Source organism: Ornithinimicrobium carbonis (assembly GCF_977012275.1).
Genome location: NZ_OZ348993.1, coordinates 3,684,744 through 3,794,949, shown reverse-complemented (window position 1 = coordinate 3,794,949; position 110,206 = coordinate 3,684,744). Strand labels below are relative to the sequence as shown.

General features: G+C 73.3%; 110 protein-coding genes, 1 pseudogene and 1 riboswitch (2 of these 112 only partly in view). Of the genes and pseudogenes, 53 read left to right on the top strand and 58 right to left on the bottom strand.

What is annotated here, in order from left to right; all coding sequences use genetic code 11:
• From ACWHYA_RS17405 to ACWHYA_RS17390, 4 genes are all read left to right on the top strand, one after another.
• Positions 1–1,127, top strand: partial view of an SIR2 family protein gene (locus ACWHYA_RS17405; protein WP_425940141.1) — the 3' portion only. The gene continues 391 nt to the left of window position 1, outside the view; 1,127 of the gene's 1,518 nt are visible here — the last part of the coding sequence; its start codon lies beyond the left edge, outside the window; it ends in the stop codon at positions 1,125–1,127.
• 77 nt (positions 1,128–1,204) lie between these two features.
• On the top strand, positions 1,205–1,951 hold the full coding sequence (locus ACWHYA_RS17400) for a hypothetical protein (RefSeq protein WP_425940142.1): 747 nt from the start codon (positions 1,205–1,207) through the stop codon (positions 1,949–1,951).
• 67 nt (positions 1,952–2,018) lie between these two features.
• On the top strand, positions 2,019–3,389 hold the full coding sequence (locus ACWHYA_RS17395; protein WP_425940144.1) for an MFS transporter: 1,371 nt from the start codon (positions 2,019–2,021) through the stop codon (positions 3,387–3,389).
• A complete protein-coding gene (locus ACWHYA_RS17390; RefSeq protein ID WP_425940145.1) occupies positions 3,386–4,891 on the top strand; it encodes a pyridoxal phosphate-dependent decarboxylase family protein in 1,506 nt (501 codons plus the stop codon). Before ACWHYA_RS17395 ends, ACWHYA_RS17390 begins: the two co-directional genes overlap by 4 nt.
• A gap of 39 nt (positions 4,892–4,930) precedes the next feature.
• Here ACWHYA_RS17390 and ACWHYA_RS17385 read toward each other — a convergent pair whose 3' ends face one another.
• From ACWHYA_RS17385 to ACWHYA_RS17375, 3 genes are all read right to left on the bottom strand, one after another.
• Positions 4,931–5,989, bottom strand: coding sequence for an ADP-ribosylglycohydrolase family protein (locus ACWHYA_RS17385; protein WP_425940146.1), 1,059 nt, complete (start codon positions 5,987–5,989; stop codon positions 4,931–4,933).
• A 124-nt stretch (positions 5,990–6,113) separates the two neighbouring features.
• A complete protein-coding gene (locus ACWHYA_RS17380; protein WP_425940148.1) occupies positions 6,114–7,019 on the bottom strand; it encodes a formylglycine-generating enzyme family protein in 906 nt (301 codons plus the stop codon).
• 35 nt (positions 7,020–7,054) lie between these two features.
• Entirely contained in the window at positions 7,055–8,785 is a 1,731-nt protein-coding gene (locus ACWHYA_RS17375; protein WP_425940149.1) for a sulfatase-like hydrolase/transferase, read from the bottom strand.
• A gap of 278 nt (positions 8,786–9,063) precedes the next feature.
• On the opposite strand from ACWHYA_RS17375, the gene ACWHYA_RS17370 reads away from it, so the two are divergent.
• The 5 genes from ACWHYA_RS17370 (at position 9,064) to ACWHYA_RS17350 (ending at position 12,888) form a co-directional block, all read left to right on the top strand.
• Entirely contained in the window at positions 9,064–9,825 is a 762-nt protein-coding gene (locus ACWHYA_RS17370) for a GAF and ANTAR domain-containing protein (protein ID WP_425940150.1), read from the top strand.
• A 3-nt stretch (positions 9,826–9,828) separates the two neighbouring features.
• Positions 9,829–10,572, top strand: a complete 744-nt coding sequence (locus tag ACWHYA_RS17365; protein WP_425940152.1) for a GAF and ANTAR domain-containing protein — start codon at positions 9,829–9,831, stop codon at positions 10,570–10,572.
• A gap of 150 nt (positions 10,573–10,722) precedes the next feature.
• Positions 10,723–11,559 carry an SDR family NAD(P)-dependent oxidoreductase gene (locus tag ACWHYA_RS17360; RefSeq protein ID WP_425940153.1) on the top strand — a complete coding sequence of 279 codons (837 nt, stop codon included), beginning with the start codon at positions 10,723–10,725 and terminating at the stop codon, positions 11,557–11,559.
• A 58-nt stretch (positions 11,560–11,617) separates the two neighbouring features.
• Entirely contained in the window at positions 11,618–12,172 is a 555-nt protein-coding gene (locus ACWHYA_RS17355) for an SOUL family heme-binding protein (protein ID WP_425940155.1), read from the top strand.
• A gap of 89 nt (positions 12,173–12,261) precedes the next feature.
• Positions 12,262–12,888 carry a DedA family protein gene (locus tag ACWHYA_RS17350; RefSeq protein WP_425940157.1) on the top strand — a complete coding sequence of 209 codons (627 nt, stop codon included), beginning with the start codon at positions 12,262–12,264 and terminating at the stop codon, positions 12,886–12,888.
• Between the two features lie 72 nt (positions 12,889–12,960).
• On the opposite strand, the gene ACWHYA_RS17345 is transcribed toward ACWHYA_RS17350, so the two are convergent.
• Positions 12,961–13,140 carry a hypothetical protein gene (locus ACWHYA_RS17345; protein ID WP_425940158.1) on the bottom strand — a complete coding sequence of 60 codons (180 nt, stop codon included), beginning with the start codon at positions 13,138–13,140 and terminating at the stop codon, positions 12,961–12,963.
• A 67-nt stretch (positions 13,141–13,207) separates the two neighbouring features.
• Here ACWHYA_RS17345 and ACWHYA_RS17340 point away from each other — a divergent pair, with 67 nt between their 5' ends.
• Entirely contained in the window at positions 13,208–13,999 is a 792-nt protein-coding gene (locus tag ACWHYA_RS17340; protein WP_425940160.1) for a DUF427 domain-containing protein, read from the top strand.
• A gap of 15 nt (positions 14,000–14,014) precedes the next feature.
• Here the strand turns inward: ACWHYA_RS17340 and ACWHYA_RS17335 are convergent, their stop codons facing one another.
• Positions 14,015–14,476, bottom strand: coding sequence for a hemerythrin domain-containing protein (locus ACWHYA_RS17335; protein ID WP_425940162.1), 462 nt, complete (start codon positions 14,474–14,476; stop codon positions 14,015–14,017).
• 139 nt (positions 14,477–14,615) lie between these two features.
• Between ACWHYA_RS17335 and ACWHYA_RS17330 the strand changes: the two genes are divergently transcribed.
• The 3 genes from ACWHYA_RS17330 to ACWHYA_RS17320 are packed head-to-tail and all read left to right on the top strand — an operon-like array spanning position 14,616 to position 18,381.
• On the top strand, positions 14,616–16,286 hold the full coding sequence (locus tag ACWHYA_RS17330; protein WP_425940163.1) for a nuclease-related domain-containing DEAD/DEAH box helicase: 1,671 nt from the start codon (positions 14,616–14,618) through the stop codon (positions 16,284–16,286).
• Between the two features lie 52 nt (positions 16,287–16,338).
• Positions 16,339–17,352, top strand: coding sequence for an NAD-dependent epimerase/dehydratase family protein (locus ACWHYA_RS17325; protein WP_425940165.1), 1,014 nt, complete (start codon positions 16,339–16,341; stop codon positions 17,350–17,352).
• Positions 17,353–17,355: 3 nt separating this feature from the next.
• Positions 17,356–18,381 carry an aminoglycoside phosphotransferase family protein gene (locus tag ACWHYA_RS17320; protein WP_425940166.1) on the top strand — a complete coding sequence of 342 codons (1,026 nt, stop codon included), beginning with the start codon at positions 17,356–17,358 and terminating at the stop codon, positions 18,379–18,381.
• 112 nt (positions 18,382–18,493) lie between these two features.
• Here ACWHYA_RS17320 and ACWHYA_RS17315 read toward each other — a convergent pair whose 3' ends face one another.
• The 4 genes and pseudogenes from ACWHYA_RS17315 to ACWHYA_RS17300 form a co-directional block, all read right to left on the bottom strand.
• Positions 18,494–18,724, bottom strand: a complete 231-nt coding sequence (locus tag ACWHYA_RS17315) for a hypothetical protein (protein WP_425940168.1) — start codon at positions 18,722–18,724, stop codon at positions 18,494–18,496.
• A 112-nt stretch (positions 18,725–18,836) separates the two neighbouring features.
• Positions 18,837–20,120 (bottom strand): annotated as a pseudogene (locus ACWHYA_RS17310) (choice-of-anchor B family protein).
• A gap of 209 nt (positions 20,121–20,329) precedes the next feature.
• Positions 20,330–20,791, bottom strand: a complete 462-nt coding sequence (locus ACWHYA_RS17305; protein ID WP_425940170.1) for a GyrI-like domain-containing protein — start codon at positions 20,789–20,791, stop codon at positions 20,330–20,332.
• A gap of 186 nt (positions 20,792–20,977) precedes the next feature.
• Positions 20,978–21,172, bottom strand: a complete 195-nt coding sequence (locus ACWHYA_RS17300; protein WP_425940172.1) for a hypothetical protein — start codon at positions 21,170–21,172, stop codon at positions 20,978–20,980.
• Between the two features lie 497 nt (positions 21,173–21,669).
• On the opposite strand from ACWHYA_RS17300, the gene ACWHYA_RS17295 reads away from it, so the two are divergent.
• Entirely contained in the window at positions 21,670–26,508 is a 4,839-nt protein-coding gene (locus tag ACWHYA_RS17295; RefSeq protein WP_425940174.1) for an nSTAND1 domain-containing NTPase, read from the top strand.
• Positions 26,509–26,544: 36 nt separating this feature from the next.
• Here the strand turns inward: ACWHYA_RS17295 and ACWHYA_RS17290 are convergent, their stop codons facing one another.
• Together ACWHYA_RS17290 and ACWHYA_RS17285 are read right to left on the bottom strand one after the other, a co-directional pair.
• Positions 26,545–27,114 (bottom strand): NADPH-dependent FMN reductase, encoded by a 570-nt coding sequence (locus ACWHYA_RS17290; protein ID WP_425941008.1) that lies wholly within the window; start codon positions 27,112–27,114, stop codon positions 26,545–26,547.
• 444 nt (positions 27,115–27,558) lie between these two features.
• Positions 27,559–27,939: a pyridoxamine 5'-phosphate oxidase family protein gene (locus ACWHYA_RS17285; RefSeq protein WP_425940176.1), complete on the bottom strand. Its 381-nt coding sequence runs from the start codon at positions 27,937–27,939 to the stop codon at positions 27,559–27,561.
• A gap of 293 nt (positions 27,940–28,232) precedes the next feature.
• Between ACWHYA_RS17285 and ACWHYA_RS17280 the strand changes: the two genes are divergently transcribed.
• Both ACWHYA_RS17280 and ACWHYA_RS17275 read left to right on the top strand, forming a co-directional pair.
• The gene (locus ACWHYA_RS17280; protein ID WP_425940178.1) at positions 28,233–28,436 is read left to right on the top strand and encodes a cold-shock protein; all 204 of its coding nucleotides are present in this window, start codon (positions 28,233–28,235) and stop codon (positions 28,434–28,436) included.
• 265 nt (positions 28,437–28,701) lie between these two features.
• A complete protein-coding gene (locus tag ACWHYA_RS17275; protein WP_425940180.1) occupies positions 28,702–29,388 on the top strand; it encodes a helix-turn-helix transcriptional regulator in 687 nt (228 codons plus the stop codon).
• A 13-nt stretch (positions 29,389–29,401) separates the two neighbouring features.
• On the opposite strand, the gene fdxA is transcribed toward ACWHYA_RS17275, so the two are convergent.
• The gene (gene fdxA / locus ACWHYA_RS17270) at positions 29,402–29,743 is read right to left on the bottom strand and encodes a ferredoxin (protein WP_425940182.1); all 342 of its coding nucleotides are present in this window, start codon (positions 29,741–29,743) and stop codon (positions 29,402–29,404) included.
• A 68-nt stretch (positions 29,744–29,811) separates the two neighbouring features.
• Between fdxA and ACWHYA_RS17265 the strand changes: the two genes are divergently transcribed.
• Positions 29,812–30,684 (top strand): hypothetical protein, encoded by an 873-nt coding sequence (locus tag ACWHYA_RS17265; protein ID WP_425940184.1) that lies wholly within the window; start codon positions 29,812–29,814, stop codon positions 30,682–30,684.
• Between the two features lie 131 nt (positions 30,685–30,815).
• On the opposite strand, the gene ACWHYA_RS17260 is transcribed toward ACWHYA_RS17265, so the two are convergent.
• Positions 30,816–31,856, bottom strand: a complete 1,041-nt coding sequence (locus ACWHYA_RS17260) for an NAD(P)H-binding protein (RefSeq protein ID WP_448095633.1) — start codon at positions 31,854–31,856, stop codon at positions 30,816–30,818.
• A gap of 175 nt (positions 31,857–32,031) precedes the next feature.
• Here ACWHYA_RS17260 and ACWHYA_RS17255 point away from each other — a divergent pair, with 175 nt between their 5' ends.
• Both ACWHYA_RS17255 and ACWHYA_RS17250 read left to right on the top strand, forming a co-directional pair.
• Positions 32,032–32,634, top strand: coding sequence for a helix-turn-helix domain-containing protein (locus ACWHYA_RS17255; protein ID WP_425940188.1), 603 nt, complete (start codon positions 32,032–32,034; stop codon positions 32,632–32,634).
• Entirely contained in the window at positions 32,631–33,341 is a 711-nt protein-coding gene (locus ACWHYA_RS17250; protein ID WP_425940190.1) for a B3/B4 domain-containing protein, read from the top strand. The genes ACWHYA_RS17255 and ACWHYA_RS17250 overlap by 4 nt, the downstream gene beginning before the upstream one ends.
• 228 nt (positions 33,342–33,569) lie before the next feature.
• On the opposite strand, the gene ACWHYA_RS17245 is transcribed toward ACWHYA_RS17250, so the two are convergent.
• The 5 genes from ACWHYA_RS17245 to ACWHYA_RS17225 all read right to left on the bottom strand — a co-directional run bounded on the left by ACWHYA_RS17245 (position 33,570) and on the right by ACWHYA_RS17225 (position 37,646).
• A complete protein-coding gene (locus ACWHYA_RS17245) occupies positions 33,570–34,187 on the bottom strand; it encodes a DUF305 domain-containing protein (RefSeq protein WP_425940192.1) in 618 nt (205 codons plus the stop codon).
• A gap of 80 nt (positions 34,188–34,267) precedes the next feature.
• Positions 34,268–34,585 (bottom strand): SHOCT domain-containing protein, encoded by a 318-nt coding sequence (locus tag ACWHYA_RS17240; RefSeq protein WP_425940194.1) that lies wholly within the window; start codon positions 34,583–34,585, stop codon positions 34,268–34,270.
• A gap of 46 nt (positions 34,586–34,631) precedes the next feature.
• A complete protein-coding gene (locus ACWHYA_RS17235) occupies positions 34,632–36,233 on the bottom strand; it encodes a multicopper oxidase family protein (protein ID WP_425940196.1) in 1,602 nt (533 codons plus the stop codon).
• Positions 36,230–36,499, bottom strand: a complete 270-nt coding sequence (locus ACWHYA_RS17230) for an SHOCT domain-containing protein (protein WP_425940198.1) — start codon at positions 36,497–36,499, stop codon at positions 36,230–36,232. Before ACWHYA_RS17230 ends, ACWHYA_RS17235 begins: the two co-directional genes overlap by 4 nt.
• A gap of 37 nt (positions 36,500–36,536) precedes the next feature.
• Positions 36,537–37,646, bottom strand: coding sequence for a permease (locus ACWHYA_RS17225; protein ID WP_425940199.1), 1,110 nt, complete (start codon positions 37,644–37,646; stop codon positions 36,537–36,539).
• Positions 37,647–37,709: 63 nt separating this feature from the next.
• On the opposite strand from ACWHYA_RS17225, the gene ACWHYA_RS17220 reads away from it, so the two are divergent.
• The 4 genes from ACWHYA_RS17220 to ACWHYA_RS17205 all read left to right on the top strand — a co-directional run bounded on the left by ACWHYA_RS17220 (position 37,710) and on the right by ACWHYA_RS17205 (position 42,373).
• Positions 37,710–38,105, top strand: coding sequence for an ArsR/SmtB family transcription factor (locus tag ACWHYA_RS17220; RefSeq protein WP_425940201.1), 396 nt, complete (start codon positions 37,710–37,712; stop codon positions 38,103–38,105).
• A gap of 7 nt (positions 38,106–38,112) precedes the next feature.
• Complete coding sequence (locus ACWHYA_RS17215) at positions 38,113–39,333, top strand: MFS transporter (RefSeq protein ID WP_425940203.1); 1,221 nt, start codon at positions 38,113–38,115, stop codon at positions 39,331–39,333.
• A gap of 38 nt (positions 39,334–39,371) precedes the next feature.
• Complete coding sequence (locus tag ACWHYA_RS17210) at positions 39,372–41,033, top strand: SLC13 family permease (protein WP_425940205.1); 1,662 nt, start codon at positions 39,372–39,374, stop codon at positions 41,031–41,033.
• A 224-nt stretch (positions 41,034–41,257) separates the two neighbouring features.
• Positions 41,258–42,373, top strand: coding sequence for a TerC family protein (locus ACWHYA_RS17205; RefSeq protein WP_425940207.1), 1,116 nt, complete (start codon positions 41,258–41,260; stop codon positions 42,371–42,373).
• A gap of 160 nt (positions 42,374–42,533) precedes the next feature.
• Here ACWHYA_RS17205 and ACWHYA_RS17200 read toward each other — a convergent pair whose 3' ends face one another.
• Together ACWHYA_RS17200 and ACWHYA_RS17195 are read right to left on the bottom strand one after the other, a co-directional pair.
• The gene (locus ACWHYA_RS17200) at positions 42,534–43,226 is read right to left on the bottom strand and encodes a YceI family protein (RefSeq protein ID WP_425940209.1); all 693 of its coding nucleotides are present in this window, start codon (positions 43,224–43,226) and stop codon (positions 42,534–42,536) included.
• A 415-nt stretch (positions 43,227–43,641) separates the two neighbouring features.
• Positions 43,642–44,679, bottom strand: a complete 1,038-nt coding sequence (locus ACWHYA_RS17195) for an LLM class flavin-dependent oxidoreductase (protein ID WP_425940211.1) — start codon at positions 44,677–44,679, stop codon at positions 43,642–43,644.
• Positions 44,680–44,751: 72 nt separating this feature from the next.
• On the opposite strand from ACWHYA_RS17195, the gene ACWHYA_RS17190 reads away from it, so the two are divergent.
• The 5 genes from ACWHYA_RS17190 (at position 44,752) to ribH (ending at position 49,468) form a co-directional block, all read left to right on the top strand.
• Positions 44,752–46,095 (top strand): APC family permease, encoded by a 1,344-nt coding sequence (locus tag ACWHYA_RS17190; protein ID WP_425940213.1) that lies wholly within the window; start codon positions 44,752–44,754, stop codon positions 46,093–46,095.
• Positions 46,096–46,269: 174 nt separating this feature from the next.
• A riboswitch (FMN riboswitch) is annotated at positions 46,270–46,396 on the top strand.
• Between the two features lie 110 nt (positions 46,397–46,506).
• Positions 46,507–47,628 carry a bifunctional diaminohydroxyphosphoribosylaminopyrimidine deaminase/5-amino-6-(5-phosphoribosylamino)uracil reductase RibD gene (gene ribD, locus ACWHYA_RS17185; RefSeq protein ID WP_425940214.1) on the top strand — a complete coding sequence of 374 codons (1,122 nt, stop codon included), beginning with the start codon at positions 46,507–46,509 and terminating at the stop codon, positions 47,626–47,628.
• Positions 47,629–47,637: 9 nt separating this feature from the next.
• Complete coding sequence (locus ACWHYA_RS17180) at positions 47,638–48,306, top strand: riboflavin synthase (RefSeq protein WP_425940216.1); 669 nt, start codon at positions 47,638–47,640, stop codon at positions 48,304–48,306.
• Complete coding sequence (ribB, locus tag ACWHYA_RS17175; protein WP_425940217.1) at positions 48,303–49,001, top strand: 3,4-dihydroxy-2-butanone-4-phosphate synthase; 699 nt, start codon at positions 48,303–48,305, stop codon at positions 48,999–49,001. The genes ACWHYA_RS17180 and ribB overlap by 4 nt, the downstream gene beginning before the upstream one ends.
• Entirely contained in the window at positions 48,998–49,468 is a 471-nt protein-coding gene (ribH, locus tag ACWHYA_RS17170; RefSeq protein WP_425940219.1) for a 6,7-dimethyl-8-ribityllumazine synthase, read from the top strand. Before ribB ends, ribH begins: the two co-directional genes overlap by 4 nt.
• A 29-nt stretch (positions 49,469–49,497) precedes the next feature.
• On the opposite strand, the gene ACWHYA_RS17165 is transcribed toward ribH, so the two are convergent.
• Complete coding sequence (locus tag ACWHYA_RS17165) at positions 49,498–50,580, bottom strand: alcohol dehydrogenase catalytic domain-containing protein (protein WP_425940221.1); 1,083 nt, start codon at positions 50,578–50,580, stop codon at positions 49,498–49,500.
• Between the two features lie 114 nt (positions 50,581–50,694).
• Between ACWHYA_RS17165 and ACWHYA_RS17160 the strand changes: the two genes are divergently transcribed.
• Positions 50,695–50,868, top strand: a complete 174-nt coding sequence (locus ACWHYA_RS17160; protein ID WP_425940223.1) for a hypothetical protein — start codon at positions 50,695–50,697, stop codon at positions 50,866–50,868.
• Between the two features lie 88 nt (positions 50,869–50,956).
• On the opposite strand, the gene ACWHYA_RS17155 is transcribed toward ACWHYA_RS17160, so the two are convergent.
• Positions 50,957–52,429, bottom strand: coding sequence for a DUF5129 domain-containing protein (locus ACWHYA_RS17155; protein ID WP_425940225.1), 1,473 nt, complete (start codon positions 52,427–52,429; stop codon positions 50,957–50,959).
• A 66-nt stretch (positions 52,430–52,495) separates the two neighbouring features.
• On the opposite strand from ACWHYA_RS17155, the gene ACWHYA_RS17150 reads away from it, so the two are divergent.
• Both ACWHYA_RS17150 and arr read left to right on the top strand, forming a co-directional pair.
• The gene (locus ACWHYA_RS17150) at positions 52,496–52,828 is read left to right on the top strand and encodes an META domain-containing protein (protein ID WP_431473648.1); all 333 of its coding nucleotides are present in this window, start codon (positions 52,496–52,498) and stop codon (positions 52,826–52,828) included.
• The gene (arr, locus tag ACWHYA_RS17145) at positions 52,803–53,240 is read left to right on the top strand and encodes an NAD(+)--rifampin ADP-ribosyltransferase (protein ID WP_425941010.1); all 438 of its coding nucleotides are present in this window, start codon (positions 52,803–52,805) and stop codon (positions 53,238–53,240) included. The genes ACWHYA_RS17150 and arr overlap by 26 nt, the downstream gene beginning before the upstream one ends.
• Before the next feature lie 270 nt (positions 53,241–53,510).
• Here the strand turns inward: arr and ACWHYA_RS17140 are convergent, their stop codons facing one another.
• The 6 genes from ACWHYA_RS17140 to ACWHYA_RS17115 all read right to left on the bottom strand — a co-directional run bounded on the left by ACWHYA_RS17140 (position 53,511) and on the right by ACWHYA_RS17115 (position 60,518).
• Positions 53,511–54,419 (bottom strand): siderophore-interacting protein, encoded by a 909-nt coding sequence (locus ACWHYA_RS17140; protein WP_425940229.1) that lies wholly within the window; start codon positions 54,417–54,419, stop codon positions 53,511–53,513.
• Positions 54,416–55,345 (bottom strand): ABC transporter ATP-binding protein, encoded by a 930-nt coding sequence (locus ACWHYA_RS17135; RefSeq protein WP_425940231.1) that lies wholly within the window; start codon positions 55,343–55,345, stop codon positions 54,416–54,418. The genes ACWHYA_RS17140 and ACWHYA_RS17135 overlap by 4 nt, the downstream gene beginning before the upstream one ends.
• Complete coding sequence (locus ACWHYA_RS17130; protein WP_425940233.1) at positions 55,345–56,412, bottom strand: FecCD family ABC transporter permease; 1,068 nt, start codon at positions 56,410–56,412, stop codon at positions 55,345–55,347. The genes ACWHYA_RS17135 and ACWHYA_RS17130 overlap by 1 nt, the downstream gene beginning before the upstream one ends.
• Positions 56,413–56,513: 101 nt before the next feature.
• Complete coding sequence (locus ACWHYA_RS17125; protein WP_425940235.1) at positions 56,514–57,521, bottom strand: FecCD family ABC transporter permease; 1,008 nt, start codon at positions 57,519–57,521, stop codon at positions 56,514–56,516.
• Between the two features lie 140 nt (positions 57,522–57,661).
• Positions 57,662–58,807 carry an ABC transporter substrate-binding protein gene (locus ACWHYA_RS17120; RefSeq protein WP_425940237.1) on the bottom strand — a complete coding sequence of 382 codons (1,146 nt, stop codon included), beginning with the start codon at positions 58,805–58,807 and terminating at the stop codon, positions 57,662–57,664.
• Positions 58,808–58,940: 133 nt separating this feature from the next.
• Positions 58,941–60,518, bottom strand: coding sequence for an ADP-ribosylglycohydrolase family protein (locus ACWHYA_RS17115; protein ID WP_425940238.1), 1,578 nt, complete (start codon positions 60,516–60,518; stop codon positions 58,941–58,943).
• An 88-nt stretch (positions 60,519–60,606) separates the two neighbouring features.
• Between ACWHYA_RS17115 and ACWHYA_RS17110 the strand changes: the two genes are divergently transcribed.
• Entirely contained in the window at positions 60,607–61,296 is a 690-nt protein-coding gene (locus ACWHYA_RS17110; protein ID WP_425940240.1) for an NUDIX hydrolase, read from the top strand.
• Between the two features lie 57 nt (positions 61,297–61,353).
• On the opposite strand, the gene ACWHYA_RS17105 is transcribed toward ACWHYA_RS17110, so the two are convergent.
• Positions 61,354–61,542 (bottom strand): DUF1059 domain-containing protein, encoded by a 189-nt coding sequence (locus ACWHYA_RS17105; protein ID WP_425940242.1) that lies wholly within the window; start codon positions 61,540–61,542, stop codon positions 61,354–61,356.
• A gap of 130 nt (positions 61,543–61,672) precedes the next feature.
• Here ACWHYA_RS17105 and ACWHYA_RS17100 point away from each other — a divergent pair, with 130 nt between their 5' ends.
• Together ACWHYA_RS17100 and ACWHYA_RS17095 are read left to right on the top strand one after the other, a co-directional pair.
• Positions 61,673–62,092, top strand: a complete 420-nt coding sequence (locus ACWHYA_RS17100) for a VOC family protein (protein ID WP_425940244.1) — start codon at positions 61,673–61,675, stop codon at positions 62,090–62,092.
• Between the two features lie 11 nt (positions 62,093–62,103).
• A complete protein-coding gene (locus tag ACWHYA_RS17095; RefSeq protein WP_425940246.1) occupies positions 62,104–62,544 on the top strand; it encodes a very short patch repair endonuclease in 441 nt (146 codons plus the stop codon).
• Positions 62,545–62,680: 136 nt separating this feature from the next.
• On the opposite strand, the gene ACWHYA_RS17090 is transcribed toward ACWHYA_RS17095, so the two are convergent.
• Positions 62,681–63,313, bottom strand: coding sequence for a DUF2461 domain-containing protein (locus tag ACWHYA_RS17090; protein WP_425940248.1), 633 nt, complete (start codon positions 63,311–63,313; stop codon positions 62,681–62,683).
• Positions 63,314–63,379: 66 nt separating this feature from the next.
• The gene (locus ACWHYA_RS17085) at positions 63,380–64,123 is read right to left on the bottom strand and encodes a TetR/AcrR family transcriptional regulator (RefSeq protein WP_425940249.1); all 744 of its coding nucleotides are present in this window, start codon (positions 64,121–64,123) and stop codon (positions 63,380–63,382) included.
• 117 nt (positions 64,124–64,240) lie between these two features.
• Between ACWHYA_RS17085 and ACWHYA_RS17080 the strand changes: the two genes are divergently transcribed.
• Positions 64,241–65,218: a DUF2382 domain-containing protein gene (locus tag ACWHYA_RS17080; RefSeq protein ID WP_425940251.1), complete on the top strand. Its 978-nt coding sequence runs from the start codon at positions 64,241–64,243 to the stop codon at positions 65,216–65,218.
• 195 nt (positions 65,219–65,413) lie between these two features.
• Here ACWHYA_RS17080 and ACWHYA_RS17075 read toward each other — a convergent pair whose 3' ends face one another.
• Positions 65,414–66,139: an AIM24 family protein gene (locus ACWHYA_RS17075; protein ID WP_425940253.1), complete on the bottom strand. Its 726-nt coding sequence runs from the start codon at positions 66,137–66,139 to the stop codon at positions 65,414–65,416.
• A gap of 115 nt (positions 66,140–66,254) precedes the next feature.
• On the opposite strand from ACWHYA_RS17075, the gene ACWHYA_RS17070 reads away from it, so the two are divergent.
• The 5 genes from ACWHYA_RS17070 (at position 66,255) to ACWHYA_RS17050 (ending at position 69,198) form a co-directional block, all read left to right on the top strand.
• Positions 66,255–66,680: a hypothetical protein gene (locus tag ACWHYA_RS17070; RefSeq protein WP_425940255.1), complete on the top strand. Its 426-nt coding sequence runs from the start codon at positions 66,255–66,257 to the stop codon at positions 66,678–66,680.
• Between the two features lie 161 nt (positions 66,681–66,841).
• A complete protein-coding gene (locus tag ACWHYA_RS17065) occupies positions 66,842–67,666 on the top strand; it encodes a hypothetical protein (protein ID WP_425940256.1) in 825 nt (274 codons plus the stop codon).
• 71 nt (positions 67,667–67,737) lie between these two features.
• On the top strand, positions 67,738–68,169 hold the full coding sequence (locus ACWHYA_RS17060; RefSeq protein WP_425941012.1) for a phage holin family protein: 432 nt from the start codon (positions 67,738–67,740) through the stop codon (positions 68,167–68,169).
• Positions 68,166–68,918 (top strand): DUF3618 domain-containing protein, encoded by a 753-nt coding sequence (locus tag ACWHYA_RS17055; protein WP_425940258.1) that lies wholly within the window; start codon positions 68,166–68,168, stop codon positions 68,916–68,918. The genes ACWHYA_RS17060 and ACWHYA_RS17055 overlap by 4 nt, the downstream gene beginning before the upstream one ends.
• A 145-nt stretch (positions 68,919–69,063) precedes the next feature.
• Positions 69,064–69,198, top strand: a complete 135-nt coding sequence (locus tag ACWHYA_RS17050) for a hypothetical protein (protein WP_425940260.1) — start codon at positions 69,064–69,066, stop codon at positions 69,196–69,198.
• 45 nt (positions 69,199–69,243) lie between these two features.
• Here the strand turns inward: ACWHYA_RS17050 and ACWHYA_RS17045 are convergent, their stop codons facing one another.
• From ACWHYA_RS17045 to ACWHYA_RS17030, 4 genes are all read right to left on the bottom strand, one after another.
• Positions 69,244–70,164: an FHA domain-containing protein gene (locus tag ACWHYA_RS17045; protein WP_425940261.1), complete on the bottom strand. Its 921-nt coding sequence runs from the start codon at positions 70,162–70,164 to the stop codon at positions 69,244–69,246.
• The gene (locus ACWHYA_RS17040) at positions 70,161–71,312 is read right to left on the bottom strand and encodes a hypothetical protein (RefSeq protein ID WP_425940263.1); all 1,152 of its coding nucleotides are present in this window, start codon (positions 71,310–71,312) and stop codon (positions 70,161–70,163) included. Before ACWHYA_RS17040 ends, ACWHYA_RS17045 begins: the two co-directional genes overlap by 4 nt.
• The gene (locus tag ACWHYA_RS17035) at positions 71,309–71,974 is read right to left on the bottom strand and encodes a hypothetical protein (protein ID WP_425940265.1); all 666 of its coding nucleotides are present in this window, start codon (positions 71,972–71,974) and stop codon (positions 71,309–71,311) included. The genes ACWHYA_RS17040 and ACWHYA_RS17035 overlap by 4 nt, the downstream gene beginning before the upstream one ends.
• A 145-nt stretch (positions 71,975–72,119) precedes the next feature.
• A complete protein-coding gene (locus ACWHYA_RS17030; protein ID WP_425940266.1) occupies positions 72,120–73,223 on the bottom strand; it encodes a hypothetical protein in 1,104 nt (367 codons plus the stop codon).
• Between the two features lie 244 nt (positions 73,224–73,467).
• Here ACWHYA_RS17030 and ACWHYA_RS17025 point away from each other — a divergent pair, with 244 nt between their 5' ends.
• The 3 genes from ACWHYA_RS17025 to ACWHYA_RS17015 all read left to right on the top strand — a co-directional run bounded on the left by ACWHYA_RS17025 (position 73,468) and on the right by ACWHYA_RS17015 (position 76,420).
• A complete protein-coding gene (locus ACWHYA_RS17025) occupies positions 73,468–74,142 on the top strand; it encodes a hypothetical protein (protein WP_425940268.1) in 675 nt (224 codons plus the stop codon).
• Positions 74,143–74,295: 153 nt separating this feature from the next.
• Positions 74,296–75,204: an SDR family oxidoreductase gene (locus ACWHYA_RS17020; protein WP_425940270.1), complete on the top strand. Its 909-nt coding sequence runs from the start codon at positions 74,296–74,298 to the stop codon at positions 75,202–75,204.
• 67 nt (positions 75,205–75,271) lie between these two features.
• A complete protein-coding gene (locus ACWHYA_RS17015; protein WP_425940271.1) occupies positions 75,272–76,420 on the top strand; it encodes a YihY/virulence factor BrkB family protein in 1,149 nt (382 codons plus the stop codon).
• Here ACWHYA_RS17015 and ACWHYA_RS17010 read toward each other — a convergent pair.
• The 14 genes from ACWHYA_RS17010 to ACWHYA_RS16945 all read right to left on the bottom strand — a co-directional run bounded on the left by ACWHYA_RS17010 (position 76,400) and on the right by ACWHYA_RS16945 (position 93,496).
• Positions 76,400–76,762: a hypothetical protein gene (locus tag ACWHYA_RS17010; protein ID WP_425940273.1), complete on the bottom strand. Its 363-nt coding sequence runs from the start codon at positions 76,760–76,762 to the stop codon at positions 76,400–76,402. The two genes, ACWHYA_RS17015 and ACWHYA_RS17010, sit on opposite strands and share 21 nt — an antisense overlap.
• Positions 76,763–76,785: 23 nt before the next feature.
• Positions 76,786–77,685 carry a hypothetical protein gene (locus tag ACWHYA_RS17005; protein WP_425940274.1) on the bottom strand — a complete coding sequence of 300 codons (900 nt, stop codon included), beginning with the start codon at positions 77,683–77,685 and terminating at the stop codon, positions 76,786–76,788.
• A 237-nt stretch (positions 77,686–77,922) separates the two neighbouring features.
• Positions 77,923–78,798, bottom strand: a complete 876-nt coding sequence (locus ACWHYA_RS17000) for an SGNH/GDSL hydrolase family protein (protein ID WP_425940275.1) — start codon at positions 78,796–78,798, stop codon at positions 77,923–77,925.
• 197 nt (positions 78,799–78,995) lie between these two features.
• Positions 78,996–79,994, bottom strand: a complete 999-nt coding sequence (locus ACWHYA_RS16995) for a hypothetical protein (protein ID WP_425940277.1) — start codon at positions 79,992–79,994, stop codon at positions 78,996–78,998.
• Positions 79,995–80,051: 57 nt separating this feature from the next.
• Complete coding sequence (locus tag ACWHYA_RS16990; RefSeq protein ID WP_425940279.1) at positions 80,052–81,347, bottom strand: FHA domain-containing protein; 1,296 nt, start codon at positions 81,345–81,347, stop codon at positions 80,052–80,054.
• Entirely contained in the window at positions 81,344–82,630 is a 1,287-nt protein-coding gene (locus ACWHYA_RS16985; protein ID WP_425940281.1) for a VWA domain-containing protein, read from the bottom strand. Before ACWHYA_RS16985 ends, ACWHYA_RS16990 begins: the two co-directional genes overlap by 4 nt.
• Positions 82,623–83,945 (bottom strand): PP2C family protein-serine/threonine phosphatase, encoded by a 1,323-nt coding sequence (locus ACWHYA_RS16980; protein ID WP_425940283.1) that lies wholly within the window; start codon positions 83,943–83,945, stop codon positions 82,623–82,625. The genes ACWHYA_RS16985 and ACWHYA_RS16980 overlap by 8 nt, the downstream gene beginning before the upstream one ends.
• Positions 83,942–86,473 carry a tetratricopeptide repeat protein gene (locus tag ACWHYA_RS16975; RefSeq protein ID WP_448095631.1) on the bottom strand — a complete coding sequence of 844 codons (2,532 nt, stop codon included), beginning with the start codon at positions 86,471–86,473 and terminating at the stop codon, positions 83,942–83,944. The genes ACWHYA_RS16980 and ACWHYA_RS16975 overlap by 4 nt, the downstream gene beginning before the upstream one ends.
• Entirely contained in the window at positions 86,470–87,615 is a 1,146-nt protein-coding gene (locus tag ACWHYA_RS16970; RefSeq protein ID WP_425940287.1) for a hypothetical protein, read from the bottom strand. The genes ACWHYA_RS16975 and ACWHYA_RS16970 overlap by 4 nt, the downstream gene beginning before the upstream one ends.
• Positions 87,612–88,949, bottom strand: a complete 1,338-nt coding sequence (locus ACWHYA_RS16965) for a hypothetical protein (RefSeq protein ID WP_425940288.1) — start codon at positions 88,947–88,949, stop codon at positions 87,612–87,614. Before ACWHYA_RS16965 ends, ACWHYA_RS16970 begins: the two co-directional genes overlap by 4 nt.
• Positions 88,946–90,835 (bottom strand): AAA family ATPase, encoded by a 1,890-nt coding sequence (locus tag ACWHYA_RS16960; protein WP_425940290.1) that lies wholly within the window; start codon positions 90,833–90,835, stop codon positions 88,946–88,948. The genes ACWHYA_RS16965 and ACWHYA_RS16960 overlap by 4 nt, the downstream gene beginning before the upstream one ends.
• Positions 90,832–91,512 (bottom strand): hypothetical protein, encoded by a 681-nt coding sequence (locus tag ACWHYA_RS16955; protein WP_425940292.1) that lies wholly within the window; start codon positions 91,510–91,512, stop codon positions 90,832–90,834. The genes ACWHYA_RS16960 and ACWHYA_RS16955 overlap by 4 nt, the downstream gene beginning before the upstream one ends.
• A 15-nt stretch (positions 91,513–91,527) precedes the next feature.
• The gene (locus ACWHYA_RS16950; protein ID WP_425940294.1) at positions 91,528–92,772 is read right to left on the bottom strand and encodes a toxic anion resistance protein; all 1,245 of its coding nucleotides are present in this window, start codon (positions 92,770–92,772) and stop codon (positions 91,528–91,530) included.
• Positions 92,773–92,860: 88 nt separating this feature from the next.
• On the bottom strand, positions 92,861–93,496 hold the full coding sequence (locus ACWHYA_RS16945) for a GNAT family N-acetyltransferase (protein ID WP_425940296.1): 636 nt from the start codon (positions 93,494–93,496) through the stop codon (positions 92,861–92,863).
• Positions 93,497–93,616: 120 nt separating this feature from the next.
• Between ACWHYA_RS16945 and ACWHYA_RS16940 the strand changes: the two genes are divergently transcribed.
• The 5 genes from ACWHYA_RS16940 (at position 93,617) to ACWHYA_RS16920 (ending at position 97,871) form a co-directional block, all read left to right on the top strand.
• Positions 93,617–94,264, top strand: coding sequence for a cation transporter (locus ACWHYA_RS16940; RefSeq protein WP_425940298.1), 648 nt, complete (start codon positions 93,617–93,619; stop codon positions 94,262–94,264).
• A gap of 287 nt (positions 94,265–94,551) precedes the next feature.
• Positions 94,552–95,361 carry a DUF4397 domain-containing protein gene (locus ACWHYA_RS16935; RefSeq protein ID WP_425940300.1) on the top strand — a complete coding sequence of 270 codons (810 nt, stop codon included), beginning with the start codon at positions 94,552–94,554 and terminating at the stop codon, positions 95,359–95,361.
• Between the two features lie 30 nt (positions 95,362–95,391).
• A complete protein-coding gene (locus tag ACWHYA_RS16930; RefSeq protein WP_425940302.1) occupies positions 95,392–96,408 on the top strand; it encodes a class F sortase in 1,017 nt (338 codons plus the stop codon).
• Between the two features lie 6 nt (positions 96,409–96,414).
• Positions 96,415–97,068, top strand: coding sequence for an RNA polymerase sigma factor (locus ACWHYA_RS16925; protein ID WP_425940304.1), 654 nt, complete (start codon positions 96,415–96,417; stop codon positions 97,066–97,068).
• Positions 97,065–97,871 (top strand): anti-sigma factor, encoded by an 807-nt coding sequence (locus tag ACWHYA_RS16920; protein ID WP_425940305.1) that lies wholly within the window; start codon positions 97,065–97,067, stop codon positions 97,869–97,871. The genes ACWHYA_RS16925 and ACWHYA_RS16920 overlap by 4 nt, the downstream gene beginning before the upstream one ends.
• Here the strand turns inward: ACWHYA_RS16920 and ACWHYA_RS16915 are convergent.
• The 4 genes from ACWHYA_RS16915 to ACWHYA_RS16900 form a co-directional block, all read right to left on the bottom strand.
• Positions 97,866–98,201, bottom strand: coding sequence for a DUF1905 domain-containing protein (locus ACWHYA_RS16915; protein WP_431473658.1), 336 nt, complete (start codon positions 98,199–98,201; stop codon positions 97,866–97,868). The genes ACWHYA_RS16920 and ACWHYA_RS16915 overlap by 6 nt on opposite strands.
• On the bottom strand, positions 98,191–99,099 hold the full coding sequence (locus ACWHYA_RS16910) for a DinB family protein (protein ID WP_425940309.1): 909 nt from the start codon (positions 99,097–99,099) through the stop codon (positions 98,191–98,193). Before ACWHYA_RS16910 ends, ACWHYA_RS16915 begins: the two co-directional genes overlap by 11 nt.
• 134 nt (positions 99,100–99,233) lie before the next feature.
• On the bottom strand, positions 99,234–99,590 hold the full coding sequence (locus ACWHYA_RS16905; protein WP_425940311.1) for a DUF202 domain-containing protein: 357 nt from the start codon (positions 99,588–99,590) through the stop codon (positions 99,234–99,236).
• A complete protein-coding gene (locus ACWHYA_RS16900; protein WP_425940313.1) occupies positions 99,590–99,955 on the bottom strand; it encodes a YidH family protein in 366 nt (121 codons plus the stop codon). Before ACWHYA_RS16900 ends, ACWHYA_RS16905 begins: the two co-directional genes overlap by 1 nt.
• Positions 99,956–100,304: 349 nt before the next feature.
• On the opposite strand from ACWHYA_RS16900, the gene sqr reads away from it, so the two are divergent.
• From sqr to ACWHYA_RS16880, 4 genes are all read left to right on the top strand, one after another.
• Positions 100,305–101,543: a type III sulfide quinone reductase, selenoprotein subtype gene (sqr, locus tag ACWHYA_RS16895; RefSeq protein ID WP_425940315.1), complete on the top strand. Its 1,239-nt coding sequence runs from the start codon at positions 100,305–100,307 to the stop codon at positions 101,541–101,543.
• Positions 101,544–101,551: 8 nt separating this feature from the next.
• Positions 101,552–101,866, top strand: a complete 315-nt coding sequence (locus ACWHYA_RS16890) for a TusE/DsrC/DsvC family sulfur relay protein (protein WP_425940316.1) — start codon at positions 101,552–101,554, stop codon at positions 101,864–101,866.
• A 31-nt stretch (positions 101,867–101,897) separates the two neighbouring features.
• A complete protein-coding gene (locus ACWHYA_RS16885) occupies positions 101,898–102,551 on the top strand; it encodes a DsrE/DsrF/DrsH-like family protein (RefSeq protein WP_425940317.1) in 654 nt (217 codons plus the stop codon).
• Positions 102,552–102,838: 287 nt separating this feature from the next.
• Complete coding sequence (locus tag ACWHYA_RS16880; protein WP_425941014.1) at positions 102,839–103,948, top strand: PLP-dependent cysteine synthase family protein; 1,110 nt, start codon at positions 102,839–102,841, stop codon at positions 103,946–103,948.
• Between the two features lie 170 nt (positions 103,949–104,118).
• Here ACWHYA_RS16880 and ACWHYA_RS16875 read toward each other — a convergent pair whose 3' ends face one another.
• The 4 genes from ACWHYA_RS16875 to ACWHYA_RS16860 form a co-directional block, all read right to left on the bottom strand.
• On the bottom strand, positions 104,119–104,541 hold the full coding sequence (locus ACWHYA_RS16875; RefSeq protein WP_425940319.1) for a VOC family protein: 423 nt from the start codon (positions 104,539–104,541) through the stop codon (positions 104,119–104,121).
• Positions 104,542–104,794: 253 nt separating this feature from the next.
• Entirely contained in the window at positions 104,795–107,593 is a 2,799-nt protein-coding gene (locus ACWHYA_RS16870; protein ID WP_425940321.1) for an HNH endonuclease signature motif containing protein, read from the bottom strand.
• A gap of 340 nt (positions 107,594–107,933) precedes the next feature.
• A complete protein-coding gene (locus ACWHYA_RS16865) occupies positions 107,934–108,497 on the bottom strand; it encodes a DUF421 domain-containing protein (RefSeq protein WP_425940323.1) in 564 nt (187 codons plus the stop codon).
• A gap of 117 nt (positions 108,498–108,614) precedes the next feature.
• Positions 108,615–108,935, bottom strand: coding sequence for a putative quinol monooxygenase (locus ACWHYA_RS16860; protein WP_425940325.1), 321 nt, complete (start codon positions 108,933–108,935; stop codon positions 108,615–108,617).
• 382 nt (positions 108,936–109,317) lie between these two features.
• On the opposite strand from ACWHYA_RS16860, the gene ACWHYA_RS16855 reads away from it, so the two are divergent.
• Positions 109,318–110,206, top strand: the 5' portion of a protein-coding gene (locus ACWHYA_RS16855; RefSeq protein ID WP_448095624.1) for a DUF445 domain-containing protein. It continues 302 nt past the right edge of the window; the window shows 889 of its 1,191 coding nt (coding positions 1–889); its start codon is at positions 109,318–109,320; its stop codon lies beyond the right edge, outside the window.

Sequence of the window (110,206 nt, the reverse complement as noted above, 5' to 3'; positions counted from 1 at the left end):
GTGCGGTCGTCCAACAACTGGTCCCTGGACTAGTCCGTTCCGCTACCGAACTGCGCGTCGACATTGCGCTCGTCGTGCAGGGTGGCCGGGACTACGCCGCGCTCCAGGGCGCACGGGGGAGCAGCAGTTTCGAGCTGTCCGACGAGCACACGGACCATGCTGATCGCTTGGGTCGGCTAGCAGGTGCCGACCAGCTCTCCTTATTCGTCGGTGCAGGTGTCAGCGTTCCCCTTGGCCTGCCGAGCTGGTCTGGACTCGTGAACGCCTTGCTTACCCGGGCGGGGATGCAGACCGTGCCCGACGACAGCACTGAATCAATGCTCAAGGACGCAGCAGGTCAGGCCAAGTCGAAATTGGGCGTGACGTACGACGACACCCTGGCAAAGATGCTTCATGTTCAGCGCCACGCGCTGGGTCATGCGCTCCTGGCGGGTTTGCAGACGCAGCAGAACGTGACCAGCAACTTTGACCGGGCGCTCGAGTTGGCGATGAAGCCGACGCACGGTGACGAGTTGAAGGTCGTGGCTCAGCAGTGGGCTGCTGCCGAGGCGCCCTGGTTGCTGAAGCTCCACGGGACGGCGGGGGATCGGCACGGCGTTGTACTGACAACAGAGGACTACCGGGCCCACCGCGAAGCCGGGGAACCTCTTTACGGACTGGTTCAGGCTCTCCTGATGACGAGCCACCTGCTCTTTGTGGGGTTCAGCCTCACGGACAACGCTTACCTGGAGAAAGCCCGCCCCGTCGCTGACATCTACCAGAGGGCCGGAGCGGGCAGTCGCAAGGTAGCCACCGCGCTCGGCCTGAAGTCGCTCGCCGACGAGGAGCGGGTCATGGATCGTGCGTTTGACCACTTGTCCTTCGGTAGGGAGGAGCACGGGGTTCCCGCTGCGGCGCGGACACTGGAGATCTTCCTCGATCGGGTGGCATGGACGGCAGCCCGCTCGCGGGAGGGCGCCCACAGCTACCTGATGGACCGTCGGTACGACGATCTGGTCAAGGAGCAGCACGGCGAAGACCTGCGAACTGCGTTGGAAAACGTCCGGGACGTCGCCCGTCGAAGCAAGAGTCCAGCCGCCCTTCACGTCCTTGATCAGTTGCAGGAATTCGGGGCTGGGGCACCGTGATTGGGTAGGCTGCCGACGAGAGGTGGCTCGCTCCGTACTGAGGTGACAGCACCCTGTACAGGGGGCAGAGTGCTCCCATGACGGACCTTCTGACCTTGTTGGAGTCGTTTAACCGCAAGGAGCGATTCATCCTCATGACGCAGGCGAGCGCCGGTGCAGTCCCCCTCGGCGTGAGCGCCCAGTTCCGTGAGCGGCTCAACGCTGTGCTTCCTGAAACCGTCCAGGTTCCTGACCTGGACAGAGTCACCTACGTGCTGGCGATGGACTTCCATCTCAACTGGCTGGCCGCTGCCCTTCAGCTCGCTTATCGGGGTAAGTCGGTCAACGAGGACTTGGCCCAGTCCTCCAACGAGTCCGCGGGCCAGATCTCGGGTGCCCCAAAGGGGAAAGCCTTCGAGCGCAACCAGGAGGACATCGACCTGTTGCTCGGTTGGGTCGCTGGCGAGCGCACGAAGCTGGTGCTGGTAGAAGCGAAGGCCCACACGAGCTGGCAGACGGGGCAGGTGGCGTCCAAGAGTGCGCGGTTTGCCGCCATATTCGGGACCAACGGGCAGACGTATGCCGATGCCCCCGTTGACGTTGCCTTCGTCTTGGCCGGATTCAAGACGCCGAAGCAACCGCAGTTCATGAAGGCTTGGGATCAGTTCGCCCTCCGGGAGACCGGGACTCACAGCAAGACCAGGCGATTCATCCCGCTCGACATACCGTCCGAAGTGCTCGTGGTTGGCGAGCACGACGGTCAGGGTAACTCCCAGACGAACGGAGGTCACTGGCGAGTTTCGCGCAAGCAGTTCACCGCCCCTGGGCCCAAGACCCCAGGCTGACCTACGCGCAGGGCCGAAATCCCCTTTCTGTCCAAACACAGCCCCGCCCCCCGCTAGGGTGCGGCCCATGGCCCGGACCGCGACGCAGCGCATCCCGCGCCGGGCCGTCGCGGGCTACGCCGCGGGCAGCGTCGGCACCGGGGGGTTCGGCACGTTGCCCGGGCTGGTGCTGGCCTACTACCTCACCGACACCCTGGCCGTCCCCGCCCTCCTGGCCACGCTGGTTGTCGTGGTCCCCAAGGTCTGGGACGTCGTCATCGACCCGGCCGTGGGGGCGCTGAGCGACCGCGAGACCAGGGGCCGCGGCACCCGCACCCGGCTGATGGCGGTCGGCGCGCTCACCCTGCCGGTCGGCTTCGTCGGCATGTTCGCCGTCCCCGAGGGTCTCACCCCGCTCTGGGCGGCGGTCTGGGTCACCGGGTGCTTCGTGCTGGCCACGACCTCGTTCAGCCTGTTCCAGGTCCCCTACATCGCGCTGCCGGCCGACCTCACCGGCTCCTATGACGAGCGCACCCGCCTCATGGGCTGGCGGATCGCGGTCCTCGCCCTCGCCATCCTGCTCGTGGGTGCCGGTGGTCCGGCGGTGCGGGACGCGGTCGGCGGGGGAGCGGCCGGCTACCTGCTCATGGGAGTGGTCGTCGCCGTCGCCCTCCTCGCCGGCATGCTCGGCACGGTCCTGGGCGTCCGCGGCCACCGGGCCCTCCCGGCCGAGGAGCTGGACCCGGGCGCCGGCGTCCGCGGCAACGCCCTGCGCGGCTACCGCGAGGGGCTCGCCGCGCTCCGGGACGTGGCGGCATACCGCGTCCTGCTCGTCGTCTTCGTGCTCCAGGCGGTCGCGACCGGGATCATGCTCGCCGCCGCGCAGTACGTCGCGACCTACACCCTCGGCCAGCAGTCCGCCCTGACCTTCCTCTTCGTGGCCCTCGTCGCCCCGGCGCTGCTCGTCATGCCGCTGTGGACCCGGTATGCCGCCCGCTACGGCAAGCCCCGCTCGCTCACCCTCGCGTCGGTCCTCTTCGCGCTCGCCGCGCTCTGCCTGCTCGCCCTCGTCCGGTTCCCGGGAGCCTGGCTCTACCTGCCGGTCTGCGTCGCTGGCATCGCCTACGCCGGCATGCAGCTCTTCCCGCTGGCGATGCTGCCCGACGTCATCACCTCCGCCGGCCGCGGCAGGGGAGGGTCGATGAGCGGGCTATGGACCGCCGCGGAGACCGGGGGACTGGCCCTGGGCCCCGGCATCGTGCTGCTGCTCTTGTCCGTCACCGGCTTCCGCTCCAGCACCGCCGACACGGTCGTCGCCCAGCCCGACGCCGCGCTGGCGGCGATCGTCGTCGCCTTCTCCGTGCTGCCCGCCCTGCTCGTCGGCGCGAGCCTGCTCGTGCTGCGCCGCTACCGCGACCCGGTGCCCGTCCCCGCCGTCCCGATCGAGGATCCCGTATGACGCACCAGCCCGACCCGACCACCCCCGGCTACATCACGTTCGAGACGGACGCGGTGCTCGCCCGCCTGACCGCCTACCGCGGCCACGACGCGCCCACCCACGGCGGGCGGGTGCTGTCCTACGTCTACGACAGCGGCCTCGCCGCGCTCGACGAGCTGGCCGCCCGGGCCGCCCGCGAGGTGCAGTCGGTCAACGGGCTGGACCCGACGACCTTCCCCTCCGTCGCGCTCATGGAGGGCGACCTGGTCGCGTTCGGCCGGCAGATCCTGCACGGCCCGGACGCCGTCGGGTCGGTCACCTCCGGCGGCACCGAGAGCTGTCTGCTGGCGGTCAAGGCTGCCCGCGACGTCTGGCGGGAGCGCCACCCGGGCAGCACGGCCCGCTCCCGGATCGTGCTCCCGCAGACGGCGCATGCGGCGTTCCACAAGGCCGCCCACTACCTCGACCTGGACGTCGACGTCGTCCCCGTCGACCCCGCGACCGGCACCCTGCCGGCCGCCGACCTGACCCGGCGCCTCGACGAGGGGACGACGCTTGTCGTGGTGAGCGCACCGGCATACCCCCATGGCGTGGTCGACCCCGTGACCGAGGTGGCCGCCGCGGCGCAGGAGGCCGGGGTCCCGTGCCACGTCGATGCCTGCATCGGCGGGCTCGTGCTGCCGTTCTGGGGGGCCGCGGGAGGCGGGCCGGTGCCGCCGTGGGACCTCCGGGTGCCCGGGGTGAGCAGCATCTCGGCGGACCTGCACAAGTACGGCTACGCGCCCAAGGGCAGCTCCCTCCTCCTCTTCGCCGACCGCGCGCTGGACCGGGCGCGCTACTTCGCGCTCACCGACTGGCCGGGGTACCCGGTCGTCAACCCCACCGTGCTCGGGTCCCGCTCGGCCACCTCGCTCGCCGCCGCGTGGGCGGTCACGACCGCGCTGGGGGAGCAGGGGTATGTCGCGCTGACGCGGCGTCTGGTCACCGCCACGGCGGCGGTGCGCGGGTGCGTCGACGATATCGTCGGCCTGCGGGTGCTGGGTGACCCGGTCGGACCGCTGGTCGCGGTGGTCGCGGACGAGGACGTGCCGGCGGGGGAGCGGGTCGACCCGCACCTGTGGGCCGGGGCGGTCCGGCGGAGGGGGTTCGTGCTGCAGGGGCAGCCGGCGTTGACGCAGTCGCACGGCTCGGTGATCCCGCGGTCGACCCACCTGACCGTGACGCCGGTGACCGCCGGGGTGCTCGACGAGCTGCTGGAGGCGCTCGCGGGCGGGGCGGACGACGTGCGGGGTCAGGCGGGGGCCGGGGCAGCCGGTGGCCCGGGTGCTGCGGCCGGTGATGGCGTGGCGGGGTCGCCGGACCTGCCCGACCCGGCGGAGCTGGCGCGGGCCGCGCGCGAGGACGGCGAGCTGGACCTGACGGCGGTGCTTGACCTCATCGAGACGCTGCCGAGGGAGGTGAGCGCGCGGATGCTCGTGGCGTTCCTGGCGGAGTTCACCGAGCCGCGGGTCGACGGGCGCTGAACCCCGCGCCGCAGTCGGACGCGCGGGTCGCGGCAGGACTCACCCGCCGTGGCGCGCGCCCCACGACGGGAGCCACGGTTCACCGTCGGGCTCCTTGGCCAGGGGCGTGAGCATGGCGGTCATGGCCAGGTCGGTCGCGAGCGCGTCGCAGGCCCACGCCAGCTCGAGCCGGGTGGCGCCGTGCTCGAGCAGGGGCGTGCTGCCGTGGCGGGCGCCGAGCAGTCCGCCGACGACGGCGGAGGTGCCGTGCTTCTCCGGGGAGAAGGAGGCCAGGGCCATGGCCATCATGAGCTCGTCCGGGTCGGGGTGGGACAGGACCAAGTAGACGGCGGCAGACAGCGCCGACGCCGCGGAACGGTCCGGGGCCAGGTCGGCGACCCGGGCGGGGCTGCGGGGCTCCACCGCGGCCGTGGTGATCGCCGCACCCACCCGCTGCTTGACCAGGTCACCGCCCTCGGGGGCGTGGTTCTCCAGCAGGGTGACCCATCCCTCGGCGAGGGGGACGGAGCGGTCCGCCGCCTGGGCGACCAGCAGCGCGCCGAGCGTCGCTGTCGGCGCCGCCAGCGGGTGGGTGTGGGTGGTGCCGACGAGCTCCTCGACCGGCCAGGTCAGGGACGGGCCGTGCAGCGCCAGGAGCACCCCGAACGGGAGGGTCCGGACGAGGGCGTGGGCGCCGAGGCTGCCGTGCCCGGGACCGGCGGGCAGGCCGGAACGCAGGCTGCGCACGGTCGCCGGGGCGTTGCCGCGCCGGGCGCCGAACGCGGGGGAGCGGGTGAGGAGGCTGGGCGTCCCGCTGCGGTTCCCGGCGACGCCGGGGATCTGCTGGGCGGTCGCCCAGCGGCGGAGGGCCTCGAGGTTCTGGTGGCCCCAGTCGATGCCCAGACCCTGGCCTGCCCGCTCCATGGCGCGCACCATCCCCTCGGTGGTCGCCAGCATGAGCTGGGTGGCCACACCGGCCGGCCAGGACGGGGCGGAGCTGGTGAGGTGGTCCGCTGCGTCGCCGAGGGCGATGCCGTGGTGGACCCCGCGGGACAGCTCGATGAGCTTGGACAGGGTGGCGGCGGACTGGTAGTCGCTCGTGCTGGGGTCTTCGGTCATGGGGACCTCCTCGGTGGGCGTCGGCCGATGCGTTCACCAGCCTTCGATGTCACCTTGACCCTAATGGTCGGGTCTGACAGACCTGACCGCGAAGACCCAGGGGAGCGCGCCGGTGGAAGAGCGCTCAGGGATGCCGGCCCACGTTCCTCGCGCAGCGGAAGCCCAGGTGGGTCGTCGCGGAGTCACGGTCCTGGGGCTGGCGGGCGGCGGGGCGGTAGCGCAGGCAGTACTCCGGGGCGCACAGGTGCGAGCCGCCCTTGACGACGAAGGCGTCGCGCGGGCGCTCGCGTCCCCGGTGCGGGGTGCGCGGGTCCGCCGGGACGCAGCAGGGCGAGGTCGCGGCGTCCGGGTGCCGGGCGCTCCACCGGTCGCTGGTCCACTCCCAGACGTTTCCGATCAGGTCCACCGTGCCGTAGGCGTCGGCGGGGTAGGAGCCGACCGGGGAGGTCCCCGCCCAGCCGTCCTCGGCGGTGTTCAGCCAGGGGAAGGCGCCCTGCCAGGTGTTGGCCAGGTGCCGCCCGTCCGGCACCCGGTCCTCGCCCCAGGCGTAGGCGGTGCCGCTGCTGCCGCCCCGGGCGGCGAGCTCGTGCTCGGCCTCGGTGGGCAGGCGCTTCCCGGTCCAGCGGGCGTATCCCGTGGCGTCGTCGTGGCAGACCTGCGTCACCGGGTGGTCGGCGCGGTCCGCGGTCGCGTCGGACCCGGGACCCTCGGGCGAGCGCCAGCTCGCGCCGGGCGTCCACGTCCACCACCGGGAGGGGTCGTGCAGCGGGACCGGACCGTCGGACCCGGTGAAGACCAGCGCCCCCGGCACCAGCACCTCGGGGTCGACCCCGGGGTAGTCGCGCGGGTCGGGCGACCGCTCGGCCACCGTGACGTAGCCCGTCCCGTCCACGAACCGGGCGAACTGCGCCACCGTCACCGGCGCCCGGTCCAGCAGGAAGGACGTCACCCGCACCTCGTGGGCGGGCCGCTCCTCGGGGTAGAAGTCGTCCGACCCCATGAACAGGCCCCCGCCGGGGACGAGCACCATACCCGTGGGGGTCCCTGGACCGGAGAGGAGGGCGCTCAGGTGCGCTCCTGCGCTTCGGCGTCGGTCCCGGGGTGGTGCAGCTCGCTGGACTCCCCGTGCGCGGGTGCCCCGGCCTCGGCGTCCTGCGGGCGGTACCTGATCTCTCGGGTGCCGAACAGGTCGAGGTCGAAGGGTGCCTCGTCCTCGCCGACCTCGGTCTCGACGAGCCGCACGAGCTTGTCCAGCATGCTGGCCACGAGCTGCTCGTCGTAGTCGGGGTGGGAGGGGTCGCCGATGTTGCGCATCTCGCCGGGATCGGCGGCCAGGTCGTAGAGCGCGACGTCGGAGGTGGCGTGCAGCTCATCGACGGTCCGGGGTATGCCGTACTGCGTGGGGGAGAACCACCGCACCAGCTTGTGCCGGCCGTCGGAGACGGCGCGGAAGAAGGTGCGCTTGTCCATGTCCGGGGCGCCGTACCTCTCGCCGGCCGCCCGCGCGTCCTCGAGGGTCTTCGGCGGGCCGTCCCCGAGCTGGGAGAGGTCGCCGAGCGCGCCCTGGATCGCCCACTCCGGGTCCAGCTGGTTCAGCCCGTCCCACATGACGAGGGCGCCGCCACCGGGTTGCGAGGCCGACCCGCGGGGCGGTGCGGCCTCCTGGGGCGCCTCCAGCACCGGTCGCAGGTCGCGGCCCTTCAGGGCGGGGTAGCGCTCGCGGACACCCTCCCCGTCCAGCCCGGCCCACGACAGGAAGGTGGTGGCCAGGTCCAGGTGCGAGCCGACGGCGTCGGAGGCCACGCCGCTCGGCCCGTGCGGGGAGACGACCGTCATGTTGACGACGGAGGCCTCCTGGAAGGGGATCGCGCCCTTCTGGGTCAGCCGGTGGGCGCCGTTCATCTCCCCGTGGTCGGAGGTCAGCACCACCACCGTGCTGCGCCACAGGTCCTGCCGGTCCAGCTCGTCGAGGATCCGGCCGAACTGCTCGTCGACCATCCGCAGGCAGTTGATGAGGTAGTTGCGCCGCACCTTCCACAGGTCCTCCCGGCCCGCCGGGATGGCCCCGTAGTTCCACTCCACGTTGCGCTGGTAGGAGCGCACGCCGTAGGGCTGGGCGTCGAGGTCGTCGGAGAAGTTCTCGGGGAGCTGCACGTCATACTCGCGCAGGAAACCCAGCCGCTGCGGCGGGTGGGCGAGGGAGCCCATCGCGCCGTTCTCGTGGGGACGCTCGTCCTCGCCGGCACGAAGGAACATGACGTCGTGCGGGTTGACCATCGAGGAGATGAGCAGCCACGGACGGTCCGTGGGGCGGGCGTGCCGCAGCCAGTCCACCGTCTCGAAGGCCACGGTGCCGTCCAGCTGCTCGCCGTGCAGCGGGGCGCCCCAGTTGTCGCCCCAGGACTGGTAGTCGGAGAACCCGTAGTCCTCCAGGGCGTCGGGGGAGCGGTCGGGGTGGGAGAGGTGCCACTTGCCCTTGAAGGCGGTGTAGTAGCCCTGCTCGCGCAGCATCGTGCCGATCGTGGGGACGCCCTCGTCCAGCTGGTCGGTCCAGGCGAAGTTGGTGTTGTCCCACATGCCGATGTTCTTGGCGTGCTGGCCGGTCCACATCGTGGCTCGGGAGGGGGTGCACTGCGGCACGGTGCAGTACTGGTTGGACAGGCTGACCCCCGCCCCGACGAGCCGTTGGATCGCCGGGAGGTCGACCCCCGGGGGCAGGTCCATGTGCACGTCCCACTGGTCCATGCACAGGACCAGGATGTTGGGCCGCTCGCCGTGCCCGTCGGTGTCCACCATGGCTGGCTCCTTCCTCGTCCGGACAGTCTGCCCCGGAACGATGGTGGGTGTCGGAGGGGCAGGACTCGAGACGGTGGTCCACGACGGCGGTGGGGGGTGGTGCCGTCGAGAGGTCCGAACGACTATGGTGACCTCCACTTGCATGTGGCCCGGACCCTGGCACGCGTTCGAGTTCCTACGTCGCAGTGAGGGGTCTCGTGAGGCACACAGACGCAGGACGCGTTCTGCCGATCATCGGGGCTGGACGATGACCGTCTCCATGGACGATGGTCGCTCCTATGGATGACGGCGCGGCGCGCTTCTCCCGGATCAGCTCACTGATCGCGGATGAGCCCTCGGCTCCCGGGGACTCCGGCGGTCGTGCCGGTGCCCTGGGCCGGCTGTGCACGGTGCTCGTGCGGGAGGTGGCCGCCACCGGGGCGGGCCTGACGGTCCTGGTCGAGAACGCGCCGTCCCTGGTGGTGGCCACCTCCGGTCGGCAGGCCGACCAGCTCGAGGAACTCCAGCTGCTGCTGGGTGAGGGGCCCTGCGTGGATGCGGTCGCGGCACGGAGGCCGGTGTTCGAGTCCGACCTGGGGGGTCCTGGCCTGACGCGGTGGCCCGCCTACGGCCCGGCGGCGCGAGAGCTGGACATCGGGGCCGTCTTCGCCTTCCCCCTGCAGGTGGGAGGCGCGTGCGCCGGGGTGCTGGACGTCTACCGGACGCGACCTGGGTCGCTGTCGTCCAGCCAGGTGCTGGAGACGCTGACCTTCGCCGACGTCGCCCTGTCGATCCTGCTGGACGACCAGCAGGACGCCACCGAGCGCCGACCGTGGGAAGACCTCGACGGGTCGATGACCCCGGTCGAGCTGTACCAGGCCCAAGGGATGGTGATGGTGCAGCTGGGCGTCTCGCTGGGTGAGGCGATGGTGCGCATCCGGGCCCATGCCTACGCCCAGGACCAGTGGCTCGGTGAGGTGGCTCGAGCCATCACCGGCGGTACGCTGGAACTGACTCGAGACGACACCGATGACTCTCGTCGTCCGCGAGTTGAGGAGTAGCTGATGCAGACGATCTCGCCCGAGCCTCTGGCCCAAGCCTTCGTCGAGGTCGCCGACACCCTCGTCGACGACTTCGACCTCATCGACTTTCTGGAGCTGGTCACCGGACACGTCGCCACGCTGAGCGGTACGGCCGCGGTCGGTCTGCTGCTGGCTGACCATCGCGGTCACCTGAAGTTCATGGCGGCCTCCCAGGAGTCGGCGCGGCTGCTGGAGCTGTTCGTGATCCAGAACAACCAGGGTCCCTGCCGTGACTGCTACGCCACGGGTGAGCCGGTGGTCGTGGCCGACCTGAACCTGGCGCACGGCCGTTGGCCCGCCTTCACACCGCGTGCCATGGCGGCGGGCTTCCGCTCGGTGTGCGCCCTGCCCCTGCGCCACCAGGGGACCGTCATCGGTGCACTCAACATGTTCGGCACCGCCGCCGAAGACCTGTCCGAGGATGACGCCCGCATCATCCAGAGCCTGGCCCACGTGGCCACGATCGGCATCCTGCAGCAGCAGGCGATCCGGCGGGGTGAGCTGCTGACCGAACAGCTGCAGGGGGCGCTCAACAGCCGGATCGTCATCGAGCAGGCCAAGGGGGCCCTGGCCCAGCTGCGCGGTACGGACGTCGACACGGCCTACACCGCCATGCGGGACTACTCCAAGAGGAAGGGTCTGCGGATGGGCAGGGTCGCCCTGGAGCTGGTGACCGACACGCAGAGTCACCCCGAGCTCACGATGCGGCCTGCGCGAGAGGTCTGAGAGGCTGGCCGTCCGGCATGGCACCGGGCCAGCCAATCCGCCACCCGCCTGGGCGCTCGGGCCAAGGCGCACACGGGAAGGAGATGGGCGCCGCCGCGCTTGTCACAGGAGCGCGTCCCCGCGCACACCCTCCCGAGACGAAGGATCCCCATGCCCGACCAGCAGACGATCGTCATCACCGGAGCCAGCGACGGCATCGGGGCCGCAGCGGCCCGCCAGCTGACCGAGCACGGCCACCGGGTGGTGGTCGTCGGGCGCTCGCCGGAGAAGACCGCGGCCGTCGCGGGACAGATCGACGCGCCCTTCCACGTCGCGGACTTCGCCGACCTCGCCCAGGTGCGCGCCCTCGCGGAGGAGCTCACGGCATACCCCCGGATCGACGTGCTCGCCAACAACGCCGGCGGGATCTTCACCCGGCAGACGACCGTCGACGGCTTCGAGAAGACGTTCCAGGTCAACCACCTGGCGCCGTTCCTGCTCACCCACCTGCTCATGGACCGGCTGATCGAGGCCGACGCGAAGGTCGTCCAGACCTCCAGCATCGGGCACCGTGCGTTCGGGAAGATCGACCTGGACGACCTGGACAACAGCCGGGACTGGAACGCCAACAAGGCCTACGGCGACGCCAAGCTGGCCAACGTGCTGTTCACCAAGGAGCTGCACCGCCGGTACGCCGACCAGGGCGTGAGCGCGGCCGCCTTCCACCCCGGTGGCATCGCCACCAACTTCGCCAACGACACCTCCAGCGTCATGCGGTTCGCCTACCACACGCCGATCAAGCACCTCATGACGAGCGTGGAGACCGGGGGGAAGCGGCTCGTCTGGCTCGCCGAGGGCACGCCGGGGCAGACGTGGCACTCGGGGGAGTACTACGAGAAGAACAAGCCCGGCAAGGTCAACCCGCAGGTCAAGGACGAGGACCTGGCGCGGGGGCTGTGGGAGCGCAGCGAGGCCATGCTGGGCCTCGAGGCCCGTCCCGGACGATGACCCGCCGCCACGCGGTCGGGACCTCCTGGCCGGCACCTGCTGGGCGTAGCGTTCGACCATGACCGAGAAGCAGGTCTACGAGGTCGTCCGCTCCTATCCGGAGTTCGAGCTGCGGCGCTACCCCGCGCACGTCGTCGCCGAGGTGGTCGTCCGGGCGCCGTTCGAGGACGCCGGCAACGTCGCCTTCCGCCGGCTGGCCGGCTACATCGGGGGCCAGAACCGCTCGAGGGCCAAGATCGCCATGACGGCACCGGTGGTCCAGCAGGAGTCGGAGACGATCGCCATGACGTCCCCGGTCGTCCAGCAGGAGACCGGGCAGGGTGGGTATGCCGTCGCGTTCGTCCTCCCGGCGGCGTTCACCCTGGAGAGCGCGCCGGTGCCGACGGACCCCGACGTCACGCTGCACACCCGCCCGACCGTGCTCTCCGCGGTCCGCCGCTACCGGGGCAGGTGGACGCAGGCGTCCTTCGAGCGGCACCGGGCGGTGCTGGACCGGGCGCTCAGCGAGGCGGGGTTGACTCCCGTGGGTCCGCCCCGATGGGCGCGCTTCGACCCGCCCGTCGTCCCTGCGCCCCTGCGTCGCAACGAGGTCGTGCAGGACGTGACCGACTAGGGGTCGTGCCGGGGGGGCGGGGCGTCCACGTTCAGACCTCGTGACCTCGCCTCTGTTGGCATACTTGGCCGGCACCCCTGGGAGGACGCATGATCGAGGCGCTCAACGCCTTCATCGAGTCGCACGCCGACTCGGCCTGGCTGCTGCCGATCGTGCTCCTGGTCTGCATCGTCGACGGGATCCTCCCACCCGCGCCTGCCGAGACCGTGATGGTGGCCCTCGGAGCGGTGGCCGTCGCGGAGGGCGAGCCCAACATCCTCGCCCTGATCGCCGTGGCGGCGGTCGGTGGCTTCCTGGGGGACAACCTCACCTACAGCCTGGGCCGGTACACCCGTCTGGGCCGGCTCCGGGAGAGCCGGCGACCCAAGGTGCGGTCCTTCGTCACCTGGGTGACCGGACTGCTGCTGCGCCGCGGCGGGATGATCATCATCGCCTGCCGCTACATCCCCGGCGGCCGGCAGATCGTGAACCTGACCGCGGGCGCCATGGAGTTCCCCCGCCTCCGGTTCATGTTCTTCGACAGCATCGCGGTGTTCAGCTGGGCCGCCTACAACGTCGGCGTCGGAGCGCTGGCCGGGAACTGGGTGAAGGAGCAACCCCTGCTGGCCATCGTCATCGCCCTGGTCCTGGCGCTCGTGCTGGGGTGGGTGGCGGAGCAGGCTGCCAAGTGGTGGGGCAACCGGGCGCAGCGAAGGGTCGCGGCCGAGGCCAGGTAGTCGGACCGGTCCTGTCGGTCTGAGCAGTCGTCCGAGCAGCCGGCCCGCAGGGGCATCGGGCGGCCCCGTCGCTCAACCCTCGCCCCCCGAGCCGGCCCACAGGACGACGCCCAGCCCGACCCCGGCCATGAGCATGGTCCAGCTGCCGAGCGCGAACGACAGGGCCAGGCCGATCGCCAGCGCGATCGCGATGCCCGTGGCGAGACGCTGCCGGTGGCCGCCGGCTCCGTCCCTGCCCGCGTCGGGGTCCATGCCGTCCAGTCTTCCAGCGTGCGCAAGACCCTGGCGGCTTCACGCCGCTCGGAGGACCATGGAGGTCATGGCCATCGACATGCTCCGGACGACCTTCGACCTCCTGCCCGAGCTGCGCTACGGGGCGGTCGAGAAGCGCATCCGCGCGAGCAGGGACGGCCGCCCCGTCGCGGACACCACCGGAGCTCTGCTCGTGTGGGAGCCCAGGCGCATCGTGCCGGAGTATGCGGTGCCCGAGGCCGACCTGCTCGTGGACCTCGTCCCGACCGCGGCCGCCGACCGGCCCGACCCGCTCCCTCCGGTGCTGGCCCCGGGCCACTTCGGATGGCACACCACCCCGGGGACGCCGCTGGCCCTGGAGGACGACCCCGAGGCGCGCGAGGTCGCCTTCCGGCCGGACGACCCGGTGCTGGGCGAGCGGGTCGTCCTCGACTTCGCGGCGTTCGACTGGACCGAGGAGGAGGAGCCGGTCATGGGCCACCCCCACGACCCGGGCCAGCGCATCGACTGCCTCCGCAGCAGCCGGCACGTCGTCGTGCGCCTCGGCGGGACGGTGCTGGCGGACTCGCGCCGGCCGGTCGCCCTCTTCGAGACGCACCTGCCGCCCCGCTGGTACCTCCCGCGCGAGGACGTCCGGACGGACCTGATGTCGGAGTCGACGACGCACACGGTGTGCGCCTACAAGGGGCGCGCGAGCTACCTGAGCGTCGACGTCGAGGGCGGCCAGGACGTCGCGTGGACCTACCCCGACCCGCTCCACGACGCCGAACCGGTGCGCGACCTGGTGTGCTTCTGGTCCGAGCGCTGCGAGGTCGTCGTCGACGGGAAGCGGGTCGAGGGCGGGATGCCGGGGGAGTAGACCGCCCCGGACCGCTCAGCCCTGCCCGCCGATGTCGACGGCATAGGCCTCGTAGACCAGGTCGCTGCCCCGCTGCCGGTGCCGCACGAGCCGCCCGACCAGGGAGGTGACCGCCTCGCGGACGGCGGGCAGGTCGGTCGGCACGTCGTCGCCGTCCAGCATCGAGAGGCATCCGTCGAGGTCCTCGCGCAGGGAGGCGTGCTCGGCCAGGAGGGCCTCCACCGACCGGGCCAGCCGCGGATGCCCCTCGAGGACGTCGCTGAACATGCCGTCCGGACGCTCGGTCAGCCCGATGTGGTCCTCGAAGTCGTGGGCCAGCTCGGTCAGCGCCGCCCGCACCCGCTCCGGCCAGACGTCGGTCCGCCCGAGGGGGACGGCGAGGGCGTCGAGCACCGCGCCGATCGACTCCCGCATCTCGGCGCGCCGGGCGCGCACCTCCTGCAGGTAGAGCTCGAGGTCCTGTCCGTGGGACGCCATGTGCCATGGTCCCGCACCCGGGCGCGCCCGTCCACGGTGAGGACGTGGACCGGGCCGGGGCGGGCCCGCTCGTGCCTGTCGGAGCCCGCCCCTATGCTCCGCTCCATGGGCGACGGGGCAGGAACGAGGGAGGTATGACGTGGGCGCGCGGCTGATCCCGGCGGAGCCGGCCTTCGCCCACCCCACCGAGCGTGAGGTGTGGGACCTGCTCGTGTCCCAGCTGGACGAGGACTGCATCCTCCTTTCCAACGTCCATCTCACCGACCACGAGCAGGACCACGAGGCCGACCTCGTCGTGCTGCTCCCCGACGCCGGGGTCGTGGTCGTGGAGGTCAAGGGCGGCAGCGTCTCGGTCGACCACGAGGGCCGCTGGCACCAGAGCGGCGGCGGCTCGTCCCGGCCGATCGACCCGGTCGGGCAGGCCCAGCGGGTCAAGCACGCGCTGCGGCAGTACGTCCAGGACGACCCGCGGTGGCGCGACTCCTCCCGCTCCCGCGTGCGGTGGCTGCACACGGTGGTGACGCCGTACAGCGCGGTCCCGGAGGGCTTCTCCCAGCCGGCGTGCCCGCGGGAGATGGTGCACGGGCGCGACGACCTCGGGCGGCTGGCGACGCGGCTGCGGACGCTGGCGGAGACGCACGAGACGAACTACCGCCGGCCCGACCACGGGGACGTGGAGCTGATCGCCGAGATCCTCACCGGGCGCAATCTCATGAGCGCCGACGTCGTGGCCGAGTCCGACGACCGCGAGGCGCGCGCCGAACGCCTGACCCAGGAGCAGGCTATGATCCTGGGCGTCACCCGGCTGCTGCGGCGGGTGGAGGTGCGCGGCGGGGCGGGCAGCGGAAAGACCGTGCTGGCGATGGCCCAGGCGAAGCAGCTGACGAGGGGGTTCGCAGGGCAGAGGGCGCAGCGGGTGGCGCTGCTGTGCTACTCGATCGGGCTCGGCGAGTGGTTCAAGCGCTCCTTCGAGGGGGTCCCGCGCAAGCACACGCCGGCGTTCATCGGCCGGTTCGAGGAGCTCGGGCGGGCGTGGGGCGCGGACATCACCGCCGGCCGGGACGACAGCGACTTCTGGGAGAAGGAGCTGCCCGCGCGCATGGCCGGGCTGGCCGCCGACCTGCCGGAGGGCAGGAAGTTCGACGCGATCATCGTCGACGAGGCCCAGGACTTCGCCGAGGGCTGGTGGACGCCGCTGCTCACCGCGCTGCGCGACCCGGAGGAGGGCGGGCTCTACGTCTACTCCGACGAGAACCAGCGGCTCTTCCCCCGGTTCGGCCGCCCGCCGGTGGCGCTGGTGCCGCTGGTGCTCGACCACAACCTGCGCAACACCCGGCAGATCGCCGAGAGCTTCAGCGCGCTGGCCCCGATGCGGATGCGACCGATGGGCGGCGACGGGCCGGAGGTCACCTTCGTCCAGGCCTCGGCGGACGAGGCGCTGGGGGTGGCCGACGACGAGGTCGAGCGGCTGCTCGACGAGGGCTGGCCGACCTCCCACGTCGCGCTGATCACGACCGGGACCCGGCACCCCGAGCAGCAGTCGCGGCAGGAGCAGCTCGGCCAGGAGGGCTACTGGCGCACCTTCTGGGACGGCGACGACGTCTTCTACGGGCACGTGCTGGGCTGCAAGGGGCTGGAGCGGCGCGCGGTCGTGCTGTGCTTCAACGAGGACGGCACCCGCGACCGGTCCAAGGAGCGGCTCTACGTCGGGCTGTCCCGGGCGACCGACAAGCTGGTCGTCGTCGGTGACGCCGGCGCGGTCCGCCGGATGGGCGGGGACGAGGTCGTCCGGAGGTTGGGGCTGCGCTGACCGGCGGCCGGGCCCCCCTGTCCATCGGGGCCGCGCAGGAGCACACTGAGCCATGCGCGTACTGGTGACCGGTGGGACCGGTTTCGTCGGAGGACACACGGTGGCCGCCCTGGTCGGGGCCGGCCACGACGTCCGGCTGCTGGTGAGACGACCCGAGCAGGTCCCGGTCACGCTCGGCCCGCTGGGGGTGGAGGTGAGCGACCTCGTCGTCGGCGACGTGCTGGACGACGCCTCGGTGGCCGCGGCCCTCGACGGGACGGACGCCGTCGTCCACGCGGCGGCCGTCTACACCTCGGACCCGCGGCGGCGCCAGGAGGTGGCCCGGACGAACGTGCGCGCGACCCGCATCGTGCTCGGGCTGGCCGCCGCTGCCGGCCTGGACCCCGTCGTCCACGTGTCCTCGACCGTCGCGCTCGTGCGTCGTGGTGGTTCCGGACCGGAACTGCCCCTGGGGGACATGACGACCACCTACGGTCGGTCCAAGGTCGAGTCCGAGGTCGTGGCCCGTGAGCTGCAGGCCGAGGGCCGGCCCGTCGTGTGCGTCTACCCCGGGGGCGTGCTCGGTCCGCACGACCCCTACCGCGGCGACCAGGGAGAGATGATCCGCTGGATCCTGCGGGGGCTGTTCCCGATCTGGCCGAGCGGCGGTCTGCACTACGTCGACGTGCGGGACGTCGCCGCCGTCATCCTCGCCGTGCTCGAGCCCCGTCGGGGACCGCGCCGGTTCGTCGTGCCCGGGCACCACGTCACCGGACGGGAGCTCTACTCCACCCTGTCCCGGGTGTCCGGGCGCCGGTTGCCGCACGTGGACCTGCCGGCCCGGGTGCTGGCGCCGCAGCTGAGGGCGACGGACCACCTGATGGCCCGCCTCCCGGCCCGCCTGCGTTATCCGGCCGAGTCCGAGGGGGTGGAGATCTTCGGCCGGGACACCCGGCTCGACGACGGGCCGGCCAGGACAGAGCTCGGCATCGTCCCCCTGTCGCTCGAGGAGTCCCTGCGGGACACCACCCGGTGGCTGGTCGGGTCCGGGCGGTTGGACCCGGCACGGGCTCCGGCGCTGTCCTGACCGGTGGAGACCAGGGTCCTCGCCCGGGCGCGGGCGGGGTTCGACCTCGGCGAGGGGGGCCTGCGGGTCACCCCTGGGCCGCGGGGCGCGGTGGGCCAGGTGTGGCGGCTGGAGGTGGGCGACAGGGTTTATGCGCTTAAGCACGTGCTCACCGGTCCTCCTCCTGCCCGCGCGACGGTCGAGGCCGAGCTGGTCCTCGCCCGGGCGGCGGCCGGAGCCGGTGTCCGGTTGCCGGCGAGTCGTCCCGGTCGCGACGGGCAGCTCGTGGTGGCACTGCCGGAGGGGGGCTGGCTGCGTCTGTACGACTGGATGGACGTGCGGCGGTGCGAGCCGACCGTCGACGCGGACGCGCTCGGCGTCCTGCTCGCGCGACTGCATACCGTCGCACCCGCGGTCCGGCACGAGCCCGACGGGGCACCGCCGCAGGGCTGGTACGAGGCGCCGCCCGGGGCTGCCGGGTGGGACCGCCTGGCGGCCGAGGCGGTCGGGGCGGGGACGTCCTGGAGCTCACGGCTGGCCGCGGCGACGGCCAGCATCTCGGCGCTCTCCGCCGCTCTCGGGCCCGCCGACCCCGACCGGCTCCGGCTGTGCCACCGCGACCTGCACCCGGAGAACGTGCTCACCGACGGCTCGGGTGAGCTCGTCGTCGTGGACTGGGACGACGTCGGACCGGCCGACCCGACCCGGGAGCTGGCCGGCGCCCTGGTGCTGTGCTTCCACGACGGCACCCCGGACCTGGACGCGATGCGTCGGGCCTACGCCGCCTACGTGGAGGCGGGCGGTCCGGGGCGCCTGCGGACGCGCGCCGACTTCAGCATGCTGCTCTCCACCCGGTTCAACTTCCTCCACGCCCAGGCGAGGGTCGCCCTCGACCCGACGGCGACGCCGCGCGAGCGCGCGTGGGCCGAGGAGGAGGTCGACGAGGGCCTGCGCACCCTGCCGACGCCGGAGCTCCTCGACGCCGTCCTCGACGCGGTCGGGCGGACGTCGCCCGTCGAACCCGGGGGTATGCCGTTCAGCGTCAGCTGAGGTGGGCCACGACCTCGCCGTCGAAGATCACGACCGTCCCCGCCGTGCCGCGCCCGACCGTACGCACAGGTGCGCACAGGTGCGCACGGGGTGGGCGTCGGGTTCCCCGGGGTCAGGCGTCCCGGGCGGCGACCTTCGGCTCGTCGATGTCGACCCCGGGCACGGACAGGTCCCTGAGTGCCTTGGAGATGCCGGCGACGAGAGCGGCGGAGGCGCGGTCCTCCTCCCGGATGTCGTCGGGGGAGAGCGAGTCCTCGGGGGTGTCGGACCGGACCGACTGGACGAGAGCCTCCTCGTCCGTGATCTCGGCGTCCACGGTGATCGTGAGCGTGTGCTTGGCCATGACGGACAGCATGGCGGCTCGCCCCGGGATCAGCCACCCGGGACGTCGACCCACACGTCGCGGGGTGGGGACCCGGCTGACCCGGACCCCCACCCCTGGGAGGCGTGACGGACTACCTCGCGGAGCCGCCGCCCTTGCCGCGGCCCTGCCCGCCGCCCTTCCCGGCGGACCTGTCGCTGTTGTCGGAGCTCTTGGCGCGGGACTGCAGCACGAAGACCCCCTCGTCGCTGCTCGTCACCACGACCTTGCCGTCACCGAAGTAGGGGTAGGCGCCCCACGACCCGAAGAACTCGGTCCGGTCGTCGGCGGGGAAGACGTCGAAGAAGCCGCGCATCGTCACCCGGCCCTGCTCCTGCTTCCAGGTGTCGTAGATCCACAGGCCCGAGGTGTAGTTGGCCTGGTAGAGCAGGAAGTCGTCGACGAACATGTTGTGGTCGATCGAGGTGTTGCCGCCGGTGTGCGTGCCGATGACCTTGGCGTCGTCCAGGTCGCGCATGTCCCAGATGTAGGTCGTGCGCTCGCTCGCCACTCCGCTCAGCTCGTCGAGCTCGTCGCCGAGGAAGAAGTAGCTGTGGTCGGCGCTCAGCCAGCCCTGGTGGGTGTAGATGTCACCGACCTCCAGCGACTCGTCGACGTAGCGGAAGCGGTCGAGCACCACCGGGTTCTCCGGGTCGGTCGCGTCGTAGATCGTCACCGTGTCCTCGTTGGAGCCGATGCAGATCTCCCGCCCGGTGTAGTCGGCGTCCGGGCCGGCGTAGTCCACGCACTAGATGTCGTGGGAGTAACCGTCCTCCGTGAGGCACCCGACGAACTGCGGGTTGTGCGGATCGGTCGCGACGTCGTAGACGATGGCCCCACCGTTGCCGTTGAGCACCGGGAAACCGGGGTTCGGCGTGCCGCAGACCTCGACGTCGTAGACGGAGCCGACGACATACATCCGACCGCTCTCCTCGTTGAGCGAGATGTTGTGCGAATTGGTGACGTCGTCGATGTGCGCAGTCAGCTCGACTTCGGTCGGCGCCGTCTTGCCGCGGAACTGGGTGAGGTCCACGACCTGGATCCCGAAACCCTCGATCGTCCCGGCACCTGGGTCGTAGGTCGCGAGGTCGATCGCCTCGCTGCCGATGTAGGCGGTGTCCTCGTAGACACGCACGTCGCCCCAGATGTTGCCGGAGTCGCCAGGGACCTCGGACTCCAGCGTGCCGAGGTAGACGGGGTTGCTGCCGTCGGTGACGTCGATGAACGCGGTGCCCTCGAACGTGCCGACGATCGCGAGCTGCATCCCGGTCTCCTCGTCCTCCCAGCCCCACAGGTCGTTGACGAACGACGACTCCATGTCGGGCAGCGGGGTAAAGGAGGCCAGGTCGACCTTGTGGCAGGGGAAGATGCCGGCCATGCCGTCCTCGCAGCGGAGGTCCGACATGGCCTCCACCGGGACGCCGCCCGGGCTGACCGCGTCGACGACGCCCAAGTGGTGACGCCGGCTCGGCCTTGAGCCGGCCACTCCAGGGTGCCCCAGGATGTGACCTGTCGCACATCGTGAACCAGGCCATCACGCCCAGCCGTCAGAGGCCGGGGAACTCGCGGGAGCGAAAGGGCCTTCGCTCAGTCCGCTACCCGCCAGGAGATGAGGGTGCGGGCGGTCTCCCCGGCGTCGGCAGGCGGCTCGGTCAGGTAGCTCTCCCACATGACCTCCCCCGGTCGCAGGCCCTGGTCGTCCATCCACGACATGAGCCGCCGGTAGGCGTCGGGAAGGCCGTCGTAGGACCCCTCGTGGAGCAGCTGGGCCACGCGGCCGCCGGGGAGCTCGGAGGCCGTGACCCCGTGGCTGGGGGTGACAGGGCGGGCCGTCGGGAAGCCCGCGGCGACCTCGACCGCCTCGTCGGGGACGCCGAAGTACTGGGCGAACGGCGGGCCGGTGATCTCCACGTCCTCGTCCATGGCGACCGTCATGACGGCGTGGAACACCCTGCCGAAGAAGTCGGGCAGCTCGCGCATCCGCACCGTGTCCCGGACCACGGCGACGGTGGTCGGCTGCAGGGTGGCGAGTTCAGGAACCGTGGACATGATGACCTCCTGGGGCGACTCCTCCACTCTCCGCCTGTCTGGGTGGCTGCACAATCCCCCGTAGGGGTGGCCGTTCATGGCGGGGCCACGGCGCCCCGGCAGGCCTCCGGCCGCGACGACAGGACGCCGGCCAGGCCTCCGGCCGGGACGACAGGACGCCGTCCCGGCCGGAGGGCTGCTGGAAGGTCAGAGTGTGGGCGCGTGCGCCAGGTGCACCCGGACGAGCAGGTCGTGCCACCACGAGCGGGGCGCGAGCTCCGGCATCGTGGCGGCCGGGGTGCGGCGGCGGGAGGCCTCGCGGTGGCGCAGGTCCGCCTCGGTCAGGCGCTCCCGCTCCTTCGCCATGCTGTGGGCGGCCATGAGGTCGATGTACTGGTTCATGATGTCTCCTTGACGGGTGTGAGGGTGGTGGGAGCGGGTATGCGGTGTCGAGGTGTCACAGGACGTGGCGGGCGAGGCGGTCGGTCGGCTCGGTCAGGAGCCGTCCGGGGGCGGTTCCGACCTGTTCCTGGTGACCGTCAGCGGGCCAGGACCTGCTGAGGTCGGCTGGAGGAACCTCCTGAACGAGGCCGGGGCTCGGAGTGGCGACGCGCTCGGTGGCTGGCGGCCGCTCGACGGTGGCCGGCTGCTGGGCCGGAGTCTCCACCGGGGTCTCCCCGCATGCTCCGAGCGCCAAGGTGCCCGCCAGCAGGGCTGTTGCGAGGAGGGGTACGGGGCTTCTGTCGGTGTTCATCGGTCCGGTCCTTCCGTCGGGGCGGGGCCTGTGCGGTCCCGATGGACCCACCGTGGAGACCGGTGGTATCGGGCCGGCTCCGCCCCGGTATCAGCCCGGTAACAACCCCGTTGACGCTGCGTCAACGGCGGGAGGACGATCACTCATGGACATTCGGGTGCTCGGGGGAGTGGGTCTCGGGGACGGGTCCCGATCGTTGGGTCCTCGCGACCGGGTGGTCCTGGGGGCGCTCGTGGTCCGGCGGGGCGAGGTGGTCAGCGCAGACGCCCTGGCCGACGCCCTCTGGTCCGAGAGGCCGCCGTCGTCCTGGGCCAAGGTCGTGCAGGGGTGCATCGTCCGCCTGCGCCGTGCGCTGGGACCGGAGGCGATCGAGACCCAGGGGCGCGGCTACCGTCTGCGGTCGCCGGCCGAGGAGGTCGACGCGGTCCGCTTCGAGCGACTCGTGGGACGGGCACGGGAGTTCCTGGCGCTCGGCGAGCCCGACCGGGCGGCATACACCGTCGACGAGGCGCTGCAGCTGTGGGCGGGGGACCCGTGGCCCGAGCTGGAGGCCTGGGAACCGGCCCGGATCGAGGCGGATCGGCTCCGGGAGATCCGGTTGTCCGCCGAGGAGCTGCGCCTGGACGCGGCCCTGCAGTCCGGGCGGGTCGAGGAGGTCCTCGCCGAGGTGAGGTCACGGGTCTCGGAGGCCCCGTTGCGGGAGCACCGGTGGGCGTCGTGGGCGCTGGCCCTGTACCAGGCCGGTCGTCAGGGTGACGCTCTCGAGGCGCTGCGCCGGGCCCGGCGGGTCCTCTCGGAGGAGCTGGGGGTAGACCCCGGGCCGGAGCTGGTGTCGATGGAGCAGGCGATCCTCCGCCAGGACGAGTCCCTCCGCGCCTCGACGACCCCCGTCGGGACCTCGGTCTGTCCCTACCAGGGTCTGGTGCCCTACGACGTGGAGGACGCCGAGCACTTCTTCGGTCGCGGTCGTCAGATCCAGGAGGGGCTGGACCGGGTGGAGGCCTCAGGCGTCCTGGCCGTCGTCGGGCCGAGCGGGTCGGGCAAGTCGTCCCTGGTGCGGGCTGGAGTCGCCGCCGCGCTGTGCCGGTTGGGACGGGACGTCGTCATCATCACCCCCGGAACGCATCCGCTCGATGCTCTCGCTGCCGCGGCGGGCAGCACGGGGGAGCCGGTCCTGGTCGTGGACCAGTGCGAGGAGGTCGTCACGCTGTGCGACGACGAGGTCGAGCGGGCGGAGTTCCTGCAGGCTGTCGCCGAGCGTGCCGACCGCTCGCCGGTGGTACTGGCCCTCCGAGCCGACAAGCTGGGAGAGTTCACCCCCTACCCGGAGTTCGTCCGGCTCCTCGAGCGTGGCTTCTACCTGCTGGCGGGCATGGACTCGACCGGGCTCCGCGAGGCGATCGAGTCGCCCGCCCGCCAGGCGGGCCTGCTGTTCGAGCCCGGGCTCGTGGACCTGCTCGTGCGCGAGGTGGAGGGTGAGGCGGGGTCGCTGCCGCTCCTCTCGCACGCGCTGGAGCAGACGTGGGCCCGGCGGGAGGGGTCGACGCTGACGGTGGAGGGCTATCAGGCGACCGGGGGCATCCGGGGGGCGGTGGCCCAGACCGCCGACGCGGTCTACGCGCAGGTGCCCGCAGGGGAGCACCGCGTGCTGCGGGACCTGCTGCTCCGGCTGGTCACGCCCACCCCCGAGGGCGAACCGGTCCGGTCCAGGGTGCCGCGCAGGTCGGTGGCGACCGACGAGGCGCACGAGCGGATGATCGAGACGCTCGTCCGTGCCCGCCTGGTCACCAGTGACGACGGCGTGGTCGAGATCGCCCACGAGTCCCTGGCCCGGGCCTGGCCGCGGCTGCGCGAGTGGCTCGTCGACGACGTGGAGGGTCAACGGATCTGGCGTCACCTCACGACGTCGGCGGAGGCGTGGGACGCCATGGGCCGACCACCCTCCGAGCTGTACCGCGGCGTGCGGCTGGCCCGGGCGCGGGAGTGGCGCGAGCGCTCCGGGGACGACCTGAACGACGCCGAGCGGGACTTCCTGGAGGCCAGCGAGACGGCATACCGCTCGGAGCAGGACAGGGAGCAGCAGGAGGCGGCCCGCCAGGTTCGGGTCAACCGGCGGTTGCGGGCGCTCGTGGCGGGGGTGGCCTCGCTGGCGCTCGTGGCCGTCCTCGTGGGGGCGGTGGCCTTCCGACAGGCGGACCGGGCGGACGCCCAGGCCGCCGAGGCCCGGGCCCAGGCGGGGCAGGCCCGTGCCCACGAGCTGTCCGCGTCGGCGGTCGGTGCGATCGGCCAGTCTCCCGGACTGGCCAAGCTCCTGGCGGTCTCCGCCGCCATGACCGCACCGATGACCGTGGAGACCAGCAGGGTGCTGCACCAGGTCTGGGCGGCCGACGACACCGTCGCCCGGCACACGCACCCCGTCGAGGTGGACGGCGGACTGTCCCTGCACCCCGACGGGACCCTGCTGGCGATGTCCGGGGTGTGGTTCGACCAGGGAGCCCGGAGCCTGCAGGTGGTCGACCCTCTCACCGGGGACGACGTCTGGTCGTACGAGCTCCCGAGCGACCCCGGTCACGACGCGGCATACGTCATGGTGCCCAACTTCTCGCCCGACGGGCAGCTGCTCGCCGGAGGGATCGTCTGGGAGCCGCACCAGGGGGGTCGTCCAGGGTGGGTCAGGGAGGAGGGCCAGGGGGCGCCGGAGGACCTCCTCGGGGGCTACCTCTGGGACGCCGCGACCGGTGAGGTCGTCGAGCGGGTCGATCTCGGACCCTGCGGTGGAGTCGTCATGCAGGTGACCGAGGCCACCCTGCTGGCCCGGGCGCGCACGGACGGCGCCGACAACGGGTGTGCCGAGTTCTACGAGGACGAGACCGGGGGTGCGGACGTCATTCTCGTCGACCGGGAGACCGGGAAGCGGACCACCCTGCCAGCGGGCCCGGCCGTCTGGGGCGTGGTCGCGACGCTGAGCGCCGACGGTCGCACGGTCGCCTATGCCGAGCCGGAGCCGTCCGCGGTCGTGGTCATGGACGTGGAGACGGGCGAGGAGCTCATGCGCGCGGAGACGCGCACCCCCGAGCTGTGGGCCTTCGCCGAGGACGCGTCGTTCGTCGTGGTGTCGATCGAACCGATGGAGGTCTGGGACGTCGGGAGCGGCGAGCTCGTCGCGACCTACAACGGGCATGACGCCGTCGTCAACCACGCCTCGTTGGTGCCCGGCACGGAGACGATCGTGAGCAGCGGGAACGACGGGTCGCTGCACCAGTGGGAGGCACGCACCGGCAGGGAGGTCGAGGTGTACCCGGGTGCGGGGAACAAGTCGGCGACGGCATCGGGGAACGGGCTGCTCGCGGTCGTGCGCGACGACGGAGGGGTGCAGGTGGTGGACACCACCCTGCGGGGCGAGCTCGCCGAGATGCCCACCTGTCCCGCCTTCGTCTTCTCCGACTCCCTCAACGCCTCGGTCGAGAAGGACCTGGTGACTCTGGGGTTGGCCTGTGACGATGCCAAGAACTCCACGACCCTGGCCTACCGCCCGAGCACGGGGGAGCAGATCTTCTCCCTGTCCGGTCATCAGGGACAGGTCACCTCGATCTCTCCCGACGGGACCCGTTGGTTCCGTCAGGACGGGACGGGCGTGGCGCGACCCGGTGAGCCCCCCGCGACCGTCGACAGGGCGGTCCTGCGGGACAGCCGGGCGGGGGACGTCCTGGTCGTGCTCGAGGGGACGTGCAGCTACCTTGTCAACACGGACTACTCCGCCTGCGCAGAGTTCCCCGAGACGCCGTTCGACCTGTGGGCCTGGGAGGTCGCGTGGTCTCCCGACGGAAAGCTCCTGGCGGCGACCGTCCAGTCGGAGGCGTTCGCTCCCGCCTCGGGGGTGGCGGTGTGGGACGCCACCACCGGCGATCTGGTCCACGCCGGGCCGGTGCTGGAGGAGCACGACTTCGACGACGTGGCCCGCGACCTCATCTTCACCCCCGACGGGACAGGACTGCTGGTCTCCCTCGAGGACGGCCAGGTTCTGCGCCTCGACACCACGACCTGGGCGGTGCAGGCCTCCGGTCGCCTGACGACGGACCGTGCCGGGGTCCTCGGCTTCGCCGCCCAAGGAGACCTCATCGCCATGGGCCGCTACCGGGCGCAGGATCTCGGCGCAACCCTGGAGTGGATGGATCCCGTGACGCTCGAGGTCACCCGCACCGTCCGTGACGTGCACGACGGGTCGGTGCGGGCCGGCTCGATCGACCCCGGCGGGACCCGGCTGGCGACGGCCAGCTGGGACGGCACGGTGCGGGTGTGGGACCTCGGGACCGGTGTCCTGGTGCACGAGGTGGCGTTCGAGGAGTCACAGCCGCAGGCGACGGCCTGGGTGGGGGAGCACGACGTCGCCGTGGCCTTCGCCACCGGCGACGCCGTCGTGGTCACCGTCGACCCCGAGGAGCTGCTCCAGCTCGTGCGCTCCTCCCTGACCCGTGGCTACACCCAGACGGAGTGCGAGACCTACGGCTTCGACCGGGACTGCCCGGTGCTGGCCGAGATGCGCGGCCTGCGACCGGGGGGCACGGACCCGGCCGGGCTGACGGGGACCTACGCCCTGTCCTGGACGACGGAGGAGCTGCAGGGCGCGTTCGTGGACGGCGTGGGGTCGACGCTCGCCGTAGACCAGGACGAGGTGGCGGCGGAGGAGGTGCTGGCGCGGGCGGAGCAGCTGGCCGGGGACTACACCCTGACCCTGGAGGGGCCGCGCTACGAGCTCCGACGGGACGGACAGGTGGAGCCGGACTGCGTCGGCAGCGTGGAGGTCGACGACGCCGTCCTGCGGCTGGGTGCCGAGCGCGGCGCCCGCTGCGCGGCATACACCCTCCTCGAGGCTCCGTTCCGGCTCGAGGAGGACCGGCTCCACCTGCAGGCCGACGGTTTCGTCGGCCCCTGGTGGGAGCGGCTCACGTGGACGACGCGCCCGCTGGAGCGGGTGGAGGGGTGACCTGGCCCTGATGGTGCGGGCGGGTGCGGGCCTCGATCAGCGTCGAGGCAGCACCGTCAGCACCCGCTGGACGTGGTCGCGGAACTCCTGCATGAAGTCGGTGAGGATCTTCTCCAGCTCCGGGTCCTTGACCTCCCCGTCCTCGCCGTAGGCCTCGGGGTTGAACTGGATGTAGGCCTCGGGGGCCGTCATCTGCCGTGCGTTGCAGAAGCTGAGGACCCCGCGCAGCCCCTGCTGCGCCACCGCGGTGCCGATGCCGCCGGGGGAGGCGCCGATCACGGCCGCCGGGACGTGGTCGAAGGAGTTCTCACCGTAGGGGCGTGAGGCCCAGTCGATGGCGTTCATCAGCGCACCGGGGATGGAGCGGTTGTACTCCGGCGTGACGAACAGGACCGCGTCCGAGGCCGCGATGGCCTCCTTCATCGCCACGGCCTCGTCCGGGTAGTCGGAGTCGAGGTCGCGGTTGTACAGGGGCAGGTCGTCGATGCGGATCTCGGTGAAGTGCAGGTCCTTGGGCGCGACCTTGATGAGCGCCTCGCAGAGGGTCCGGTTGATGGACTCCGAGGACAGGCTGCCGATGAAGTAGCCGACGTTGTACGTCACGATGACCTCCTGGTGCTGGGGGGGTGCGCCCCGGTGCCGGGACGCACCCTCAGCCTGACAGAGATCGGGCTGGTCGCGCGATCGTCAGCCTCATGGCCAGCGCAACGCCCCTCCGGAGTCCGGAGGGGCGCTGCGCGGGTGGGTCAGAGTCGGCGCCGACCCCCGACGAGGCGGCCCAGGAGTCCGCCGACCCCGGACCGGCCGGCCGTTCCGCCGGGCGCGGTGCCACGGCCGACTCCTGCGGCGCGGGTGCCGCGGCGGGACCCCCCGGTCGCACGGCTGAGCAGTCCTGAGATGAGTCCCATGTGCTTCTCCTTCGGCTGGTGGGCGGTGTCCGTCAAGGGAACACCAGTCGCGCCGCGCCCGCCAGCGGAGTCGCCCCGGCCCGCAAGCGAGGGCGGTGGGCCAGGCGGCGGCGCGGATCTGGGAGCCGGGTGCCTTCGGGGCTCAGACGGGACGGCAGTCGTGCCCGCAGCCTCCGTCGTGCGTATGCGGTGCTCCTCCGGCCCCGGCGTGGTCGGCCGGGCGGTGCAGGACGGCCCGGGACGGCTCGAGCCGGAAGCCGTCGTCCGTGCTGACCGCGGTGCCGTCGACGATGAGCGAATATCCTCGCGGCTCGGCCGGCGGGAACAGCAGCGTCGCCGCCGGGTTGTCCGCGAGGTTGCGGGCGCTGCCGTTGCTGGGCACCGGAACCAGGACGTGCCCGCCCACGACGTGCGCGGTGACCGTGACGGCCTTGACGGCGCCGCCGGAGGTCGTCAGCAGGTAGCCGTACGGGTGGTCCGCCAGGGCGGTGGCCAGCTGGTCCAGATCGACGACGATGCTCATGGGCCCACTGTGCCACCGCGGGAAGGCGCGTGCGGGGGTCGGTCCGGGAGGGGTGCGGGTCCGGCCGGGGGCGTCCTGAGAGGTTTTCCACCGGGCGCACCTCGGCGTGTCCAGAAGGTGCGCCTCGGCGTTCTGGCCCTCGCCGTGCTAGCGTCATATCGACCCGTCGTACCAACGTCCTGCGAGGTCTTCGTGCCCCAGGTGGGTCGGAGCTCCTCTTCGTGGACGTTTGCGGGGGTCCGGAGGCGCGCACACGTGGGCCCCGACAAGCGATCAAGATTGAGGCAGCACCAGTGGCTACAGGCACCGTGAAGTGGTTCAACTCCGAGAAGGGCTTCGGCTTCATCGAGCAGGACGGCGGAGGCGCGGACGTGTTCGTGCACTACTCGGCCATCGAGAGCTCGGGTTACCGTGAGCTCCAGGAGGGTCAGAAGGTCGAGTTCGACGTCACGCAGGGCCCCAAGGGCCCGCAGGCGGAGCAGGTCCGGTCCCTCTGAGCTGACCACGACCGCATGCACCAGGAAGCCCCGCGCGATCTGCGCGGGGCTTCCTGCTGTCTCCGGCCGGCCCGGGGTGGGGGCGGACCCTCTGACCGCTCTGCCGGGGGCTCGGCCCGGCCGACGATGATCGAGCTGTCCGCGCGCGAGGCCGTCCGGGCCGACCTGGGCTCGCTGGCCAGGTTCCTCGGCCTCGACCTCAGAAGCAGGAGCAGGACCGCCGAGGGCGGTGAGGGCGCGTTTTTCCCCTGCGTATGCTGGGGAAATGCCGACCGATGAGCCGATCGACCGGGCCAGGGGCCGCGCCGGGGCCCGGCGCTCGGACATCCTCCAGGCGCTGCGTGCCTCCCGGCATGGTCGTGGCATTCGGGACCTGGCGGCCGCGACCGGCCTGCACGAGAACACCGTCCGCTTCCACCTCGACCGGCTCGTCGCCGACGGTCTGGTGGACCGGACGAGCAGCGCGGCGACCGGTCCCGGGCGGCCGCCGCTGACCTACGTCGCCCGTCGGGAGCCGGACGAGGCGCGGGACAACTACGCCCTCATCGCCACGGTCCTGGGCGACGCGCTGGCGGGGTCGACCGCGGACCCGGCCGCGGCCGCCCGGGAGTCCGGGCGAGCCTGGGGCCGGGGGCGCCTCGGGAGGGCCGTCCCGACGGAGACGGACGGATGGTCGTGGGAGGCGGCCCTGGACCGGCTCGTCGTGGTGCAGCAGGACGAGGGGTTCGCCCCGGAGGTGGACGACGGCCCAGGAGGCGCCGTCCTGCGGGTGCACCACTGCCCCTTCCTCGCGCTGTCGCGGCAGGACCGCACGCTGCCCTGCTCGGTGCACCTGGGGCTCATCGAGGGAGTGCTCGGGGAGGCCGGGACGGTCGAACGGCTCGAGCCCTTCGTCACCCCGTCCCTGTGCCTGGCCCACCTCTCGCCGGCAGGCGCCGACACCCGCGCCTGACCTTCGGGGTCGCTCAGGCCTGCGGCGGGCTGGCGGCCACCAGCGGCGTGTCCAGGCCGAGCGCCCCGACGGCCGCGGCGCCACCGGGGGAGCCGATCGGCTCCTCCCGGCCCGGCAGCTGCTCGAAGAAGAAGTCGGCGTTGTCCTTCAAGTATGGCGTGAACTCCGCCGGTAGGTCGTCCTCGTAGTAGATGGCCTCGACCGGGCACACCGGCTCGCAGGCACCGCAGTCCACGCACTCGTCGGGATGGATGTAGAGCGCCCGCTCACCCTCGTAGATGCAGTCGACGGGGCACTCCTCGACACAGGCGCGGTCGACGACGTCGATGCACGGCTGGGCGATGACGTAGGTCATGACGGACTCCTTCGCTCGGGCGGGGGCACCCGCTTCCTTTTACACGATAACTCTAGTAGAAATACATCATGAAGAACCAGCAGCGGGTCGCCCCCACCCACGTCTTCCACCGTCGGCACAACACGATGCCCCGGAGCCCCCGGCCCTCCTTCCCCGCCTTCGGCCGGTCAGCGGGGCGCCCCGTCCGCCCGGTGGGCCACCTGCGGACCTCCGCCGACAGGGCGCCCCGCCACGAGATCCCGGTGGGAACGGCCGGCGGTCCGGCGCTCCTGCTCGCCGACCTGACCTCGCCGTGGGCCTACCTGGCCCACCTGAGGCTGGGCGCCCGGGCGGCGCAGGTGGCGCAGACGTCGCCGGGCGCGGACGGCTCCCACGACTCCGACCATCCCGACGGCGGGCCCCTGTGGTGGGCGGTGCGTCCCTCGACCTCCGTGCCGCTGGCCGGGTTGCGCACGCCCGGTCCGGTGCGCGAGGAGCTGCGCCGGGAGCTGGCGGAGGTCCGGGAGGTCGCCCTCGACGGTGAGGAGATCCCCGACGACGTCCCCGCCGTCCTGCCGCACCCGCGGCCGGTCGCCGCCGCCTACGCCGAGGGGGTCGAGCTGGGCCGCGGCCCGCAGGTGCTGGCCCTGCTGCTGCGGTCCTACTGGCTCGAGGGCCGCGACATCGGCGATCCCGAGGTCCTGCGCCGGCTGCTGCCGAGGGTCCTCGTGGACGACCTCGCGCCCTGCACCGGCGACCCCCGCCGCGAGTGGGGGTACGTCGTCTCGCCGGCCCGGGAGCCGCTGTCGGACGGGGCCTACCACCTCCTGGAGCGGTGGCAGCAGCGCTGGGTCGAGGAAGGGCGGCCCGGCCCGATCGCGCTCGTCGACCGGACCGGTGCCCGCACCGGCCTCGCGGCGCTGCAGGAGCTGCAACCGACCCGCGTGGCCGCCGCCTCCTGACCGCCAGGCCCTGGCCGGGAGGCCCTGGTCGGTAGTCGCTGGTCGGGAGGCCCTGATCGGTAGTCCCTGATCCGGGCGCTTCCTGACCGGGAGGCCCCTGCCCCGAGCGCCTGGCCCGGGCTTGCTGACCTCTACTCGGGCCTCACCCGGTCCACGACCCCCTGGACGGTGTCCATCGCCCGGGCCAGCAGCGGCTGGTCCTTGCCCCCGGCCGCCCACGAGGGATCCTGCGGCATCGGCCCCATCGGGTCGGCCGTGGCCGGATCGGCGGCGGACTCCTCGCGCGGGTCGCCCAGCGAGCGGCGCACGGACTCGTCCAACCCCATCAACGCATACCCCTCCGGCAGCAGGTCGCGGCGGAAGTCCTCCTCGGCGCAGACCATGTCGTGGTGCAGGCTCTCGACCAGGGCCTCCACGGTGGGCGTGGGCACGTCGGTGAGGCTGCCGGCCAGGGTCCCCACGAGGTCGGTGGGCAGGAAGGGCACCTCCACCTGGGGGCGCTCCAGGCCCGCGACGGTGGCGTACCGGTCCAGCAGCTCGGCGTACGGCACGCGGTCGGGCCCGCCGATGTCGTAGCTGCGGGTGCCCACCTCGGCCGACAGCGCCCCCACGAGCGCCTCGATGGCGTCGACGACGGCGATCGGCTGGACGTCGGAGTTCATCCACGTCGGCACGGTCTGCAGCGGCATGCGCTCGCTGACCTGACGGATGATCTCGAAGGAGGTGGACCCGCTGCCCATGAGGACGGCCGCCCGCAGGGTGATCGCGGTCGCGGGGGTGGAGCTGAGGATCTCCTCCACCTGCAGCCGGGAGCTGATGTGCTCGCTGAGCTCGTCCTCGTCGACCGGCGGCACGATCCCGGACAGGTAGACCACGCGTTCGGTGCCGTGCTTCGTCAGAGCCCGGGCCACGTGCTGGGCGGCCTCGCGGTCCTTCTGCGCGAAGTCGTCGCCCCCGCCCATCCCGTGGATGAGGTAGTAGACCGCATCGACCCCCTCGATCGCCGCGTCGACCTGGTCGGCGTCCTTGATGTCCATCTCCACGGTCTCGACCCGGTCGGAGAACCACGGCCCCTCCTTGGACGGGTCGTGCGTCGTGGTGCGCACCTCGTGCCCCTCGTCGAGCAGCCGCGGCACGAGCCGCCCGCCGACGTAGCCGGTCGCGCCGGTCACCAGAACCTTCATGCGTGTCCCATCCCTTCGAGCCTCCCGAACGGTCAGGCGTCAGTATGGCTCAGCGCACCAGCCCGGGCACCCGCGGCCGCGGCGCCGGCAGGGGCGAGCAAGGTGTCGCGTAGCGCCCCTGGCTCCGCGTGAGTGCACGAACTAGTGCACTATGCTGCACTTCATGGACGAACAGGCCGCCGAGCTCGCCGTCGCCGTCGGCGCCCGGGTGCGCCGCGAGCGGCAGGACCGGCGCTGGACGCTGGACCGGCTCGCCGACGCGTCCGGGCTGAGCCGGCGGATGGTCGTCAACGTCGAGCAGGGCGCGGCCAACCCCAGCGTCGGCACGCTGCTCCGGCTGGCCGACGCCCTCGGACTCGGCCTGCCGACCCTCGTCGAGCCGCCGCACGGCCGCGCGGACGTCGCACTCACCCGTGCCGGCGAGGGGGCGACCCTGTGGACCGGGGAGCACGGGGGCCGCGGCGTCCTGGTCGCCGGAACCCGGCCGCCAGACGTGCTGGAGCTATGGGACTGGACCCTCGCGCCGGGCGACGTCCACGCGACCGAGGCCCACGCCGCCGGGACCACCGAGCTGCTGCACGTGCTCGACGGCCAGGTCCTGCTCGAGGTCGACGGCACCACCCACGAACTCGCGACCGGTGACGCCGCGACCTTTCGCGGCGACCTCCCGCACGCCTACCGCAACGTGCACGACATACCCGCCCGCTTCTCCCTGGCCGTCCTCGAACCGGGGGTCGGCCCCACCACCCCAGGAGGCACCCGTTGACCCCCACCGCCGAGGACCTGCTCGCCCGCGCATCCGTCACCGATGAGGTGCTCGCGCTGTTGCCGGACTACCGCGCCCTGCTCGTCGTCGTCGACGGGATCGTCCCCGCGGCCGGGGACAGCGGCAGCGAGGCACTGCTCGTCGCCGCCGAGGAGCACGCCCGGGGGCTGCTCGAGCACACCCCGGTCGACGCGCTGCCGCACGTGGCGGCGTGGCGCGAGGCCTACCGCGCCTTCGGGGCCAAGCCCCAGCGCACCCGCAACAGCCTGGAGGCGCTGACCCGTCGCGCGCCCCAGGGTCTGCCGCGGGTCAACCGGCTGACGGACGTCTACAACGCGGTGTCGGTGCTGCACCAGCTGCCGCTGGGCGGGGAGGACCTGGACCGGTACGCCGGTCCGCCCCGGCTGCTGCGGGCGACGGGGACCGAGCCGTTCGACGCGACGGCGGAGGGGGAGGCGGTGGTGGAGCATCCCGAGCCCGGCGAGGTCGTGTGGACCGACGACGCCGGCGTGACCTGCCGACGGTGGAACTGGCGTCAGGCCCGCCGCACCCAGCTGCACGACGGCACGACCACGGCGCTCTTCATCCTCGACGCGCTCGGCCCGATGGACGACGACGCGCTCACCGCCGCGGCCGACGACCTCGTGGGGCACCTGGCCGAGGGCTCGGCGGTCCGCAGCTGGCGGCGGCTGCTGGGCGCCGGTTGAGGCTTCGTCGGGTCTGGGCGAGGTCCGTCCGGTGTGCTGGTGTCTTGTTGCGGCGGTGCGTGCTGAGGTCTGATGCGGTGTGCTGGTGTCTCGTTGCGGCGGTGCGTGCTCAGGGCTCCTGCGGTCTGCGCTGAGGTCTCGTCCGGTTTGCACAGGCCCTCACGACGTTTCCGCAGGTCACGCTCCGTGGCATCCGGGCAAACTGGACGACACCTTCCTCGGTGAGCGTCAGGGGGTGAGCTCGGGCACCGGGCGCTGCTCGGCCTCCTCCGAGGAGGTCACGACGCCGTTCTCCTCGATGTCGTCGACGAGCCACTTCATCTCGGCGATCTCCTTGCGCTGGGCCTCGATGATCTCGTCGGCCAGCTCGCGCACGCGCACGTCGTCGATGTCGGCACGCTCGCTGGTGAGGATGGCGATCGAGTGGTGGGGGATCATCCCGTCCATGTAGGCCTGGTCGTCGACGAAGGTCTGCGAGCGGGCCAGCCACAGCGCGGTCAGGCCCAGGACGAGCGCACCCGCCATGATGGCGAGGTTGACCGCGACGTTCTTGTACATCATTCCCCACATGAACGCCAGCATGATGATGGCCATGGCCGAGCCCATGATGAGGGCCATGTACACCCGCATCTCGCTGAACGTCACGTGCGCCCAGGTCCACGTGTTGGTGTAGGTCAGCAGGAACATCGTCACCGTCGAGGTGGTGATCATCGCGGCGAAGATGAGGTACATCTTGCGCTCGTGCTTCTTGTGCTGGTCCTGCGCGGACTGCTCGTGGGACTGGTCGGACTGCTCGTGGGGTGAGGACTCGTGGGACTGGTCGTGCTGCTCGTGCGGGGTGGACATGCGGGTCCTTCCTCAGGGGGGTCACCGGTGGTGCGGTCAGGGGTGCGCCTCAGCGGGTGCACCGTCAGGCTAGGTCGCTCTCAGTCGTCGGGCTCGGCGAGGCGTCGGCGTCGTTCCTGGTAGTCCTGCTCGTCGATCTCGCCGCGGGCGTAGCACTCGTCGAGGATCCGGCGCGCCGCGGACCCCCCGCCGGAGGCGCTCGCCTCGTCGGCCTCGTGCGCCGGTGGCTGCGGGGGTGGCTGCGGGGGTGGCTGCTCGACCGGCCCACGCGTGCGGGCCCGGTCGCCGACGGAGCGGACCAGCAGCGCCACGAGGGCGACGACGGCGATGATGACCAGGAGCCACACGAGCCACATCCAGCCCATGCCCATACCCATGCCCCATCCGTCGCCGTACATGATGTCTCCTTCCGGTGGTGGTCGGATCAGCTGTTGATCGGCAGGGTCACTCGACGAGGATCGTGCCCATCATCCCGAGGTCCTCGTGGTCGAGGATGTGGCAGTGGTACACGGTCCGCCCGCCGAAGTCGGCGAACCTGATCCGCACGGTGACGCTGCCCTCGGCGGGGACGTTCACCACGTCCAGCCACAGCGGGTCCGGGGGGCGGCGTCCGTCCACGTCCATGACCTGCATCGGCCACACGTGCAGGTGGAACGGGTGGTCCAGGGGACCGACGTTGCCGATCGTCCACTCCTCCACGGTGCCCAGCCGGACCTCCTGGTCGACGCGGTCGACGTCGAAGGACCGCCCGTCGATGGTGAAGTCCATCATCCCGCCGGGTCCGCCACCGCGACCTCCGCCGCCCGGGCCCCGGCCCCCGCCACCCATGCCCGGACCCCGCTCCTCGTCACCCATGCCCGGACCCATCATCCCGCCCATGGACATCTCCATGGTCAGCTCCCGGCGCCGGTCGACGCGGGCCTCGCGCAGGTCTGCCAGCGGTCCGTCGGGACCAGGAGCCCCACCGGCGGTGCCGCTGCCGGACCCACCGGCGCTCGACCCGCCGCCCCGCCCGACCTCCAGGCGCGCCAGGACCCGTTCGGCGTCCTCGGGGCCGGCGCCGCCGCCCATCATCCCGCCCATCATCTGGCCCCGGTCCACGGGCACGGCGACCAGCTCGGCCCCGCCCTGCGCCAGGTCGACCAGCAGGTCCATCCGGTTGCCGGGGGCCAGCACGACCTCCTCCAGGGCGACGGGCGCGGACAGGCGGCCCACGTCCCGGCCCACCACCGTGACGTCCTGGCCCACCAGGCGCAGCGACAGGTAGCGCGAGGAGCAGACGTTGACGACCCTCCAGCGCTCCCGCTCGCCGGCCCGTCCGCGCAGCAGGGGCTCGAGCTGGCCGTCCACCAGGACCAGCTCACCCTCGCGGCCCATCATCCGCTCCGGCATCGAGGGGCCCACCACGGACCCGTCGTCGGCCAGGGTGATGTCGGAGATGACCAGGATCCGCTCCCGGTCGACGGCCGGCGGGTCGTCCTCCTCCTCGGTCACGACGATGGCCCCGTAGAGCCCGGCGAACAGCTGGTCGGCCACGGTGCCGTGGTGATGGGGGTGGTACCAGTACACGCCCGGCGGGTGGTCCTCGGGCAGCCGGTACTCGTACTGGTGACTCTCCCCAGGACCGACCTCCACGAAGACGTCGTCACCCATCCCCTCGGGAGTGACGTGCAGCCCGTGCACGTGCAGGTTGGTGACGTGGTCCAGCTCGTTGTCCAGCTCGATCCGCAGCAGGTCCCCGGGCCGCAGCCGCAGCGTCGGGCCCGGCACGCCACCGTTGTAGCCCATCGTCCTGGCCGACTGGCCGGCGACCTCGTGCGTGCCGAACCGCGCCTGCAGCGTCACCTCCAGCCGACCGTCGCTGCTGGCCAGCACCTCGGGCTCCACCAGCTCGTCGGCGCCACCGCCACCGCTGACGGCACCCTTCAGGATCCCGTCACCACCGGGTCCGGACAGCTCGCGCCACAGTCCCGTCCCGCCCACGACGGAACTCACCACCCCCAGGCCACCCATGGTCAGCGCGGTGCGGCGACTGATCGGCCTCACGACCCGCCCTCCCCCCGGGCCAGCACGGCCCGACGGTGCTCGTACTCCTCCGTGGTGAGCTCTCCGGTGGCGTAGCGCTCGTCCAGGATCGCCCGCGCCCGGGACGTGGCCGGCAGCCCGGCACGGGTGACGTCCCCCCGGTCCTGCCCGCCCGGCGATCCGTGACCGGCAGGGCGGTCGGCGGCTCCACCGGCCAGCACCCTCACCAGCGTGTACGCCAGCAGGGCCAGACCCACCACGAGGAGCGCGGTCCAGAACCAGATCATGGTTCCATCATGCTCCTGACGGTCTGTCGGGCACCGGTCAGGTCAGCCACAGCGGCGCCAGCCACCCGGTGAGGCACGCGGAGACCAGCAGCGTGCCGACCACGAGCGCGACCACCCGCCAGCGGGCCACGACCAGCATCCCGGTCACCGCCCCGACGCTCGTGCCGGCGCCGGTGACGAGGAACGCCAGCGCCGGACCCACCCCCATGCCACCGTCCATCAGAGAGGCGACCAGCGGCAGGGAGCCGTCGGTGTTGAGGTAGACCGGCACGCCAAGGAGGGCGGCCAGCGGCACGGCGGTCAGCGCGTTGCCGTCGCCCAGGTGCTGCTCGAAGACCGACGACGGCACCAGCTCGATCAGCAAGTAACCCAGGGTCGCGAACGCCAGGAAGTAGACCGTCAGCCGCCGACCGTTGGCGAGCACGACGCGCGCGAACTCCCGGTGCCGGTCCCAGCGTGGGGCCGCAGCGACCTCGTCGACGCCGCAGCTCTGCGGGTCACCACCCTCGGGGAGGTATGCCGTCGCGCCCGTCGGCGCGCCTGCTGCCCCGCACCCTCCGCCGGCTGTCGCCAGCGCGGGCTCGGCCACCCGTGCGTGCTCCGCCACCCGTGCGGGCTCGGCCTCCCGCCCGTGCTCCGCCACCCGGGCGGGCTCCTGAGCCGGCAGCTCTGTGCGTACCGGCGCGGGAGCGACCCTCGCCTGGCCGGCCAGCCAGCCGTGCCGCTCCAGCACCCAGGCCGCGCCGCCGCCCAGCAGCCCCACGCCGACCGCGGCGAGGAGGAACGTCGTGGCGAAGCCCGGCCCGAAGAGCCCGACCGACCAGGCGTACTCACCGGGGCTGGTCAGCGGGGAGGACGCCAGGAACGCCACGACCGGTGCCCAGGGGACCGACGCGACCAGCGACCCCAGGACCACGGCCATGGTGCCGCACGAGCAGAAGGGGGTGAGCGCACCCAGCGCCACGGCGCCCAGCACCGCGACCGGGGTGCTGCTCCGCAGCCACCCGCCGAGGCGGTCGGTGCCGACGTAGACCTGGATCGCCGAGGCCAGCAGGACGCTGATGACCAGGTACGGCCAGGTGGCCTCGACCGTGTCGGTGACCCGCTCGAGGACCCGCAGGAGAAGATGGGAGGACGGGATGGACATCGGGAGCTCCTTTGCATAGATGTCTATCTAATGATTAGATGACTGTCTATGAAAGGTGGATCCGTGTCAACTCATTCCGCGAGCCGGCCGGACGCCGAGGACGTTCCGGACCCGGCTGCGCGGCTGCGGGACCTCTGCTGCTCCCCGGTCCTCGCCGGAGAGCTCGACGGCCCGGACGCCGAGCTGCTCGCCCGGACCCTGCGGACGCTGGGCGACCCGGTGCGGCTGCGCATCCTCGGCCGGATCCGCACCAGCGCCGGCGCCCGCACCACCACCAAGGACCTCGCCGACCACCTGGGCCTGAGCCAACCGACCGTCTCCCACCACCTGGGGGTCCTGCACGACACGGGCTTCCTCACCCGCACCCGGGACGGCCGACAGACCTGGTACGTCATCGAGCCGACCGCCTTCGAGTCCCTCCAGCAGCTCCTCGACCCCGCCCCGGCCGCGACCGGGTAGGTCCTCGGTGATCCGACCCCACCCCCCGACGCCCGGGCACCCCGGGCACGCCCGCGGCAGCACGGCATACCGACGTCTGCTCGCCGCCCTCGTCCTGGCGGGGGTGGCCACCTTCGCCCAGCTCTACTCGCCCCAGGGCGTGCTGCCCCAGATCGCCACCGACCTGGGCACCACCGCCGACCGGGCCGCGCTCGCCGTCTCCGCCGCCACGCTGGGGCTGGCGCTCGCGGTCGTGCCGTGGTCCTTCGTGGGGGACCGGTACGGCCGCCTGCGCGCCATGGTCGCCGCGGTCGTCGGCGCGACGGTCCTCGGCCTGGCGTCCGCGTGGGCGCCGACCTTCGAGCTGGTCCTGCTCATGCGGCTGCTGGAGGGGGCGTTCCTGGGTGGCGTGCCGGCGCTGGCGATGGCCTACCTCAACGACGAGGTCGACGCGCGGTCGGCAGCGGTCGCCGCCGGCTGGTTCGTCGGCGGGACGACGGTCGGCGGTCTGATCGGCCGCCTCGTGGCCACCCCCGTCGCGGACCTGACGTCCTGGCGGATGGGGATGACGACCGTGTCGGCGATGGCGGCGGTCGCCGCGGTCGGGTTCGTGCTGCTGGCGCCGCGCGAGCGTCGGTTCGTCCGCGTCCGCGGCGAGACGTTCCTCGACCGCACCCGGCGGGTGCTGACGAACTTGCAGGACCGGGCCCTGCTGGGCCTGTACCTGGTCGCCTTCCTGCTCATGGGCGGGTTCGTCGCCGTCTACAACTACCTGGCGTTCCGGCTGGTGGCCGCGCCCTACCTGCTGCCGGCGTGGGCGGTCGGGCTCGTCTTCCTGGCCTACCTGGCGGGCACGGTCTCGGCACCGCGGGCGGGGGCGCTCGCGGCGCGCCACGGGAGGTATGCCGTGCTCGTCGCCTCCGTGCTCGTCATGCTCGCCGGCCTGCTGGTCACTTTGGGCGGTCCGTTGTGGCTGGTGCTGCTGGGCCTGCTGGTGATGACGGCCGGGTTCTTCGGGGCGCACTCGGTGGCCTCGGGGTGGGCGGGTGCGCGGGCGGTGACGGCGCGGGCGCAGTCGACCGGGCTCTACAACCTCTCCTACTACGGCGGCTCCAGCCTCCTCGGGTGGGCCGGCGGGCTGGCCTTCGAGGCCCGGGGCTGGACGGGGGTGGTCGGCTTCGTCGCCGTGTCCGTCGTCCTGTCCCTGGTGGTTCTCCGGTTGCTGGTGGGGCGTCCGGCGGTAGCGTGAGCACGACCGGTCCGCGACGAGGGGGAGAGGATCCCACCATGAGCCACCAGCCACCGCCGGTTCCCGGCGACCATCTGCGCAGGTTCGACCCCGATCCGGAGCGCGGCGCCGAGATCGAGCAGCAGTCCCCGGGCGAGCGGGACCCCGGGCTGGAGCCCCGGGCCAACAAGGTCCGCTGGGGCGGGTTGGCGGCCGGACTGGTCGCCGCCGTCATCATCTACCTGCTCATGGGCGACGTCGCCCACCCCGCCAAGCTCACCGCGGCGGTCGCCGTGCTCATGGGCATCTGGTGGATGACCGAGGCGCTGCCCATCCCGGCGACCGCGCTCGTGCCCCTGGTGGTGTTCCCGGTCCTGGGGGAGGCCAGCGTCAACGACGTCGGCGCGTCCTACGGCAACAACATCATCTTCCTGTTCATGGGCGGCTTCATGCTGGCGCTGGCCATGCAGCGCTGGAACCTGCACCGGCGCATCGCCCTGGTCACGGTGCGGGCGATGGGGACCAACCCGGCGATGGTGGTGGCCGGGTTCATGATCGCCACGGGCTTCCTGTCGATGTGGGTCTCCAACACGGCCACGGCCGTGATGATGCTGCCGATCGGCGTCTCGGTGCTCATGCTCGTGACGACGCTCGGCGAGAAGGTCGGTGCTCCGGCGGTCGCCGGCGAGGGAGCCGAGCGGGGCGCGGGCACGGACGTCCCCGTCGACGCCGACGGCGAGCCCGACCTGCAGTCGAAGGCGGTCAAGGACGCCGTCATCGAGTCCAACTTCGGCACCGCGCTCATGCTCGGCATCGCCTACGCCGCCTCGATCGGCTCCCTCGGCACGATCATCGGCACCCCGCCCAACACGCTGATGGTGGGCTACCTCGCCGAGAACCACGACATCACCATCGGCTTCGGCCAGTGGATGCTGGTCGGGGTCCCGCTCGCGGTGATCTTCCTGGTGATCTGCTGGTTCCTGCTGACCAAGGTGCTCTTCAAGCCCGAGATCGACGAGATCCCCGGCGGGCGAAAGCTGATGGACGAGGAGGTCGCCAAGCTCGGTGGCATGTCCCAGGGAGAGATCCGGGTGCTGGGCCTGTTCATTCTCGCCGCGCTCGCCTGGGTGACCGTCCCGCTCATCTGGGACGAGCCCCCGATCAGCGACGCCGGCATCGCGATGGCCGTGGCGCTGCTGCTCTTCCTGCTGCCCGCGGGCGCCGCCCGCGGTGTCCGGCTCCTCGACTGGGAGAGCGCGGTCCAGCTGCCCTGGGGCGTGCTGCTCCTCTTCGGCGGCGGCCTGGCGCTCTCGGCGCAGTTCGGCGACTCCGGCCTGACCGAGTGGATCGGCACCCAGGCCGAGGGTCTCGGCGGGCTGCCGGTCGTGCTGCTCGTGGTCGTCTTCGCCGCCGGGATCATCTTCCTGACCGAGCTCACGAGCAACACCGCGACCGCGGCGACCTTCCTGCCGGTCGCCGGCGGCGTCGCCCTGGGCATCGGCGTCGACCCGATGCTGCTCGTCATCCCGGTCGCGCTCGCCGCGACCTGCGCGTTCATGCTGCCGGTGGCCACCCCACCCAACGCGATCGCGTTCGGCTCCGGCTACGTGACGATTCCGCAGATGATGAAGGGCGGCCTGTGGCTCAACCTCATCGGCATCGTCCTGGTGACGATCACGGTGATGACCCTGGCGGTCTGGGTCTTTTCGATCGTCTACTGACGGGGGCCGTCCCGATGGTTCGCTGACGGGTTGGCGCCCGGCTGTCCGCAGGTGCGCGATGTGCTCCAGGTCGCGCATGCCCTACCATCGTCGTCAGCGAGGGGAGTACTTCCCAGCGCCGTTCCGGTCACTACGACGCGCACGCGTCTCGGACGGCGGCCCGTGGCCCGGGTGAAGGAGACCTCGATCCGATCGTCCTGATCTGACCGAGAGGCCCCCGCCCCATGCTCTTCATCGCTGCTGCCGACGCCCCGTCGGCCATCTCCACCGTCGCCACGCCCGGTCTGTGGGCCGTGACCGTGACGGCCGTCCTGGCGCTGCTCGCGCTGGACTTCGCCCTGACGCGCAAGCCGCACGAGGTCTCGATGCGGGAGGCGGTGGGCTGGAGCGTCTTCTACATCGCGCTGCCGCTGGCGTTCGGTGCCTACGTCTGGACCCGCTTCGGCTCCACCACCGGGCTGGAGTACCTCACCGGCTACCTGGTCGAGAAGTCGTTGTCCGTGGACAACCTGTTCGTCTTCATGCTCCTGCTGGCAGCTTTCGCCGTGCCCAAGGAGCTGCAGCAGCGGGTCCTGCTCTTCGGTATTGCCGCGGCCCTGGTGCTGCGGGCGATCTTCATCGCCCTCGGCGCGGCCGTGCTGGCCAACTTCACCTGGGCGTTCCTGCTGTTCGGGGCCATCCTGCTGGCGACCGCCGTCAAGGTGCTCCGCGACCAGCTCAGAGGTGGCAACCACGACCTGGACGTCTCCTCGATGCGCTCGGTGCGCCTGCTTCGGCGGTTCGTCCCCGTCACCGAGGACTACCGCGGCACCCGGCTGGTCGTCCGCGAGGGCGGGCGTCGCGCGCTCACGCCGCTGGCGGTGGTGGTGGTGGCCATCTTCGCCACCGACATCGTCTTCGCGGTGGACTCGGTGCCGGCCGTCTACGGCATCACCGGCGACCCGTTCCTCGTCTTCGCGACCAACGCGTTCGCGCTCCTGGGCCTGCGCGCCCTGTACTTCGTGCTCCAGGGCGCCCTCAGCAAGCTCGTCCACCTGGGCTACGGCCTGGCGGCCATCCTCGGCTTCATCGGCGTCAAGCTCGTCCTGCACTGGGCGCACGGCATCTGGCCCGGCGTGCCCGAGGTGCCGACCCTGGCCTCGCTGCTCGTCATCGTCGGGGTCCTCGCGCTCGTCACCGCCACGAGCCTCTACGCCACCCGGCGCGGCGGAGATCCCGAGCGGTCGGCACACCTGGCGCACCTGGGCACCGCGACGGCCGAGGAGCACCAGGACGTGCCGACGGGGGAGGACCTCCGCTCCCAGGCCACCGGGCCCCGCCGCCCGCCGACGCGCTCATGAGGACCGGGACACGACGAACGCTCATGACGACCGGCACACGACGAACGCTCATGACGACCGGGACATGACGAACGGGTGGGGCTCCACAGAGCCCCACCCGTTTCGTGGCCGGCGATCCGGCGAGCCTGGCCGCGCGCGGGGGGCGCGGCCGGTCGTTCCGTCAGACGGACTTGATCGCGGAGATGTCGAGGACGAGCTTGATCTTCTCGCTGACCAGGACGCCACCGGTCTCCAGGGCGGCGTTCCACACCAGGCCCCAGTCCTTGCGGTTGATGCTGGTCTCACCCTCGAAGCCGGCGCGCAGGTTGCCGAAGGGGTCCTGGGCCAGGCCGGTGGAGGTGAGCTCGATCGACAGGGGACGGGTGACGTCCTTGATCGTCAGCTCACCGTCGAGGCGGAAGGTCTCCTCGTCGACGCGCTCGACGGAGGTCGTGGTGTAGCGCACCTCGGGGTAGGTCTCGACGTCGAAGAAGTCGGCCGACCGCAGGTGGGCGTCGCGGTCCTCGGAGCCGGTGTTGATGCTCGCGGCCTTCATGACCACGGTGGCGTGGGAGCCGGACAGGTCGGTGGTGTCGACCACGCCGCTGCCCTGGAACTCGTCGAAGGTGCCGCGCACGTTGGTCACCATCGCGTGCCGGGCGACGAAGCCCAGGCTGCTGTGGCTCGGGTCGAGCGTCCAGGTGCCGTCGAGCTGGGCGGCGGCCGGCGTCTCGCTCGCCGGGGCGGCCGGGACGGAGGACTCGGTGGCCGGCGCCGAGGAGGTCACGGCGGGGGCCGTGGTCGTGGACGGAGACGAGGACGACGACGTCGAGGCGGCGGTGTCGGACTTCTTGAACCAGTCGAACAGACCCATGGGGGAGCTCCTTGAAGATCGGGTGGTGCGGGGATTCGCCTCAACGGTAGCGGGATATTATGTGACAAGTCAACTATCGTCGACCTCCTACCGCCACGCACCCGCCCACGTCCGCCGCCTGCTGCCCCGTTTGGGCCGCACGCTGCACTGTCCCCGGGCGCTCGCCGAACCCTGTCTGCGGGAAGCCAGCAGCGGGAAGCGAGCCGAACGAGTGCACGGGTTGTTCGGCCGGAATCCTGGGCTCGCCCTGGATCCTTCGGAACAACTCGTGCGCTCGTGCGACCACGAGGCTGCGGGACCCGTGGATCCCGCTGCGCCGAGGGGGTCAGCCATGCTGCGGGCCCGGGATCCCGCGGTACCGGGGGGGGGAGGGGGGGCAGCCACGCTGCGGGGCAGGTGGATCACGCTGCCCGGCTCAGACCAGGCGCGCCGCCAGATCACCCACCGTGCGCTCACGGTGCACGTCCCGGTCCAGCTGCTCGGCGGCATACGCGCCCGCCACCGGCTGGACCATGACCTCGTCCACGCCGAACTGCCCGGCGAGCTCCCGCACCTGGTCGGCCACCTCGTCGGCGGTGCCGAGCAGCCAGGGGTCGGTGACGGCGTCGAAGGCCGGCTGCGGGATCGGCAGCGGCTCCTCGAGCGCCTCGTCCACCGTCAGCAGCGGCCGCATCCGCAGCGGGCCCGGCGCCTGCAGGCTGGCCATCATCAGGTGGAACGGCAGCGCCAGCCGCTCGGCCTCCTCGCGGGAGTCGGCGACCACGGCGTTGACGGTGAGGAAGGTCCGCGGCTCGCCGGGGCCGGCGAAGCCGGACCGGTAGAGCTCCAGCGCCGCGGCCGTCCCGCGCCCGGCGAAGTGGTGGGCGAAGACGTAGGGCAGCCCGAGCTCGGCCGCCAGCCGCGCCGAGTAGTCGGAGGAGCCCAGCAGCCACACCGGCGGGGCCGTGCGGGCCAGCGGCGTCGCGCGGATCGCGTGCTGGCGCTGCCCGATCTGCACGGCGGCGCCCTCGGGGTCCATGAACGCCATCACCTGCTGGACGTACTCCGGGAACCGCTGCACCGCATCGGCGTCCGACTGCCCCGCGCGCAGGGCCCAGCTGGTCACGGGGTCGGTCCCGGGGGCCCGCCCGATCCCGAGGTCGATCCGACCGGGGTATGCCGCCTCCAGCAGCGCGAACTGCTCCGCCACCGCCAGCGGGGCGTGGTTGGGCAGCATCACCCCGCCGGAGCCGACCCGCATCCGCTCCGTCGCCGCAGCCAGCATCCCGACCGCCACCGGTGGGCTGGTCGAGGCCACCGACATCGTGTTGTGGTGCTCGGCCAGCCAGTAGCGGGTCACCCCGCCGCGGTCGGCCACGACGGCGAGCGAACGGGCCGCGTCGAGGGCCTGAGCGGTGGACTGCCCGGAGCGGACGGGCAGCAGGTCGAGCACGGACAGGGCGGTGGGTGACATGTCCACAGTCTAGGAGCGTGCCAGGATGGAGCCGTGCGCCCGGGCCCACGTCACCCCCCCCAGGAGCAGCCGGTGAGCACCCGACCGACGCTGGCCCGACGGCTGGGCACGAGGGACGCGGTCGTCATCGGCCTGGGCTCCATGATCGGCGCGGGGGTGTTCGCCGCCTTCGCCCCCGCTGCCCAGGCGGCCGGTGCCGGACTGCTCGTGGGGCTGGCCCTCGCCGCGCTCGTCGCCTACGCCAACGCCACCTCCTCGGCCCAGCTCGCCGCCCAGTACCCGACGTCCGGCGGCACCTACGTCTACGGCCGCGAACGGCTCGGCGACTGGTGGGGCTTCGCCGCCGGGTGGGGCTTCGTCATCGGCAAGACCGCCAGCTGCGCCGCGATGGCGCTGACCTTCGCGGCGTATGCCGCGCCGCCGGGCTGGGAGCGACCCGTCGCCGCGGCGGCGGTGGTGGCGCTGGCGGCGGTCAACTACCACGGCGTGACCCGGACCGCCGGCCTGACCCGGATCATCGTCACGGTCGTGCTGACGGCGCTCGGCGTGGTGGTGCTCGCCGGGCTGGTCGGGGGCGACCCGGACTGGACCAGGGTCCTGCCGACCGGCACAGCCCCCGGGGTGGGGGCCGGGTCGGACGGTGGCGGCGCGACCGGGGTGGGCGGCGCGACCGGGGTGGACGGGGCGACCGGCCTGGGTGCGGGGGGCGGCCTGTCCTGGTACGGGATCCTCCAGTCGGCCGGCCTGCTCTTCTTCGCCTTCGCCGGCTACGCCCGCATCGCCACGATGGGGGAGGAGGTGCGCGACCCCGCCCGGACGATCCCCCGGGCCATCCAGCTCGCCCTGGGCGGGGCGGTGCTCGTCTACGCCGCGGTCGCTGTCACCCTCCTCGCGGTCCTGGGCGCGGAGGGGACGGCGGGTTCGGCCGCCCCGTTGGCGGACGTCGTCGCCGCGAGCACCTGGGACCGGGCCGGGGTCGTGGTGCGCATCGGCGGGGCCGCCGCCTCGCTCGGCGCGCTGCTGGCGCTCATCGCCGGCATCGGCCGGACCACGCTGGCGATGGCCCGGCAGGACGACCTGCCCCGGTGGCTGTCCGCCGTGCACCCGCGTCACCACGTGCCCCACCGCGCGGAGGTCGCGCTGGCCGTCGTCGTCGTCCTGCTGGTCCTGACCGTCGACCTGCGCGGGGCGATCGGCTTCTCCTCCTTCGGTGTCCTGCTCTACTACCTGGTCGCCAACGTCTCCGCGTGGACCCAGGACGGGGAGCACCGCCGCTTCCCGCGGGTCCTGCAGGCCGTGGGTGCCCTGGGCTGCGTCGTCCTCGTGCTGACCCTGCCGGTCATGGCGGTGCTGGTGGGGACCGCGGTCCTTGGCAGCGGTCTCCTCGTGCGGGCGGTCCGGCTGCGGGTCGCCTGAACAGGGTCGCCCGCCCCCTCCTCGTCCTGCTGCCTCCCGACCACCCGTCCTCCTGCCACCCGTGCTGCTGCCCCGTCCTCCTGCCACCCGTGCTGCTGCCCTCGTCCTCCCGCCACCCGTCCTCCGTCCTACTGCGACCTTTCCCCGTCCTGATACCGTGGAGGGGTAGAGCACACGCGCTCCGGGGTCGGTGAAAGTCCGAGCCGGCGGTGACAGTCCGCGAACCGGCCGCAGCCAGCGGTCGGCTGACCTGGTGAAACTCCAGGACCGACGGTGAGAGTCCGGATGGGAGGCAGCGCGCGGTGGACCACGTGTCGGCGTGGGCGGTCGCTCCTCGACCGCCCCCCGGCCCCCGGTCCTCTGCCGTCGTCCCCCTCGTCCCGGACCTGACCGACGACGGAGGACACCCGGATGAGCACCGACACCGACTGGCTGGACCACGCCGTCGCGGTGGCCCTCCACGGTCCCGCCCACGACCCCAACCCCCGGGTCGGCTGCGTGCTGGTCGCCCCCGGCGGGACGCTCGTGGGTCAAGGTCACCACCGCGGAGCAGGGACGCCGCACGCCGAGGTCGAGGCGCTCGCCGACGCGGGGGAGCGCGCGCGGGGCGCCACGGCATACGTCACCCTCGAGCCCTGCGCCCACCACGGGCGCACGGGTCCCTGCACGGGCGCGCTGCTCCGGGCCGGCGTCACCCGGGTCGTGTATGCCGTGCCCGATCCCACCCCGCGGGCCGCCGGGGGTGCGGAGGTGCTGCGGGACAGCGGGATCGAGGTCACCCACCAGGAGCACCCGGCGTCCGGGGCGCTGGTCGCGGACTGGACCGCGGCCGCCCGGGCCGGTCGACCCGTCGTGGTGTGGAAGATGGCCACCACCCTCGACGGACGGGTCGCCGCCGCCGACGGTTCCAGCCGTTGGATCACCTCCGCCGAGGCCCGGGCCGACGCCCACCTGCTGCGCGCCACGGTCGGCGCCGTGGTCGTGGGCACCGGCACCGCCCTGCGGGACGACCCCAGCCTGACCGCGCGCACGCCCCAGGGCGAGCTGCTGCCCGACCAGCCCCTGCGGGTGGTCGTGGGTCGGCGGGACGTACCCGCCGGGGCGAGGCTGCGCTCGGGTGCCGGCGAGCTCCTCCACCTGCGCACCCACGACCCGCACGAGGTGCTGGCCGAGCTGTCCCGACGCGGCGTCCACCGGGTGCTGCTGGAGGGCGGGCCCGCCCTGGCGGCCGCCTTCTGGCGGGCCGGATGCGTCGACGAGGTGCTCGTCTACCTGGCGCCCGCGCTGCTGGGGGCCGGACCGCCCGGAGTGGGGGACCTGGGCATCGGCTCGATCGAGGACGCCGCCCGCCTCGAGCTGCGCGACGTGGCCCGCGTGGGCCCCGACCTGCGGCTCTCCCTCGTCCCGGTCTCCGCCCGCCCCGACCGTCCCGCCGGCCCCGCGCCGGGGCACGCCGACCCCGCGCCGCTCGGCACCGACCCCGCCCCGACCCACGCCACCGACCGGACGCTCACCCCGTCCTCCACCTCCTGAAGGAGCGCCATGTTCACCGGCATCGTCGAGGAGCTGGGCCGCCTGGCCCGCCGTACCGACGCACAGGACAGCAGCCGCGTCGAGGTCCACGGACCGACCGTGGTCCCCGACCTGGCGCACGGCGACTCCGTCGCCGTCAACGGCGTCTGCCTGACCGTGACCGAGGTCCTGGACGACGGATTCGCGGCCGACGTCATGGCCGAGACCCTGGCGCGCAGCACGCTGGGCCGGCTGACGGAGGGTGACCCGGTCAACCTCGAGCGGGCGGTCCGGGTCGACGCCCGCCTCGGCGGCCACATCGTGCAGGGTCACGTCGACGGGACCACCCGGGTGCTCTCGCGCACTCCGGGGGACCGGTGGGAGGTGGTCCGGTTCGCGCTTCCGCCGGAGCTCGCCCGGTATGTCGTGCACAAGGGCTCGGTCTGCCTCGACGGGGTGTCCCTCACCGTGTCCGCGCTCGACGAGGAGGCCTTCGAGGTCAGCCTCATCCCGACCACGCTGGAGCTGACGACGCTGGGCGCCCGTCAGCCCGGGGACGAGGTCAACGTCGAGGTGGACGTGCTCGCCAAGTACGTCGAGCGGCTGCTCGCCCCGGACACTGCGGCGGGTCGTTCCTCGGCGGGAACGGACCGTGCGGACGCGGCGACGGACAGCGTGGACGTCGAGGTGCCGTCATGAGCAGCCAGGTCGTCGTGCCCGGGCTGTCGTCGGTCGACCAGGGCCTGGCTGCCCTGCGGGCGGGGCTTCCGGTGCTGGTGCTCGACGACGTCGACCGGGAGAACGAGGGGGACGTCGTCCTGGCCGCGCAGACGATCACGCCCCGGTGGACGGGCTGGACGATCCGCCACTCCTCGGGCTACCTGTGCGCGCCGATGCCCGCCGACTGGGCGGACCGGCTGGGCCTGCCGCCGATGGTGGAGCAGAACGAGGACGCGCTGCGTACGGCGTACGCCATCACGGTGGACGTCGCCGAGGGAGTCACCACGGGGATCAGCGCCACCGACCGGTGCCGCACCGTGGCCGCCCTCGGGGACCCCTCCACGGTCGCCACGGACCTGCGCCGACCTGGCCACGTCGTGCCGCTGCGGGCCCGACCGGGCGGGGTGCTCGCGCGGCGTGGCCACACGGAGGCTGCGGTCGACCTGTGCGTCCTGGCCGGGCTGACGCCGGTGGCGGCGATCGCCGAGCTCGTCGACGACGAGGGGGAGATGCTGCGCACGACCCAGGTGCTGGCCCTGGGGGCCGAGCACGACCTGCCGGTGCTGACCATCGAGCAGCTCGTCGCCCACCGCCGAGAGCTGGACCGCACGCCCCCACCGGGGGCGGAGGACGAGCCCCACCCCACCCCCGAGCACACGAGGAGCAGGACATGAGCGGCAGCGGAGCCCCCACCGTGGAGGCCGACGGCCGGGGGATGCGGGTGGCCGTGGTCGCCGCGTCCTGGCACACCGTGGTCATGGACGGGCTGCTGGACGGCACCCGGCGGGCCCTGGCCGAGGCCGGGGTCACCGACGTCGACGAGGTGCGCGTGCCCGGCAGCTTCGAGCTGCCCGTCGCGGCGGCCCGGCTCGCCCGGTCCGGACGGTACGACGCGCTCGTGGCCCTCGGCGTCGTCATCCGGGGCGGGACGCCGCACTTCGACTACGTCTGCTCCGCCGCCACCGACGGCCTGACCTCGGTCTCCGTCGCCACCGGGATCCCGGTGGGCTTCGGACTGCTCACCTGCGACGACGAGCAGCAGGCGCTCGACCGGGCCGGCCTGCCCGGCTCGCAGGAGGACAAGGGTCACGAGGCCGCCGGCGCTGCGATCGCCACGGCCGCGGTCCTGCGCGACCGGTAGGAGCGGCCCACCCCTGGAGACGAACCTCGTCACGGCCGGACGATCGTCACCCCGGGTGTCGTCCGTCCGCTCATCGCGGCCAGCGCAGCCGGTGCCTCCTCCAGCGTGATCGTCCGCCCCAGGAACGTCTCCGGCTCCAGCCGCCCGGCCACCACGTCGGCCAGCATCCGCGGGTAGTCGGCCGCTGCCATCCCGTGGCTGCCCAGCACCTGCAGCTCCCGGGCGACCACCAGGTGCATCGGGACGCTCGCCCGGTCCGCGACGACCACCGGCGGCATCAGTCCCAGCTGCAGGTGGCGACCCCGCACGCGCAGCACCGAGGTCGCGGCGCGGGCCGTCGCGACGCTGCCGAGGGCGTCCACCGCCACGTCCACCCCACCCGGGACGAGGTCACGCACCCGGGCGACGGCGCGCTCCATACCCGGATCGGTGGCGACGTCCACCTGCACGGTCTCCTCCGCGCCGACCGCCCGAGCCAGCTCCAGCGCATCCGGGCTGACGTCCACCGCCACCACGTGCGCGCGCCGCGACCGGGCCACCATGACCGCCGCCAGCCCGACCCCGCCGCAGCCGAGGACGGCCACGTGCTCGCCCTCGGTCACCCGGGCGACGTCGACGACGCCGCGGTAGGCGGTGGCGAAGCGGCATCCCAGGCTCGCCGCCACGTCGGCCCCGATCTCGTCGGGCAGGTGGACGACGTTGTGGTCGGCCCACGGCACGGCGACGAGCTCGGCGAAGGAGCCCGGCCCGCTGAAGCCGGGCTGCCACTGGGAGGGACACACCTGGGAGGCGCCGGCACGGCATACCTCGCAGGTGCCGCACCCGCAGACGAAGGGGACCACGACGCGGTCGCCGACGGCCACCGACCGCACGTCCGCCCCGACCTCGTGCACGACTCCGGCGAACTCGTGCCCCGGCACGTGCGGCAGGTCGGTGATGTCGTCGTCGTGGCCCTGCCAGGCGTGCCAGTCCGAGCGGCAGACCCCCGTCGCCTCGACCCGGACGACGACGCCGTCCGGCCGGGGGCGCGGGACCTCGACCTCGGTGACGTAGGGCGGCTCGCCGAACGCGTCGAAGCGCACGGCCCGCATGGTGGGGTGGTCCTGGGACACGGGGCTCCTCGGGGTGGTGGTCAGCAGCCCCATTGTGCCGATCCCGGCGCACGCGGCCGGGGCGCCTCCGGACGGAGGGCGACGCGGTGGGACGCCAGGGACTAGGTTGCCTGCATGCGCATCCAGCTCTCGCACCTGGTGATCCTGCTGGTGTACCTCCTGCCGCTGGTCCTCGTCTACCTGCTGGTCCGCCTCGGCGTGCGTCACGGCCTGCGCGACGCCGGGATCGGGCGCGCCCCAGGGCGGCCGCAGGACGGTCGGCGGCAGGACCAGGACCTCCCGGGCTGACGTCCAGGGGTGTACGTCCCGGGACACGGGCCGGCCGAGGCCCGGGCGGACTGCCGGCACCTGCGAACCGTGACGAGCTGCCCGCCCCTCAGAAGCGGGACGAGCTGCCGGCCCCGCTGAAGCTGCCCCCGCTGTAGCCGGACGAGGCCCCTCCCGTGGCGGCCGAGCGGGACTGCTCGACCTCGCCCTTCCCGGCCGACCAGCCGGACAGGAACGAGTGGGTCCCGAACCACGACCAGGTCGGGTAGGCCGTCGCCAGGATCGTCGGCTCGGGACGGCGCCGGCCACGCTCGGTCCGCCACGCCTCGTCCAGGGTCTTTCGCTCGTCCTCGTCCTCCCCGAAGGTCCGTGCCACGGCCCCGGCCAGGTCGTCGAGCCGCTCGCTCAGCGCGTCGCGGGTCGCCCGCAGGTGGTCCAGGGCGTCGTCGGGCGAGACCCGTCGGTGCTCGAGCTCCCCGCGGAGCCGGTCCAGCCCGGCGAGCTCGTCGGAGGCGAAGGTGCGCAACCGGTCCGCCTCGGGCAGGCCGCGCACCTCCTCGGGCAGCTCGGTGCCCAGGAGGTCCTCGACGCCCTCGAGGTCCGTCCGGACGGGGGCGACCTGACGGTGCCAGGCGTCCACCCACGCGCGGTCCCGGTTGAGGAAGGCGGCGGTGTCGGCGATCACGTCGTCCAGCTGGTCCAGGGACGTCGCCCTCTCCTCGTAGGCTGCGAGACGTTCGACGGCCTCCGGTGTGTCGTAGTGCTTCTCGGGTATGCCGCGGGCCGAGTTGCCCAGCTCCGTGAGCTCACGCACGCCGCGGCTGTAGTCGTCGTAGCGCCGCAGCATCAGACCGCCGTAGCGGGAGTCCTCCGGGATGAGCCGCGCGTGCAGCTCGGTCACCTCCTGGTCCCGTACGACGTTGGCCATCGCCGTGTCGCCGGCCGCCCGGCTGCGACGGCTCTTCCTGGCACGGTGCACGCCGACACCGAGCCAGGTGCCGGCCCCCGCGAGCGTCGCCAACGAGGCGACCCCGGCGACGGCCGCACCGCCGGCGGTCCGGATGAACGGGGCGTTCATCCGCCCAGCGGCCTCCTCGACGCCGACCACGGCCCCGTCGGTCCACCGCCCCGACCCCAGGTCCTCCTTGGTGGCGTCCTGGATCGCCAGCTGGGCGTCGTCGCCGACCGCCCGGTCGTCGCCGAAGTAGGTCCCGACGAGCCGCCCCTCGGGGTCGACCGCCCAGATGTAGAGCCCGTCGGCCCACCGCTGCTCGTCCTCGCTGAGCCAGTCCGTACGGTTCTCCCGGGCGTGCTCCAGGACGGCGTCGTTGAGGGCGAGGTCGTCGGTGAGCGCCTCCTCGCCGCCGCGGTGCGTGAACACCGCCACCGTGGTCGGCTCGTGGAAGCGCACGTCCGCCACCCCGGCCGCGAGGTCCGGCTCGGAGATGATCCCGGCGGTGTCCTCCAGCTGGATCTCGCTCGCCCGGTGCTGGGGAGCCTCGGCGAGGAACCATCCCACGCTCGCCCCCACCACCCCGAGCGTCGCCACGCCCCCGACGAGCACCCGCTGACGGATCGACATACCCCGAGCTCCTCTCCGCGGTCGACGCTCGCCCGCAGTCGTGGTCGGACGGCACCGCGCCCCTCCATGGTTCCACGACCACCGGGAGTAGGTTCGGGGGCCGACGACGCCGAGGTGGTCCCGACGACGACCCTGGACGACGGTGAGGTCAGCGGGCACTCTGGTGTCAACCGGTTCGGCGGGACCTGCACCTGGCGTGCGGACGGGTCGTTCGAGGTCGAGGACGTCATACGGACGGCGGTGGGAGGGACGGAGGAGCAGATGGCGATGAAGCAGAAGTTCTTCGACGCGCTGGAGGCGGCGCGGCACTACGAGGTGGCCGGCACCAGGATGCGGCTGTCGGACGGCGAGGGCGGGGACCTGCTGGTCCTCGATCCGCAGGGACCAGGGGGTCGGTAGCGTGCCGGTCGAGGACGAGACGGGCCCGTACTTCCACGGGACCAAGGCCGAGCTGCGCGTCGGGGACGTGCTCGAGCCGGGCCAGCGGTCCAACTTCGGCTCGCGGCGGGTGGCCAACCACGTCTACTTCACCGCGACCATGGACGCGGCCGTCTGGGGCGCCGAGCTGTCCGTCGGGGAGGGGAGGGGGCACGTCTACCGGGTGGAGCCGACGGGCGCGTTCGAGGACGACCCGAACCTCACCGACAAGAAGTTCCCCGGCAACCCGACCCGGTCCTACCGCACCCGTGAGCCGGTGCGCGTCCTCGGCGAGGTCGAGGACTGGGAGGGTCATCCGCCCGAGGTGCTGGCCCACATGCAGGCCCGCCTGGAGGAGCTGAAGGCGCAGGGCGTCGAGGCGATCGACGACTGAGCACGGGCTGCGGCCGGCTGTGGGGCTGCCGCGTGCCGGAGGTCCGTGGTGGACGTCCGTGGGGTGGACGTCCGTGAGCTGCGGGGTCGTGCGAGTGTCTGGAGATCTCCTGCAGTCGATCGAAGCCCTGATGGGGGCCACGATCGACTGCGCCACAGACCGGTCACGACGGCTGACGTCGGCTGGCCATGGCCCTCGGCGGACGGGCAGGCCGTTCCCCTGGAAGTGCAGGTACCTGGACCCCGGCCCGGCTCCCGGACGACCGGCCGGTCAGCCGCGGGGGCGTCCCAGGATCCAGTACGCGCAGAAGTACACCGACGTCCGTGCCAGCCCTCTGTCCCGGACCAGGTGGCGACGCACCCGCGCGGCCAGGTCCTGCTCGCCGACCACCCAGCCGTAGTCGAGGTCGGGCAGCTCAGCCGACCGCAGGTGCGCCAGCAGCGCCTCTCCGGGTGGACGGCCCTCCCGCAGGACCACATCGACGCTGCCACGCCGCGGGCGGGGCAGCGGCGGGAGGGCGTCCTCCACGTCGACCTCCAGCACCGCGTGCAGCTCGACGTCGCCCTCCTCCTGCAGGATCCGGCGGAGCGCGGGGTATGCCGTCTCGTCCCCGGCGACCAGGCGGGTCCGTGCCGTGGCGGGCGGGTGGTAGCAGGTCGTGCCGGTCTGGACCGCCAGCTCGTCACCGGGGCGGGCGCGGCGTACCCAGGTGGCACCAGGTCCCTCGTCGACCTCCCCGGGCGGGTGCAGGACCACGTCGACGTCGATCTCGGTCGTGCCTCCCTCCGTGGACCGGTCGCCCCGGAACTCCGGGGCAGGGCGGTGGTCCGCGACGGTGTACCACCGCACGTCCGGGCGGACCGGCTCCGGCAGCGCGGCGACGACAGGTCGAGGGTTGGGGCCGGTGATGCCCGACAGGTCGGGCAACCGCGTGCCGGGACGGGGCAGCACGAGACCGACGAACTCGTCAGGGCCCAGGGGTGCCCACCCCGCCAGCCCGGTAACGGCCAGGGTGAGACGGTGCAGCTGAAGCGCCACACGCGTGGTGGCCAGGACGGTCGCGGGCACGCACCGGTGGTCGGCGCGCTCCATCCGGCTGGCCGACCCGTGTTCCGGCTCGACCTGCGGCCCGGGGTTCGCGGGCCGAGCGGCCGTGACCTCCGTGGTGGGGGGGCTCACCGGACCGCCTCCGCCTGCTCGCGGGCGCCGGCGTCGAGTCCGTCCGCCTCCGCCTGCTCGCGGGTGCCGGCGTCGAGCCCGACGGCCTCCGGCGCGAGTCGCGGTGAGCCCGCCGTTCCGAGCAGGTGCCCGACCGGGCGGTGGCGACCCAGGGGGATGACCGACAGGTCGCCGGTGGCCTCCTGCCACAGCACCCGGCAGGTGATGCCGAAGACCTCGCAGACGGTCTCGGCCGTGACGACCTCGCGCGGGCTGCCCTCGGCCACGACGCGCCCGCCCCGCATCGCCACGAGGTGGTCGGCGTAGCGGGCCGCCATCGCCAGGTCGTGCAGCACCATCACCACGGTGGTGCCGCGGTCGACCGACAGGTCGCGCACCAGGTCGAGGACCTCCACCTGGTGGGCGATGTCCAGGAAGCTCGTCGGCTCGTCGAGCAGCAGCAGGTCGGTGCGCTGCGCCAGCACCATCGCGATCCAGACGCGCTGGCGCTGACCGCCGGAGAGCTCGGCGACCTCACGGCCCACCAGGTGGGTGGTACCGGTCAGCTCCAGCGACGTGGCCACGACCTCGTCGTCCTCGCGGGTCCAGCGGCGCAGCAGCCCGTGGTGCGGGTGACGGCCGCGGGCGACGAGCTCGCCGACGGTGATGCCCTCGGGCACGACCGGGTGCTGGGGCAGCAGCGCCATCGACCGGGCGACCTGCTTGGTCGGCATCCGGTGCACGTCGTGGTCGCCGAGCATCACCCGACCGTCCTGGGGACGCAGCAGGCGCGACAGGCCGCGCAGCAGCGTCGACTTGCCGCAGCCGTTGGGTCCCACGATCGCGGTGATCCTGCCCTCGGGGACGGTCAGGTCGAGGTCGTGCACGATCGTCTGCTCGCCGTAGCCGAGACTGAGCCCCTCGGCCCGGAGCGCGGTGGAGGTCATCAGGAAGCCCTTTCACGGGTGAGGAGCCACAGGAGGAACGGGGCGCCGACGAGGCCGGTGACGACGCCGACCGGGAGATTCACGTCGGGCATGGCGTAGGCGCCGGCGTGGTCGGCGAGCACGACGACGACCGCGCCGACGAGGGCCGCGGCGCCGATCGAGGCGCGGCCGCCGAGGAGCCGCCGCGCGATCGGGCCGGAGAGGAAGGCGACGAAGGCGATCGGCCCGCAGACCGAGGTGGTGGCCGCGACGAGGAGGACGACCAGCATCAGCGCCCGGGCGCGCACGGTGCCGGGCGCGGCGCCGACACCGGCGGCCACGTCGTCACCGAGCTCGACGAGGTGCAGCTCGCGCGCCGTGGCGAGCAGGAGCGGGACGGCAAGCGAGACGACCACCGTGAGGAGCCCGATCTGGGGCCAGGTCACGCCGGACAGGCTGCCGGTGAGCCACACCATCGCCTCGTGCGCGCGGTAGATGTCCGCGCGCAGCAGCACCCAGTGCACCACCGAGGTGAGCATCGCCGACAGGGCGATGCCGACGAGGATCATCCTGGTCGGTGCGGTGCCCCGGCGGGAGGCGGAGAGCGTAAGCAGGGCGACGGCAACGAGGGCCGAACCGACGAGAGCCGCCACGGTCACGGCTGCACCGGACCCGCCCAGCACCACGAGCGTGAAGACGGCCGCGGCGCTCGCCCCCATCGTCAGTCCGAGGACGTCGGGGCTGGCCAACGGGTTGCGGGCCATGAGCTGGAAGGTGGCACCGCTGGCCCCCAGTGCCACCCCGGCGAGGGTGCCCGCCACGGCGCGCGGCAGCTTGGAGTCCAGCAGGACGAACTCGGCGCCGCCCGCCACCTCACCGGTGCCGAGCAGGATGCGCCAGAAGTCGGGGACGGTGATCGTGAAGTCGCCCAGCAGCGTCCGCACGACCATGGCCAGCAGCCAGGCGACCAGCAGGCCGCCGAGGACCAGGCGGCCGCGCCGCCCGGCCTGGCGGCGGGAGGACCGGACCTGCTCGATCCGGTCGGGGCGGTGCTCGGCGGGGACGGCGTGGGCAGCGGTACCGGCCACTGAGGGTGCTGAGGTCGCCGCGGTTGCGGCGGTTGCGGCGCTCGCGGCAGGCCTAGCCGGCGCGCTCTCCGCCCGGTCTACGGAGCGGGTGCCGTGGACGCTCATCGCACGGCCGTCCTGCGCACCAGCCAGATGAGGCCGGGGGCGCCGAGGACCGCGGTCATCAGGCCGACCTGGATCTCCGAGGGCGGCATGACGACCCGGCCGAGGGTGTCGGTCAGCAGCACGAGCACCGGCCCGACGATCGCGCTGCCCATGAGGATGCGCCGGTAGTCGGGGCCGGTGACGAGGCGGACGAGGTGCGGCACGACCAGGCCGACGAAACCCACCGGTCCGGCGAGGGCGACCGCGCAGGCGGCCAGGCCGACGGCGCCCAGGGCCACGGTCCCGCGGGCCAGGTGGACCCGCTGGCCGAGCGCCCGCTCCAGGTCGTCGCCCAGCGCCGTGGCGTTGAGCACCGGCCCGGACAGGGCGACGACGAGGAGGGAGAGGACCAGCAGCGGCAGGACGTCGAGCACCAGGCCCACCGGTCGCCCGGCGACGCTGCCCACCTGCCAGAACCGGAAGGTGTCGAGCGCGCTGCGGTCGCTGACCAGCAGACCGGCGACCACGCTGACGCCGCCCGCGGTGAGGGCGGCGCCGGCCAGGGCCATGGTGAGCGGGGCGGGCCCTCCGGGGGCGGCGGCGGAGACGGCATACACCACGACGGCGGCGACGACCCCGCCCACCAGGGCGAGCCAGACGAACGCCCCGGAGGACCCGATGCCCAGCACCTGGATGCCGAGCACCACAGCGAGCGAGGCACCGGCGTTGACGCCGAGGATGCCGGGGTCGGCCAGCGGGTTGCGCGTGAGTCCCTGCATCGCGGCGCCCGAGAGTGCGACGGCAAGGCCGACGACGGCACCGATGATCGTGCGGTCGACCCGCGCGGCCACGACGGCACCGGCGGGGTCGGTGCTCACGCCACGGAGCACGGCGTCGACCCCGGAGACGAGCTCACCGGGGCTGAGGGTGCGCGACCCGACCGCCACCGAGACGGCCACGGCCAGCGCGACCGCACCGAGCCCGACGGCGAGGGGCCCCCAGGTCCGGCGACGACCGACCAGCACGCCGTCGGTCGGCGGCGTGCTGGCGGCGGTGCCCAGGGGCGTGACGATGGCTGCTCTCCGATCTGCGGGGGTGTCGCCGGTCTGCGGGGTGCTGCCCGCTCACGGGCGTGGCGTTCTCCGGGTACGACGGGGCGGACCGCTCAGCGGGCCTCGTCCTGCGCCGCGGTGGCCGCGGCCTCGGCGACCTGCGGGACGAAGCGGTCGAGGGCCACCGGGATGGACAGCGGGGTCGGTGAGCTCATGCCCACGACGTCCTGCGGCTCGCCGGCCTCGACGTAGGCACCGGAGGCCATCGCCGGGATCTGCGAGAGCAGCGGGTCCTCCAGCAGCATGTCGGCGGTGAAGCCCCCGTCGCTGTAGAAGATGAAGACGTCCGCGTCCAGGGTGTCCGCCTGCTCGGCGGACAGATTGGCCGAGAAGTTCTCGTTCCCGCTCATCTCCTCCACCACGGTCGCGTTGACCATGCCGAGCTCGGTGAGGAACTGGGGGCGCAGGTCGATGACGTTGTACAGGCCGATCGTCGAGGTGTCCGTCGGGCTGAACCAGCCCCAGGCGAAGGAGGTGTCCTCCAGCTCGGGGTGCTCCTCCCGGGCCGCCGCGAGCTCGGCCTCGGTCTCGGCGACGGCCTCCTGCGCCTGCTCGGGCCGGCCGATCGCCTTCCCGACGAGCTCGACCGACTCCCGCCACGGGGTCGCCCACGCGGTCTCGGGGTAGGCGACCGTCGGCGCGATCCGCGCGAGCCGGTCGTAGTCCTCCTGGCTCATGCCCGAGTTGCTGCCGATGACCAGGTCCGGCTCCATCGCGGCGATCTCGTCGACCGGGATGCCGTCGGAGTCGTCGTAGCGCGTGATCTCGGCCGGGTCGTGGCCCAGCTCGGTCACCGCCTCGTCGAACCAGTCGGTCGAGCCGGCCTCGTTGCCGCCCCAGTTGATCTTGACCGCGCCCACCGGCACCTCGCCGAGGGCGGCCATCACCTCGTGGTCGGTCCAGCCGACCGTGACCACGCGCTGGGGGTCCTGGGGAATCTCGGTGCTGCCGAAGGCGTGGTCGACGGTGACCGGGAAGGTGCCGCTGTCCTCGCCGCCGGAGGCCGTCCCGGCGTCACCGGTGGAGGTGGCCCCTGCGTCACCGCTCGCGGCGCCCGTGCCCTGCCCGGAGTCGTCGGCGCCGCCCACCGTCCCCTCGTCGGCCGCCCCGGAGGTCGGGCCGGTGGAGCAGGCGGTCAGGGTGAGCATGGCGGCGGCGGCCAGGGCGGCCGGGCGGGCGAGGCCGGTGCGTGGGGACATCGAGGACTCCTCGGGCAGGGACCCTCAGCAGGGTCCGGGAAGCGTGACGGGGTGAGGTTAGGATGTCCTAACCTTGATTTGCAAACACGGACGGACGGGTATGGCGCAGCGCCACCCGTCCCTCGCCCGCGCCTCAGTCCCGGCAGGCCTCCTGCCACAGCAGCCCCCCGATCTCCTCCCGCCCCAGGACCGTGGTGACCTCGGCCCGGGCGGCGGACCGCTCCATCCCCCTGGCCCGCAGGTAGCGCAGAGCCACCGCGGGGGTCCGGTGGTGGGCCGCGACGCAGTGCAGCAGCACCCGCCGGCCCTCCGACCGCAGCGTGACGACCGCACCGGCCGCGTCGTCGAGGCTGAACCGCAGGTGCTGGTGGCTGTCGGGGTCGTCGGAGTCGACGAGCCAGACCTCGGCGTGATCGCGGGGGGCGACGGGGGCGGGGGCGTGCTCCTCCTCCCCGAGGCGGCACAACGAGACGACCGCGTCGACGCCGAGCTCGCGCACCCGCCCCAGGTCGGCGAAGGTGCCCAGGAGGACGTCCGGGTCGGAGGGGAGCGGGACGGCGCGCCTGCGCTGACGGCCGTCGTCCATCCGCGCGACCCCCGGCCATCCCTGGGCGCCGCGCCGGCCGCGGTGGGCGGTGCGCACGGCCAGGTGCACCAGGCCCCGGGCCCGCAGGCCGGGCCAGCCGTGGACAGCCCGCGTCCAGGCGAACGGCAGCGCCGAGGTGCCGTAGCGCGCCCCCAGCAGCCCACCGGCGATCGCGGCGACCGTGTCCGTGTCGTGCCCGATGCCGATCGCCCGTTCGATCGCGGCGACGACGTGGGCAGGGCCCGCGCTCTCCTCGCGGGTGTGCCAGATCGCCGACCAGGCGGCCTGGAGGGCGGTCACCGTCCAGCCGTTGCCGGCGAACGACTCCGGAGCCTGCACCTGGGCCTCCTGCAGCCGCTCGGCCCACCAGGTGGGCCGCTCCTGCGGCAGCAGGTCCAGCCCGCCGGCGACGTCGAGGACCCCGTCGAGGACCGCGCGGCGCACGGCCTCGGACCACAGGACGCACGAGTCGCCCGCGACCGGGTCGGCGTGGGTCAGCTCGGCGACCGCGCGGGCGGCCGTCGCGGTGGCGTCCCGGTCGTCCAGGCGGGTCAGCCCGACCACCGCCGTCCGCATGAGGGCGCCGTTGCCGGCGGTGCGGCCGGTGCGCTCGTGCAGCCCGGCCGCGAGGGCGCGCAGCACCTCGTGGTCCGGCCCGGGACGGCGGTCCCGGTCACCGAGCACCCGGCGGGTCTGGACGCCGATGTCGGCGGGACCGTCGGCGTACCACCGCAGGAACCCGGCGGCCACCTGCTCCAGACCCTCCGCGTCGGTCAGGTCCGCCCCTGTCGCGGCGACCTCGGCGACCGCCACGGCCATCTGGGTGTCGTCGGACCACTCTCCGGGGGCGTAGCCCCCCAGCCCGCCGCCGACCATCCGCGGGCCGGTCGTCGGGTCGAGCCGGGCGCTGCCGAACTCGTAGGGCACACCGAGGGCGTCCCCGCACGCCTGGCCGAGGAGGACGCCGGCGGCGCGGTCGTTCTGGACGGAGGTGAGGTGCAGGGGAGCATGGCGCCGGGTGGGGTGCTGGCCGGTCGGGCCGACGCTGCGGTGCTGGTCGGCGGGGCCGGCGGTGCGGTGCTGGCCGGTCGGGCCGGCGGTGCGGTGCTGGGGGCTGAGGTTCATGAGGACCTTCTTTCTTCGTGTCGAGATGACTCTATCCCAGTCCACCGACAAAGGGTGCCGGTGACCCTTAACCGGCTAGGCTGGGACCGTGGCCGCCTTCCCCGTCTTCGCCGTGACCGTCGACGTCGTGGCGCTCACCATCCGCGACGAGGTCCTCAGCGTGCTCCTGGTCCGCCGCGGGGAGGAGCCGTTCGCCGGCCGGTGGGCCCTGCCGGGCGGTTTCACCCGGGCGGACGAGGACCTGGAGGACGCGGCCTACCGCGAGCTCGCCGAGGAGTGCCACGTCACCCGCGACGACCTGCTGCTCGAGCAGCTGCGCACCTACGGGGCGCCGGGCCGCGACCCCCGGCCCGAGCGGGTCGTGACCGTCGCCTGGATCGCCCTGGGCGCCCACCTTCCCGAGCCGACCGCGGGCACGGACGCCGCCGAGGCCCGGTGGTGGCCGGTGGAGGAGGCGCTGTCGATGCCGCTGGCCTTCGACCACGCCCAGATCCTGGCGGACGGGGTCGAGCGGGCGCGCGCCAAGCTGGAGTACTCCACCCTGGCGACCAGCTTCTGTCCGCGTGAGTTCACCCTGCGCGACCTGCGGCGCGTCTACGAGACGGTCTGGGGGAGCGAGCTGGACCGGTCCAACTTCCAGCGCAAGGTCCTCGGCACCGAGGGGTTCCTCACCGACACCGGGAGGTATGCCGAGGGGCGCCGCGGTCGTCCCGCGCGGCTCTACCGGGCCGCAGGGATCCAGGGCGCGGTGCTGCACCCGCCCCTGCTGCGCGGCTGATCGCCGCGCGTGCTGCAGCCGACGCCCTTGCTGCGCGGCTGACCGCGGCGCGGCAGCTCAGCCGCGGTCGTGGATCTGTGCCGAGACCTGCTGGGCGAAACCGGGGTCGGAGACCTGTTCCTCGGACAGGCCATGCACCTCCTGGGCGTGCGTCGCCGCCTGGCTGAGCACGTCCTGGTCGGTCGGTCCCTGGACGACGCCGTCGCAGTCGAACCCGACGTCGCGACAGTTCAGTTCCCTGGTCATGGCACAGCCTCCTTGCCGTGGACGGGCCGCGGGAGGGGCCCGTCCACCACGGTATCGCCGGGCGCCCCGAGGGGGAAGGTGTCACCCGAGACCGACGCACCGGGGGCCGACCCGTTGCTACCGTCCAGGAATGGCCGATCTGCAGTGGTACAACACCGTGGTGGACAGCCGGGACGCCCTCGGGCAGGCGCGGTTCTGGGCGGCCGCCCTGGGGTGGCAGGTCCGCCGCGACGACCCGGAGTGGGCCACCGTCGGCAGCCCCGGCGGCGCGCCGCCGTACCTCGCCTTCACCCCGGTCCCGGAGGGCAAGGTCGTCAAGAACCGCCTGCACCTCGACCTGCTTCCTGGGCAGGGGATCTCCCGCGAGGTCGAGCGGCGGCGGCTGGAGGGTCTGGGGGCGACGCTCGTCCGGACCGTCGTCGAGGACGGGGTCGAGGCGCACGACGTGATGGCCGACCCGGAGGGCAACGAGTTCTGCCTGCTCGAGCCGCACCCGGCGTACTTCGCGGCGCCGAGCACCCCGCATACCCCCGCGTCCTTCGGTCCCTAGGCGCAGCCCGCGTGCCCGCCCTCGTCCCGCCCCACCCCGGGGCCTCCTGGCAGGAGGTGTCGGCCCGGATGTCCCGGGCGCCCCGCCGCGAGACCGCTCCCGAGCTCGCGCTGCGCCGGTCGCTGCACGCCGCGGGCCACCGGTTCCGGGTCGTGCACCCGGTGCCGGGCAACCGGAGGCGGTCGATCGACATCGCGTTCACCAGGGCCCGGCTGGCCGTGTTCGTCGACGGGTGCTTCTGGCACGGCTGTCCCGAGCACGGGACGCAGCCGCGGGCGAACGGGCCGTGGTGGGCCGCCAAGCTCGCGGCCAACCAGGCCCGCGACGCGGACACCGACCGGCTGCTGCGGGACGCGGGCTGGTCGGTCGTACGGATCTGGGAGCACGAGGACGTCGCGGTCGCCACGGCGGCTGTCGAGTCGGCGCTGCGCGAGGCCCGCGCCCGGCCGTAGACGACGTCCCGACGGCGGTCCTACGCTGGAGGGACCGACCGTCCTGTCTCGGGGGGCCCGAGCAGGCCGGTCCGGTCCGTGCCCCGGGCCGGACCGGCCGCCGGCCGGCCCCCAGCCGAGCCTTGCCGCCGTGCGGCTAGCGCCCCTCCACCACCTCGCGCAGCCACTCCACGAGCGGCCGCAGCCGGCGCCACCCGCCCCTGACCTCCTCCACGAGCAGGTCGGTCGTCACCACGTCGCCGTCCTCGATCCAGCGCATGGCCGCCAGGGACCGCCTGCGCAGCAGCCCGATGCGCGGATGGTCCCGCGGGTAGCCGCGCGGAGCCGTCCTCAGCGACTCCCCGACGACCTCCCACCCGGCCGCCGCCAGCTGGTCGACCACGGTCTCCAGCCGTGCCCCGCGCGGACCGTCGATCCCGCGGCGGAACGCCGCCAGCGCAGCGGGCTCGAGGTGGTAGCACCCGCCCCCGACGCGGAACCCGTCGGCCGACACCTCGGCGTACCACCCGGTCCGGGGCGCGACCGGCACGAAGATCCCCTGGTGGGTCTTGTACGGGCTCTTGTCCTGGCTGAACCGGACGTCGCGGTGCGGCCGGAAGACCCGACCCGTGCCGAACTCCTCGGACAGCTCCGCCAGCAGCGCGGTCATCGGTCCGCGCACGTCCTTCTCGTAGCGCTCGCGGTTGGCCTCCCAGAACCCGCGCGAGTTGTTCTCCTCCAGCCCGGCGTAGAACGCGGCGGCGGAGTGCGGAACCCCGGAGAACGGCATACACCGCAGTCCAGGCCCTGCCCCGTGGTCGTGTCAAACGTCGGGGGAGGGGGAAGGGCCGGGGGCTCAGGCTCCGGGCTGGTGCGGGAAGCGACGCCGCAGGCGTTCCAGGAGGGTCTCCAGGCCGGCGTGGAACTCCTCCTCGCACCGGTCCTGCTCCAGGAGGGGGCGCAGCTCGACCAGGCGCGGGTATGCCGCCACGTCCAGCTCCCGGTCCGGTCCCGTGGGTCCCTGGTCACCACCCTCGTCGAGGGGCACGTCCGGCGGTGCCGTCCCGGTGCCGGCGCGCGCGGTCTCCAGCAGCAGGAAGCCCAGCAGGAAGCTGGCGAACGCCTGGTAGACCTCGACCGAGGACTCCCGGTCCCAGCCCAGCTGGCGCAGGTCCTCGAAGAACCGGTCCACGAGCGCGAGGCTGCGCAGGGGCGGGCAGAGCCAGGGAGCGGCCGGATGGGTGGTCGCCACGAGCGGAAAGGCCTGCGGGTGCTGCTCGGCGAGCGTGCGCACCGCCCGGGCGAACCCGCGGAGGTACTCCTCCCGGTCGCCCACCGGATCAGGCAGGTCGAGGTCGCCGAGAAGGTGGTCCACGACCGCCTCCAGGATCTCCTCCCGTCCCCCGACGTGCCGGTAGAGCGCCATCGCCTCGTACCCCAGGTGCCGCCCGAGGGTCCGCATGCTGAGCGACTCCACCCCGCCCTCGTCGAGGATCTCCAGGGCACCCTGGACGATGGTGCCGCGGTCGAGGTGCGGGCGGTCCAGGCGGGATCGCCCGGCCCGCCGACGCGGTGCGCCGTCCGGGCGGAGGGCGTCCATGGGCTCCAGTCTAGGCCGCTCACCCCTGCGGGTGAAGGGGACTTTCAAGATGCGGGACCCCCGGGACAGGTGCCACTGTGAAGAGGCAAGTGCCCCAGACGGAAGGATTTTCGCATCATGCGCATCACTCAGGAGCACGTCGACCAGCTGTACAACGCCGACGTCGTGGACCGCGACGGCGAGAGCCTCGGGGGAGTGGGCCAGGTCTACCTGGACGACCACACCGGTGACCCGGCGTGGGTCACCGTCAAGACCGGGTTCTTCGGCACGAAGGAGACCTTCGTGCCGCTGAACGACGCCGACTACGGCGACGGGGCGATCCGGCTGCCCTACGAGAAGAGCTACATCAAGGACGCCCCCAACATGGAGGCCGACCAGCACCTCAGCGAGGGCGAGCAGGACGAGCTCTACCGCTACTACGACGTCCAGGGCATGGGCGGCACGACGGGCGGCACCGGCCGCGAGGGCGTGGTCGACCGTGACCACGACGGTCGTGACGACCGGCTCGAGGGCGACTCGATGCCGCGTGGCACCGCGATGGCCGGTGGCCTCGACGACGACCGCCAGGACCTGAACGCCGGCGGCGACGTCGCCCGTCAGGAGTACGCCGGCGACGCCCGCGGCGACGAGGTCCGTGCCAGCGCCGACCGTGACGCGGTCGCCGGGGACGTGGCCGACCGCGGCACTGACGAGGGCCGGATGACCCTGCACGAGGAGCGCGTCGACGTCGGCACCGAGCGGGTCCAGACCGGTCGTGTCCGTCTGCGCAAGCACGTGGTCACCGACCAGAAGACCGTCACGGTGCCCGTGGAGCGCGAGGAGTACGAGGTCGTCCGCGAGCCCGTCACCGACGGCGGCACCGCCGACCGCGGCGACCTGGGTGACGACGAGGTCGAGGTGGCGGTCCACGAGGAGCGCCCGGTCATCGACAAGGACGTGGTCGCCACCGAGGAGGTCGGTGTGGAGCGCACCACCGTCACCGACGAGCGCGACGTCACGACCGACGTGTCCCACGAGGAGGTCGACGTCATCAAGGACGGCGACGACCGCCAGGGCCTGCGCGACGGCGACGCCGACGGCGGTCGCCGCGCCTGAGCGCCATACCCCCGTCAGGCCTGAGCCCGACACCCCGTCGGGCCTGAGCCCGACACCCGGGCGACGCCCGGGACAGGAACGGCCCGCCCCCACCCGGGGCGGGCCGTTCCCGTGCGTCGGGGGGTCGGGGGGTCGGCTGACCGTCCTCGCGGTCGGCTGACGGCCGGCTGGCCGTCAGCCGGGGTCTGCCGCCCGTCAGTTGCCCAGGAAGTCGCTGAGCCCGCCCCCGCGGCCGCTGGCCTCGCCCGCCCCGGTGGTGTGCCGGTTCTCGGCCGGCTGGACCAGCACGTGGCCGTTGCCGGTGAAGGCCATCTGGATCGACTCCCCGGTGCCGCCGCGCAGCATCGAGCCGATGCCCCCGGTGTCCACCTTGACGTCCATCCGCGCCCCGGCGGTCCACAGCACCACCGCGTGGGCGTCGGCGAAGGTGGGAGCCTGCCCCACGTCCAGGGCGACAGGCTCGCCCCGGCTGGTGACCGCGACATACCCCGACCCGCGGAGCGAGACGTTGAACAGGCCGCCGGCCATCATCCCGCCGCGCGCCGCGACCCGGTGGATGTCCCAGTCGATCGAGGCGCTGAAGGCGAGCACGTTGGCGCCGTTGACCGAGATCATGTCGTTGTCGAGGTAGAGCACCTGCACGTCGGCGGAGTCGTCGGCGAGGAACAGCTCGCCCGCCCCGGCGCACTCCATGATCGGCACCCCCTCGCCGGTCAGCTTGGACTTCAGCAGCTTGTCCAGGCCGCCGGACCCGCGGTTGGTGAACCGCACGTCGCCCTGGTAGGCGACCATCGACCCGAGCCGGGCGTTGACCGGCCCGTAGTCCATGCGGATCTTGAGCAGCTTGGAGTTCTGCCGGGTGAACTGGTCGCGCGACTCGGTCTCGCGGAAGTCCTCGAACAGCGAACCGTGGATGGCCATGCACCGTCTCCTCTAGGTCGGATCGTTCTCGCACCTGCCCGGGGAGCCCCGAGCGGCCCACGACCCGAGTATGGTCCGCAGGGACAGGGACTGTCACCCGTTGCGGAGGTGGATCATGGGATTCCTCGACAAGGCCATGCGCACGGCGAACGAGTTCGCCGGCAAGGCGGAGACGGCGCTCAACCAGAGCGGTATGACGTTGCCGGGCAGCTCGGGCGGCGTCCCCGGCGGTGAGCGGCTGTACGCCCAGCTGGGGCGCCTGGTGCACGAGGAGCACCGCGGGCAGCCGGTCGATCCGGCCCGGCGGGCCCAGCTGCTCGCCCAGCTCGACGAGCTGGCGGACCGGGCCTCGTCGGCCCCGCCGCCGCCGGGGTCGGCGTCTCCGGGTGCCTCCTCACCGCCGCCGGGCCCGGGTGCCGCCTCACCGCCGCCGGGCCCGGGTGCGCCTCCCGGGCCGGGTGCCGGGACGACCCAGCCGCCCCCCGGGCCGGGCGCGTCCTCGCCGCCTCCACCACCGCCACCGCCGCCGCCCGGGCGCTGAGCCGGGTTCCTGACCCCCGGAGGCTTCCGCGGCGCGCGCACGACGCTCGCGGGCCTCCACCCCCAGGGGTGAACGGCGCGCTTCGGGGCGCATCTGAGAACTGCCCGACCTACCGTCGAGAGCGAGTGGGCACCCGGCCCACGGACAGGTAGGGAGAGCAGATGAGCGATCAGCCGTTCGACCAGTACGGTTCCACGCAGTCCACGCAGTCCACGCGGTCCACGACGGACGTGGCGAAGGAGGAGTCGAAGAACCTGGGCAGCACCGCCAAGGAGGACGCCGGGGCGGTCGCCCGGACGGCGGGCGAGGAGGCCAAGCAGGTGGCCGGGGAGGCCAAGGCGCAGGCCGCCTCGCTCTACCAGCAGGTGCGTCAGGACGTCACCGGGCAGGCCAAGGACCAGCAGCAGCGGGCGGCCGGGGGCCTGCACGGACTGGCCGGCGAGCTGCAGCAGATGGCCGACGGGACCGACGAGGGCGGCATGGCCGCCGGGTTGGCCCGCCAGGCCGCCGAGCGCGTCGACACCGTGGCCGGCTGGCTGGAGAACCGCGAGCCCGCCGACCTCCTCGAGGAGGTCCGCCGCTACGCCCGCCGCAACCCGGGCACCTTCCTGGCGGCCTGCGCCGCGGTCGGCTTCATCGGCGGTCGCCTGACGCGCGGTCTGCGCGACGAGGCCCAGGACGGCCCGGGTGCCGGAGGCGGTCAGCAGGCGATGGCCCCGGTCGGCACGGGGGGAGCACCTGGGCTGTACGGCCAGCCGGGGGCCCCTGCCCCGCAGGCCTACGGAGGCCGTCCGAGCGCCGGACAGCCCGCCACCACGTACGCCGCCGCAGGCACCGCCGCGGGCACCTCCCCGGCGACGACCGGGTACCCGGACGAGATGGACGCCGGCAGGATCCACCCCGGGACCGAGGAGGTCACGGACCAGATCGATCCGGTCGCCGGCGACCCCCTCTCCCCGTCCACGGACGGTGGTGACCGCCGGTGACGGTCCCAGGAGGCAGCGGGGCGCACCCCGTCCCCGACCCCCGCGCACGGGAGGCCGCCGCCCCCGGTGATGTGCGGCCGGCCGAGCAGATCCGCGCCGCGCACGACACCTACGACCGCGGTGAGATCGGTTCGGTGGGCGCGCTCGTCGGCGACATCACGCAGGACCTGTCGACGCTGATGCGCCAGGAGGTCGCCCTCGCCAAGGCGGAGGCGAAGCAGTCCGCCACCCAGGCCGGCAAGGGGGCGGGCATGCTGACCGGCGCCGCGCTGGCCGGCTGGTTCACCCTCCTCTTCCTCTCCGTCGCCCTGTGGTGGGCGCTGGGAGATCTGATAGGCCTGGGCTGGTCGGCCGTCGTCGTCGCGCTCCTGTGGGCCGTCGTCGCGGCGGTCCTGGGCGTCATGGGCAGGTCCCAGCTGCAGAAGGTCAAGGGAATGCCGCACACCGTCGAGACCGCCAAGAAGGTTCCGGACGCACTCAAGGGAAACGAGGACCACGCATGAGCACCTACCCCACCGACCCGACGAACCCCACGGACCCGGCATACCCCGTGGACCCGGCGTACCCCGTGGACCCGGCGTACCCCGCCGACCCGCCGATGAGCGACGACCCCGAGGTCCTGCGGCGTCAGATCGCCCAGACGCGCAGCAACCTCAGCCGCGACGTCGACGCCCTCGGCGAGGCCGCGAGCCCGGGCAACGTGGCCAAGCGTCAGGCCGAGAAGGTGAGCGACACCGTCGTGGGGGCCGGCCGGTCCCTGAAGGAGAAGGTCATGGGCAGCGACGACCACGGCTCCGGTCCCGGTATGGGGCAGCGCACCTCCGCGGCCGCGTCCGACGTCGGCGAGCGGGTGGGTGACGCCGCGGGCTCGGCCCGGGACGCCGTGGCCTCGGCCCCGTCGCAGGCCCGTCAGCAGACCCGGGGCAACCCGATGGCCGCCGGGCTCATCGCCCTGGGTGCAGGATGGCTGCTCGGTTCGCTCCTGCCCGGCTCGGAGAAGGAGCGCGAGCTCGCCGTGTCGGCCAAGGAGCAGGTCCAGGACAGCGGCCTGGTGGAAGAGGTCAAGGCGGTGGCCCAGGACGTCGTCGAGGACGTCAAGCCGCAGGCTCAGGAGGCCGCCGACCAGGTCAAGCAGAGCGCGACCGAGAGCGTCGAGCACGTCAAGGACGAGGCCGGTTCGGCCACCGAGGACGTTAAGTCCAGCGCCCAGGAGTCCAAGGACACCGTCCAGGCGCAGCGCGACCAGGGCTGACACCAGCTTCCTGGCACCCCCGGGGGCCGGTCCTGTCGCACGACGGGACCGGCCCCCGGCCTGTCCGGCTCGCCGGAGGACGGCGGTGGCGCGGGTAGGGTGGGATCACGGAGCCATCCAGGCTTTCCGAACAAAGGAGCCAACGATGGCTGACAAGTCCCCCCGCCAGTCGATGACGAAGAAGTCCGGCAAGAGCATCAAGGAGAAGCGGGCCGACAAGCAGTCGAAGAAGACCGCCTCCGAGCACATCGAGATCGACTCGCGCGGCAAGAAGCACTGACCCCCGTGGCCGGACGCCGCTGACGCGTCTTCCCGGTCCTGCCGCTCAGGCCCGTCGGCGCAGCATCAGCCGGGTCCATCCGCCCAGGAAGACCCGGTCGTCCTCGTCGATCTGCACCCGCACGCCCCGCTCGATCGGGTCGGTCGGCAGCGCCAGGCCGACGGTCGATACGTACGTGCCGTTGGAGGTGTCCAGGTCCTCGATCCACCAGCGGTGACCGTCGCTGGTCAGCTGCGCGTGCCGGACGGAGACCCCCGCGTCGTGCCCGGCGTCCAGGTCGGGCCGCAGCCCGCGCTCGACGTTGGTGCGCCCCACGACGACGTTGTCCTGGGTCAGCGTGACCAGCTCCGGCGGGCCGGCCTCGGGCACCGGCTGGTCGGTGTCCCGGGTGGCGTACCAGGCGTGGTCGACCCAGACCTCGGCGACCCAGTCCGCCTTCTTCTCGCGCGAGGGCGGGCGGTGCTCGGGCAGGTCGTGCACGGTCTCCACCTGCCCGGCGGACGGCGGGGTGGGCGGCGGCACGTCCGGCCGGTGCGGCAGGTCCTCGGGGTCCAGGGCCACCTCGGCGGGGGTGGTCTGCAGCTCAATGTCGTCGGCGTCGCGCCGCGGGTCGATGTAGGCCTCGAGCGGTTCGGCGGCCTGCTCCGACGTGGGTCGTCGCTCGTCCGCCCCGGGCAGCGTGTCCGCCGCGACCGGCGCGGAGCCGGTCACGAAGTCGTAGCCGCAGGCGCCGCAGAAGGCCACGTCCCCGACGCTCGTCGCGTGGCAGTGGGGGCACTCCCGGCTCGTGCCCTCGACCACGACGTCCGGGTCGACCGCGCGGGCCGGCTCGGTCCGTCGGCCGGTGGCCACGCCCTCGCCCTCGCCCACCACGCTTTCGCCCACCTCGTTCTCGCCCACCTCGTTCTCGCCCACCTCGTCCTCGCCCACCTCGTCGTCGCCCACCTCGTCCTCGCCCCCGCTCACGACTCGGGCCTCAGCTGGGCGAGGTAGGCCTCCTGGGCGGCGACGAGCGCGGCCGCCCGCCGCACGTCGGCGGGCTTGTTGTGCAGGGACTCCTTGGCCGCGGTGAGCATGCCCGACAGGTCCACGCTCGTCGGGGCACCGCACCCCGCCAGGGTCGACGCCAACCGCTGCGCACGGTCGGCGAGGTCGGCGTACTCCGCCAGCGCCGCCGCATACGTCGCGTGGGCCTGGTCCAGGGCCCGCCCGACCCGTTCCAGGTTGCCCATGTAGGCCGGCAGCTCGGACTCCTCGGTCGGCACCTCCCCGAGCGCGGTGACGTCGGGGATCCCGAGGCTCGGTGCGGGCGTCACGCTCTCCAGCACGCGGGCCGCGAGGGACCGCACGGCCTCCCCCTTGGCGACGAGCTGGTCGCGCTCGGCGCGGGCCTGAGCGACGTCGGCGGTGCCGTGCGCCTCCTCGGCGGCCGCGACGAGGAGAGCCCGCTCCAGCCCGGCGAGCTCGGACTCCAGCTCGCCGATCGCCACCAGCGCCTCGTCGTCCGCACGGCGTCCCAGGGAGTCCAGCCGTCGGCGCGCCGCGGCGAGCCGTCCGGTGAGCTCGGGGGCCATGTCCGCGCCCGCGTCCGACCCGCCCACGGGCACGGCGCTGTCGTCGCGGGCGACGACGCCCTCGAGACGGTCCAGGTCGGCGCGCAGCGAGGCGACCCGCTGACGGACCGGCAGCTCCTCCCCGTCGGCGCCGGTGCGGGCCCGCAGCGAGGCCGCCAGGGCGTCCGACATCCGCAGCGCGTCCGGCAGGGCCAGGGCGAGCGCCTGCGGATCGCCGTCCGGCATCTCGAGCACCCCCCACAGCAGGGTGGAGACCCACTCGCGCTCGCCGTCCCCGTCGCGGGCGTCCTCCCACGTGGCCAGCAGCAGGTCGTGCCGCTGGGCGATCGCGTGGTAGAGCGTCATCGAGGCGGTGATGTCCTCGTTCAACGCGTCCCGGTCCGGGTGGGTGCGGGTCAGCTCGTCCAGCGCGGAGAGCTCGTGCTGGCGCCGCATCCGCCAGCGGGCCAGCTCAGAGAGGTAGTGGTCGACCGCGCGGTCCTCGGGCTGTTCCCCCGGACCGGTCGGTGGGGTCGGTGCCACCGCGTACCTGCTGCTCACTGGTCCTCCTGGGGCTGGTCGTCCGGGCCGACGCCGGCCCCGACGGGGTCGGGGGTCGGGGCGTGGTGGGGGTCGGGCTGCTCGGGCACGGGGAGCCGGGGTATGCCGTCCTCGCCCACGTCGAGCCCCTTGTCGCGGACGACGTCGTGGTCGAGGTGCTCCGGCGCGACGCCGCTCTCGCCGACGAGCGCGTCCGGCCGGGAGGCCGTGTCGAAGCGCTCGAGCAGGACGGTGTGCTGCCGGCGGGCGTGCCGGTCGTCCTGGCGGTGCGCCGCGTCGTAGGCGTGGTCGAGGGTCAGGCCGAGCAGGTCGAGATCGTCGACGAGGGCCAGCAGCGGGGCGTGGTCACCGGTCACGGCATGGCCTGCGGCGAACCGGCCGGGCAGCCGTTCGTAGGCGCCCACCGACTCCACCACCCAGGCCAGGGCGCGGGAGACGGTGTCGCGCGAGACTTCGTCCCCGTCCTCACCCAGCAGCTCGAGCAGCTCGTCGGCGCTGGTGAGCACCCGACGGACGCGGACGACGACCGAGTCGTGGAGGGTGGGTCCGGTCAGCAGCGGGGTCTGCTCGGCGACGGTGCGGCGCAGGGCCTCGACCGAGGGGACGGGGGAGGTGGGACGGTCGCCGGCGTCCCCCACGGCGGGCTCGGGCGGAACAGGCATCACAGGTCCTGGGTCGGGGTCACGTCACGTCATTGTGCAACCCCCCGGAGGTGCAGGCTACTCCGGAGCCACGAGGGACGCCCGTGGGGCCGTGGGCCGTGGGCCGTGGGCCGTGGGTGGCCTGGAGCGACGACCTCGTCCCGACCTACTGGTAGGAGATGAAGTCCGGCGTGGGCTCGACCTGCATGGTGGCCTCGGGCGTGAACGGCCCCGGGACGTCCTCGTCGTAGAAGTTCTTCCAGCCCCAGTGCTCGATGTTCGGCGCGTGGTTCTGCAGCGCCGTCCAGGTGTCCATCTTGCTCCCGTGGGGTCCCTGCCCGTCGGCGTGGATGAGCACGGCGACCTCGGGGCGGGACCGGTCCGCGTCGTCGGCACCGGGGATCATCCGGATCTGGAACTGGTGCAGCACCAGCATCTTCTGGGGCAGGTCGTGCTCGCGCACCAGCTCGGCCATCCAGTCGACCACCCGGTTCACCTCGTCGATCTCCACGGACCCGATCCGGACCATGTGCATCTCGTCCGGGCCCAGCCGCCACTCCGGGTCGAGCGCCAGCCCCACGTGGGGCAGTCGCAGCAGCTCCTCGTAGATCTGGGCCTGGGCGAGGAAGTCGCTGCGGCCCGGCTGCAGGTCGAGGACGACGTAGACGTCGTTCTCGGCCGCCAGCTCCACGAGCGGTCGCAGCTGCTCGACCGGCAGCTCGTTGGAGTAGTTGCCGTCCGGGCCGGCCTCCTCGGCGGCGACGGTGGCGATGATCTCCAGCGTGGGCACCACGGGTTCGTCGGTGAGCGGCTCGTACCAGGACGCGTGCTCCTGCGCCCGGGTGATCGTCTGCTCGATGGGCTGCTCGCCGAGGACCCCGAGCGCCCCGGTGCTGGGCGTGCCGTAGAGCGCCACGTAGGTCTTGCCGGGCAGGGTCGTCAGACCGCCGCCCGGCAGCTCGACGCCCGTCGCCGCCACCTGGGCCCGCCAGTCCAGCGAGTCCGGCTCGCCGAACTCCTCGCCCAGACCGACCAGGCTGGTGGCGCCCTCGGCGGCGTCGGCAAAGGCGGACAGGGACTCCGACGTGGCGCCGGGGTCGCCGGAGGGGACGAGGAGCACCTGGGCCCCGGCGGCGCGGGCGGTCCCCACGGCGGCCGTCTGTGCCGGGTCTCCGGTGGAGAGGACGACGGTGCTCTCGAGCGGCGGCGGGGGAGCGGTGGAGGGCAGCTCGTCGCGGTCGGACTCCAGGGGTGGGGGGGGCTGACGCACCGGCGGTGCTCTCCGTGGCGTCGCTCCCGCCGCTGTCGGGGTCGCCGGTCTCGACCGCGTCCGCGTCGTCGACCTCGGTCCCGTCATCCCCTGCGTCGCTCCCGTCGCCCTCGGCCGGCGCTGGTGCGGGGGCGGCCGTCGCGGCGGCGTCGTCGCCGCTGGCGCTCGCGTCGTCGTCGCTGGCGCTGGCGTCGTCGCTCGGCACGAGCAGGCTGGGAGCCGACGGGTCCAGGTCGACCACCCGTTGCACCTGGTCCTGCCGAGCGACGGTGGCGGGTTCGCCCGTGGCTCCGAGCAGCGAGGCCAGCTCGGGGTCGTCGGCGGGCACGACCACGTCGATCCCCGGGTCCTGCACGGCACCGACGACGAGGGCGACCTCCGCACCCAGGCGGTCCAGCTCCGCGCCGGTGCCCGGGCCGTCGACCAGCACGGGCACGCCGAGCGCGACGCCGGCGGACGCGGCCCGCAGCTGCTCGTCCGCGGAGGTCAGCACGACCACCGGGGCCTGGTCGAAGAGGTGGGCGACCGTCGCGTGGGCCAGGGCCGCGGGGTCGTCGTTCCCGGCCTCGTCGTCCCCGTCGCTCCCGGTGTCGTCGTCCCCCTCGCCCCCGGTGCCCTCGTCCCCCTCGCCGCCGGTGAGGACGACGGTGCCGTCCTGGCCGGCGACCGTGGCCACGAGCGCGTCGGGGTCGGCCGGCGGTGCCACGGCGGAGCCGTCGGTGCCCCGGGCCCCGTCGGTCCCGTTGTCCGCGTCCCCGTCGGACCCGGGCGTGCAGGCGGCCAGCACGAGCGTCAGGGCGGCCGAGACGGACACCGCGCGGCGGAGGCCGGTGCGCCGGAAGTTCCGAGGGGGACGAGTGCCGGACCAGCCCTCGAGGAAGGGAACGGTAGGGCCGGAGGGGGCGGACGTGCGGTCTGACATGCGGGCTCCCGAGCTCGTTGAGTCTCCCAGGCTAGGCGCGTGCGGCGCCTGGGGAGGCGCGCCACGCCACCCGGCACCACGTCATACCCCTGCGGGTGGGTGCGGACGGCTCCGGTGGCGGGGCCGGGGGCGCGGTGGTGGCATGGGTCCATGGCCATGACGCAGCGCAAGGACCACCTGACGTTCGACAACCCGGTGACCCGCCACCCCGACATCACGCCGCCGAAGCAGGACCAGGACATGCCCGGCCTGGACGCCGAGCTGGAGCCGCAGACGGACCGGGGGGAGCGCACCTACCGGGGGACCGGACGGCTCGAGGGCCGCAAGGCCCTCATCACCGGTGGGGACTCCGGCATCGGGGCGGCGGTGGCGATCGCCTACGCCCGCGAGGGGGCCGACGTGGCGATCAACTACCTGCCGGCCGAGGAGGAGGACGCCGACCGGATCGCCGAGCTGGTCGAGGCGGAGGGGCGCACGTGCGTGCAGATCCCCGCCGACGTGACCGACCGGGCCTCGTGCGAGGAGATCGTGCGCAGGGCGGTCGCCGAGCTGGGTGGGCTGGACGCTCTCGTCGTCAACGCCGGCAAGCAGGTCGCGACGGAGTCGATCGAGGACATCAGCGACGAGCAGTTCGACCTGACGGTGAAGACGAACGTCTACGCGATGTTCTGGATCATCCGGGCCGCGGTGAAGCACCTGGAGCCGGGGTCCACGATCGTGCTCAGCTCCTCGGTGCAGGCCTACAGCCCGAGCGAGACCCTGCTCGACTACGCGATGACCAAGGCGGCGATGAACACCTTCGGCAAGGGGCTGGCCAAGCAGCTCGCGCCCAAGGGGGTGCGGGTCAACATCGTCGCGCCCGGGCCGATCTGGACGCCGCTGCAGGTCGTGGACGGCCAGCCGACGGACCAGCTGCCCGAGTTCGGCAAGGGCCAGCCGATCGGGCGGGCCGGTCAGCCGGTCGAGCTGGCACCGGCCTACGTCTTCCTGGCCTCCCCCGAGAGCTCCTACGTCGTCGGGGAGACGCTCAACGTCAACGGAGGCGCCGACTCGCCGTGACCTGACCGGTCCTCCCCGGCGCGGCGAGCCTCGTGCGTCACAATCGTCACGACCCCAGGAGGCCGTCATGACCCTTTCCCGCCGGCTCGACGAGCTGCAGCGTCGGCACCGCTGGATGGGGTTCCCGGTCGCCGTCGTCTACAAGTTCATCGACGACCACGGGGTCTACCTCTCGGTGCTCATCACCTACTACGGGTTCCTCGCGCTCTTCCCCATGATGCTGCTGCTCACCTCCGCACTGGGCTTCGTGCTGGACGGGGAGCCGGAGTGGCGCGAGCGGATCCTGGACACCGCCGTCAGCCAGTTCCCGGTGATCGGCAGCCAGATCGGGGACGAGGGGTTCGGCGGGTCGACGACGGCGGTGGTCATCGGCGTCATCATCGCGATCTGGGCGGCGGTGCGCGCCTCGCAGGCGACGCTGCACATGATGAACATCTGCTGGGCGGTGCCCCGGCACCAGCGCCCGGACCCGATCCGTTCGCCGATCCGCTCGCTCCCGCTCATCGCGATCGCCGGTCTCATGCTCCTGGGGACCACGGTCGGCTCGGTGCTCGCCCACTCGGCCGGCGCCTACGGGGTGGAGCTGCGCCAGATGGTGCCCCTGATGGTCATCGCGGCCAGCTTCGTGGTGGCGGTGCTCGTCTTCAGCCTGGGGATGTGGGTGGGCACGACCTACCAGGTCCGCCTGCTGCAGGTCCTGCCCGGCGCGGTCGTGGCCGCCGTGGGCTGGCTGCTGCTGCAGCGGTTCGGGATCACCTACGCCAACCAGATCGTCAGCCGCTCGGGCGACACCTACGGCGTCTTCGCCGTCGTCCTGGGGCTCATCGGGTTCATCTTCGTGGCCGCCCAGATCGTCGTCATCGGGGTCGAGGTGAACGTGGTGCGCGTCAAGAAGCTGTGGCCGCGCGCGCTCCTGGGGCCGTTCACCAGCTCGGTCGAGCTCACCCCCGCCGACGTGCGGACCTACCAGGACGCCACGGTCTCGACCCGGATCAAGGACTACCAGGACGTCGCGGTCACCTTCGACCAGTCCGACCACCTGGAGCAGGCGGAGGCACGGGCCGCCGAGCGTGCCGCGGGGAGGGCGGCCCGGCGGGAGGGGACGCCGGGTGAGGACGGCGCGCGGGGACGGCTGGTGCGGCGCCGGCGCAACGGGGCCACCGCGGCGGGTCCGGACGGCGCTCTGCCGGACGGTTCAGTCGACGACGAGCCCTGAGGCGGCGTCCAGCTGCTGCAGCAGGTCGTGGGCCGCGAGCTCGACCGCCTTGTGCCGCCACTGGGCGGCGCGGAACACGCAGGCGATGAGCGCCGAGCGGTGCACCCGGCGGAAGTCCCCGAACCCGAAGGCGTAGCGGCTCTTGGTGCCCTCGGTGGCCCCCACGGTCAGGCCCAGGTGCCACTCGGCATACTCCTCGAAGGAGTGCCGGTCGAGGTAGGCGTTCTCGGCCGCCGCGTCCGGCTGGACGTCGGACCACTCGCTGTCGAGGACGTACTGCCGGGCCTCGATGAGGGCGCGGCAGCGGTCCACCCCCGCCGCGTTCACCTCGTAGCTGGCCACGACGGAGCTCGCAGGGGCTCGCGTCAGCGGCGGGTGTCGTCGCGGCCGGTGCCCTCGTCGGGGCTGCCGGGGGGCGGGGGTGCCGCCCACGGGTTGTCGGTCGACCCTTCGGAGGGGCCCTGGCTGGGAGAGCCCCACTGCTGCGTGGGCTCGGACGAGCCGCTCCCGTAGCCGGACTGCCCGGGGGCGTTCTGGCCGTAGCCCTGCTGGCCGTAGCCCTGCTGCTGCCCCTGGCCGTAGCCCTGCTGGCCGTACCCGGGGGAGTCCTGCTGGCCGTACCCGCCGGGGGAGGGGGGAGCGCCATACCCCTGGCTCTGCCCGTAGCCGGAGGAGGTGCTGTAGCCGTAGCCACCGGAGCCGTTCGTGGACTTCTTGTCCCGGTTGCGTCCGACCAGCCAGAGGATCAGGCCGATCAGGGTCAGGAAGCCGAAACCGAGCAGGGCGAGCAGGCCCAGACCGGCCGCGAGCACACCCATCGCCGAGGAGGCGCTCAGCTCCGGGGTGAGCTGGGCGGGGGCGTCGCAGGAGACGGTGTGGTCGCCGGTCTGCACGGCGTCGAAGGCACCCACGACCCGGACCTGCTCGTCGCCGAGGCCCTGGAAGGCGGCGTCCTGGGTGACCGGGACGTCGGACCCGTCGGGTGCGGTGACGGTGCAGGTCGGGTCCTGGCTGCCCTCGGTGAGGATCATCCGGGCGCCGCCCTGGCCCATCGGCACGGTGGTCTCGCCCGACACCGTGATCGTGTCGTCCATCATCGTCTGCGCGACGCGGACGGTCTGGGTGGTGCCCCAGACCACCGCCACGAGCGAGAGGACCGACAGCACCAGGCCGACGAAGAACATGATCTTGCCGGCCTTGGTCATCCCGCTGCTGCGGCGGGGGAGGGACTGGCCTGGCCCGTACGGGTTGGGTGCGCTGCTCACAGGCCCCACGGTATGCCGTCGGGCGCCCGGTTCGCAGGGTGGGCGCGCCGCCAGGCTATGGATGGCGGCATGGATGGACGGACATGGGTGGACGGTTCGTGGGCGCCGTGGTGACCCCCGGGGGTACTCTCGTCCGGTTCTTGACGCGGGGCCGTACGCTTCCGCAGGTCGCGGAGCAGGGGGCGGTCAGGAACCGGCTGAGAGTGCCGTCGGTCCTGCGTACGGTGGGCTGGAGAGCTACTCCGCCAACACCGCCATGAAGGCGTCGCCGATCAATGCGTAGCCCAGGTTGTTGGCGTGGATGTCGAGCCTCTGACACATCCAGGTGTTGGTACAGATCGCGCTGACGTTGAGTCCCGGGGTGTCGTTGTCGAAGGCGGCAGCAACGTCGGCGACCTCGGCACCGCTCTCCTCTGCATTGACCGTGATGCCGTTGTTCAACGCAGCGGCGTAGGGAATGGTCCGCGGAGCCAGGTCCCTCAAGGGTGGAAGGACCGCTCCCGCCAGGAACGGGTTGTAGTAGTTCCCGATGACGATGTCGGTAGATGGGGAGGCCGCACGGAGTCGAGTCAGGATCGTGTCCAGGTTCTGGTCGAAGGCCGCAAGCCCGCGTCGCAGGCAGGTGTCCAGCTCGATGGCGGCAGGTACGTCTTGGGGGTCGAACGGTACGGCGTCGTACACGCAGCCGGCCACGTCGTTGGCTCCGATGTGGATGGTCACCGTGGACACCTTGTCCTTGTGCGCCCGCAGGAACTGTTCGGCGGCCGCGAGCTGGCTGCCCTGGTCGTAGGAGCAGTCCCCGCCGTCGATCATCTCGGCGGACGTCTCCCCGGAGCACGCGAGGTTGACGAGCCTGGTCTTGGCGTAGTCCTCCTGCACGCCCTCCAGCACGTGGCCGACGTACCCGCCGTCGAGGTCGTCACCTGTCGTCGGCTGATACCCGGCAGCGAGCGAGTCGCCGAGCGCGAGGTACCACTGCACGCTCCGCGACGACGTGTCCGGTCGTTCACCCGGGCCCTTGCCGTCCGGCGGTGCGGCGCCGGCGGGCAGGGCGGCGGCCAACGGCACGGTGAGGGCGAGGGCTGCGACGGCGGTGGTCAACCTGCGGATCATGGGGTCCTCCTCAGAAGCGCCCCGGCCCGAGAACGTGCAGGTGGCGTAGAGAGCCATCATGCTCCCGTCGGATCGCCGTGGGAAGACCTTGGAAGACCGCGGTGCCGTTCGTCCTGGGAAGCCCTGACAGACCCGGTGCCGTGCCGTGCGTGCCGTGCCCTGCCGGTGCCGTTGCCGGCCGGCGCCGGACGCCCCCGTCAGCGGTAGGTGTCCCGCTGCTCCGCCGGGGTGTCGTCGACGTCCACCGCGGTGTCGTGCACGACCTCGCCGTCCTCGTCGACGAAGACCAGCGCGCCGGACTCCACGAGCTGGGCGACCTCCTCCTCCGAAAGGGCCGCCAGCTCCTCGTCCGTGAGGTCGACGTACTCGTCCTCGGTGTCCACGTCGAAGCCCGCCGTCGCCGCGGCGCCACCGGCCACCGGGACGTCCGGCCCGCCGTCGACGTCGACGTCGTCCACGTCACCCTCGTCGGTCACGTCCGCCTCGTCCCGCTCGGCGGCCGGGCTGACGGTCTCCTCCTCCCACCACTCCTCGGCACCCTCGTCCGGGGGCTGGGCGGCCACGTCCAGGTCCTTGCCGTCGTCGTCCTCCTCGTCGGTGCCGTGCCGCACCACCAGCAGGAGCACCCCGCCGATGAGCGCGAGCGTGGCACCGCCGAAGACGCCGAGACTGCCGAGCATCAGGCCGCCGACGCGCAGCAGACCGTCCGCGGGGCTGACTTCCGGGGCGACGACGACGCCCAGGCCTGAGCAGTCGATCGCGTGCTCGCCCGAGGCTCCGGCCCGGAACGACCCGACCACCTGGAAACGGGCGAGCGGGTTGTCCACGCCGACCCGCTTGTCCTCGTCCGAGAGGTGCGCCACGGGGACGTCGCCCTCCGGCCCGGCCACCGTGCACCGGATCGCCTCGACCGGGGTCGGGACGATCTCCCCGGGCGCGACCAGCCCGCCGGTGACGTACAGGGCCCGCTGGTCACCCTGCGACAGGGCCACCGTCGCGGTGCCGTCGAGCAGCTCGGCGGAGTTGTCGCGCAGGTTGTTGAGCACGCTGCGGGTCGCCAGTCCGGCGACCAGGGCCACGACCAGCGAGATCAGGAGCAGCGCCAGGCCGACGCGGGTCATCGCTCGGCCCGACCGACGCAACCGCCCGCGGCTCGTAGGCGCGTGCGTGGGGCGGTCGGACTGAGCGGTGGACATGGTGCTGACTCTAGGCGTCGCGGGAGGCAGTAGCCAGGGCGCGGCGAGTCGCGCCGGTCAGCCCCGTCCCTGCTTCTCCGACCCGGTGGCCTGCCGCAGGGCCAACCGGGTCCAGGCGCCCACGAAGATGCGGTCGTCACGGTCGATCTCGACCCGCTGCCCGGGGGTGAGGGGGGCCGTCGGCAGCGGCTCCCCGACGGTGCCGACGAACGTCCCGTTGCTGCTGCCGAGATCCTCGATCCACCACCGCTGCCCGTCGCTGGTCAGCTGGGCGTGCCGCCTCGAGACCGCGCTGTCACCCCCGGCGTCGATCTCGGGCCGCACCCCGAGACTGCCCGACGGCCGCCCGACCAGGGCGCTGCTGCGGGTGAGCAGCACGATGTCCGGCACACCGGCGCTCGGACAGGCCTCGTCCGTCTGCTGGACGGCGTACCAGTCCGGGTCCACCCAGATCTCCACCACCCAGGTGTCCGCGAGCTCCCGCGACGGAGGGGTATGCCGTGGAGCCCGGTGCGCGCGCGGCGCCGGCTCGGCGGGTGCGGGCTGGGCGGGCGCCGGCTCGGCGGGTCCGGGCGCTGCCTCGGCGGGTGGGGCCGCTGCCTCGGCGGGTGGGGCCGCTGCCTCGGCGGGGGAGGGCTCGGCGGCCGGGGACTCGTCCGGTGCGGAGTCCGCAGACGCCTGCTCGGGCTCCTCGACGAGAGGCTGGGGCTCCGATCCGTCCTTCCCCTCCGAGACGCCCTCATCGTCGTCGCTGGCTCCGAGAGACTCGACCTGGGCCTCCTCAGACTCCACGTCGCTCTCAGACTCGACGACGCTCTCAGACTCGACGACGCTCTCGGGTTCGACACCGCTCCGGGTCTCGACGCCCGTCTCGCCCTCGGGTCCCGTGCCGGCCTCGCCGGCGACCCCGGACCCTGGTCCCTCCACCGTCGGGACAGCCCCGGTCGCATCCCCGCCGCGGGCCTCGTCACCGTCGATCGTGCCGTCACCGCCGCGGGCCTCATCATCGTCGCTCGTCCCCTCAGCGCCGGCAAGCCCGCCACCCCCGGGAGCCGCGCCCATCGGCGGCGTACCGGTCGTGAAGTCGTAGCCGCACGCCTCGCAGAAGAGCGCCTCCTCGACGTTCACCGCCCCGCAGTGCGGACACGTCACCGTGGCCGGGGCGGGGGGAGCGGCGGGCGCACCCGCGGACGCCCCAGCGCCTGGCAGCACCGGCCCGAGGTCGAGCCCGCTGCCACCCGGGAGGGGCGCGGACGGCATACCTCCCCCGCCGGAGGCGCCGATCGGGGTGCCGCAGACGTCGCAGTAGTCCGTCGCCTCGCTCAGGTGCCCCTCCGGGCAGCGGACACTCACGAAGGACGCACCCTCGTGGTCTTCGTCGAGGCGGTGTCCAGCTCCATCTCGTCCAGGCGGTCGACGTTGCGGCGCAACCGGACCCGCCCCGTGGTGGCGTCCTCGATGTCCACCACCCGTGCCAGCCGGGACGTGGCCGCCTCGTCACCGGTCTCCCGGGCCAGCTGCACGGCCCGTCCCAGCTTGGAGGTCGCGGTCGTGTCGTCACCGATCGCCTTGGCGCGCAACCCTTCCTGGATGGCCGAGGCCAGCTCGGTCTGCCCGGTGTAGTGGGCGACCTCCGGGCTGATCTGCGCGGTGAGCACGCTGTCGTCGGACCACCGCGCCTTGACCAGACCCTGGGCGCGCACCTCGCCCGCGACCGCGAGCTGGACCCGAGCCGCGAGCTGCTCCTGACCCAGCGCGCGCGGCGCCAGGCGGACGGCGACGTGGTAGTCCCGGGTCTCGTCGCCCCAGGCCCCGGTGTCGTAGGACCCGGTCAGCGCGTTGACCTCCCGGCGCCGACCGGTGATGTCCTCCAGCGTCGGCGCGACCTGCTTGACGAAGAGGATCTCCGCCCCCTGCGGCGCCCACACCCGCAGCTCGGCGTCGCTGACCCCGCGGCCCATCGACTGCTGCATGAGCCGGGCGAAGTCCTCCGGCAGCCCGTCCCAGGTGCGGATCAGCTCCACGGTCCCCATCAGCGCCTCCGCGATCCGGCGCACCTCCTCGACCTGCCAGGCGGCCCCGAGCCCGCGGCAGTCCGCCTGGTAGCGCCCGCGGACCTGCTCGATCGCCCAGCTGAGCTCCTGGGGGGTCTCGTGCTGGTTGGCCCCGTCGGTCAGCAGGATCGCGTGCCGCTTGGACAGCGTCGGCACGGTGCCGAACAGCTGGGCGGCCGCCAGCAGCCAGCGCCCCATCGCGGTGCCGCCGCCGGGGACGAGCCGCTGCAGGGAGCGCTTGGCCTCCAGCCGCGACTGCGCCGACATCCGCACCATCGAGGCGGTCCCGGTCGTGGGGTAGCAGAGCGCGGCCTCGTGGTTGCCCGCGACGATGGCGAACCAGACCCCGTCGACGATCTGGTCCAGCGCGGCGGACGCGGCGTAGGCCGCGGCCTGCACGCCCTGGACGTCCATCGACCCGGAGACGTCGACGATGATGATCTCGCCGGCCTCCCCAGACCCGCTGCTCATCGGCGCCACCGTGCCGGCCCCGGTGCAGGTTACCGACACGATGGCGTGCACGTCGGTCCCGCCGTCGGGCAGGTGCTCGTTCTGGTGGACGGTCGCCGTGAACTCAGCCATGGGTCCCATCCTGCCCCGTCGGCGTGCGGACCAGCGCGACGGTGATGTTGTCGGCCCCGCCCCGCTCGTTGGCCCACCGCACGAGCGCCTGCGCCAGGGCGAGGGGGTCGGGGGAGGAGGGGGTATGCGGTGCGCCGGCCTCCGGGGCGGCGTCGCCCCGGCCCCGGTCCTCCTCCGTCGGACCGTCCGGTCCCTGCTCGCGGGTGGACTTCTCGGTCGTCACCTCGGCGGGCCGGGCGAGGGAGTGGACCACCTCGCGCAGGGCCCGCGGTTCGGAGGCGTAGTTCCACAGGCCGTCCGAGCACAGGAGCAACCAGCCCGGCGCGGTGACGTCCTGGGTGGTCACGACCGGGGTGTGGTCGGGGGCGTCCGGCCCGAGCCACCGGGTGATCGTGTGCGCCATCGGCCCGGCCTCGGCGGTCTGCCGGTCGAGCCCGGCCTGGACCTGCTCCTCGGCCATCGAGTCGTCGGTAGTGAGCCGCAGGGGCTCACCGGCGTCCGGCAGCCAGTACGCCCGGCTGTCGCCGACCGACCCCACCGTCGCCGTTCCGTCCTGGACGAGGGCGGCCACGTAGGTGCAGGAGGGGGCGGAGTCCGGGAAGTCCCGACCCACCTGCTCGACCGCCTCTGCCGCCGCGTCGGTGGCGGCGACGATCCGCTCGTCCGGCTCCAGCGACCCGTCGACGAGCACCGCCAGGGCCGCGTCCGCAGCGGCGAGGCTGGCCTCGGCGCTGCGGGTCGCCGTGGTCACCCCGTCGCAGACGACGAGCGCGGCCCTGCCCCTGCCGTCGGCCCAGACGGCCATCGCGTCCTCGTTGTCCTCGTGCCGCAGCCCCCGGTCGCACACGGCCGCGACGCGGTCGTCGGGCTGGGCGGTGAAGTGGTGGCGGGGGTCGGCCTTGCGCGAACCGCACTCGGTGCACCAGCCGTCCTCGTCGTAGGCGCCGCCGCACAGGGTGCACCGGCCGTGGTCCGCCGGCTGGGCGGCGGCCTCGGGGCCGGGCGCGGGGGGAAGCGTCCCGTCGAGCACGAGCATCGGCTCGGGAAGCGGCGGAGGTCCGTCGGAGAACGGCTCGGGTTCCTCGGCACCTCCCGCGTCGGCACCTCCTGCGTCGGCGGTCCCCGCGCCGGAGCCGTCAGCCCCGGCGCCCGCGTCGGCCGGCGCCTGCTGGGCCTCGTCCGGCTGCTCCTGCTCCGCCGCGTCGGTGCGGGCCTGCTCCTCATCGGTCCGTGCCGGCTGCGCCTGACGCCGCCGGGCGTCCACCGGCTCGGCGAGGCCGTCCGGCGGCGGGGGGACGGGGGGAGTCGTCGTCATGTCCAGCTCCAGGGTCGGATGGCGTTGGCCCGGTCGATGAGGGCCGCCCGCTCGGTGGGCTCGGGGGTGTAGTCGGCGAGGAAGCGGTACTCGTGCTCCAGCGCCGTGCGCAGGGAGTCCCGGGTCAGGCGGACCTCACCGAGCCGCCAGTCGGGACGTTCGCCGTGCTGACGCACCTGCTCCAGGGCCTGCTCGTAGATCCCGGCCTGGAAGTGGGCACGCTGCCGCGGGTCCAGCGTCAGCCGCGAGACCGAGTGCACCGACTCGCGCAGGTCGGCCAGGCCGCCGCGACGGCGCAGCAGCTCGGCGCGCAGCCACCGCGCCCGCGGGTGGGCCCGGCTGCCGGGGGGGACGGAGTCGAGCGCGGCGATGGCCCCGTCCACGTCGTCGCGGCCCAGGCGGACCCGGTAGAGCCCGAAGGCGGCGGGTGCGACATACGCCGCGTCGGTGCGCCAGGCACGGTCGTAGTCCAGCTCGGCCGCCTTGGCGTAGCCCCCGATCTCGCTGGCCAGCGCCAGCGCGAGGCGGGGGGCGATCTCCCCCGGGAGGGCGTCCCGGACCACGGCCAGGTGGCCGGCGGCGGCGTGCCCGGCCGCCCGGTCCGCCTCCGCGTCCGTGCCCTGTGCGGTGCCCACGCGGCTCAGCGCCCACAGGCCCCGCATCCAGGAGGCCCGCCAGTCCCAGGGGTCCTCGGCCAGCAGCCCGCGGACCGCGTCCTCGACCCAGGTCTGCTGACCGACCCGGATCCCGGCCCGCGCCTGGGCCAGCAGCACCTCCGGCGTGCGCTCGGTGGCCCCCTGCAGGGCGGCGTGCATCGCCACCGGGTCGGAGGTCGGCAGGGTGGCCACCCAGTCGCGCATCGGGTCGGCGTCGTCGTGCCGGAGCTCGGGCAGCTCCCACCAGGCCAGGGTCTCGGTCGTGGAGACGGGCGCCTCGAACACCGGCGAGTGCGAGGACATCGTGGCCGGGTGGTCGGAGCCCGCGGCCACGACCTGACGCAGCACCCCCGTCGTCTGGGTGCGCAGGTCCTCGACCGTGAGGAAGCGGTCGTTGGGGTCCGGTGCGCAGCAGCGGGCCACGAGGCGGTAGAACGCGTCGTGCTCCACGAACGGCGGCACCTGCGACATCGGCGGCAGGGAGTCGACGTACTCGCTCTGGTAGCCGCGGAACTCGAAGGTCAGCACGCTGAGCGTCCGGCCGATCGTGTAGACGTCGGAGGCCACCGACGGGCCGACCTCGGAGACCTCCGGCGCCTGGTAGCCGACGGTGCCGTAGATCGGCGACTCCAGGTCGTCCTGCCGACGCACGCCGCCCAGGTCGATGAGCTTGACCCCGTCGCCCTCCTGGATGAGGTTGTCGGGCTTGAAGTCGCAGTAGAGCAGGCCGAGGTCGTGCAGGTGGGTGAAGGCCGGCAGGACCTCGATGACGTAGGCCAGGGCCTGCTCGACGGGAAAGGCGTCGTAGCGACCGGCGGCCTGCATCCGCTCCTTGAGCATCTGCTTCAGGCTCGTGCCGCCGACATGCTCCATCACCGTGTACGCGTCGCCCTCGTGGGTGACCACGTTGTAGATCTCCACGATGAGCGGGTGCTTGACCTGGGCCAGGAACTGCTGCTCGGCGACGGCGGCGTCCAGCGCGTCCGAGTCCCCCGTGTTGAGCAGGCCCTTGAGCACCACCCACCGGTCGGAGACGTTGCGGTCGCGCGCCAGGTAGATCCACCCCATCCCGCCGTGCGCCAGGGCGCCGGCGACCTCGTACTGCCCGGCCACCAGGTCACCGGCCACGAGCTTGGGGGTGAAGGAGTAGGGCGCACCGCACTGCGGGCAGAAGCCCTGCTGGCGGCCGGCGCCCTCACCGAGGGCACGGCCCACCTTGGCCCCGCAGTTCGGGCAGACGCGCCGGTCCTCGGGGACCTCCGGGTCCACCATGACCGCGTCCAGGGGGTCCGAGGGCGGCACCGGCGGCACCTGGGTGAGCCCCATCCCGAGCCGGGACCGACGGCCGGAGGCGGCCCGCTGCCGGCGCACCCGGGCCGCCCGGACGGCCTGCCGGGTCTGACCGGGGGCCGGGGTGGCGACCTGGTGGGCGCTGTCGCCGCCGGCCGGCACCTCGCCGTCGGCCGTCGCGGGCGCGGCGCCCGAGGGGCTTCCACCGGGCGTCCGTCCAGCCTCAGAGCTCCCGGCGTCGTCGCCGGCACCGGTCGCACCGGTCGCACCGGGGGCGCCGGTCGCCCCGGACGGGCCGGTCGCGCCGGACCCACGGGTCGCGCCCGCCGCACCCGTCCCGCTGCTCGTGCCCGTCCCGCTGCTCGTGCCGGTCCCGCCGGCACCGTCCGTCCACCCGCCCGCAGCCGCGGATCCTGATCCAGCGACGGCCCCGGCCGGACCCAGCGAGGGGTCGTGCCCGTGGAGGTGGGTGTCGGCCCCGGCCTCGCCGGTCGGCACCTGCGTCGGCTCCGGCGAGCCGCAGACGTTGCACCAGCCGTCCTCGTACGTTCCCGGACAACCCGGCTCCACGCACCGGTTCACGGCTGCACCCCCATCGTGCGCGCCAGCGTCTCCTGCGCCTGCACCATCGCCTCCAGCCTCGTCAGGTCGGTCGGGGTCCTGGACAGCAGGGCCGCGGCCTGCTCCGCCAGCCCCGCGCTCGCCGCGGCCCCCTGCTCGTCGGCCGCCAGCGCGGCGTGCACGCGGTCGGCGCGCCCGGCCAGGTCGTCGCGCCGCTCCACCGCCGCGGCGTACGCCTGCTGGGCCAACGTCAGGGCCCGGTCCACCCGCTCCAACCGACCCAGGTATGCCGTGAGCTCGGCCGGGTCCGCCGGCACCGGTCCCAGCTGGGCCACGTCGGGCACGCCGAGCGTGGGGGCGGGGGTGACGAGCGCACGGGCCCGCTCAGCGAGGGAGCGCACGGCCTGGCCACGGGCGCTCAGCTCGGCCACCAGCTGCGAGGCGCGGGCGTGGTCCACCCGGGCGTGCGCACGCTGGGAGGCGGCGACGATGAGGTCGCGCTCGGTCGTGGCGGCCTCGACCTCGAGCGGTCCGAGGAAGCCGCCGACGTCGCCGCCGCGCCGCGCGCGCTCGGTGACGTCCTCCAGCCTGCGGTCGAGGGCGTCGTAGGCCTGCTGCGCCGAGCTCCTGCGCCGCTCCGGGACGAGGGCGACCTGGTCGGCGATCCGTTCCACCTGCTGGCGCAGGGCGTGCAGCCGGTCGGTCACCGTCGGGTCGGCGCCGTCCAGCCGCAGGCGCATCCTCAGTGAGGAGGCCAGGGAGTCCGAGAGGCGGCAGGCCTCGGGCAGCGACACGGCGAGCGACTGCCCGCCGGCCCGCTGGCCGGGCTGCTCCAGCGAGCCCCAGACGAGGGTGGTGATCCGTCGGCGCTCGCCCTCGCCGACGCGCCCGGAGTCCCACGTGGCCAGGATCAGGCCGAGGCGGTCGGAGACCGCCTGCCACAGCGTCATCGACAGGGTGACGTCCGGCGTGACGGCGACCCGGTCCTGCGGGTCGGACAGGTCCATCGCGGCGCGGTCGAGGGCGTCGAGCTCGACCTTGCGACGGTCCTTCCAGGTGATGAGCGCGTCCAGGTAGCGGAGCAGCTCACGGGGGTCGACGTCGGAGCCGAGCGACCCGGGGGCGGCCGGCGCGACGGCATACCTGCTCGTGCCCGCGCTCACCGGTAGTCCTTGAGCCGCTGGGTGATCCCCGCCCACGCCAGGGCGGCGGCCGCGAGGCCGAGGAGGAGGGCCAGGCCGGAGCTGATGACGGCCGGCAGCCCGACGCGGGACGTGGCCGCCGCCAGCCGCCCGTCCAGCCGGTCGGCCAGCTCGGCCTCGAGCCCGGCCCAGGCCTCCTGGGTGCCGGCGAGGACCTCCGCGGCCGCCGCGGGGTCCGCCGCGGCCGCGACGTCCTCCTGGGCGGCGTCGACCTGCTGCCAGGTGTCGGCCAGCTCGCGGTCGTCCAGCGCGGCCAGGGCCCGGGTCGCCTCCGTGCCGTCCGTGCCGTAGGTGTCAGGGGTGCCGAGCACGGGTGCGTACTGCGCCGCCCGGGCCTGCCGCACCTCCTGCAGGGCGGAGGCGACCTCGGCGGTGCCGCCGACCTGACCGTCCACGCTGACCGGGACGGCGGAGGGGTTGAGCGAGACGTAGGCCAGCCAGCCGGTCATCACGGTGGCGACGAGGAGCGGGACGTTGACGATCCGCCGGGTGCGCAGCGCGAGCCAGACGAGGACGCCGAGCATGAGGAGGGTGGCCAGGGTCCCGACGACGCCGGTCAGCACCGAGCGGGAACCGGTGGCCAGGTCCTCGGCGTGGGTGGAGGCCGTGGTGTCGCTGGAGTCGGTCGCGGTGCGCAGCAGGATCCGGGCGGCGGTGAGGTCCTCGGAGACGGCCGGCGCGCCGTCGGTGGCGCCGTCGGTGGCGCTCTCGCCGGTGGCGCTCTCGCCGGACGCCGTGGCGACCTGCGTCTGGCCCACGAGGACGGCGGCCTCAGCGATCTGGGAGGCCGTCTCGCTGCTGCGACCGGCCTCACCCCCGGAACGGGCGTGCGCCCCGGCGGCGGCACGCAGCGCTTCGACGGGCGTCGCGGTGGTCTCCGACGCCGTGGGCAGCTCGGTCCCGGTCGCCCGGGCGGCGGCCTGCTCGGTGGTCCGCAGCTCGGCCTCGGCCAGGTCGACCCCGGTGCGCTCGGCCGCTGTCCACTGGGCCGCGATGACGTTCGGCGTGCTGTTGACGCCGCCGGTGTCGAACGTCCCCGTCGCGACGACGCCCGTCAGCAGCGCGGCGGCCGCGGTGACACCGCGGGCCACCCGCAGGAGACGGGGGGTCGCGGAGGTGGGACGCCCCGGGGTGCTGGTCGTCGGAGCGGGCTGCGGCTGGGCGCCCTTCCCCGGAGCCGGCCGCTGGGCACCCTGCGTCTGCTGCGCGCCCGGCCCCCGGGCCGGCTGCGGCCGGGTCGTCGACGCGGCCGAGCTCGCCCCTGCTCCCGGGGCGGTCGGCGAGGGTGTGCTCACGACGACGTCCCCCTGTCCTCGTGACCGGTGCCGTCGTCCTGGAGGCCGCGCTCGTGACCGGTGCCGTCGTCCTGGAGGCCGTCCTCGTGGCCGGCGGCGTCAGGCCCCTCGTCGCCGAAGTCCTGGGCGTCGAGCGAGCTGCTCCGGCCGCTGTCACCCGCGGGCTCGTCACCCCCGGCCCCGGCCCCGGCCTCGTTCCCGTCCACCGACAGGTCCACCCCGTCGCGATCCTCGAAGTCCTGCCGCCGCAGCGTCCGCAGCTCCTCGATCTCGACGTCCTCGGTGTCGCGCAGCCGCCAGGCGTGCCGGCCGATCGCCGCCTCGAGCATGTTGCGGGAGTAGCGTCCGTTGCCGAAGCTGGGCCCCCGCGGCACCGCGCCGAGCATCTCCCGGAACCGCTCCTGCGCCTCCGGGTCGACGTCGTAGTCCATCTTCTCGGCGAGCACGAGCAGGATCCCGTTGAGCTCGTCGTCGGTGTAGTCGTCGAACTCGATGATCGTGCGGAACCGGCTCTCCAGCCCCGGGTTCATCCCGATGAACTCCGCCATCGGCGCGGGATAGCCGGCGACGATGACCACCAGCTCCTCGCGGTGGTCCTCCATCTCCTTGACGAGGGTGTCGACGGCCTCCTTGCCGTACTGGTCCCCGCCCAGGCTGTAGGCCTCGTCGATGAACAGCACCCCTCCCAGCGCCGACCTCACCACCTCGGCGGTCTTGGCCGCGGTCTGGCCCAGGTAGCCGGCGACGAGCTCGGAGCGGTCGACCTCGACGAGCTGTCCCTTGTCGAGCAGCCCCAGCGCCCGGTAGATCCCGCCGACCAGCCGCGCGACGGTCGTCTTGCCGGTGCCGGGGTTGCCGACGAACACCAGGTGCCTCGTCAGCGTGGCCACCTTCAGCCCGGCCTCCTGCCGCCGCGCGTCCATCTTCAGCAGCGCCACCTGCCGGTGGATCTCGGCCTTGACCCGCTCCAGGCCGATCAGCTCGTCGAGCTCGGCGAGCAGCTCCTCGACCGACCGCTGCGGGGGAGCCGGCTCGGCCGGCTGCTCGGCACCCTCGGGGGCCTCCTGGGTGGCGGTCGCGCCGTAGGTCCCGACCGGTCCCTCGTGCGGCGCCTGGCCGGCGCCCTCCGGTCCGCCCTGGGCGGGGGCGGAGGGATCCTCTGGGTATGCCGTGCCGCCCGGCGTCCACGACAGCGGCGGTGCGGGGGGCAGCTGGGCCCCGGGACCCGCGGCCTGGCCGAAGCGGCCCATCTCGTCGAGCATCTGGCGGACCCGCCCGGACTGCTCCTGGGCGTGCTCGAGCAGCTCCTTGGCCCACGTGCGCTGGTCGGTCCCGTCCTGACCGGGGCCCTGGCGCGTGGCCGGTGCGTACCCCTCGAGCGGGTCGTCGCCCGGCGGTCGCAGCCCGGCGCGGGGATCGGCCGGGGTCGCTGCCGAGGCTGACGGGCCGGGCGCCCGTCCCGGATGGCCCGCCAGCCGGTGACCCTGCACCCCTGCCGCGGCCAGCTGGGTCCGGGCCGCGGTGATCGCCTGGCCCACGGTGGTCGCGTCCGACCCGGGGAGCGCGCTCGCCGCGGTGGCCACGTCGGCCAGCGCGACGGCATACCCCTGCGCGTGCGGGCTCGACTCGGCGACGAGGGTCTGCAGCAGCGGCGTGGGGATGGCGCGGTAGCGGCGGCCGTGCGGAGCGGTGCCGAAGTAGTCGCTCGAGGGGAGCGCGAAGGCCTCGCCCCAGGTGCGCGCGATCTGGGCCGAGCCGACGCTGCGCTCCATGACCGCGGCGGCCAGGGCGATCCCCTCTGCGCGGGCGGCACCCTCCTGCAGGCCGGCCTGCTCGCCGACCAGCGCCAGGGCGTCGACGGCGTCGCGCAGCGGTGAGGTGGTCATGAGGTCCTTCCCTCGGGCGGGGACAGCGGGCTGATCGAGGGGGAATCATCCTCGTCCGTCGTCGGGGTCCGCGGCGAGGCCGTCGGGTCGGGCGAGGACGGTGCGCCCCTGTCGTCGTTCGACCGCTCACCGTCCGGCTGCTCGGGCACCGGCGCGTGGTCGTCCGCGCCGATCCGCAGCGACCCGCCGCCGGCCGAGCCGCCGAACTTCTCGGCGATGAACCGGCCCTGGGCGACGAGCTCGCGGGCGTCGTCGCGGTAGACGGCGTCGAAGACCCGGTCCATCGTCAGCCCGAGCAGGTCGAGCTGGTCGACGAGGACCATGAGCGAGGTCTTGGCCCCGTCGACGGGACGGGTGTCGGCGTAGCGCCGGGGGAGGCGCTGGTAGGCACCGATCGCCTCGGGCAGGTAGTCGGTGGCCGTCGCCACGACCGTGTAGCCCAGGCTGCTGCCGGAGATGCGGCTCATCCGCGGCACCGTGTCCCGGACGGTGTCGACCACCCGCTGGGCGCGCGCGACGACCACCGAGGGCAGCGTCGAGGCGCCCACCAGCTCCTCCGTCGCGGCCAGCGCCTGCTCCACGTCCTGCGCCGTCGGGGGCGCGGGCAGCTCGAGCCGGTCGTCCGCGGCCTCGGGAGCGCGCCCGAGCATCCGGTCCAGCAGGTCGGAGAACCCCATGCCGTCCCCGCCCCGTCAGGAGAGCCGGGTCGGCGGGGAGTCACCCAGGTCGAGCTCTCCGCCGACCAGCCGGGTGTCGGTGCGGCGCGAGCGGTCGAGGTAGCTGCGCGACTTGGAGACCTCGCCCTCGAGCACGCCGATGGTCTGGGCCATCGAGTCCAGCGCCTGGGAGCGGAAGGCGTCGATCGCGTCCATCGTCTCGTAGATGTTGGCGAAGGCCGCCTGCAGCTGGTCCAGGCCGAGCGTGGAGGAGGCGGCCTGCTCCTGGATGGCGACCGAGTTGTCCCGCAGCATCTCGCTGGTGCGCTGGATCATGTCCGAGGTCGTGCTGTTCAGCGCGGTGATCTGGTCCAGGACCAGCTTCTGGTTGTTCAGCGCCTGGGCGACGAGAACGGCCGTGCGCAGGGCCGAGACGGTCGTCGTGGAGGCGCGGTCGACACCCTTGATGAGCTCGATGTTGTTCTTCATGATGATGTCGATCGCCAGGTAGTTCTGGATCGAGACCGCCAGCTGGGTGAGCAGGTCCTGGTGCTTCTGCCGGACGTAGAAGAGCACGTCCTCACGCATGGCCTTGGCCTTCTCCGGGTCCGTCTCTTCGAGCTGGGCGACGTGGGCGGAGACACGGGCGTCAAGCTGCTCGGCGATGTACACGTACTGGTTGAGCCGGCCCATGGAGTCCCACAGCTGCTGCTTCTCCATGTTGAGCGCGGCGTTGTCCTTGGCCAGCTCGTCCTGGCCGCTGCGCAGCGCGTGCAGGATGCCGTCGAGGTGCTTCTCAGCGGACTCGTACTTGCGGAAGTAGTCGCGCAGCCGGTCCCCGAACGGGATCATGCCGAGGAACTTCTTGGCGCCCTGGGCCTGGCCCGGGTCGAGGTCCTCCACGGTGCGGCGCAGCTCCATGAGCGTGCGGCCGACCTTGGACTCCTTGGAGACGCCACCCTCCTGCAGCGCCCGGACCGGCGACTTCAGCAGCCGGTTGGAGGTCTCGGCGGCCGTGCGGATCTCCGCGTCGCCCATGGTCCGCACGTCGGCGGCCTTGCGGGCGAACTCCGGCGAGCGCGTCTCGGTCTGCGTCAGGCCCTGGACGAAGTCCTCGACCTTCTTGTCCAGGGCGGGGATCGCCTGCGGGTCGACCTGCGGGGCCATCGCCGGTGCGGCGGTCTCGGCGACCGGCTGCGGCGGGGCCGGCGCGGTCAGGGTGAGCACCTCCTGGGCACCGAGGGGGGTGGGGGCCTGGAGCGGCTGCGGCTGGTCGGTCATCTGCTCTCCTCCGGTTGGCACCCGCGTCCCGGGCGGCGTCCACGGGGCCACCTGGGCACCCGGCGGGTCTGACGCGCCCATTGTGTCCCTAGTTCCGGTCCGGCACACCCGGGGGAGGGGTATGCCGGAGGAGCGCCAGGCGGTAGACGAGCAGGTCGACGCCCGGCACGGGCGACCAGTCGCGTTCCGGGACCCGGACGAACCCCGCCTGTTCGTACATCCGGTGCGCCGCCGCCATCCACCCGTCGCTGGACATGGCGACCGCGGCGTACCCGTCCCGCCGGGCCCGGGCCACGACCGCGTCGAGCAGCGCCCGGCCCACGCCCCGGGCCCTGGCCGAGGGGTCCACCGCCAGCATGCGGAACTCGGCCTCGTCCTCGGAGGCGACCTCGCGCTGCCCCGAGCCGTGGCCGGCCCAGGTGACGGTGCCCACGACCTGTTCGTCCAGCTCGGCGACCCAGACCTCGGAGCCGGGATCGCCGGCGCGGGCGGCCGTGTCGCGCAGCTCCTCCCAGTAGGACTGCTCGGGCGGCATGCCGCTGGGCCCGTAGGCGGTCACGAGGATCCGCCCGACCGTCTCGTGGTCCTCGGGGGTCGCCGGTCGGACGACCGGTGATCCTGGAGAGCGGGTGTCGGCGTCCTGCGGGGTCGTGGCGTCCGGGGGCGTGGCGTCGGGGGTCGTGGCGTCCGAGGGCGTGGCGTCGGGAGTCGTGGCGTCGGGCACGGCTCGGACGCTACCGGCTGCCCCAGGTGGCGGGGTGTCGGGGACGATCACGACCGCAGGAGCCGCGAGCTGCCGGTGGGCGGCGTGGCCGGGGGACGGGTCGCGGTGGACGATGGTGAGGTGACCCAGGACCGTGGAGAGTCGCCCCAGCAGCTGATCGAGCCCCATACCCTCCGGCGCACGGTGCTCACCGTGGCCGGCCTGAACTTCGGGTACTTCTGGGTGCAGGTCGTGGTGGCGGTGTCCATCGGGTCCGTGGCGCTGCTGGCGGACAGCGTCGACTTCCTGGAGGACACGGCCGTCAACCTGCTGATCTTCCTCGCGCTCGGGTGGCCGCTGGCCCGGCGGGCGACGGCCGGGAAGGTGATGGCCGGGCTCATCCTGCTGCCGGCGGCAGCGGCCGCATGGGCGGCGTTCAGCAAGGCGGGCGACCCCGAGCCGCCGGACGTCACCCTCCTGGTGCTCACCGCCGGCGGGGCGGTGCTGGTCAACGGTCTGGCCGCCTGGCTGCTCTCGCGGATCCGGCACCACGGAGGCTCGATGACGACGACGGCGTTCGTCATCGCCCGCAACGACGTGCTCATCAACCTGGCGATCATCGCGATGGGCCTGCTGACGTGGGCGACCGGAAGCGGCTGGCCCGACATCGTGCTCGGCGCGGCCATCATCCTGCTGAACCTGCGCGCGGCCGCAGAGGTCTGGGAGGTCGCCACCGAGGAGTCGCTGGCCGCCAAGGCGCTCGCCGGTGAGGACGTCGACGACGACTGAGCGTCGAGCCGACGAGTCTGCCGTGGGTGGCGCCACGTCACGGGGCGTGACGGCGCCGGCCGCTGCGGTCCGAGGATTTCTGCAGTCGATCGTGGCCCCCCATGGGGCCCGGATCGACTGCAGACCCGCAGGTCGGACGGCTGCGGAGGGGGAGGGGCTGGCGCTCGTGCCGGATCTGGGTCATACTCATGTGACAAACATTCGACAAAGGTGAATCCAACCCAGGACATCACCCCGTAGTAGTGGACAGAGGGCGGACGGTCCGCCCCTCACCGAAGGAGCTCATCATGCGCAGGATCACCACCGCAGCCCTGGTCGCCGGCGCGACCGTCACCGCACTGGCCGCCGCCCCCGCGGCCGCCGACGACCACGAGTCGATGGTCTCCATCCTCCACGGGGTCCCCGGCCTGACCGTGGACGTCTACGTGGACGGCGAGGAGCTGCTCCCCGACTTCGCCCCCGGCACCCTGACCGACCCGATGCCGCTCGCGGCCGGCACCTACGACATCGAGGTCTACGCCGACGGTGACACCCCCGACTCGGCCGACCCGGCCATCTCGGCCGAGGGCCTCGAGGTTCCCGGCGGGGCCAACCTGACCCTGGCCGCCCACCTGGACGCCGACGGCAACGCGATGCTGTCCGCCTTCGCCAACGACGTGTCCGAGACCGCGGCCGGCGACGCCCGCCTCACCGTCCGGCACGCCGCCGCCGCCCCCGCGGTGGACGTCCGCGCCGGTGGCGACCCGGTCATCTCCGGCCTGACCAACCCGAACGAGGAGGTCCTGGACCTGCCGGCCGGCATGGTCACGGCCGACGTCGTGCTCGCGGACACCGAGGACGTCGTGCTCGGCCCGGCCGACCTCGACCTGGGCGAGGGTGTCAACACCATCGTCTACGCCTGGGGCTCGGCCGAGGACGGAACCCTCGACCTGGCCGTCCAGACCATCGACGGCCTGCACAGCGCGCCCGAGGGCGTGCCGTCCGGCCAGGGCGGTCTGGTCGACAACGCGATGCTCATGGTCCTCGCGGCCGCCGGCGCAGCCGGTGTCCTCGTGGCCGGCAGCCGGATCACCCGCCGCAGCGGCGCCAGCGCCTGATCCGCTGACCACCAGACGCCGCACCTGCCCATGACCCGTCCGCAGCCCCCCGTTCCCACCGGAGATCCCACCGGTGGGGCGGGGGCGTCGCGGCGGGATGCGGCCCGCCGTGGGGACGACCCGGCCGGGCAGGGACGCGGCACCGCCACCGGGCGCCCGAACCAGGGTGCCCGGTGGCGGATCGACCGGGGGAGCTTCGGCCTCCTGGTCGGCTCCGTCCTCCTGCTGGTCTGGGCCCTGGTCGCGCTGGGTCGCGACCCGGTCCCGGCCGCGGAGGACTTCGGTGACGTCCCCGTGGAGGTGGCCATGACCTCCACGGGGACTCCCGCCGGCGGGGACGACCCCGCGTCGACCGCAACCCCCGCCGACGGCGCGACCGGAACCCCCGGCGAGGACGCAGGCACCGACGGCACGTCGGCCGACGACGCAGGAGCGGACGCCGGCTCCGACGACGCAGGAGCGGACGCCGGCCCGGGCGACGACGCCGCTGCCACCCGCTCCCCGTCCGCCGCCACCTCCCGCTTCACTCCCCCCGCCACCCGGCCGGCCACCCTCGAGGAGGCCACGCGGGCGGCCTCCTCGGCCGCCGACCGCGCCCCGGTCCGGCTGCAGGTCGGGGCGGTCGGCCTGGACGTCCCGCTCGACGCCGTCGGCGTCCAGGACGACGGGCAGATGCGGATCCCCGAGGACGCCGACCGGGCCGGCTGGTACCGCTTCGGCCCCGCCCCCGGCTCCGACCAGGGGTCGGCCGTCATCTCCGGCCACGTGGACGACCGCTCCGGACCCGGGGCCTTCCTGGCCCTGACCGACGTCTCCGAGGGGGACGAGGTGGTGGTGGAGGCGGCCGACGGGAGCAGCACCGCATACACCGTGGTGTCGTTGCGCACCGTGGCCAAGCCAGAGCTGGCCGTGCAGGAGGTCTTCCGCCGCGACGGCGAGCCGGTGCTCCAGCTCATCACCTGCACCGGGCCGTGGTCGCCGGACACCCGGCGCTACACCGACAACCTCGTCATCACCGCCGTACCCGTCGACGCAGGGGAACCGTGATCCGCGATGAGCACACAGACCGCGCTGGCCGCCCGACCGACCTGGGGGGCCATGGCTGACGTCGCCGCCCCCGGGCCCGCCCACGACCGGCTCCACGGTCCCGGCCACGGCCCCGAGCACGACCGGGCCCACGACGAGGCGCTGATCGTCCAGGCCTGGACGACCGGGGCCGAGGACGCGCTCGAGCTGGCGTACGCACGGTGGGGCGGACTGGTGCACGGCCTGGCCGCGCGCGCCGTCGGGCACACGGACGCCGAGGACGTCACCCAGCAGGTGTTCCTCTCGGCCTGGCGCGGCCGGGACGGTTTCGACCCCGCCCGAGGACCGCTGGGGGCCTGGCTGGTCGGCATCACCCGCCGGCGCATCGCCGACGTCCTCAGGACGACGTCCTTCACCGCCGAGGTCCCGTCGCTGCCGGAGGACATGCCGCTCTCGGACGAGGGCGCCTGGAGCGCCGGCGACTCGACCGACCTCATCACCGTCTACGAGGAGCTGGAGCGCATCGGTGAGCCGCAGCGCTCCATCGTGCTGCTCGCCTACGTCCACGACCACACCCAGCGCGAGATCGCCGAGCTGCTCGACCTGCCGCTCGGCACCGTCAAGACACACACGACGCGGACGATGAAGCGCCTGCGCGACCGGCTCGGAGGTGCGCGGTGACCGTCCACGACCTGCGTCGCCCGGCCAACCGCCCGGCCGAGCTGCTCCGCCGCGCGGGCGACCTCTCCTCCGACCCGCCCCCCGAGGTGTGGGACGGGGTGGTCGCCGCCCTGGAGGTCGACGCTCCCAACCCCGCTCCCGGGGCGGAGGCCCCGACGCGCCGTCGGCCGGGCGGCCGCGTTCGTGCGGGGACGCGGTCGCGTCACCGCCGGGGCGCCGGCCCTGCGGGGCAGGACGTCCCGTCGAAGGGTCCGGGAGCGCGGTTGTTCGGCCTCGGGGGTCCGACCGGGGCCGGTCCGCTCCTCGCGGCGGCTGCCGCCGGAGCCGTGCTGGCGTCGGCCGGGCACTGGGTGCTCGACGCCGGTACCGGTGAGAGCTCCGGCCAGGTCCTCGCCGCGGCCGGCCTCGGCCCGGTGGTCGAGGTGAGCGAGGCCGACGGTCCGCCGACGAGCGCCCGTGCCGAGGTCGTCGAGGTGGACGGACGCCGCGTGCTGCGGGTCGACCTCGACGGGCTGGTCCCGGTCCCCGAGGCCGGCAGCGGGTCGGACGACCCCGCGACCGGCGCGTCTGCGGCATACCTGGAGGTGTGGTTGCTCCGGCCCGACGTGAGCGGCATGGTTACCCTCGGCGTGCTCGAGGGCGGCCGGGCCGAGCTGGTGCTGCCCGAAGGCGTGTCGATCGAGGAGTACCCCCTGGTCGACGTCTCGGTCGAGGCCGTGGACGGGGACCCCGCGCACGGCGGGCAGAGCGTGCTGCGGGGACAGCTGACCGTCGGTCAGGGGTTCACCGCGCTGGGGTCATGAGTCCCAACGCAGCCACACCTCCGCGGTGACCACGTCCCCGAGCCCGACGTCCTCGGCCGCCCGGACCGCGTCCTTGAGGGGGACGACGAACGACCCGTGGCGCGGCCACAGGGAGGTCGTGAACGAGGTGCCGCCGATCCGGCCGGTCACCGGCACCATGCCCCAGCCGTAGGTGATCTCGCGGACCACCGCGTGCAGCCAGTCCGCGTCGGCGGGCGGCAGGACGAGGAAGTGGAAGGGCGCCGGGCCGCGCCACTCGACCACCTCGCCGGTCACGGTCAGGTCGGGAGGGGTTGCGGGGACCGGCACCCGTCGGGCGTCAGGGGGCATCGACCGCGGGTATGCCGTGGGGTGGCCCGGCGGGGGCGTCGTCGAGCCCGCGCTCCAGGACGTCGAGGTCGCGCTCGGCGAACAGCCGGTGCTCCCACTCCTCGCCCACCACGCCCTGCAGCAGACCGCGGACGGGATAGCGGTCGGGCGGAGGGTAGCCGGGGGCGTCGACCGGTTCGGTCCGGCCGGCGAGGTCGGTGTCGGTCAGGTCGCGCAGGACGTCGGCCACGCGCCGGCGCCGGTCGTGCCAGGCCTCGAGGGCCTCGTCGAGGCTCGGTCGGGCGTGGGGATCCCAGGGCAGGCCCGGGTTCTCGCTCTCCTCGTCGTGCGGGACGATCAGCGGGTGGTAGGGAGCCGGGTCGCCGAGGAGGGCCCGCAGCACCCAGGCGTCGGTAGCGAAGACGAGGTGGCGCAGGGTCTCCACGAACGACCACTCGCCGGCGACGCGCTCGTGGACGAGGCCGGAGCGACGGGCCTCGAGCGCGCGGGCACGCTCGACGGTGCCCGCCCACAGCTCGTCGAGGCGGGCCCAGGCGGTCCGCAGCCCGTCGGCGTCGGTGGCCCGCATGAGCCGGCGGTCGGGATGACGGCGGTCGAGCTCGGCCTCCACGAAGGGGACGACGTCCACCCCGTTGACGGACAGCCGGCGCAGGTCGCCGGAGATCTGGACGTCGTGCAGAACCGCGCCGGAGATGACGCTGTGCTGCAGGTAGACGTTGGAGAACCGCGAGCCGCTGAGGTCGACCAGATGGAACCGGGCGCCGGCCAGGTGGACCTGGTCGAAGAGGGCACCGTCCATCCGGGTCCTGCGGAACGTCGGCGGGGAGCTCGCGGGCGTGGGCGCACCGTCGGGCGTCGTCGGGGACTCGTCCGGCCCTGCCTCGGGGGACGTGGTCATCCGGTCAGGCTAGACCCGGGGTGTCCGGCCTGTCAGCGGACAAGCTGCATCGAGCGGCACGGAGCTGGGCGCCGGGCTGCCGGACCTCTCAGCGCAGAAGCTGCACGGAGCTGGGCGCCGGGCTGTCATGCCTCTCAGCGCAGAAGCTGCACGGACGCGCTGATCAGCTCGCCCAGCGCGAGGGAGGCGGTGACCACGGTGACGACGGCGGGCACCTTCCCGTCGCTGAGGATCCGGTTGAACTGGGGCTCGTCCGGATGCGTCCAGGAGTAGCGCCCGCTGCGCAGGGTCACGCTGACGACCCAGGCGGCCAGCGCCGCCGCGACGAACGCCGGCAGGAGCACCGTCGGTCCCAGGGTGGTCATGGTCAGCCGCCCCACGGTCAGGGCTCCCACGACCAGCGCCAGACCGGTCCGCCTCCAGGCCAGCGCGGTGCGCTCCTGCTGCAGCCCGGGGTCGCGGGTGAGGCCGCCGGCAGCGTCCTCGCCCATCAGGCCCGCAGCAGGCTCGCGACGAGCAGGACGACGCCGGCGACCCCCACCCCGACGACGACGACGATGCCGGCGGCGTTGCCCGGGAGCGGGGCACCGGTGCGCATGGCCTGCTCGGTGTGCACCCACCCGCGCCACGCGTGGTAGGCCGCCGCGAGCCCGGTGAGCGCGAGCACCGCCGCGAGCGCGGCCTGGGCCCGGTCGTCGATCCGCAGGGGGAGGGCGTCGACCGCGGCGGCCACGGCGAGCAGGGCCAGGGAGGTGCGGATCCAGGCGAGGAAGGTGCGCTCGTTGGCCAGGCTGAACCGGGGGTCCGGCTCGTCGCCGGAGCCGTAGACGGAGCGGGGCCAGCGGGAGTAGGGCACGGTGGTGATGGTAGGCGACGGGGTCCGTGAGGGGCCTGCCGCCCGTCCTGCCACGGCTCTTCCTGGATCGCCCAGCCACCTCCTCGTGCGTCCCCGACCCCACCGCTCCGCGGGTCCCCGACCCCAGCGCTCCGTGGGTCCACGACCCCAGCGCTCCGTGGGTCCACGACCCCAGCGCCCCATGGGTCCACGACCCCACCGCTCCGTGGGCCCCCGACCCCACCGCTCCGTGGGTCCCGAGCCCACCGCTCCGTGGGCCTCGACCCACCGCACAACACCACTACCTAGTGTCGTAAGTCACGTCCTCCGAATGGGGTAAACCGATACCCGCAGGGGTATCGTTGAGGGCATGAACACACTCCTGATCCTGGGGGCTGGAACGGCCGGGACCATGGCCGCCAACCACCTTCGTTCGACCCTCGACAAGGACGCCTGGTCGATCACGGTGGTGGACCAGGACACCGAGCACCGCTACCAGCCCGGATACCTCTTCATCCCCTTCTGGATGAAGCCCGAGCGGGTGGTCAAGGACCGCCGCGACCTCATCCACGACGGCATCGAGTTCGTCGAGGCCGGCATCGCTCGCGTGCACCGCGAGGACCGCCAGGTCGAGCTGGTCGACGGCCGCCGGCTGTCCTACGACTGGCTGGTCATCGCCTCCGGCACCCGTCCCGACCCGACCCTCGTCGAGGGGATGGCCGACGGCTCGCTGTGGCGGGACAAGGTCCACGAGTTCTACACCTACGAGGGGTCGGTGGCGCTGAAGAAGTCGCTCGCCGAGTTCACCGGCGGCCGCATCCTCGTGCACATCACCGAGATGCCGATCAAGTGCCCGGTGGCCCCGCTGGAGTTCGCCTTCCTGGTCGAGGACCACTTCCGCAAGCAGGGCATCCGGCACAAGGTGGACATCACCTACGTCACCCCGCTGGACGGGGCCTTCACCAAGCCGGTGGCCTCCGAGGAGCTGGGCGGGCTGCTCAAGGACCGCAGCATCCGGCTCGCGCCCGACTTCGCGGTGGAGCGGATCGACAACGAGGGGCAGAAGCTGGTGGCCTACGACGGGCGCGAGCTGCCGTTCGACCTCCTGGTCACCATCCCGCCCAACGTCGGCCAGCAGTTCATCATGGACTCCGGGCTGGGTAACGACGCCGGTTTCGTCCCGGTCGACAAGCACACGCTGCGCTCGGTGGTCGACGAGCGGATCTTCGTGCTCGGCGACGCCAGCGACATCCCCACCTCCAAGGCCGGGTCGGTCGCGCACTTCGCCACCGAGGAGTTTATCGACAACTTCGTCGCCGCCACCGAGGGCCGGGAGCTGCCGAACTCCTTCGACGGTCACGCCAACTGCTTCATCGAGTCCGGTCGCGGCCAGGCCATGCTGCTGGACTTCAACTACGACACGCAGCCGCTGAAGGGCAGCTTCCCCGTCCCCATCGCCGGGCCGATGACGCTCCTGAAGCCCTCGCGGGTCAACCACCTGGGCAAGCTCGCCTTCGAGCAGATCTACTGGAAGATGCTGCTCCCCGGTCACAAGCTGCCCGTCACCAGCCACATGTCGATGGCCGGCAAGCGCCAGCCGAAGGAGTGAGAGCCCCGATGCCCACCAACACGCTCAACGACCGGACCTTCGAGGTCGACGCGGAGGGGTTCCTGACCCGCCGCGACGACTGGAACGAGGAGCTCGCCGCCGACCTGGCCGCGCTCATCGGGATCGAGCTGTCCGAGGACCACCTGGCCACCCTGCGCTTCATGCGCGAGGACTCGGCCGTCACCGGGGTCACCCCGACGCTGCGGCGCATGCAGACCGTCGGCGGGTTCGACATCAAGACCCTGTTCGCCCTGTACCCCGGCAAGCCGGCCAAGAAGATGGCCTGGCTGTCCGGTCTGCCCAAGCCCGTCGGCTGCGTCTGAGCGACCGGATCGACGAGGAGGAGAGCCACCCATGAGCACCACGACCACCACCCGCACCACGCCCCCCGCGGGCTTCATCATGCCGGACTTCGGCGACAAGGGCCGGGCCGCGCCGGTGTCCACCAACGGGACCACGGGAGAGGCGACCGCCACCGAGAGCGCCGGCGGCACGTCATACTCTGGGCCGCGCAAGATGGCCTTCATCTGCTCCAAGGGCAATCTGGACATGGCCTACCCGGCGCTCATCATGGGCAACGCGGCCCTGGGCGAGGGCGTGGAGGTGCACATCTTCTTCACCTTCTGGGGCCTGGACATCGTCAACACCAAGACGAACGACAAGCTCAAGTTCACCCTCTCGGGCAACACCGCGATGCACATGCCCGACCTGGGCCGGCTCAAGCCGGGCATGGAGCACGTCTCGATGCCGCAGGCGCTGGGCAACCTGCCCGGGATGACCGGCTTCGCCACGAAGATGATGAACAAGCAGATGGAGGAGCAGGAGATCCCGACGATCCCCGAGTTCCTCGACCTGCTGCAGGCCTCCGGCGCGCACATGTACGCCTGCCGGTTGACCTACGACATGATGAAGCTGCTCGAGGCCGACCTGCACCCCGGCGTCGAGGGTGTCATCAGCGCCGGCGACTTCATCGACATCGCCGAGGGAGCCCAGGTCGTCTTCGTCTGAGGACCATCCCCAGCCCGCCGCCGCCGACCCGTCCCTGCCCGGTCGGCGGCGGCGCTGTCGTGGCTGCCGTGAGGTCCTGTCGGATCCGCGGCCGTGCCGTCGTGGTGCCGTGAGGCCCTGTCGTCCTCGGCCGTGCTGTCGTGGCCGCCGTGAGGTCCTGTCGGTCCGCGGCCGCGCCGTCCGGTCCGGCTGCCTGCTCCGCTAGCGTCGTCCGTGTGAGCACCAAGGCCCGCCCCACGACAGCTGCGCACGCACCGCATACCCCCACCCCGCCGCATATCCCTCCCGTGCCGAAGGCCCCTCCGGCCGCCGTCGTCGACCGCAGTCCCCGCCGCCCGCACGACCGGGCCTGGATCGACGAGGCGGTGCGCCGCCTGAAGGCGGATGCCAACCGCAGCGCCGACACCCACCTGATCGCGCTGACGATGCCGGCGGGGTGGGACGTGAGCGTCTACCTCAAGGACGAGTCGACCCACCCGACGGGGAGCCTGAAGCACCGTCTCGCCAGGTCCCTGTTCCTCTACGCGCTGTGCAACGGGGCGATCCACGAGGGGACCACGGTGATCGAGGCCAGCTCGGGCTCGACGGCGGTCAGCGAGGCCCACTTCGCGCAGATGCTCGGACTGCCGTTCGTCGCCGTCATGCACCGCGACACGAGTCCCGAGAAGATCGCGCTCATCGAGCGGGAGGGTGGCAGCTGCCACCTCGTCGACGACGCGGGGGAGGTCTACGACGTCGCCCGGGAGCTCGCGAGCCGGTACGACGGCTACTACATGGACCAGTTCACCTACGCCGAGCGGGCGACGGACTGGCGCGGGAACAACAACATCGCCGAGTCGATCTTCGAGCAGATGGCGCTGGAGCCGTACCCGGTGCCGGAGTGGATCGTCGTCGGGGCCGGGACCGGGGGGACGTCGGCGACGATCGGCCGGTACGTGCGCCTCCGCGGACACCGCTCGCGGCTGTGCGTGGTCGACCCGGAGGGCTCGGCGTTCCTGCCCACCTTCGCGGGGGAGGAGGTCCCGCCACAGTGCGGGTCACGGATCGAGGGGATCGGCCGGCCGCGGGTGGAGCCCAGCTTCGTCCCCGCCGTGGTCGACCGGATGATGGGGGTGCCGGACGCGGCGTCGGTGGCGGCGATGCGGTTCCTCCAGGAGCGGACGGGACTCTGGTGCGGTCCCTCCACCGGCACCGCGCTGTATGCGGTGATGCGGCTGGCGTGCGAGATGCGGGCGGAGGGTCGGGCCGGGTCGATCGTCACGCTGCTGTGCGACGGCGGGGCGCGGTACGGACGGACCTACGGGGACGACCGGTGGGTGGTCGATCACGGCTGGGACGTGCAGCCGTACCTCTCGGTCATGGCCAGGGCTTGGGACGAGGGGGAGTGGACGGGTTGAGGTAGGGGGTGGGGTGAGGCAGGGGGTGGGTTGAGGACAGCCGCCCGGGTGGTTCGTTGTCGACCCGGAATCGGACGGGGTTGGCCGGGGGCGGTCGGTGGGGTCCGTTGTCGACCGGGTCCGGCGAGATCAGACGGGGCCGGTCGGTGGGGCGTCCGCTGCTGAACGGGTCAGGCGGCCTCGTCGCCGCCGATGTTGACCATCCAGCGGATGCCGTACGCGTCCGTGCACATGCCGAAGTGGTCTCCCCACGGCGCCTGGGTCAGGGGCAGGTCCGCCGTCCCGCTCGTGCTGAGCCGCTCCCAGTATCCGCGGAGCTCGATCTCGTCCTCCGCCGGTCCGCTCAGCGAGATCTGCACGTTGTCTCCGACGGTGACCTCCATGCCCGGTGGGGTGTCGGACGCCATGAGGGTGAGGCCCTCGTCGGTGACGAGCATCGCGTGCATGACCTGGTCGGCGGTGGCGGGGTCCTCGCCCATGCCGGACGCGCCGAACGTGTCGATGGTGAGATGCCCGCCGAAGACGGTGCGGTAGAACTCCATCGCCTCCCGTGCGTTGCCGGTGAACGAGATGTACGGGTTGAGCGTCGTCATGATCTCTCCTGGTCTCGGCGCGCGCCGGAGCATCGGCGCCGGGTGGTTCCTGACACGGTCCTCCTCAGGTCAGGTGTGCACAAGCCCCCGGGGAGGAGAAGAGGGGGAGCTCCCCACCGGTCCTGACGCTCGAGCGCCCACCTGCGCAGCGTCCGTCTGCCGTTGTGACCTGGTCTGCTGGCGGGGGAGGACTGACAGGACGGGCCGGTTGAGATCGTGCGGTTCCTGCCCGCCGGCGGCCGCCTGTCCGCCATCAGAAGGGTGGGGGTCCGTAGGTGCGCTTACCCCAGGGGTTGGCGGGTCCGTCGGGGCCGTTCGTCGCCGTCGGGTCGTCGGTGGACGGGGCTCCCTCATGGTCTGCCGAAGCATCGGTCTGCGGCGTGGTGGGGGTGGTGGTCGTCCAGGTGGTGGGGTCCAGGGACTGGTGGGTCGGGGTGGGCCAGGCAGGTCCGGAGGTGAGGTCGGCGTCGGTGGTCGGGGCCGGGGGTCCCCAGCGGCGTCGACCGTCGGGGTCGGTGTGGGTGAGGGTGGTGGCGGCGTCGGCGGTGAAGACCTGGTCGGTGTCGCCGCGAGCGTGGCCGGCGCGGCCGCCGTCGTGGTGGGGTCGGTGGTAGGGGTTGTCGTAGGGGGTGAGGTCTTCCTCGGCGGTGGGGAGGGGGTCGGTGGGTGCGCGGTGGCACAGGGCGGTGTAGATGGCCTGGTCGATGGCCTCGGCCCGGGCGGTGCGGGGGTCCTGCCCGCCGTTCGCGCCGGCCGCGCCGGTGGTGGTGGCCTGGGCGGTGGCGTGGTGGACGGTGGCGATGGCGGTGTTCAGGAGGGTGGTGTAGGCGCGGTGGTCGCGGACCCGGGTGGCGTAGATGCGTCCTAGCAGGGTCTGCCAGGTGAGGTTGCGGTGGGCGTCGATGGTGGCGTGCCAGTGGCGGGCGGTCTTGAGGTCGTGGTGGGTGGTGCACAGGCATTCCAGGTTGCACAGGGTGGTCGCTCCGCCGGTGGCGTGCTCGTGGACGTGGTCCAGCTGGGCGTAGATCGCCGCTCGGGTGCAGCCGGGGGCGCGGCAGGTCCCGTCGGCGGCGATGGCCTGGGCGCGCATGTGCGCATCGGGCTGGTAGGCGGTGGTGGAGCGTTCCACGCACCGCCCGTCCAGGGGGTCGACCACGAGCCGGTGCAGGGTGGTGCCCGGGGTCAGGGCCAGGTCGGCGATGTCGGTGGCGTGCAGGAACGCGGGGGTGGTGCCGGTCGCCTCGGCCACCGCGAGCAGCATCTCCTGCCCATCGCCGGGTGGGTGCGCCCCGGGTGGGGCGGTCCCGGGCGGCGTGGCCGTCGCCGGTGGTGGGGTCGTGGGTCGGGGTGGTGGTGCGGCGGGGCAGGGGCTGGTGGTGCACCGGTGGGGGTGCTCGTGCCCGCTGCCGCTGTCGCTGCCGGTGCTGCTGTCGCTGCTGGTGGTGGTGCCGGGGAGGAGGTGCCAGGGGAGGATGACGTTGAGGGTGGCGGCGGGCAGGCCTTCCAGGATCGCGGCCAGGGCGGTGATGTGCTCCACGCTGACCTGGTCGGGGTCGGTGGGCGCCTGGGGCAGGTTCAGGGTGCCGTGCAGCAGCAGGGCGGTGGCGGTGTCGGCGCGCAGCTGGGCCAGGGTGCGGGTGTCGCCGTCGCGGCGGGCGGTGCGGGCGGCGGCGTGCAGCCGGTCGATGAGGGCGGTGGCCTGGGTGGGGGTGGCGGTGATGGTCACGGTGGCGGTGCCGTCGTCCTGGATGCGGGCGGTGGTGTCGCGGGCGGCGCGGGCGCCTGCCCGGGCGGCCCGGGCGGAGGTGTCGTCGCCGCGGGTGAGCTTGGCGGTCTCCCGGTCCAGGGCGTGGTGGTAGGCCCGGTGTCCCCAGGGCAGGGTGGACACGGTCCCGGTGGGGGTGAGGCGCTCGGTGGCGACCCGGTCGGGGTCGGTGCCGAGCATGACGTGGGCCAGGTGGGCGGTGTCGGCCACGTCCAGGCCGGCGCCGTGGGCGGTGCGCCAGCAGCGGCGCACCAGCCGCCACGGCACGGTCCCGGACCCCAGCGCGTCCAGGACGGGGCCGGTGATGGCGGGTGGGGCGGTGGCCAGGGCGACCAGGTCGCGGGCCTCGCCGATGCCCCACCCGGACGCTGCGGACAGTTCGTGCGCGGTGGCCGAGCGGGACCGGGCGGCCCACCGGTCCCGGGCGGTGGGGGACAGCTCGGCCGGGTCGGTGGCGCCCTTTCCCGCCAGCAGCAGGGCGGCGTTGGCCGTGGCCAGCTGCCCGGTCGCGACCACCAGCGCCCCTTCCAGGCGCGCGCCCAGGTCCAGGAGATCCTCGATCCGGTCCAGCACCGCCTGCCCGGCCCGCCGGGCCGCACCGGCGTCCGGGACACCCACCCCGCACTCACCGCCCTCGCCCGGACCGGCTGCGTGCCCACGGACAACACCGTCAGCGTGGCCGTCGGCGTCGGCGCGGCGCCGCTCCTGACTGCCCGTCGCGCCCGCCCCGTCGGTAGGGCGGCTGGCGCGGGTCGTGGTCGACGGGGCGATCTGCGCCAGCGACCGGCCGGTGCGGACCGCGGCCAGGGTCGTGGCCGCCGAGGACAGCAACGCCACCGACCCCGCATCCAGACCCATCTCGGACAACACCGCCCGCAACCGCACCTCCACCGGCTCACCAGGACCCGAACTCACCGGCACGGAGTGGAAGGCACTCTCCGAGGCCTCCGGCCCGCGGTCCTCCAGGATGCCCGCCGAGGTGCCGTCCTGGGCGTGCGGCCCGGCGTGGTCCTGGGTCTCTTGCGTGCCCGGTCCGGGGACCGCCGAGGGGGTGGCCCCGGTCGGTTCGTGCAGCTCCGGCCGGGGGTCCACGTCACGGGCAGCGTCCGGTCCCGCCTGGGCGGGGATGGTGCTGCCACCACCGGTCCGGGGGCCATCCATCTCCACCATGACCCGGGCCCGGGTCAGCGCCACCGAGGGCACGAAGCAGAGCAGGCCCAGCATGACCTTTTCCAGCGGGGAGTCGCCCGGCCTCTCCTGCCCAGCCGGCTGCACCGGTGCCCTCATCGCGACCTCCCTCCCCAGGTGCGGACCGTCGCTGCGCTCCAGGCCCTCTCGATGCACCCCATGTTAGGACACGTGTACGACATACCCGCGTCTCCAGACCCACCCTGTGCATCCTCGGGGTCGCGCCCCCGAGGATGTGGGGGCCGACATCTCGGCAGCTCCGCAGCTCCGCATACTCGCACCGCACGTGCACGGACCCTCGGCTCTCCTCCCCGGAGCTGCCGGCGCGCATCACCGACGACCTCACGGGCACGACCCCGCACCCCTTCCGGCGCTGCCCTCGAGCCGACCTGGATCAGTTCTTCGAATCGTTCCCCGCCACGCCTCGGGAGAAAAGGTGTCAGGCCTTTCCGTCGTCCGGCTGCGGCAGTCCCGGCACGTCCGCTGCCTCGTCCGCCAGGCCCGGGACGTCGGCCAGGGCGGACCCGTCGCCCAGGCTCTCTGTCGTGATCACGCTCAGCGATCCGTCCGGCTCGAGCGTCACGGCCGCGACCGATGCCAGCGACCCCGACCCGCTGGTCCGCACCGCCTGGAGCACCTCCGAGGGCGCCACCCGGCTGCGTCGCAGGGCATCCTGCAGGAGCTTCCCGTCCCGCAGCACGAGGGTCGGTTCCGCCGTGACGAACCACCGGCTGCGCGGCCAGGTCGAGGTGACCTTCGCCATCACCCACTGGGCGCCGACCAGCAGCAGGATCCCCGTGGCCACGGACGCCCAGCTGGTCGAGGGATCCAGGACCCCGGTGGCCAGCAGCGACCCGATCGAGACGGTGACGACGAAGTCGAACGCGTTGAGCTTGGTCAGGGTCCTCTTGCCGGTCGCGCGCAGGAGGACTACGACCGTCAGGTAGCAGGCAAGGCCCACGACGAGAACGGCGTACAGGTCGGACCAGCCGGTCAGCCACATGGGATCTCCTCCGATCGTCGATACCCGCTCGGGCCAGGGTTGTGGGCGAGGCTCACGGGCCAGCGTGCCCTATTCAGCGGCCAGCGTGCCCTGTCCAGCCACGAGGCGCGCGACGGGTCACTCGACCCGGATCTCACCCATCTCGTCCCACCCGTCGCCCTCGACCTGGCGGGAGACGATCTTCGGCGTGGCGGTGAGGTACTGCGGCCACTCGCGCCCCACCTTGGCGAAGTGCTCGGACTGGACGTGCGGACCGGCGCCGTCGTCCTCGAACGCCTCCACCAGCACGAACTCGTGGGGATCCTCAAGGCTGCGGGACCACTCGAACCACTTGTTGCCCGGCTCCGCGCGGGTCGCCTCGGTGTACTCCCGGACGATCTCCGGCCACCGGTCCGCGTGCTCGGGCTTGACGGGGAACTTGACCACGATGAAGTACATGTTCCGATCCAACCACCCCGGACAGGAGCGGGTATGCCGTGGGGCGGGGCGCGCACGGGCATCCCGTTGGACGAGCCGCGCACGCGTATGCCGTGGTCGCCCGCCCACGGGCGTGCCGTTGGACGAGCCGCACGCGTATGCCGTGGGCGGGTGGCGCTGGTGCGGGACGCGGGGTCTGTCGTCCCGACGGAATACGGTGGTCCTGCGCACAGGTTGATCCACCGGCACCACCGCACACCCCGGACCGCACGAGCGACCGGACACGAAGGGGACACGAGCAGTGACGCTGACCACCGAGCGGGCCGAGCCTCCACGCACTCCGTCGAGCCCCGTCACCCGCACGACCGTGACCGACGAGCAGCGCCGTGCAGGGTTGCGCCGCATGCGCGGGGTTGCCACCGGGCTGCTCGTGCTCATGGCGGTGATCTGGGTGCTGACGCACGGGCGGGACGGGTTCTGGGGTTACGTCAACGCCGCCTCCGAGGCGGGGATGGTGGGGGCGATCGCCGACTGGTTCGCGGTCGTCGCCCTGTTCCGCCACCCCCTGGGGCTGCCGATCCCGCACACCGCGCTGGTCCGCCGGCGCAAGGACGAGCTCGGTGACAGTCTCGAGCAGTTCGTCAGCGACAACTTCCTCACGCCCGAGGTGCTGCGCGAGAAGATCCTGGACGCCCGCGTCATGCTGCGGCTGGGCGAGTGGGTCGCGCGGCCGGAGAACGCCGAGCGGGTCGTCGGTGAGGCCTCACCCTTCCTGCGGCGGCTCGTCGAACGGGTCGACGAGCACGAGCTGCGCTCCCTGGTCGACGACGTCCTGATCCCGCGCGTGCGGCGCGAGGACCTGTCCCCGCTCGCCGGGCACCTCCTCGAGCGGGTCGTCGAGGAGGGCGCCCATCACGGTCTGGTCGACCTGGCGGCCCGCGAGCTGCACGCCTGGCTGGCGCTGCACCAGGACGAGGTCGAGATGATCGTGCGCTCCAGGGCACCGCTCTGGTCACCGACCTGGGTGAACGACCAGGTCACACGACGCGTCTACCAGGAGGTACTGCGCTGGGCGCGGGACATCAAGGACGATCCCCAGCACAACGTCCGCGCAGCGATCGACTCCTACCTGGCCGAGCTCGGTCACGACCTGCAGGAGGATCCGCGCACGGCCGACCGCTTCGAGCGGCTCAAGGAGCGGCTGCTGGACCACCCGCAGGTCAGCGACACCGCGGTCCGGCTCGGGGAGACCCTGCGCAGCTCGATCCTCGAGGCGCTCGACGACCCCTCCG

What these genes read in the sequence shown, in the direction of transcription:
- ACWHYA_RS17300 (WP_425940172.1), bottom strand. Translation starts at nt 21,172, where the DNA reads ATGAACCAGTACATCGACCTCATGGCCGCCCACAGCATGGCGAAGGAG.
- ACWHYA_RS17135 (WP_425940231.1), bottom strand. Translation starts at nt 55,345, where the DNA reads ATGACCTCCACCGCGCTCCGGGCCGAGGGGCTCAGTCTCGGCTACGGC.
- ACWHYA_RS16885 (WP_425940317.1), top strand. Translation starts at nt 101,898, where the DNA reads ATGAGCACCACGACCACCACCCGCACCACGCCCCCCGCGGGCTTCATC.
- ACWHYA_RS16930 (WP_425940302.1), top strand. Translation starts at nt 95,392, where the DNA reads ATGACCCGTCCGCAGCCCCCCGTTCCCACCGGAGATCCCACCGGTGGG.
- ACWHYA_RS17200 (WP_425940209.1), bottom strand. Translation starts at nt 43,226, where the DNA reads ATGGGTCTGTTCGACTGGTTCAAGAAGTCCGACACCGCCGCCTCGACG.
- ACWHYA_RS17380 (WP_425940148.1), bottom strand. Translation starts at nt 7,019, where the DNA reads ATGGTGCTCGTCCCCGGCGGGGGCCTGTTCATGGGGTCGGACGACTTC.
- ACWHYA_RS17390 (WP_425940145.1), top strand. Translation starts at nt 3,386, where the DNA reads ATGACGCACCAGCCCGACCCGACCACCCCCGGCTACATCACGTTCGAG.
- ACWHYA_RS16960 (WP_425940290.1), bottom strand. Translation starts at nt 90,835, where the DNA reads ATGACCACCTCACCGCTGCGCGACGCCGTCGACGCCCTGGCGCTGGTC.
- ACWHYA_RS17020 (WP_425940270.1), top strand. Translation starts at nt 74,296, where the DNA reads ATGGCCATGACGCAGCGCAAGGACCACCTGACGTTCGACAACCCGGTG.
- ACWHYA_RS17120 (WP_425940237.1), bottom strand. Translation starts at nt 58,807, where the DNA reads ATGTCCCCACGCACCGGCCTCGCCCGCCCGGCCGCCCTGGCCGCCGCC.
- ACWHYA_RS17070 (WP_425940255.1), top strand. Translation starts at nt 66,255, where the DNA reads ATGGGATTCCTCGACAAGGCCATGCGCACGGCGAACGAGTTCGCCGGC.
- ACWHYA_RS16985 (WP_425940281.1), bottom strand. Translation starts at nt 82,630, where the DNA reads ATGGCTGAGTTCACGGCGACCGTCCACCAGAACGAGCACCTGCCCGAC.
- ACWHYA_RS17065 (WP_425940256.1), top strand. Translation starts at nt 66,842, where the DNA reads ATGAGCGATCAGCCGTTCGACCAGTACGGTTCCACGCAGTCCACGCAG.
- ACWHYA_RS17160 (WP_425940223.1), top strand. Translation starts at nt 50,695, where the DNA reads ATGCGCATCCAGCTCTCGCACCTGGTGATCCTGCTGGTGTACCTCCTG.
- ACWHYA_RS17395 (WP_425940144.1), top strand. Translation starts at nt 2,019, where the DNA reads ATGGCCCGGACCGCGACGCAGCGCATCCCGCGCCGGGCCGTCGCGGGC.
- ribD (WP_425940214.1), top strand. Translation starts at nt 46,507, where the DNA reads ATGAGCACCGACACCGACTGGCTGGACCACGCCGTCGCGGTGGCCCTC.
- ACWHYA_RS17375 (WP_425940149.1), bottom strand. Translation starts at nt 8,785, where the DNA reads ATGGTGGACACCGACGGGCACGGCGAGCGGCCCAACATCCTGGTCCTG.
- ACWHYA_RS16935 (WP_425940300.1), top strand. Translation starts at nt 94,552, where the DNA reads ATGCGCAGGATCACCACCGCAGCCCTGGTCGCCGGCGCGACCGTCACC.
- ACWHYA_RS17355 (WP_425940155.1), top strand. Translation starts at nt 11,618, where the DNA reads ATGACCGAGAAGCAGGTCTACGAGGTCGTCCGCTCCTATCCGGAGTTC.
- ACWHYA_RS17230 (WP_425940198.1), bottom strand. Translation starts at nt 36,499, where the DNA reads ATGATCTGGTTCTGGACCGCGCTCCTCGTGGTGGGTCTGGCCCTGCTG.
- ACWHYA_RS17205 (WP_425940207.1), top strand. Translation starts at nt 41,258, where the DNA reads ATGCTCTTCATCGCTGCTGCCGACGCCCCGTCGGCCATCTCCACCGTC.
- ACWHYA_RS17350 (WP_425940157.1), top strand. Translation starts at nt 12,262, where the DNA reads ATGATCGAGGCGCTCAACGCCTTCATCGAGTCGCACGCCGACTCGGCC.
- ACWHYA_RS17000 (WP_425940275.1), bottom strand. Translation starts at nt 78,798, where the DNA reads ATGATCCGCAGGTTGACCACCGCCGTCGCAGCCCTCGCCCTCACCGTG.
- ACWHYA_RS17180 (WP_425940216.1), top strand. Translation starts at nt 47,638, where the DNA reads ATGTTCACCGGCATCGTCGAGGAGCTGGGCCGCCTGGCCCGCCGTACC.
- ACWHYA_RS17240 (WP_425940194.1), bottom strand. Translation starts at nt 34,585, where the DNA reads ATGTACGGCGACGGATGGGGCATGGGTATGGGCATGGGCTGGATGTGG.
- ACWHYA_RS17050 (WP_425940260.1), top strand. Translation starts at nt 69,064, where the DNA reads ATGGCTGACAAGTCCCCCCGCCAGTCGATGACGAAGAAGTCCGGCAAG.
- ACWHYA_RS16875 (WP_425940319.1), bottom strand. Translation starts at nt 104,541, where the DNA reads ATGACGACGCTCAACCCGTACATCTCGTTCACCGGCAACGCACGGGAG.
- ACWHYA_RS16860 (WP_425940325.1), bottom strand. Translation starts at nt 108,935, where the DNA reads ATGTACTTCATCGTGGTCAAGTTCCCCGTCAAGCCCGAGCACGCGGAC.
- ACWHYA_RS16995 (WP_425940277.1), bottom strand. Translation starts at nt 79,994, where the DNA reads ATGTCCACCGCTCAGTCCGACCGCCCCACGCACGCGCCTACGAGCCGC.
- ACWHYA_RS17105 (WP_425940242.1), bottom strand. Translation starts at nt 61,542, where the DNA reads ATGACCAGGGAACTGAACTGTCGCGACGTCGGGTTCGACTGCGACGGC.
- ACWHYA_RS17285 (WP_425940176.1), bottom strand. Translation starts at nt 27,939, where the DNA reads ATGAGCATCGTCGTCGATCTGGACCAGCTGGCCACCGCCCTGGCGGAC.
- ACWHYA_RS17335 (WP_425940162.1), bottom strand. Translation starts at nt 14,476, where the DNA reads ATGGCGTCCCACGGACAGGACCTCGAGCTCTACCTGCAGGAGGTGCGC.
- ACWHYA_RS17365 (WP_425940152.1), top strand. Translation starts at nt 9,829, where the DNA reads ATGCAGACGATCTCGCCCGAGCCTCTGGCCCAAGCCTTCGTCGAGGTC.
- ACWHYA_RS17360 (WP_425940153.1), top strand. Translation starts at nt 10,723, where the DNA reads ATGCCCGACCAGCAGACGATCGTCATCACCGGAGCCAGCGACGGCATC.
- ACWHYA_RS16925 (WP_425940304.1), top strand. Translation starts at nt 96,415, where the DNA reads ATGAGCACACAGACCGCGCTGGCCGCCCGACCGACCTGGGGGGCCATG.
- ACWHYA_RS17275 (WP_425940180.1), top strand. Translation starts at nt 28,702, where the DNA reads ATGCCGACCGATGAGCCGATCGACCGGGCCAGGGGCCGCGCCGGGGCC.
- ACWHYA_RS17015 (WP_425940271.1), top strand. Translation starts at nt 75,272, where the DNA reads ATGACCCTTTCCCGCCGGCTCGACGAGCTGCAGCGTCGGCACCGCTGG.
- ACWHYA_RS17400 (WP_425940142.1), top strand. Translation starts at nt 1,205, where the DNA reads ATGACGGACCTTCTGACCTTGTTGGAGTCGTTTAACCGCAAGGAGCGA.
- ACWHYA_RS16915 (WP_431473658.1), bottom strand. Translation starts at nt 98,201, where the DNA reads ATGCCCCCTGACGCCCGACGGGTGCCGGTCCCCGCAACCCCTCCCGAC.
- ACWHYA_RS17255 (WP_425940188.1), top strand. Translation starts at nt 32,032, where the DNA reads ATGGACGAACAGGCCGCCGAGCTCGCCGTCGCCGTCGGCGCCCGGGTG.
- fdxA (WP_425940182.1), bottom strand. Translation starts at nt 29,743, where the DNA reads ATGACCTACGTCATCGCCCAGCCGTGCATCGACGTCGTCGACCGCGCC.
- ACWHYA_RS17035 (WP_425940265.1), bottom strand. Translation starts at nt 71,974, where the DNA reads ATGCCTGTTCCGCCCGAGCCCGCCGTGGGGGACGCCGGCGACCGTCCC.
- ribH (WP_425940219.1), top strand. Translation starts at nt 48,998, where the DNA reads ATGAGCGGCAGCGGAGCCCCCACCGTGGAGGCCGACGGCCGGGGGATG.
- ACWHYA_RS16890 (WP_425940316.1), top strand. Translation starts at nt 101,552, where the DNA reads ATGCCCACCAACACGCTCAACGACCGGACCTTCGAGGTCGACGCGGAG.
- ACWHYA_RS17075 (WP_425940253.1), bottom strand. Translation starts at nt 66,139, where the DNA reads ATGGCCATCCACGGTTCGCTGTTCGAGGACTTCCGCGAGACCGAGTCG.
- ACWHYA_RS17195 (WP_425940211.1), bottom strand. Translation starts at nt 44,679, where the DNA reads ATGTCACCCACCGCCCTGTCCGTGCTCGACCTGCTGCCCGTCCGCTCC.
- ACWHYA_RS16865 (WP_425940323.1), bottom strand. Translation starts at nt 108,497, where the DNA reads ATGTGGCTGACCGGCTGGTCCGACCTGTACGCCGTTCTCGTCGTGGGC.
- ACWHYA_RS16910 (WP_425940309.1), bottom strand. Translation starts at nt 99,099, where the DNA reads ATGACCACGTCCCCCGAGGCAGGGCCGGACGAGTCCCCGACGACGCCC.
- sqr (WP_425940315.1), top strand. Translation starts at nt 100,305, where the DNA reads ATGAACACACTCCTGATCCTGGGGGCTGGAACGGCCGGGACCATGGCC.
- ACWHYA_RS17245 (WP_425940192.1), bottom strand. Translation starts at nt 34,187, where the DNA reads ATGTCCACCCCGCACGAGCAGCACGACCAGTCCCACGAGTCCTCACCC.
- ACWHYA_RS17315 (WP_425940168.1), bottom strand. Translation starts at nt 18,724, where the DNA reads ATGGCCAAGCACACGCTCACGATCACCGTGGACGCCGAGATCACGGAC.
- ACWHYA_RS17295 (WP_425940174.1), top strand. Translation starts at nt 21,670, where the DNA reads ATGGACATTCGGGTGCTCGGGGGAGTGGGTCTCGGGGACGGGTCCCGA.
- ACWHYA_RS16870 (WP_425940321.1), bottom strand. Translation starts at nt 107,593, where the DNA reads ATGAGGGCACCGGTGCAGCCGGCTGGGCAGGAGAGGCCGGGCGACTCC.
- ACWHYA_RS17225 (WP_425940199.1), bottom strand. Translation starts at nt 37,646, where the DNA reads ATGTCCATCCCGTCCTCCCATCTTCTCCTGCGGGTCCTCGAGCGGGTC.
- ACWHYA_RS17210 (WP_425940205.1), top strand. Translation starts at nt 39,372, where the DNA reads ATGAGCCACCAGCCACCGCCGGTTCCCGGCGACCATCTGCGCAGGTTC.
- ACWHYA_RS17055 (WP_425940258.1), top strand. Translation starts at nt 68,166, where the DNA reads ATGAGCACCTACCCCACCGACCCGACGAACCCCACGGACCCGGCATAC.
- ACWHYA_RS17115 (WP_425940238.1), bottom strand. Translation starts at nt 60,518, where the DNA reads ATGAACCTCAGCCCCCAGCACCGCACCGCCGGCCCGACCGGCCAGCAC.
- ACWHYA_RS16950 (WP_425940294.1), bottom strand. Translation starts at nt 92,772, where the DNA reads ATGACCGACCAGCCGCAGCCGCTCCAGGCCCCCACCCCCCTCGGTGCC.
- ACWHYA_RS17345 (WP_425940158.1), bottom strand. Translation starts at nt 13,140, where the DNA reads ATGGACCCCGACGCGGGCAGGGACGGAGCCGGCGGCCACCGGCAGCGT.
- ACWHYA_RS16980 (WP_425940283.1), bottom strand. Translation starts at nt 83,945, where the DNA reads ATGACGACGACTCCCCCCGTCCCCCCGCCGCCGGACGGCCTCGCCGAG.
- ACWHYA_RS17100 (WP_425940244.1), top strand. Translation starts at nt 61,673, where the DNA reads ATGGCCGATCTGCAGTGGTACAACACCGTGGTGGACAGCCGGGACGCC.
- ACWHYA_RS16905 (WP_425940311.1), bottom strand. Translation starts at nt 99,590, where the DNA reads ATGGGCGAGGACGCTGCCGGCGGCCTCACCCGCGACCCCGGGCTGCAG.
- ACWHYA_RS17370 (WP_425940150.1), top strand. Translation starts at nt 9,064, where the DNA reads ATGGATGACGGCGCGGCGCGCTTCTCCCGGATCAGCTCACTGATCGCG.
- ACWHYA_RS17085 (WP_425940249.1), bottom strand. Translation starts at nt 64,123, where the DNA reads ATGGACGCCCTCCGCCCGGACGGCGCACCGCGTCGGCGGGCCGGGCGA.
- ACWHYA_RS16955 (WP_425940292.1), bottom strand. Translation starts at nt 91,512, where the DNA reads ATGGGGTTCTCCGACCTGCTGGACCGGATGCTCGGGCGCGCTCCCGAG.
- ACWHYA_RS17090 (WP_425940248.1), bottom strand. Translation starts at nt 63,313, where the DNA reads ATGCCGTTCTCCGGGGTTCCGCACTCCGCCGCCGCGTTCTACGCCGGG.
- ACWHYA_RS17080 (WP_425940251.1), top strand. Translation starts at nt 64,241, where the DNA reads ATGCGCATCACTCAGGAGCACGTCGACCAGCTGTACAACGCCGACGTC.
- ribB (WP_425940217.1), top strand. Translation starts at nt 48,303, where the DNA reads ATGAGCAGCCAGGTCGTCGTGCCCGGGCTGTCGTCGGTCGACCAGGGC.
- ACWHYA_RS17325 (WP_425940165.1), top strand. Translation starts at nt 16,339, where the DNA reads ATGCGCGTACTGGTGACCGGTGGGACCGGTTTCGTCGGAGGACACACG.
- ACWHYA_RS17385 (WP_425940146.1), bottom strand. Translation starts at nt 5,989, where the DNA reads ATGACCGAAGACCCCAGCACGAGCGACTACCAGTCCGCCGCCACCCTG.
- ACWHYA_RS17155 (WP_425940225.1), bottom strand. Translation starts at nt 52,429, where the DNA reads ATGTCGATCCGTCAGCGGGTGCTCGTCGGGGGCGTGGCGACGCTCGGG.
- ACWHYA_RS17340 (WP_425940160.1), top strand. Translation starts at nt 13,208, where the DNA reads ATGGCCATCGACATGCTCCGGACGACCTTCGACCTCCTGCCCGAGCTG.
- ACWHYA_RS17305 (WP_425940170.1), bottom strand. Translation starts at nt 20,791, where the DNA reads ATGTCCACGGTTCCTGAACTCGCCACCCTGCAGCCGACCACCGTCGCC.
- ACWHYA_RS17265 (WP_425940184.1), top strand. Translation starts at nt 29,812, where the DNA reads ATGAAGAACCAGCAGCGGGTCGCCCCCACCCACGTCTTCCACCGTCGG.
- ACWHYA_RS17150 (WP_431473648.1), top strand. Translation starts at nt 52,496, where the DNA reads ATGGTTCCACGACCACCGGGAGTAGGTTCGGGGGCCGACGACGCCGAG.